The following is a 114,176-nucleotide window of genomic DNA, read 5'->3' on the forward strand; positions in this document are numbered from 1 at the left end:
CCGTGCAGCAGGGCGGACGACGGGACCACAGCCTCGCCGTCGGTGATGCGCTCGTTGTTGAGGTAGGCGCCGCCCTCGGTGATCGTCCGGCGGCCCTCGTTGGCCGAAGCCACGAGACCGGACTCCTTGAGCAGCACTCCCACGGCCGGTAGCTCACCCCGTACCGAAAGAAGGCCTGCCTCGGACAACGCGGCGCGCAACGTCTCCGCGGACAGCTCGTCCAGCGAGCCTCGCCCGAAGAGGGCCTGGCTGGCGGCGATGGCCTGCCGGGCCTCCTCGGGACCGTGCACGAGTGCGGTCAGCTCCTCGGCGAGGGCTCGCTGCGCGAGCCGGGCCTGGGGCCGCTCGGCGGTCGCCTTCTCCAGCTCCTCCAGCTCCTCGCGGGACTTGAAGCTGAAGTAGCGCAGGTACTGGTTGACGTCGCGGTCGTCGCTGTTGATCCAGAACTGGTAGAAGCTGTACGGCGTGGTCATGCTCGGGTCGAGCCAGACGGCGCCGCCCTCGGTCTTGCCGAACTTGGTGCCGTCGGCCTTGAGCACGAGCGGGGTGACGAAGGCGTTGACCGGGCCGGCGCCGCGACGCCGGACGAAGTCGACGCCGGCGGTGATGTTGCCCCACTGGTCGGAGCCGCCGAACTGCAGCTGGCAGCCGTGCTGGACGTGCAGCTGGTAGAAGTCGTTGGACTGGAGCAGCTGGTAGCTGAACTCGGTGAAGCTGATGCCGCTCTCGAGCCGGTTGCGGACGACGTCGCGGGCCAGCATCTTGTTGACCGGGAAGTGCTTGCCGACGTCACGCAGGAAGTCGACGACCGACATCGGGCCGGTCCAGTCGAGGTTGTTGACCAACGTCGCACCATGGGAGCCGTCGTAGGTGACGAACGGCGCGAGCTGTGAACGGATGCGCTGCACCCAGCTTTCGACCACCTCGGGCGGGTTGAGGCTGCGCTCGCTGGACTCGCGGGGGTCGCCGATCTGGCCGGTGGCGCCGCCGACGAGCAGCAGCGGGCGGTGGCCGGCGAGCTGGAGGCGGCGGGCGGTGCACACCTGCATGAGGTGACCGACGTGCAGCGAGGCGGCGGTGGGGTCGAAGCCGACATAGAACGTGATCGAGTCGCCGTCGAGCTTCTTGCGGAGCTCGTCGGGGTCGGTCGAGTCCTGGATCAGTCCGCGCCACAACAGGTCGTCTACGAGAGTCACACCCGGATTCTCCCGCACCGGCTGGTGCGAATCACAACGGGATTGGGGATGCTGGGCGGATGGGTCATCTGGGTAGCGCCAATCCCCCGTCGGAGATCTCGAAGAAGAAGGCCGAGGCGAGGCTGGAGGCGGCGCAGCAGCGACTGCTGCGGCTGCGGCTTCTGCTCGGCGGTCAGATCGGCGAGAAGAGGATCGGTCCGCCGCTGTGCGTGGTCTTCGAGGGGTGGGACGCGTCGGGCAAGGGCGGGGCGATCAAGCGCCTGGTGGAGCCGCTCGACCCCCGGCATGTGCGGGTGGCGCAGTTCGCCGCTCCGACCTACGACGAGAAGCGGCACCACTTCCTGCAGAGGTTCTGGACCGTGTTGCCCGGCAAGGGTGGGATGGCGGTGCTGGACCGCTCCTGGTACGGGCGGGTCCTGGTGGAGCGGGTCGAGGGTTTCGCGACCGAGGAGCAGTGGAAGCGGGCGTACCAGGAGATCGTCGAGTTCGAGCGGACGCTGACGGCGGAGGGCACGATCCTGCTCAAGTTCTGGATGCACGTGTCGGAGGCCGAGCAGCTGAAGCGGTTCGAGAGCCGTCGTGACGATCCGTTGCGGCAGTGGAAGCTGACCGACGAGGACTGGCGCAACCGGGACAAGCGTGGGGCGTACGAGGCCGCGGTCGAGGAGATGATCGACCGGACGGATCAGCCGAGGGCGCGCTGGCACGTGATCCCGGGGAACGAGAAGCCGTATGCGCGGTTCGCGGTGGTGGAGCGGGTGTGTCACGTCCTGGAGACGAAACTGGCTAAACGGGGCTACGACTTGGGCGCGTTTTGACAGGATAAGGGGTTGTCTGCCCGTTACCGTGTGTAGATGATCATAAGCAGGAAGTATCCGCGCGCCGTGGCCCCGCTGCTCGGTCTCGCCGGGGTCGTGGCGGGCGCCGCGGGGGCGGCCTCGGCGGCGCCGGACTCCGGGGCGGTCCGGGTGTCGGTCGAGCGCACCCGTGGTGAGCGCAACCTGTCGATCTTCCAGGTGTCCGGCGGGATCCGGGAGGCGGGTGAGGTGCTGCGGCTGGTGTCCAGTCCGGCGTTCCGCGGCCTCCGGTCGCGCTATGTGCCCGCCGACAGGAGTGGCCGCTACCGGTACGAGGTGACGGTGCACTACCGCAACGACGAGGACAAGAGGGTCGTCACGTATTCGGACACCGAGAGCGCGCCGCCGCTGCTGTTCGAGGTGATCCGCAAGGTCGAGACGTTCCCGACCCCGGTGTTCCCGCCCGGCTTCCCGTTCAGCTGACGACGGGGGGCCTCCCCGCCAGGAGGCCCTCGTCGTCAGGCCGCGACCTTGCGGGCCTCGAACGCGTCCGGCGCGGCCACGGCCAGTTCGGCGAGCCGGCGGCAGTCCGCCTCGGTGCGCGCGGCGAGCGCCGCCCGGACCGGGCCGATCGCCCGGGGCGACATCGACAGGCTGGTCACACCGAGCCCGACCAGCACCGGGGCGAGCAGGGGATCGGCCGCGGCCTCCCCGCACACGCCCACCGGTTTGCCGGCCAGACGGCCGGCCTCCCCACACACGCCGATCAGCTGGAGCAGCGCCGGCTGCCACGGGTCGAGCAGGTCGGCCAGGTCGCCGCACATCCGGTCGGCGGCGAACGTGTACTGGCTCAGGTCGTTCGTGCCGATGCTCAGGAAGTCGACCACCTCCAGCAGGTCGGCGGCCCGGAGCGCGGCGGCCGGCACCTCGATCATCACGCCGGCCCTGGGCAGGCCGGCGTTGCGCACGGCGGCCGCGAACCCGGTCGCCTCGGCCAGGGTGGACACCATCGGCGCCATCACCCACACGTCGGCGCCGGTCTGCGACCGGGCCTGGGCGATCGCGGCGAGCTGCGTGGTCAGCACGTCCGGGCGCTGCCGGGCCACGCGCAGGCCACGAACCCCCAGCGCGGGATTGGGCTCACCGTCCTGGTCGAGGAACGGCAGCGGCTTGTCGGCGCCGGCATCGAGGGTACGGATGACGACGCGCCGCCCGGCCATCGCGGTGAACACGTCACGATAGGCGGCGACCTGCTCGTCCAGGCTGGGTTCCCGGGCGCGGTCGAGGAAGAGCAGCTCGGTGCGGAACAGGCCGATGCCCTCGGCGTGCGCCTCGTCCGCGGCGGGGACGTTCTTGACCGATCCGACGTTGGCGAGGAGCTTCACCCCGTACCCGTCGGAGGTCGTGCCGGGACCGGTCGACGTGGACGCCGCGGCAGCCGCCTGGGCGGCCTGCTCGGTCGCGGCCGTCGCCTCGGCCTCCGAGACCTCCGTCCGTACGGTTCCGGAGGCGCCGTCGAGCAGCACCAGGGTGCCGTCCGGCACGGCCAGCACGCCGGGGCAGGCGACCACCGCGGGCAGGCCGAGCGCGCGGGCCAGGATCGCGGTGTGGCTGGTCGGTCCGCCGACCTCGGTGACCAGGCCGATCACCTGGTCGGGGTCGAGATCGGCGGTGTCGGCGGGCGCCAGGTCGCGGGCCGCGAGGACGTAGGGGTGGCCGGGTGCGGGCACCCCCGGCATCGGCAGGCCGAGCAGGACCGCCACCGCACGGTCGCGGAGGTCGTCGAGGTCGGCGACCCGTTCGGCGAGATAGCCGCCGGCGGCGGCGAAGGCCTCCCGGAAGCCGGCGAACGCGCCGTCGATCGCATGCGGCGCGTCGTGGCCCTCGTCGATCAGCTCGCGTACGCCGTCGCGCAGCTCCTCGTCGTCGGCCATCAGCGCCTCGGCCCGCAGCACCTCGGCGACCGTGGCGTCGCCGGCCCGGTCGGCGCGCCGGCCCAGCTCGGCGACGACCTCGGCGAGCGCGGCCTCGGCCCGGGCGTACTCGGCCTCGGCGTCGGTGACCGGGACGGGGGCGGAGAGCGCCGGGGCGGCCGCGATCCGCAGCAGCGGACCGGCGGCGATCCCGGCGCACACCCCGATGCCGGTGAGCACCTCAGGCATCGGCGTCCAGATCTTTCGCCAGCAGCTCGGCCAGGGTGTCCAGGGCTTCGTCGGCGCCCTCCCCCTCGGCCTCCAGGATCACCTCGGTGCCCTGCCTGGCGCCGAGGGCGAGCACCGACAGCATGCTCTTGGCGGGCACCGGCTTACGGTCGCCGGATCGGATCGTGACCTTGACCGGGGCCTTCGCGGCCGCCTCGACGAAGATCTTCGCGGGGCGGGCGTGCAGGCCGCTGCTGGAACCGACGGTCACCGTGCGCGTGGGCATGGAGATCTCCTAACTAGGGCTCGATGGTGACCTTGATGGCCTCGCCGCGGGCGACGATGCCGAAGGCGTCGATCGCGCTCTCCAGCGGGAGGCGGTGGGTGATCAGGTCGGCGACCGGCACGGCGCCGGTGGCGACCAGGTTGAGGGCCTCGGCGTTGTGCGCCGGGCTGGACCCGTTGGCGCCGACGATCATCAGCTCCCGGTAGTGCACCAGGTTGGAGTCGCAGGTGATGGTCGGGTTGTCCTTGGGCAGGCCGCCGAAGAAGCTGATCCGGCCCTGCCGGGCGGCCATCTGGATGGCCTGCTCCTGTGCCTTGCCGGAGGCGGCGGCCGTGATGATCACGTCGGCGCCGCGGCCGTCGGTGAGCTTGAGGATCTCCTCGACCGGGTCGACCTCGCCGGCGCAGATCGCGGCGTCCGGCTTGACCAGGTTGGCGGCCATCTCCAGACGCTGGCGGCTGAGCTCCACCAGGAAGACACGGGCGGCGCCGCGGGCGCGGGCCAGCCGGACGTGCAGGCAGCCGATCGGGCCGGAGCCGATCACGACGACGTCGTCGCCCTCGCCGACCCGGGCCAGGTTCTGCGCGTTCAGGGCGCAGGCCAGCGGCTCGGCCACGGAGGCCTCGGCGAACGAGACGCCCTCCGGGATGCGGTTCAGGCCGTCGACCTTCAGAACCTCCTTGGGCACCACCATGAACTGGGCGAAGCCGCCCTCGAAGTGGTAGCCCATCGAGACCTGGTTGGGGCAGATGGTCATCCGGCCGCGCTCGCACTCGGCACATTCGCCGCACGGGATGGCGGCGATGACCTGCACCCGGTCGCCGGCCGACCAGCCGTCGACACCTTCGCCGACCTGCACGATCTCGCCGGCGATCTCGTGTCCCATCACCCGCGGCGGGTGGATGTGGTGGTGGCCGAACTTCGAGATCTTCACGTCGGTGCCGCAGGTGGAGCAGTTCCGGACCCGGATCTTGACCTCACCGGGGCCGGCCTCGGGCTCCGGCGCGTCCTCGAAACGGACGTCCCCGGGGGCGTGGAATCGTACGACCTTCATTGTTTCGCTTCCTCCTGGATGCTCCCGAGCAGCCGGATCACGGTCTCGGGTTCGGTGGCCTCGCGCAGCTCGCGGGCCTGGTCCTCGTCGAGCAGGACCTCGGCGAGAGCGGCGAGGAGCTCGACGTGTCCGTTGCCCTGGGCGGCGATGGCCACGCAGAGGGTGACCGGCTCGCCGTCCCAGTCGACCGTCTCCGGGAAGCGCAGCACCGCGAGGGCGTCACGTTTGACCAGGTCCTTACCGGCGAGGGTGCCGTGCGGGATGGCGACCCCCTCGCCGACATAGGTGGAGATCGACTGCTCCCGGGCCAGCATCGTGTCGATGTAGCCCGGCTCCGCGGCGCCGATCTCGACCAGGACCTCGCCGCAGAGACGGATCGCGTCGTCGCGGCTCGCGGCCGACTCCCCGAGCCGGATGGCCCAAGGATCGAGCAGCTGGTCAGACATCGAGATCGGTCCCCTGCTGGATGGCCTTGACCACGCGGGTCACGGCCGGGTCGCCGAGGAAGATCTGGAACCCGACGATCGGCTTGTCCGGCGCGACCAGGCGGGCGCGGGCGGCCAGGCCGCTGTGGCAGACCACCACGTCGGCATCGGCCGGGATCGAGTTCACCGGGGTGTGCTCGACCGTTACCCCGCTCTTGCCGAGCTGCTTGCGCAGGGTGCTGGCCAGCATCACGCTGCTGCCCATTCCCGCGTCGCAGGCGACGACGAGCTTGCGGATGTCCTTGCCGTTGATGGTTGCCATCACTTCTCTCCTGTGGTGGTTACGCGTTTTCCTTGCGGCTGACCTCTTCGTCAGCCGGGGTGTCCTCCGGCTCCTGGTCGGACTTGAGCTTGCCGAAGCCGAGCAGCAGGGAGGCGACTCCGAAGGTGACCGCGGCGGCGATGACGACGCCGAGGATCATTCCGACGTGGCTGCCCTTCGCGGTGACGGCGAAGAAGGCGAAGATGCTGCCGGGGGCGGGCGAGGCGACGGTGCCGGCACCGGTGATCATGAAGGTGGCGACGCCGGCCATGCCACCGGCCATCATGGCCAGGATCAGGCGGGGCTTCATCAGCACGTACGGGAAGTAGATCTCGTGGATGCCGCCGAAGAAGTGGATGATCATCGCGGCCGGGGTGGTCGGGCGCAGCGACCGCGGTCCGAAGAAGAAGTACGCGAGGAGCAGGCCCAGACCGGGGCCGGGGTTCGACTCGATCATGAACAGGATCGACTTGCCGTGCTCCGCGACCTGCTGCACACCGAGCGGGCTGAACACGCCGTGGTTGATGGCGTTGTTGAGGAACAGCACCTTGGCGGGCTCGACGAGGATCGATACCAGCGGCATGAGGCTGTGGTCGAGCAGCCAGTCGACGCCGTTGCCGGCCGCGGTGGTGAGCGAGTTGACGACCGGGCCGATGCCGAGCTTGCCGAGGATCGCGAAGCCCGCACCGATGATGCCGGCCGAGAAGTTGTCGACGAGCATCTCGAAGCCGGGGCGGATCTTGCCCTCGATCGCGTTGTCGAACAGCTTCAGCACGTACGCGGTGAGCGGGGCGATGATCATCGCGCCGAGGAACATCGGGACGTCCGCGCCGACGATGACACCCATCGTGGCGGTGGCGCCGACGACCGCGCCGCGCTGGCCGTGGACCATCCGGCCGCCGGTGTAGCCGATCAGGATCGGGAGAAGGTAGGTGATCATCGGGCCGACCAGCTCGGCCAGACTCTCGTTCGGCAGCCAGCCGACCGGGATGAACAGCGCCGTGATCAGACCCCAGGCGATGATCGCCCCGATGTTGGGCATCACCATCCCGGCGAGGTAGCCGCCGAGCTTCTGGACGCGGGCCCGGAATCCGGAACCGCTGACCTCGGGTGTGTACGAAGAGGCCATGAGGATCTCCATTTCAGTGTGGAGAGTTGATTGAGGGGGTTTGTCCGATCGGCGCTGACGAGGTGCCGGCCGGGGCTCAGGAGTGGAGGGGACGGGACGGGTCGGGGTCCGGGGTGACGCGCACGTGCGTACGGTCGAGGTCTGACGGGGTCGGCATCCGGCTGCCGGGGAGGGAGACCGCGGCCGCGCCCCACGCGAGTCCCTCGGTGAGCGCCGCGGCGCCGCTCGCGCCGGCCGCGAGGAATCCGGCGAGCAGCGCGTCGCCGGCGCCGACCGTGCTGCGCGGCACGCTGACCGGGGAGATCCCGGCCCAGACGCCGTCCGCGTCGACCAGGACCGCGCCGTCGGCGCCGAGGCTGGCCAGGACCGCGCCGGCGCCCGCCGCGCGCAGCCGGCGGCAGGCCTCGATCACGTCGCCGAGGGTGGCCGGCTCCGCGCCGACCGCCTCGGCCAGCTCCTCACGGTTGGGTTTGACCAGGGCCGCTCCGGCCGCGACGCCGGCCAGCAGGGCCGGTCCGCTGCTGTCGACGGCCAGCCGGCTGCCCGCGCCGACCAGCCGGGAGCACAGGTCGGTGAAGGCGCCGATGCTCGGGCCGGGCGGCAGGCTGCCGCAGATGACCACCCAGTCGGCGTGCGCCGCGGCGTCCAGGACGGCCTTGCTGACCTGGGCGAACTCGGTGTCGGAGAGGACCGGGCCGGCTTCGTTGATCTTGGTGACCGTGCCGTCCGGCTCGGCCAGGGTGATGTTGGAACGGGTCCGCCCGGCGATCGGAACGGACAGCAGGTCGACACCCTCGGCGTTGAGCAGGTCGACGAGTTGTTCGCCCTCGGCGCCACCGGTGGGCACGACGGCGGTGGAGCGGACCCCGTTGGCGAGCAGCGCGCGGGAGACGTTGACGCCCTTGCCGCCCGGGTCGATGTGGGAGTCGGCGGCCCGCAGCACCTCGCCGCGGACCAGGACGTCGACCTCGAGAGCCCGGTCGACGCTGGGGTTGAGGGTGACGGTGAGGATCATGCCTTCACCACCCGGATGCCGGTGGCCTCGACCTCGGCGGCGAGGTCGTGGTCGAGCCCGTTGTCGGTGATCAGCAGGTCGAGGTCGGTGAGAGCGCCGAACTTGGCCAGGTAGTCATTGCCGATCTTGGTGTGATCGGCGAGCAGCACCACCCGGCGGGCCGCGGCGATCATCGCCCGCTTGACCGCCGCCTCGGCCGGGTCGGGGGTGGTCATGCCACGTTCGACGGTGCACCCGTTGGTGCCCATGAACGCGACGTCGACGTACATCTCGGCGAGCGGGCGCAGCGCCCAGTCGTCCACCGTGGCCAGCGTCTTGCCCCGGACCCGGCCGCCGAGCAGCAGGACCGTCAGGTTCGGCTTGACGCCGAGCGCGGCGGCCAGCACCGGCGAGTTCACCACGACGGTGAGCTCACGGTCGGCCGGCAGCAGCTGGGACAGCCGGGCCGTCGTGGTCCCCGCGTCCAGGATGATCGCCCCGTCCTCCGGGACCTCGGCGAGCGCGGCCTTGGCGATCCGCTCCTTCTCGCTGATCAGGACCGCGTCGCGGGCGGCCAGAGCCGGCTCGAAGCCGAGCCGCTCGACCGGGATCGCCCCACCGTGCACCCGGCGGAGAACACCGGAGCGCTCGAGGACCGTCAGGTCGCGGCGGATCGTCTCGGCCGTCACCCCGAAGGTCTCGGCCAGCGCCACGACGTCCACCCGGCCCTCGGCACGGGCCCGCCGGACTATCTCCTGCTGGCGTTCCTCCGCGTACATCCTTGCTCACCCGCCTGGTTCGTTTTGGCTTTGTCTTTGTTTACGCCCGGTTCTGCCCGAGCGCAATATGTCGAAGAGATTTCGGTCTCTTAAATTCGCTGGACGTTTCCTTGCAAAAGCGGCGCAAATAGGAAAGTCCGGTTGTGTTGGTTTCCTGAAATCAGATGAGGTGACGCTCGACGGCCACGACCCTCGACGGGGTGCCGTGCAGGACGAGCAGACCGCCCGGCGGGATCGCCGCGTCCACCACGGCCGGCGACAGGAGCCGCGACAGCTCCCGGAGAGCGGCGAGCCCGGCCCACAGCGCCGCCGGACGGCCCGTCGCGAACGACTCCTCGGCGATCCGCCGTGCGCTCTCCGGATCGCCGACCGGGCACGGATCGCCGGCGCCGTACGCGACGATGACCGGGCGTGCCGGGATCGGCACGTCGCGCAGCAGGAGAACACTGCTCGTGCTGGCTCGCGCCCGGTTCTGCAACTCTCCGAGAATGCGTACGTCATCGGGCCGGCTCAACGCGTCGGCGGCCTGATGCGGCGCCAGCCAGAGAATGTCGTCCACTTCGCCCGCGGGCCGGAAGGCGCAGGTCAGGGCCGGTTGCACCTCGGCCGCGAAATAGTCGACGTGTTCCGGCCAGCCCTGTTCGAGGTAATCGGTGCAACCGAGCCACGGCCCCGGCCGCACGGACAGGCCGGCCCGCTCGGAGACCACCCGGACCGCGGCCGACACGATGTGCTCGCCCGGCCCCGTGCGCCCTTTCGGAAAGCACCATTCACCGCGCCGCAGACGCACCACGGCGACCTCGCGCGCATTTCCCGCGCCACGCCACAGAACCACTCCGGCGGCGGCGACGGGCGCGGAGAACGACGGACCGAGATGCACCGCATCACGGTAGATCCGCGCCCGTCTTGATCGGATTGCCCTATTCGAGGGAGGCCTGGTTCGAGGGAGGGTCCGGCCTCCCGGCCTATGCGGAGGAGTCCTTCATGCGGCGAGAAGTCCGATGTCCTCGGCGAGGTCGCGTTCGACATACCCGATCACATCGTGTGGGGTGAGAGTCACCCCGCGCATGTCAGCCGCGGTGGGCGGGTAGGCCGAGGGTCTTCCGGATGGCTTGCTGCACCTCTTCGACCGGTGGGCGACCGTCCACGTCGTGCACGACCTCCTTGCGCCGGAACAGCTCCAGCACCGGCCGGGTCTTCTCGTGATAATCGGTCAGCCGGGCCTCCAGCGCCTCCGGGGTGTCGTCGGTCCGGGTGATCAGCTCGTGCCCGCAGATGTCGCAGCGCCCCTCCTGCTCCGGGCGGTCGGCGATCAGGTTGTAGTCCATGCCGCAGTTGGGGCAGAGCCGGCGGCTGAGCACCCGGCGGCGGACCTCGTCGTCGGGCAGCTCCAGGTGGATGACGGCGTCGATGTCGTAGCTCTCCATGAAGAACGCGGCCTGCCGCCCGTTGCGCGGGAACCCGTCGATGATGAACCCGTAGTTCCAGTCGTGGATGCCCATCCGGCGGCGCACCACCTCCTCGACGAGGTCGTCGCTGACCAGCTCGCCGGCCGCCATGATCCGCTTGACCTGGGCGCCCATCTTGGTGTGCTGGCGCACGTGCCAGCGGAAGATGTCACCCACGCTGATGTGCACGAGGTCGAGGTCCTCCCGCAGCATCTTGGCCTGGGTGCCCTTGCCGCTGCCCTGGACGCCCATGATCACGTACTTGCGCATGTCGCCTCCGTCATTCGCTAGCGCCGAGGCGCAGGGGGCCGGGCGCGCGCCCGGACAACGTGGTCGGATCGATGCTCCAGGCGCCGGCCACCCGGAACACGTCACGCTCGGCGACCAGCACCGACGTCTCCTCGTCGAGCTCGCCGGGCAGCCCGGCGGCCCGCTCGGCCGCGTCCGGCTCGCCGAACCAGGACGTGATCTCACCGGTCTGCCCCACATACCCGAAGGTGCGGAGCAGGTCACCCGAGTCGGCGCGCTGCCACCGGTGCAGCTCGGTGACCCGGTGGGTGGCGAAGAACTGCACCTCGGCGCCGAGCTGCGCGGAGAGCGCCACCACGTCCGGGCCCGGGGTCATCAGCGCGCGGCCGACGGCCAGCACCCACGTCCCCCGGGCACCGGGCAGCGGCGGCGTCACCGCGACCCGGTCGTCGGTGAGATGCGCCAGGTCGAGCCCGTCGCGCCACGGGACGGGACCGAGATCGCGCAGGCCGAGCGCCTTGAGCACCGCGCCGGGATCATCGCCGGCGACGGCCAGCCACGCCTGCTTGCCACCGAAACCGGTCATGACGTCATTCATGGTCCAACGCTATCCGGCCCTACAGCCAGCCGTAGTCGCGGCGCAGGATCGCCGTGATCCGGTCGAAACGGGGGCGGTCCAGGATCGCACCCTCCCGGCGGATGCCGTCCTCGCCGACCTCGATCACCCGGTCCAGGCGCACCCAGCTGGGCCGGGAGTCCCGGTCCCACTCGCCGGGGCCCAGCGCCATCCAGTGCCGCTGGCCGTCGCGCTCGCTCTGGCTGGAGAGCATCAGCCCGAGCAGTGTGCGGGCGTCCCGGCCCACCACCAGGACCGGCCGGTCCTTGCCCTGCGCCGGATCGTCCTCATAGGGCACCCAGGTCCAGACGATCTCGCCGGGATCGGCGTCGCCGTCCAGGTCGGGCGCGTAGGCGAGGTGCCGGCCCTGCTTCGGCGCGGCCTGCTTGACCACCGCGGACCTCGGCGCGGCGGCCTTCGGCGCGGCGGGCTTCGGCGCGGCGGGTCGCGGCGCGGCATCGGCCGGGGGCGCGGCGGGCTTCGGCGCCGCCGGCTTCGGAGCGATCTTCTTGGGTACGCCCGGAGCGCTCCGCCTCGACGCGGGCGGGGCGGATTGTCCTGATTGTCCGAGAAGTCGCCGGAAAAAGGCTTTCAGCATTTCGAGCACCCGGCCACCCTACGGCCGAGCAGCCCGCCCCGACAGAGCCGAGATCCCCTGACGCGCGGCCCGCCCCGATCTCGTGCAACGCGACCGAAGACGGTGTCAGCCGACGAAGTCCTGCGTCATCCAGGTGATGCCCTTGGAGTCGCGGACGATGCTCAGCCCGATCCGGGTGAACGAGGAGTTGAGCAGGTTCTTGCGGTGGCCGTCGTTCGGCGGCACCTCGGCCAGCATGGAGTCGGTGAGACCGTTGGCGGCCTGCACCTTCGCGGCGTCGCTGCTGCCGCTGGAGCCGAAGCCGATGTTCTCGCCGGCGGAACGCCAGGAGACCCCCTGGGCGGTGAACCGGTCGCCCAGGTCCGCCTCGCCGGAGCACCGGTGCGACAGCCCGCATCCGTCGATCATCAGCTGCGTGTGCAGGGCCGCGGCCCGGGAGAGCTCGGCGTCCAGGGTGAGCGCCTTGAGCCCCTCGGCGATCCGGGCCTCGTTGATGTGCGCGAGCACCTGCTCGGCAACGGTGCCGGAGGTGGCCGGCGCGGTCGTCTTCCTGCTCGCCGTACCCGCGGTCGCCTTCCTGCTCGCCGACGGGCTGGTCGTCTTCTTGACGGTGACCTTCGGGACGGCCGACCGCGACGGTGACGGCGACGCAGGCGCGCTCACACTGGGCGATCCGGCCGGTCCGGTGGCGGCAGGATCGGCCAGGAGGTCGTCGGCGCTCCCGGCGGTGGACGGCGCGGCGGCCGCGAGGGGCGCGTCGACCGAGCTGGGGGTGGGGGCTTCGGCGCCGTCGCGGGAGAGTCCCACCATCATGAACCCGGCGCCGATGACGACGGCTGTCGACCCCGCTGCCAGGGTGTAACGGAATCGGGCAGCGGTGGAGAGCGACACGGATATTCACCTCGGTGAGCAGGGGCAGGACGACGCCCCATCACTATGGGTGAGAGCCCGGCCGCCGGCAGCGCCGGAAAGGATTCCTTAAGGCTCGGCTCACCGACTCCTAAAGGTCGAACTCGCCGTCGCGCACTCCGGCGAGGAACACGGCCCACTCGGCCCGCGTGAAGACCAGCGTGGCGCCGCCGGGATCCTTGGTGTCGCGGATCGCCACGATGCCGGGGAGATTGACCGCGACCTCCACACAGTCGCCGCCGTTGCCTCCGCTGCGAGTGCTCTTGTGCCAGTCGGCACCCGTCAGGTCAGCCATCGCTCTCCTCGATGATCGCGCGGATGAGGTCGTCGGAGGCGGGCTGGTCGAGCGCGACCGCCTCGAGCTCACCCCAGATCGACTCGTACGTCTCCACCTCCGCGAGCTTATCCAGGTAGAGGGCGCCGGTGAGGCTCTCGCAGTAGATGGTGGTGGGCTCGGGGGACGCGGTCCCGACGGCCGGGAACTCGAGGATCGTGAACTGCCCGGACCCGGCGCCCTTGTGCGGGCCGGCGGCGAACGGGATCACCCGCACCCCGATGGTGCGCCGGGTCGACATGTTGACCAGGTGGGCCAGCTGTTTCTGCATGCCGAGGGTGTCGGGGATGGCCCGGCGCAGGACACCCTCGTCGACGATCACGTCGAGCCGGGGCGCCGCGGGCAGGCGCCGGCTGAGCAGCGACTGACGCTCCAGCCGGACGGCCACCGCGCTGGCGGCCGCGTCCGGGTCGGCGTGCCAGCTGCGGAACACCGACTCCGCGTACTCCCTGGTCTGCAGCAGTCCGGGGATCACGCTCGGCGCGTAGGAGCGCAGGCGGGAGGCGGCCTGCTCCATGCCGACGTAGAGCTCGAACCAGGCCGGGACGACGTCGCCGTACGCGTGCCACCAGCCTTTCGCCTTGGACTCGGCGGCCAGCCCGATGAGCACCTCGGTCATGTGGCCGGGCGCGCCGTAGACGCCGCACATGGCGATCACGTCGTGCTTGCGGACCGGGACCTCGCCGTTCTCGATCCGGTACATCCGGGCGCGGGAGAACTCCAGCTCGCCGGCCGCGGCCATCAGCGAGATGCCGGCCTGCTCCCGCAACTGACGCAACAGGCGGCCGACCTGCCGTCGTGGAACGGTGGATCCCGTCTCGTTCATGCCTGTCGTCCCCCGCGCTGTGTCCCCACTGTCCGGTCGTATCGAACGAGACGATCCGATCGCCCCGCACGAGACACCGGGAATCCATTTCTGGGATTCTCGCCATTCCGGCTTGAGACCGAGCCTAAGGCACGCAAGGCTCCACTGTGTAGTCGACGAATCGCACATGGTGAGGGTGGCATGCTGGTACCGCGGACCGAGCACGTCGGCGAGCGCCCGTCCTGGGACTGCCGGGTCTGCGGCGGGCCGTGGCCGTGCGCCACCGCCAAGGTCGAGTTGGCCGAGCAGTATCGGAGCTTCCCGCACGGCCTCGCGATCTTCCTCGGCTCGTGCATGCTGGAGGCGATCGACGATCTGGCCGCGCGCACCGGCGGACCACCCGCCGACCTCTACGAGCGGTTCCTCGGCTGGGCGGACTCCGGGGCCCGCTGACGCCTCAGCCCTCGACGCGCTTGCGCAGCAGGTCGTACAACTGCCGGTCCTGGACCGCGCTGAACAGCGTGTCACCGGCGCTGCCGAGGATCACGAACGGACACGCCCTGTCGCCGCCGGTCAGCGTCCGCTCGGTCACCTTGCGATGGCTGGCCACCTCGTAGACGGTCAGCCGGTAGTTTCCCTCGACCAGCGGCAACGACCGCGAGCCGGCCTTGCAGTCCCGGATCGGGCCGCCCGGGCCGGTCAGGTCCAGGCAGGCCACCAGCTGGGCTCGGGACGGCTCCGGCGCCCACGCCCGGCGCTGCGCCGTGGAACCGGCGAACGCCGCCTGATTGAGGGTGCGGGTCGTCCGGTAGTCGACCTCGGCGCCGCCGTCCTCACTGATCAGAATCGGATGTGGGGTGTCGCCGCGCAGTTTCGGAGCGGACGGATAGAACCGGTCCTGGCAGACCTGATGCAGGTCGTCCTCCGCGCGGACCCCCTGATCGACCGGCCGCGGACCGGCGGCGCCCGGAGCGGAGGCGGCGGGGAACGGCTTGCGGGGAGGCGGCACCGCCGCCGGTGACGTGCCGCCGACGTTGACGAACAGATAGGCGGCGGTGCCGAAGAAACCAGCACGGCCACCACGACACCGGCGGAGATCAGGCGGGTCCGGCGCCGCGCGGCCACCTCGTCCTCGACGGTACGCACGACGGGCGCGCCGGCCGGAGCAGAGGCGCCCACGGGGCCGGACGGGACGGCGTCGAACGCCCCCAGCTCGAGCCCGCCCAGTGCGACGAGCCGCGCGCCGAGCCCCGTGTCGTCCGGCCGCTCCGGAGTCTCCCCTGCCTGTCCCATACGACCCGCTCCCCGCCTACCCGGCCCGGAATCCGGCCTGGCTCCCGCCCAAGGCGACGAACTATATCGATGTGAACGGGGATTCGCACGGTCCGGTCAGAACGCGTACGGCCCGAACCGGCCCCAGGCCACGATCGCGGAGAGGACGAACAGGAGCGCGCTCGGCGCGATCGCCGGGATCTCGTTGCGCCGCACGTGCACCACGATCGCGCCGATCATGGTCAGGGCCAGGCCGGTCGCGGCCAGCGGGACCAGCACCGGGAGTACGTCGAGGACGGCCGGGAGGATGAGGCCGATCGCGCCCAGCAACTCCGCGGCGCCGATGGCCTTGACGGCGCCCGCGCTGAAGTCCTCGGTCCAGGCCATCCCGGAGGCGGCCAGCTTCTCCTTGGACTGGCTCAGCTTCATCACGCCGGCGCCCAGGAAGGCGGCGGCGAGCAGGCCGGCGATGACCCACAGGACGATGTTCATAAGTCCTCGACTCACTAGTTCAGTTAAACGCTTGAGCGAACGGTATGCCGATTCACTTAAACATGCAAGTGATCCGAACGGGTAGTATGCGAACGTGGAGACACCTGAGCCACGCTGGCTGACCAGCGACGAACACGCCGCCTGGATGACCCTGATGGGTGTCCTGATGCGCCTGCCCGCCGCCCTCGACGCCCAGTTGCTACGCGACGCGGGCCTCAGCCACTTCGAGTACGGGATCCTCGCCGGCCTCTCCGAGGCGCCCGACCGGACGCTGCGGATGAGCGTCCTCGCCGTACTCGCCGAGGGTTCCCTGGCCCGCCTCTCCCAGGCCGTCGGCCGGCTGGAGAAACGCGGCTGGGTGCGCCGCGCCCCCGACCCCACCGACGGCCGCTACACCCTCGCCAGCCTCACCGACGAGGGCTGGGACAAAATCGTCGCGAGCGCGCCGGGCCATGTGGACAATGTGCGGACCCTGGTCTTCGACACGCTCACCAAGACCCAGGTCCGTCAGCTCCACCAGATCGGCCGCCGGATCCTCTCCGCCACCGATCCGGGCGGCTCCTGTCCCACCCGATAGACCTATTGCCACCCCGCTGACCTGCGGAGATCATCTAGCCCATGTCGACGGAGACGGAAGCCGAACCGCTGGGCTGGTGCGTCGTGGCAGACATCGCGACCGAGACCGCCAACGGTCCGGGCGGCCTCGAGATCAGAGCCGGCGTCCGGCACTTCCCGGCCGGCGCCCGGGTGTGGGTGCTGCCGCCGATGTGGGCCGACGACAGCGACCGGCTGATGACCGTCGGGCACCACCGCGGCCGGGGCCGGCTGATCCGGGTCCCGGTCCTCTGGCGCCACCTCACCGGGTTCCGGGTGCGCATGATCTACAGCCCGGCCGTCATGCGGGCCATCCAGCGGCCCGCGCCCGGTCCACGCCAGCCGTGGCTGTGGCACAGCCGGGCCGAGGCCCAGGAGTACGTCGACCTGTGGAGCCGGGGCAAGCCGTTGGCGGCCCGCCTCGACGGGGCACTATGACCCGGTGACGGATTCCTGGCTGGACCTGCCCGCGGCCCGCGTCGACGAGGCGGCACGGATGCTGCTCGGCCGGCGGCTCACCGCGAACGGTGTGACCGTGCGGCTGACCGAGGTGGAGGCGTACAGCGGGCTCGGCGAGGACCCGGCCAGCCACGCCCACCGCGGCGTCACCGACCGCAACCGGGTGATGTTCGGCCCCGCCGGCCGGCTGTACGTCTACCAGATCTACGGCATGCACTTCTGCGCCAACGTCGTCTGCGGGGAGAGCGGCCGGGCCGCGGCCGTGCTGCTGCGGGCCGGGGCCGTCGTCGACGGGATCGAGGTCGCCCGCGCCCGGCGACCCGCAGCCCGCCGTGACAGCGACCTGGCCGCCGGGCCGGCCAAGCTGATGCAGGTGCTCGACCTGAACCGGTCGGCCGACGACACCTCGGTGCTCGGCGGCGGACCGGCCACGCTGGCCCCTCCGGACGGGCCGGTGGGGCCGGTCTCGGCGGGACCACGGGTCGGCGTGACGTCGGCCCACGACGTGCCGTGGCGGTTCTGGATCACCGGCGACCCGACGGTCAGCGCGTATCGGCGCCACACCCCACGGGCCCGCTGACCCCTGGCCGGCCGTCAGTTGCCGGGGAGGCGCCGTTCTTCGGGGGCGCCGGGAGCCGTCCGGAAGACGGTGAGGCGCTGAGTGGCCCGGGTCAGCGCGACATAGAGGTCGTTGACGCCGCGCGGCGACTCCGCGCGGATCGCCTCCGGGTCGACCAGGATCACGTCGTCGAACTCCAGGCCCTTGCACCGGGTGACGGTCAGCAGCACGGCCGGCTCGTCCAGGTCGTCACCGAGGGCGGGCAGCGCGGCCCGGGCCTCGGCCAGCCGGGCCGCCGGGACGATCACGGCGAGGCTCCCCCGGATCTCCGCGACCAGCGCGGCCAGGTCGGAGGCGGTCCCGGTCACCTCGCGGGGCTCGGCGCCGGAGGAGCGGACCGGATGCGGCAGGTCGATCGGCGGGTCGGCGTCGGCGAGGAGGCGGCCGGCGTACGCCATGATCTCGGCCGGAGTCCGGTAGCTCACGGTCAGCGCCGCGAGACGCCAGCGATCGGCGACGTACGGCGAGAGCACCGCCGACCAGGTGTCCGCCCCGCCCCGCGCCCCGGTCTGGGCCAGGTCGCCCACGATCGTCATGGACCGGCTCGGGCAACGCCGCATCAGCATCCGCCACGCCATCGCGCTCAGCTCCTGCGCCTCGTCCACGATCACGTGCCCGAACGCCCACCGCCGGTCGGTCGCCGCGCGCTCGGCGGCCGACCGCGAGTCCCGGTCCGCGTACCGCTCGGCGAGCACCGCGGCCTCCATCACGTCGGCGGCGTTCGGGATCTCGGCCTCGTCGTCGTCCTCGGCCTCGTACGACATCGAGCCCGCCGAGATGTCCAGCACGCCCTGCGCGTAGTCGAGCCGCCGCCGCAGATCCCGGGCCGCACGGGCGCGCCGCGCCGAGTCGTCCTCCCCGAGCAGTTCGGCCGCCTCGTCGAGCAGCGGCACGTCCGCCGCGCTCCAGCCACCACCGGGCGCCCGCCGCAGCTCGGCCCGGCCGGTCGTCGCCCACAGCTCACGGAGGAACCGCTCCGGGGTGAGGGCCGGCCACAACGCGTCCAGCACCGCCCGCACCCGCGGCAACACGGCCAGGTCGGCACGGATGTCGGCGAGGTCCGCGTCGTCCAGCACGTTCGGCGTCGTCAGGGCGTCGTCCTCGCCGAGCGGGTCGTCCCAGAACGGGTCCGAGCCGATCCGCTCGGCCACCTGCCGGGCCAGGACGTCCAGCACCCCGGCCACGAAGATCGGCCGCGCCAGGTTGTGCGGCAGCCCCGACGCCCGGGCCCGGCGGCGCACCACCTCCGTGTCGTAGCGGTCCAGCCGCAGCACGTGCCGGTCCACCTCGATCTCGACCGGTGACTCCGGGACCCGCTGGCGGGCGGCCACCGCCTCGATCAGGAAGTCCACCATCTCGGGCCGGCCCTTCACCTCGGCGGTCTCCGGCGGCTCCGGCCGCGTCCCGGACACACCCGGGAACAGGTCGCCGGGCGTGGCCAGCAGCACCCCGGTCTCCGCCAGCGACGGGAGCACCTGCGAGATGTAGCGCAGGAACGTCGGGTTCGGTCCGACGATCAGCACGCCGCGGGCACTCAGCTGTTCCCGGTGCGTGTAGAGCAGATACGCCGCCCGGTGCAGGGCCACCGCCGTCTTGCCGGTGCCCGGCCCGCCCTGCACCACCAGCACGCCGCCGGACTCCGACCGGATCACCCGGTCCTGCTCGGCCTGGATCGTCGCCACGATGTCGCGCATCCGGCCGGTGCGGCGCGCGTCCAGGGCGGCGAGCAGCGCGGCCTCGCCGACCAGTGGCCGGCCGTCGGCGGCCGCTTCGACATCGACGTCCAGGACCTCGTCGTCGAGGTCCACGACGGAACGGTCACGGGTACGGATGTGGCGGCGCCGGGCGATGCCGTACGAGGTGACGGCCGTAGCCACGTAGAACGGCCGGGCCGCCGGGGCCCGCCAGTCGACCAGCAGCGGCTCGTCGACGTCGTGGATGCCGATCCGGCCGATGTGCAGCGAGCCGCCGTCGCGCGGATCGAGGCGCCCGAAGCACAGGCCCGCCTCGACCGCGTCGTAGCGGGCCACGCGGTCGGCGTACCCGCGGGCGGTCGCGTCCCGATGCGACCGTGCCTGCGGTGTGCCGCCGGACTGCCGCCACGTGCCTGCGAGGTGATCACGGGCCCGTTCCCGCATCTCGTCCAGCCGGGCGTAGAGCATCGCGACGTACTCCTGCTCCTCGGCGAACGCCGATTCCGTGCCGGAAACGCTTGACAGACTTGACACCCTGACCCCCAAGCCGTAATCTAATGCTGGAACTTTCTGCCGCGCAGACAAAAAACGCGCGAGCGTCCAGCGTACACGCCTTCTCAGGTCAGCAAGACCTTCACGGCCGCGGCATCCGCGCGCCACGCCTCCTCGGCCAGCAGTGGCGGCTCCTCCGCGGGCAGTGGCCCCTCCCCACCCGCGTCGTCCGGATAGCGGGCGGCCACATGGGTGTGCAGATGCGACCCCCGGTCGCCCAGGGTCAGGTAGTTGAGCTTCGCCGGCCGGAAGCAGTCCCGGATCGCGCGGGCCACGGTCAGGACCTCACGGTGGTACAGATCGGACTCGACCGGGCTCAGATCGATCGGCTCGACCACATGCCGGCCGCGCCACACCACTATCGCGTAGCCACGGACGAACGCCCGCCGCGGGACATACGTGTCGGTGACCCGCCCCGACCACACCCGCAGGCCGAACTCGGTCTCGTCCCGCCGGTCACCGCACCAGCGGCACCCGTCATCCCCCGCACCGTCCGCGCGCACCCGAGAACCATAAACGATCCTCGATCTCCGTACGGGACGGAACTACCACGGGTTCACCGAACGCCAGCGTTGAGTGACCGCGCCGGTGCAGTCGCGCAGGCGTACCCTCCCCACGCCGGAGGCGTCCACCGACACCTCGGTGAGGCAGCGGCCCCGCGACCCGCCCGCCTGCAGCGTCGTGGTGTACCACCAGTTCTGGTCCGCCCGGTAGGTGCAGCGGGCCACCACCACCCGGGAGCCTGTGGTGTTCGGCTGGACGCAGTTCTCGCCCTGGGTGAAGTGACCCTCACTGGTCTGGTAGAAGTCCTGGTCCTGGTTCGCCCGGTCGCAGACGGCCGTGTGCAGGACGGTGCCCGCCGGGCCACCGGTGAGACAGCGGCTCGGGCTCTGCTCGGGGACGATCCAGCCCTGATGCAGCGGCGGCGGTGACGGCACCGCGGCCGCGGGCACGGGCACGGCGGACCCGGCGACGACGGCCACCGCGGCGAGCATGGTGAGGACCTGGCTGGTCGGCATCTCCCGATGCTAGGAAGACACCCGCCGCCGCGCTGACGAATCGCCGTAGGGACGGCGCGACCACCGGCGGATAGCGCGAAAAGCACCCCGGCGGGGCAGGTGGGACATTAGCGTCGACGGTGATGTTCTCACGTCGGGGCCTGGTGGGCTTGAGTCTGGTGTGCGGGGCCGGCGTGCTGTGGGCGGCCGCGCTCATCGTCGCGTACGCGTTCGAGGCCCGGCCCGTGATCACACCGGTCGCCGTAGGACTCGCCGCCATCCTGACCGTTCCCGGTTTCGCGGCGGGCATCCTGGCCAACCGCCGCGGCTATCAGACCCGGCAGCCCCGTCGGCTGTGGCGCCTCGCCTCCTGGGTGCCGCCGCACGTGCCGGTGTGGGCGGCGGTCGTGGCGGCGCTGACGTTCTTCGGGTTCTGGCTGGCGGTGGTGCTGGCGTTCGCGGCATTCGACGGCACACCGCAGCGGCGCGGCGGCGAGTACGTGCTGGTCGACCACGATCGGGAGACCGTCGTCGACAAGGCCGCCTACGACCGGCAGCTCGACCACGAGACGCAGATCTCGCTCGCGGTGCTCGGCGCCTTCGCGGTCGGCGGGACGTTCCTCTGCGCGGCCCGGGCCACCGATCACGACGAAGGCTGACGCGGCGAGACCCACCGTGTGGTGGTCGCCGCTGTCTCACGGGCGGTGAGACAGCGGCGACGACCACACGGCGGTCAGCGTCCGGCGAAGAAACGGACGATCTCGGCGGTCGCGTCGAGCGCGGTGGACGGCGGATCGAGGCCGAGGGCCGCGGTGACGGCCGGGTTCGCCGGAGTGGCTCCGGGCCACTGGTGACCGGCGCCGGCGACGCTGATCAGCTCGACCCGGCGACCGCCCGGGCAGGTGGCGATCGACCTGGTCACCGGGCCGTCGACGGTCTCGGCGGGCGCGGCGCACGAGGCGGCCGACCGCCACGCGGCGATCATGTCGGGCACGGCCGGGCCGTCGATGCGGATCGGGACACGGCCGGCGCCGCCGTTGTCGCGTCTCCCCCGGCCGCCCGCCCACGGCACGCTCCCGTCGGCGACGCCGTGGATGTGCAGGACCGGGACCGGAGCCGGGTGCGGGCAGTCGCCGATCAGCGTCCCGGCGACCGCGGCGACCGCGGTGAACACGGTGCTGTCGCAGGCCAGCCGGTACGCCATCATCGCCCCGTTGGACATCCCGGTGGCCCGGACCCGGGACGCGTCGACCGGCGCTCCCCGGGACACGGCCGCCACCACGTCCTCGAGGAACGCGACGTCGTCGACACCGTCGCGGGTGGCCGGGCCGCAGCAGCCGGGTCCGGCGTTCCAGGAGCGGCCGACACCGTCGGGGTAGGCGACCAGGAAGCCCTCGCGGTCGGCGGCGGCGTTCCAGCCGTACGCCCGCTCGGCCTGTGTCCCGGAGCCGGCCCCGCCGTGCAGCACCACCACCAGCGGAACCGCCCGCCCCGCCGGCAACGACGGCGGGCGGTAGGTGCGGAAGGTCCGTTCTCCCAGGGTGTGCGCGGAGCTTCCGGGACCGATCGGGTCGTCGTCGCGGGTGCATCCCGCGGGCAGCAGGAGCAGCAGCGTGAGCGCGAGAGGCAGCAACCGGGGCATGGGCGCATCGTCCGCCGTACGTGTACGGATGCGGTACGGGCGTGGTACGGCACGGGGCAGAACGGGCCGGCACCGGATACCGTCGGAGACTCGCGCGCGGGTGGCCGCCGAGGGGGAGGCCACCCGCGCGCCCATCGGCGCAGCGCGGCTGGCGATCGGGATCTACGGTGGGCCGGTGGAGATCCGCCTCTGGTCCGTCGTCGCCGAGAGCGCGGCGCTGGCGGTGGCCGGCCGCGGCGCGCGGGTGCACGAGACCGCGGACGCCGTCTTCGCGGCCGGCCCGGACGGGACCGTCGTGATCGCCACCGGGCTGCGCAACGCCGAGGACCTGCGGGTCGACGGCCCCTTCCCGCGACTGGTCGAGGGCCGGCTCACCGGCGGTGACGGTCCCGCACTGCACACCTTCGCCCGGCTACCGGACGGCTGCCTCGCGCTCGGCACCGCCCGGGTCACCGAGGCGGCCCGACGGCGTGGTCTGCTGAAACGGCTCGACCTGCGGCTGGACACGCCACTGCCGGAGCATCTGCTGACCGTGGCGGGCACCGACGCCACCGGCGGGGCGGACTGGCTGGACCTGCTGCCCGAGGACCCGGTCAAGGCCCTCGAAGGGTTCGTCAACGACTGGTACGGCGACGCCCCGGCCGGTGCGGCGCCACCCGCGGACGGGCAGCCGGAGCCGTTGCGGGCCTTCCACCGGCTGGCCGGCGGGCGGCCGGAGCTCTACGACGGGGCGCTGCAGATCCACCAGCGACCGGGCCCCGGCGACCCACGGGTGTTCGGCGAGTCCGGGGACGGCACGTTCGAGCTGCTGATCGAGGCGGGCGCCGAGGACCCGCACGTCTACTACCGGGGGCTGAGCGACCAGCCTCTGCGCGAGCGGGAGCGACTCTCGGCGTACCTCCTGCTCCTGGCTCTGACCCGGGTGGCGATGGACCGGCCGCCGGAGGGTCTCGCGCCGGGTGGCATGGCCTTCGCCGACCGGGCGCAGGCCCGGCGGATCGTCGCGCCGCTGAAGCGGGTGCCGCTGCGGCCGTTGCGGTGGCCGTGCGCGCGGACGCGGATCTACGCCGGCCCGGACACGGTGGCGCTGGTCGGTGAGGACGACGCCGACTGGTTCGAGGTGTACGTCGGCGCCCGCGACCCGTCCGCGCTGCGCCGGCTGCGCCGCATCGGCCTGGACTGGGCGTCGTTCGAGACCTGATCCGGGAGGGGCGCCGGGCCGGGCCCTCCCCGACGTCCCGCCACTCAGACCGAGGCGATCGTCAATGCCACCTCGTCGACGAGCTCCCGGGCCAGGAAGCCGATCCGGCCGAACCGCGGGGCCAGCCGCTGCCCACTGACCGCGTGGGCGAAGGCGGCCCAGCAGGCGGCCTGAGCCGGTTCGGCGCCGCGGGCCAGCAACCCGGCCACGATCCCGGCGCGGACGTCACCGCTGCCGGAGGTGCCCAGGCCGGCGTCGCCGCTCTCCTCGCGCCAGGCCGAGCCGTCCGGCGCGGCGACGTGGCCGTAGAGGGAGACCACGGCGTCGTGGCGGACGGCCAGCTCGTGGGCGGCCGCGGCCAGCTCGTCGCCGGGGTCGCGGCCCAGCAGATGGCCGGCCTCGACCAGGTTGGGGGTGAGCACCGCCCGGGACTGGCGCAGCAGGCCGGCGTCCTTGCTGAGAGCACCCAGGGCGTACGCGTCGAGCACCACCGCGGTGTCCCGGCCGGCGGCTTCGAGGACCGCTTTCATCAGCCGCGTCGTCCGGTCGACGTCGTCGAGTCCGGGCCCGAGCGCGATCACGTCGGCCGCGGCGGCCATCTCCAGCACCTCGTCGGAGGGGACGCCCTCCGGCGCCAGGCCGACCACTTTGGCCTCCGGGACGCTGATGCTCAGCGGCACCGCCGACTCCTCGGCGACGGCCAGTTGCAGCCGTCCCGCGCCGGCCCGCATCGCCGCGACTCCGGCGAGCAGCACCGCTCCCGGCGTGCAGCGCGCGCCGCCGACCACCAGGACGGTGCCACGGGACGTCTTGTCGCCGGACGGGCTCGGCAACGGCCAGTCGCGCAGCAGCATGGGCGTGACGACACGCTCCTCAGACCGGTTCGGCATTGACATCCTCCTGCCTGGTCGGCGGGGCGTCGTGCCGGTGCAGGTGGTCGACCGCGTTGAACAGCTCCGGTTCGAGTCGGGCGGAGGAGGAGAGCCGCCAGGTGCTGATCGAGCAGTTCGCGATCGCGCTGCCGTGGGCCAGCTCCATCAGCTCGGCCTCGCTCAGCCCCTCGGCCAGGTAGCGCACCATCAGCACGGTCGCCTCGTGGGCGAACAGGACCACCCGGCCACCGGGGTGGTCCTGGCGGATCTCACGCAGCAGGGCGCGCAGCCGCAACAGCACGTCGGCCCAGGACTCGCCGCCCGGCGGGCGGTAGTAGAACTTCCCGAGCCGCTCGCGCCGGCGGGCCTCGTCCGGCAGCCGGGCCTGCACCCCGCGGGCGGTCAGCAGGTCCAGCACGCCGAGCTCACGGTCGCGCAGCCGCTCGTCGACGACGACCGGGACGCCGCTGTCGCCGAGCGCGATCTCCGCGGTCTGCCGGGTCCGCAGGTAGGGCGAGACCACCGCCAGATCGGGTCGATGGTCGGCCAGGAAGCGGCCGACGGCCCCGGCCTGCTCCCGTCCGGCCGGGGCGAGCGGCACGTCGGCGTCCCGCTCCGGGATGTCGATCAGCTCCGCGCCGGACGTCTCGGCGTCCTGGGCGGTGACGTTGCCGGTGCTGAGACCGTGCCGCACCACCGCGAGCCAGTGCAGTTGCTCCATGCCGGGGCCCTTACCCCGGCCGGGCCGCCGCAATCCCGTCAGCGCCGCGGAGCGAACGCCTCCAGGGTGCGGGCCTGGTTGAGCAGCTGGTCGCGGGTGGTGCCCAGCTCCTCGATGGCGGCGCGGAGCGACTCCGTGCCGCAGACATCGCCGGCGACGGTCCGGGTGGCGGTGAGCACCTCCATGGTGGCGGCCATCGTGCCGGCCGCCTCCGACAGCTTGCGGGTCATCTCTTCGCGCAGGAGCAACAGCAGCGGATCCACCAGCGGACACCTCCGGGCGCGGGCGGCCGGGTGGGCCACCGTTCGACTGCTCCAGATCGGCCGGGGACCGATGACCCTGAGGGGACCGGGCGGATGGGATCGGGCAGACATTTCCTACAGCGCGGCAAAGGTGGTCCGATGAACGGAGCATGCACGTCCGGCATCGTCCTGATCTTTCGCTGACCCTGGCCCTCGGCCTGTTCCTCTTCGAGCTCGGCTGGTTCCTCCTCGGCCTGGCGCACACCTGGAGCCATCCGGTGATCGCCTGGCTGGTGCTGCCGGTGATGTCGCTGCTGGTCACCTACGAGTGCCGCCGGACCGCTCGGTGCGCCGAGCTGGACGGACCCACCCGCGCCTTCTGGGCCCGCCTCGGCATCGCCTGCGCGCTGCTCATCCCGGGCTCGCTGAGCAGCATGAACGACGCTCTGGGCGGCCCGGAGCCGTCCCAGCACATCAGTCTCCTCACCCAGCTGATCTTCGGCTGCTCGCTGGCCATGGTGCTCTGGGCGCTACTCCGGCTGCCCACCTGGCAGCGCAACTCCGGCGACTGGGTCCGGTTCGGCCTGGACACCGGCATCATCATGCTCACCACCGGGATGCTGATCTGGCACTGGTCGCTGAGCCGGATCGACTTCACCGCGTCGCCGAATGCCACCGCGCCATCGGTGCTGGTGATCACCCTGGTCGCGACGGTCTCCCTGATCACCTTCGTGAAGGTGGCCTTCGCCGGGGCCGGCCGCCTGGACCGGGGCGCCCTGCACATCCTGTCCATCGGGGTGGCCCTCGCCGCGGCGAGCGGGACGATCGCGCCCTTCATCGTCGACAAGCCGCACCTGCACACCGCCCTGATCGCCTTCCCGATGTCACAGATCACCGCGATCCTCGCGGCCCGGCGGCAGTTCCGCAGACGGCACGTGCAGCCCCCGTCCCGGCCCGTGTCGCGGCGGTTCAGCCTCATCCCGTACCTCGCCGTCGGTCTTCTGCTGGCCGCCGTGCTGCAGGTGGAGATCCCGCAGGGCGGCGAGGAGGCACGGATGGCCATCGCCGCCAGCGTGGTCACCCTGCTCGTGGTGCTGCGGCAGGTGACCACGCTGCGCGACAACGCCCGCCTGCTGGACGCCGTCGACGCGAGCCTCCAACAGCTCGACCACCAGGTGACACACGACTCGCTCACCGGGATCGGGAGCCGGGCGGCGTACACCGCGGAGCTGTCGGCGCGTCTGGCCGGTGGTGAGCCGTTCGTGGTGGCGCTGCTCGACCTCGACGACTTCAAGGAGGTCAACGACCGCTACGGCCACGCCACCGGCGACGCCCTGCTGCAGGCGATCAGCCATCGCCTGCGGGACCGGCTGCGTTCCGAGGACACCGTGGCCCGGCTCGGTGGCGACGAGTTCACCCTGCTGCTGCCCGGGCTGACCGCGGCCGGCGCCGACCGGCTCCTGCACGAGCTGCTGACCGAGGTGCAGACTCCGGTGCTGGCCGAGGGGCGGGAGATGGCGCCGCGGGTCAGCATCGGCGTGACCGCGAGCCGCCCCGACGACACCGCCGGGGAGCTGCTGCGCCGCGCCGACGTGGCGATGTACGCCGCCAAGACGGCCGGCGGCGGCCGGTGGACCTGGTTCGACCCGATCATGGACCGGCTCGCCGACGACGACGCCCGGCTCACCGCCGACCTGCGCCAGGCCATCACCCGTGACGAGCTGTTCCTCGTCTACCAGCCGATCGTCGAGCTGCCGCACGGCCGGCTCGCCGGGGTGGAGGCGCTGGTCCGCTGGCGGCATCCGGAGCACGGGCTGGTCCCGCCGGGCGTGTTCATCCCGCTGGCCGAGCGCAACGGGCAGATCGTCGAGATCGGCCGCTGGATCCTCGAGCAGGCCATCCGGCAGACCGCCCGCTGGGAGCGCGAGCTCGGGGTGGACGCGCCGGCGAAGGTCAGTGTCAACGTGTCGGCCCGGCAGCTGGGCGAGCCCGGCTTCCCGGCGGAGGTGGCGGCCCTGCTGTCGGCCGCCGGTGTCGACCCGTCCCGGCTGACCGTGGAGGTCACCGAGACCGCGGTCCTCGCCACCGGCGTGGCGCTGGAGGTGGTACGGGCGCTGGCCGCCCAGGGGCTGAGCATCGCGCTGGACGACTTCGGCACCGGCCAGTCGTCGCTGAGCCTGCTGGTGGACTGCCCGGTCGACTGGCTGAAGGTGGACAAGTCGTTCGTCGACGGGGTGACCACCGACAGCCCGCAGGCGGTGATCGTGGACGGCCTGATCGGGATCACCGAGGGGCTGCGGATGCAGGCGGTCGCCGAGGGCGTCGAGACGGCGGAGCAGGCCGGACGACTGCACCGGGCCGGATACCGGTACGCGCAGGGGTACCACTTCGCGCGCCCGCTGTCCGACACCGACATCGAGCTGCTGATCTCCGCCCAGAAGACCTTTTCACCTCATCTCCACATGTGAGGAGGTGATCTAAGGCACCGTCGGGGTGGGGGTGGGCATGAACGTACGCCAGAAGCTACTGGGCGGGTATCTACTGGTGGCGTTGCTCGTCGCGGTGACCAGCGGCATCGCCTGGCACTCCGCCACCGCGTCGGCGGAGAAGGCAGCCGCCGACGAGGCCGTGCGGATCGCCCAGGGCATGGCGCTGGACGTCACCCTCGGCCTCCCCGTCGACACCGCCGACGAGATCGTCTCACCGCTCTACTACAGCCCCCGGGCGCTCGACAACTACCTGCAGCGTTTACACGACGTGCAGCACCGCGACGCCGTCGTGGTGGACAGCGGCGAGTACATCCTCGGCGACGTGGTCCGGGAGAACGTCGGCTCGCTCTTCGACCACGACCGCGACGACGAGGTCGGCAGGACGATCGCCGACGGCCGGGCCCGGGTCTTCGTGGAGACCAGCGACGACTACCCGGACGGCATCAAGCAGGTCGTGGTGCCGATGCGGAACAAGGGCGGCAAGACGATCGGCGCGATCATCGTCGAGTACACCCCGATCTACGACCAGATGATGGCCGCCACCCGGCAGGCGCAGTACGTCACCCTGATCAGCTCCGCCACCGTCATCCTGCTGATCCTCGCGCTCGGGTTCGGGTTCTCCGGCTCACTGGTCCGCCGGATCACCTCGCTCACCACCGCGGTCCGCGCCATCCGGACCGGCGACTACACCCTGCGGGTGCCGCACGACGGGAAGGACGAGATCGGCCGTCTGGCACGCGCCTTCAACTCGATGGCCGAACAGCTGGAGCGCTCGGCGCGGGAGATCCTCGCCAAGGAGTACACCGACAGCATCCTGGCCGGCGCCGGGGAGGGCATCTGCGGTGTCGACGCGGCCGGGCGGATCGCGTTCGCCAACGAGGCGGCCGGGCGGATCACCGGCCTCGGCGTGACCGGCCTGCTGCAGCGGGAAGCCGGCGTGCTGCTGCCGGAGGCGACCGAAGGCCTGGTCAGCGGCACCCGCGAAGGCCGCCTCCAACGGCCCGACGGCACCGCGGTACGCGTCGAGTACACGATCAGCGAGCTGGAGAAGGAGGGCCGCCGGATCGGCGCCGTCATCCTGCTGCGCGACGTCACCCGGCAGCGTGACCTGGAACGCGACCTGCGGCACCAGGCCCTGCACGACGGGCTGACCGGCCTGCCCAACCGCAAGCTCCTGCTCGACCGGCTGGACCACGCGCTCGCCCGGTCACGGGCCTCCGGCGAGCGGATCGCCCTGCTCTACCTGGACCTGGACGGCTTCAAACGGGTCAACGACAGTCTCGGGCACAACGCCGGGGACCTGCTGCTGCGGACCGCGGCGGAACGGCTCACCGCGGTGGTGCGCCCCCAGGACTCGGTGGCCCGGCTGGGCGGGGACGAGTTCGCCGTGCTGCTGGAGGGCGCCGACAGCACGGCCGTCGAGTCGGTGGCCGGCGGCTGCCTGGAGGCGCTGGCCCGGCCGTTCGTGGTGCACGGCCGGGAGGCGGTCGTCACGGTCAGCATCGGCGTGGTGCCGGACGCGGGCCGGTTCGCCGACGCCGACGAGGTGGTCCGCAACGCCGACGTGGCCATGTACGCCGCGAAGGACCTCGGCAGGAACCGGTTCATGGTGTTCGAGACCCGGATGCACGAGCAGCTGCTGAGCCGCCTCGACCAGGAGACCCGGCTGCGGGAGGCGGTGCACCGCGGTGAGCTGCGCCTGCACCTGCAGCCGGTGGTCGCGCTGCCGGAGGGCCAGGTGTCCGGGGCGGAGGCCCTGGTCCGCTGGGAGGACCCGGAGCGGGGGCTGCAGCAGCCCGGCTCGTTCATCCCGCTCGCCGAGGAGACCGGGATGATCATCGAGATCGACCGGTGGATCCTGCTCGAGGCGTGCCGGACGATCCGGCGCTGGCAGGAGGAGAGCCCGGCGACCGCGCCCGCGTGGGTCAGCGTCAACCTGTCGGCCATCCACCTGGATCTTCCCGACCTCACCGACCATGTCGCGTACGCGCTGGCCACCACCGGCCTGTCACCGCACTGCCTGGTGCTGGAGCTGACCGAGACGGTGATGATGCGGGATCTGGCGGTGACCTCGGCCCGGCTCGAGGAGCTGCGGCAACTGGGCGTCAAGATCGCGATCGACGACTTCGGGACCGGGTACTCGTCGCTCGGCTACCTGCGGGACATCCCGGTGGACGTGCTCAAGATCGACCGCTCGTTCATCACCGGGCTGGTCGGCAACGGACGGCAGCAGGAGCTGGTCAGCGCGATCATGCAGCTCGGGCACACGCTCGGGCTGCGGGTGGTCGCCGAGGGGATCGAGGACGCCGGGCAGCTCGCCCTGCTCATCGCGATGGGCTGCAAGTACGCGCAGGGATACCACCTGGGCCGGCCCCAGCCACCCGGCGAGCTGCGTGCCGCCCTCACCGTGCCGGTGCTGCACCGCTGAGCGGAGCACCGGACCGGCACAGGGGGTGGAAGGGCCCTGCGCCGGTCCGGGGGACTCAGCTCTGCACGAAGACCGAGACGGTTCGTGCGGGGACGGTCAGCGTTCCGGTGGCCGGCGCGAACGACGCGGTACGCGTCACCGCGTCGGCGGAGGCCTGCTGAACCGGGTGGAGCGTCACCTTCTTACCGGCGAGCCCCGGCACCTTCTGGGTGGCCGTGGTCGTGCCGGCGTTGAAGACGACCGTGATGCTCTTCCACTTCGGGTCGATGCCGCGGGCGTCGACGGTCATGGTGATGACACCCGCGGTCTCGTTCACGCCCGAGAGCGGGAACGCGACACGCTGCTGCACCTGCGAGCCGGTGGCGAGCCCGAAGGCCGGACTCGACTTCCGGATCTTCAGCAGCTCCTGGTACGTGCTGTTCGCCAGGTTGATCGCGGCACAGTCCGGAACCAGCGCCGGGTCGGCCAGCAGCGGCTTGGCGTACGCGTACTTCGACTCGTTGTCCGCCTTGGGAGGCAGGCCGCGACCGAAGCCGTTGCCCTGCGAGCAGTCCCAGATGATCTGGTTGAACCAGTCGCCGGAGTTGAACGAGTTGCGGTCCAGCGACTTGGAGCGCAGCAGCTCGCTGCCGGCCGTGACGAAGCCGGTGCCCTGGCCGAGCACGGTGGTGGCGAGCGCCACCGACTGGGCCCGGGCCCGCTGGGCGGCCGTGGTCGACTGCGGCAGCTTGTAGGCGAACGCGTCGTACAGGATCTCGTTGTCGTGCGCGTCGACGTAGGTGATCGACTCGCCCGGGTTCTTCGTGTAGCCGGCCTGGGCACCGTTGTAGTCGACCTGCGAGCCCTTGACGGTCGTGCCGGCCGACGAGGTGAACGTGTAGTCCGCCAGGTTGCCGGTGAGACCCACCTTGATCAGGTCCTGGTAGTGCAGCAGGCGGGCCTTCTGCTCGGCCTCGGTGCCGTTGACCGCGTCACCGTTGGGGGCGCCGGCCAGACCCGACGCGAAGCCCTGGATGCGCGGGTTGCCGTCGAACGGGCCGCCACCGCGGACCGCGTCGCGCAGCCGGTCGTTGAACGTGCCGATCCCGGTGCCGCCCAACTCGGTCTGGGACGCCTGGATGAAGCGCGCGTTGTTCGCCACCTCCCCGAAGTTCCAGCCCTCGCCGTACACATGGATGCTCTTGCCGTCGACGCCGTCCCTCGCGACCGTGAGCCTGTCGAGGGCCTTGCGCACCGCCAGGATGTTCTCCTTCGGGTGGTGGCCCATCAGGTCGAAGCGGAAGCCGTCCACCTTGTACTGCTTGGCCCACGTGACGATCGAGTCGACCACGAGCTTGCCCATCATCGCGTTCTCCGGCGCGGTGTTGGCGCAGCAGGTGGAGTTGGCGATCGTGCCGTCCTCGAGGAGGCGGTGGTAGTAGCCGGGCACGATCTGGTCGAGCACCGACTTGGCGTCGGTCCCGGCGGCCGAGGTGTGGTTGTAGACGACGTCCATGACCACACGCAGGCCGGCCTGGTTGACCCCGGCGACCATCGACCGGAACTCCCTGGTCCTTTGATCAGGGTCCACGGCGTAGCCGCCCTCGGGAACCGTGTAGTGCAGCGGGTCGTAACCCCAGTTGTAGCCGTCGGTCGCGGCGATCTTCTCGATGCAGGCCTGCTGCTCCTCCGAGTCGGCCGGCAGCGACGCCAGGTCACAGGCCGGCTGCCGCTGGTCGGCGCGCTTCTCCGGGATGGTGGCGAAGTCGAAGGCCGGGAGCAGGTGCAGGTGGGTCACACCGGCCTTGGCTACGTCCCGGAGGTGCGCCATCCCCTGGGAGGTGCCGGTGAAGGCGCTGAACGTGCCCCGGGCGGAGGCCGCCACCGTGGAGTCGGCGATGGAGAAGTCCCGTACCGACAACTCCGAGATCTGGATCTTCGCGGGAGCGACGGCCGCCGGCTTCCTCAGGTTGCTCCAGCCGGCCGGCGCGAGCGCCGGATCGGACAGGCTGACGAAACGGCTGCGGGTGGAATCGGCGGTGAGAGCGACCGAGTAGGGGTCGGTCACCGACGCCGTGACGATCTTCTGCGTGGCCGGCTGCCACGCGGTCACCCGGAACTTGTAGAACCTGCCGGCCCAGTCGCCGCGACCGGACCAGACGCCGGTGCGGTTGTCCCGGGACAGCTCGACCAGAGCCGGGGAGACCTGGTCGGCGGTGTCGTAGACCTCGAGCTCGACACTGCGGGCGGTCGGCGCCCAGACGGCGACACTCGCCTTCCTCCCGCTGACGACCGGGCCGAGGGTCGCGTCGGCCGCGTTGCCGTAGACGTCGTCGAGAACCCCGGCGAGCTGGACGCCGGTGGCCGAGAGCAGCTTGCCGGCGGCGTCGCGCTCGGTGACCACGACCTGCCCACGGAGGACTTCCTGCAGGTTGTCCGCCTTGAGGGAGAACGCGCCGTACTGCCAGAGGTGCGGGAACGCCTCGCGCTGCGACTCGCTCAGGCCGTTCCTTCTCGCGGCGAGCGAGAGGGACTGGTACGTCCCGGTCAGCTCCCCGTCCGTGACCCCGATCCCGCCCGTCGGCGAATACACCAGGTCGTAGACCTTGCCGTCGGTGCCCGCGCCGACCGGCTCCAGGGTGCTCCCGGTCCCGGTCTTCCAGGCGATCGTGCCCCGGTCCAGCCAGACAGCGGCCGACTTGGTGACGTCCGCGACGCCACCCCCGGCACTGGTCTTGACCAGCGGCAGCAGGCGGGTCTCCTGCCCGGCGAACAGCCAGACCTCACGGCTCGCCTTGGCGAAGTCGAGGGACTGGTCGGTCGGCAGGTCCTTCTCGTCACCGCGGTGGATGATGTAGCTCAGCGACGTCGCGCCGGCCGCGAGCGGCACCTCGAAGACCGCGCCGTAGCTGTCGATCCGGGCCGGGAGCAGCGGGGTCGACCAGTCGGTCGGACTGGCCGCGCCGGCCCAGACGTGCAGGCCCCAGCCGTCGTAGTTCCCGTCGGCCCGCTTCCAGTGGAGGATCGCCTTGCTCGGGTCCTGCGCCGGGTCGGGCTGGCCGGTGGCCGCCTGCCGGGTCGGGTACACCGTGGCATCACCCTGCTTGATCCAGATCTCCGGACCGGCCCCGATGTCGATCGTACGATCGGCGTCGGTGTCCTTGGTGCCGTTGTCGTCGACCACGATGAAACCGACACTCTTCGCGCCCGGCTTGAGCTTCACGTAGGCGAAACGCCCGTAGGAGTCCTCGCCGGTGAACTGCTGGCCGTTGGGCCAGGTGGTGGACATCGACGGGTCGATGTCGCCCCACACGTAGAGGTTCTGCTCGTCGTAACCGCCGGCGGGCCGCTGGTAGTGCACGACCGCGTAGCCGGCGGTCGACTCGGCCGCCGGGGTGCCGACGGTGATGTTCGTGGTCGCCGAGGCGAGGCGGCCCTTGCTGTCGCGCACGACCGCCTTGTACCGCACCGGCGTCTTCCCGGCCAGGCCGGTCAGGTCGTGGTAGATGCGGTAGGGAGCGCGGTCGGCGGTGCCGACCAGCTTCCATTCGCCGTTGCCGGCCTGGGCCGCGAAGGTCACCGTCGCGAGCGGGTCACCGACGACGTCGGCGACGATCTCGGTGCGGCCGGCGACCGATGCGCCCGCCTGCGGGCCGCTGAGGGTCAGGGTCGGAGCATTCCCGGGTACGGGCACCGCGTTCTTCGTGGTGAAGACGACGGAGGACAGCGCCGGAACCGTGATGGTGATCCGCCCGTCCGCGTCCGAGTTCGCGCTGGCCGCGCCACCGTAGATCCCGGTGAACACGCTGTTCGGCGTGGCCGTGGCGAACGAGACGGTCTGCGCCGTGGTGGCGTTGTTGACCGCGACCACGTACTCCTTGCGGGTGTTGTCCCGGGCGATCCGGGAGGCGGCGAAGACGCCGGGCCCCTCGGCCGCGTAACGGGTCTGCTGGATGCCGGTGACCAGCGCCGGGTGGGCCTTGCGGAGTCTCGCCAGCTCGGCGATCGTCCGGTAGACCGGGTGCGAGGTGTTGTAGTTGTCGACCGCGTGGGTGCGGTCGGTGCCGATCAGGTCGTCGTCCAGGTAGTCCGCGGACTTGCTGGCGAACAGGTCCTGGCGGGCGTCCTTGTCGCCACCGGGCCCGGTGAAGCCCTGCTCGTCACCGGAGTAGACGACCGGCTGGCCACGGGTGAGGAACATCAGCTCATGGGCGAGCTGGTCGCGCTTGAGCTGGGTGTCCGCGGTCGCGGCGGCGGCGATGAACGAGCCGATCCGGCCCATGTCGTGGTTGCCGAGGAAGGTCGGCAGCCGGTCCGCGCCGGTGTCACGGGCGGTGTAGAGGTCGTCCTTGGCGTACAGGCTGGACAGTGCGTCGGCGCCACTGTTGCCGGTGACGAAACCGCGTGCCGTCTCCTGGAACGAGAAGTCCAGCGTGGCCGGCAGTCCGCCCTGGCGTACGTAGGTCGACTGGATCTCCTGGTCGGCGCTGTACACCTCACCGAACGTGAAGAAGTCCTTCTTGCCGGCCTGCCGGGCGGCCTTCTCGACGGCCGGCTGCCACTGCTGCCAGAACTCCAGGTTGGAGTGCTTGACGGTGTCGAGGCGGTAACCGTCGATCCCGGTGTCCTTGATCCAGTCGCCGTAGATCTTCGACATGCCCCTCACCACCTCGGGACGCTCGGTGAAGAGGTCGTCGAGGCCGACGAAGTCGCCGTACTCGCTGTTCTCACCGGCGAAGGTGGAGTCACCGCGGTTGTGGTACATGTTCACGTCGTTCAGCCACGACGGCTTCTTGACGCTCGCGTCCGCTTTCGATCCGAAGACCGGGGTGTACGGGTACGACGTGGCGTCAGTCTGGGGGAACGTGGACGAGGTCGCGTAGTTGCGGTCCTCGAACGGCTGCCCGTCGGTGTCGGTGTACGGGGAGTCCGCCTTGTCGACGTACGTGTAGGTGTCCTCCGCGTACTTGATGACGTCGGCGGTGTGGTTGACGATGATGTCCAGGTAGATCTTCAAGCCCCGCTGGTGGGCGAGCTTGACCAGCCTCTTCAGGTCGGCGTTGGTGCCGAAGTGCGGGTCCACCTGGGTGAAGTCGGTGATCCAGTACCCGTGGTAGCCGGCGCTCACGTCCGCGCCGGTGCCCTGCACGGGACGGTTCTTGAAGACCGGGGCGAGCCAGATCGCGGTGGTGCCGAGCCCCTGGATGTAGTCCAGCCGGTCGATCACGCCCTTGAGGTCGCCACCGTGATAGAAGCCCTTGTCGGCGGGGTCGTAGCCGGTGGAGAGGCGGTCACCGGAGAGCCCGCCCCTGTCGTTCCTCGTGTCCCCGTTGGCGAACCGGTCCGGGAGGACGAAGTAGAACTGCTCCCCGCTCGTGGGGTTGTCGGAGCCCCACTTGGCGATCACGGAGTCGCTGGGCGCCCGGTCCGCCGCGACGGCCGCGGAGGCGGGCACGGCGAGAAGTGGGAGGAAGAGGCTGAGCAGCGCGGCGCCCAGCCTGAGACGGCGGTGTAAAGGTCTGTTGAGTGCCACTGCGCACCCTTCCGATTCAGTGGTATCGGATTGACAGTTATATGTTTCGTCACGTCACCCCGGCCGCGGAAGCCTCTGGGCGCCCTCGGAGTAGAGTGCTTCGGGACAGGCTCGACGACGCGCCGCGGCAACAAACCGAAAAGCCGTTCAGGACGCGTTCCATCGACTGATCGGACTGTATCGTTCCTGTTGCCGGGACGTTAGCAAGGTCTTGCATGGAATGGAAGACCTTTCAGGACCATGCCGAGCACACTACAGACGACTAGAGTGAGCCCATGCGTGCGCGAATGGCCGATATCGCCAAACAGGCTCAGGTCAGTGAGGCGACGGTGTCGCGTGTCATTAACGACCGCCCCGGTGTCTCTGCTGAAACCCGACAAGCGGTCCTGACGGCACTCGACGTCCTCGGTTACGAACGACCGGAAAGATTGCGCAAACGCAGCGCCGGTCTGGTCGGCCTGGTCGTCCCCGAGCTGGACAACCCGATCTTCCCCGCGTTCGCACAGGTGATCGAGTCGACGCTGGCCCAGCACGGCTACACGCCGGTGCTGTGCACCCAGTCGCCCGGTGGCGTCACCGAGGACGAGTATGTGGAGATGCTGCTCGACCGGCAGGTGTCCGGCATCGTCTTCATCTCCTCGCTGTCCGCCGACACCACCTCCGACCGTTCGCGCTACCAGCGCCTGCTCGACCGGCCGCTGCCGATCGTGCTGGTCAACGGCTACGCCAAGGAGCTGGAGGCGCCGTTCGTCTCGTGTGACGACCGGGTCGCCGGCGACCTCGGGGTCGCCCACCTGGTCGCGCTCGGGCACCGGCGGATCGGCATGATCTCCGGCCCCAACCGGTTCATCAACACCCAGCGCAAGCTGGAGGGCTACCGTGCCGCCATGAAGCGCGAGGTGGGCCTCACCGACACCGAGGTGGACGACCTGGTCTCGCTCACCCTGTTCGGCGTCGAGGGCGGTGAGGTGGCCGCCGAGCGGCTGCTGACCAAGGGCGTGACCGGCATCGTCTGCGCCTCCGACATGATGGCGCTCGGTGCGATCCGGGCCGCCCGACGCCGTGGCCTGCGCGTTCCCGAGGACGTGTCGGTGATCGGCTTCGACGACTCGGCGCTGATCCCGTTCACCGATCCGCCGCTGACCACGCTGCGCCAGCCGGTGACGTCGATGGCGGTGGCCGCGGTGCGGTCACTGGTCGACGAGATCAACGGGCACGGCGCGCCGCACTCCGAATACCTCTTCCACCCCGAGCTGGTGGTCCGCAACTCGACCGCGATCGCGCCGATGCGTGCGGAGATTCCGGTCGCATCTCCCGCCGCCTGACCGAAATCGTACGGATGGTGGCCGGGGCGCCGTCCGTACACCGTGAGAGCGTTCTCTCTTATGCTGAAAAACCACCAGCGCCCGCCGAATCGGTAGGCGCTGGTGGTTTTCCCGAGAAACGATCAGCCCTTCGTGCCGCCGGCGGTAAGACCGGACACGAGATGCTTCTGGGCGAAGAGGAATACGATTCCGGCCGGGATCGTCACCAGGACGGCCGCCGCGGTGAGGTATTCCCACTGCGGATTGAACTGGGGCACGAACTGCTGTAGACCGTACGCCAGGGTGTATTTGTCGTCGGTCTGGATGAACGCCGACGCGTACGCGACCTCGCCCCAGGCGGTGAGGAAGGCGTAGAAACCGGTGACCGCGATGGCCGGCCGGGCCAGCGGCAGGATGACCCGCCAGAAGATCCGGAACGGGCCGCAGCCGTCCAGCGAGGCCGCCTCGTCCAGCGAGGTCGGGATCGAGTCGAAGTAGCCCTTGAGCATCCAGGCGCAGAACGGCACGGCGATCGTCAGATACGCGATGACCAGCGACGGAAGCGTGTTGATCAGGCCGAGGCTCGCCATGATCGCGTAGATCGGGACGATCAGGATCGACACCGGGAACATCTGCGTGATCAGGAAGACCATCATCAGCGAGCGCCGGCCCGGGAAGTTGAACCGGGACAGCGCGTAACCGGTGGTAGCCGAGAAGAAGATGCCGATCAGCATGGTCAGGCTCGCCACGATGACCGAGTTCAGGAACCAGGACGGGAAGTTCGTCTCGAACAGCACGTACTCGTAGTTCGCGAACGTCGGGTCCTTCACCAGGGTGATCTCGGTGCTCTGGACGGCGTACCCCGGCTTGAACGAGGAGAGCACCACCCACAGGATCGGGCCGATCGCGATCAGCGAGGCGAGGATCAGCGTGCCGTGCAGGCCGATCGACGCGCCGACACTGCGACGGCCGCGCCGGGGCTTGTTGACGCGCGCCGGCGCGCCGCCCTGGGGAGCCGCGATCGGTGGGGTCGTGATCATCTGGGCCATGTCACCAAACCTCGCCTTGCTTGCGCAGCACCCGCCGGTAGAACACCGAGAAGATGAGCAGGATCGAGAGGATCAGCACGCCGTACGTGGAGGCGAGCGAGTAGTTCCGGATGCCCTCGAAGGCGGCGCGGAAGGCGCCCGTCACCAGGATCTCGGTCGATCCGGCCGGCTGGCCCTCGGTCACCAGGAAGATGATCGGGAACATGTTGAAGGTCCAGATCGTGCCGAGCAGGATCACCGTCATGCTGACCGGCCGCAGCCCCGGCAGGGTGATGTTGCGGAACCGCTGCCACGGCGTCGCGCCGTCGATCTCGGCCGACTCGTAGAGCTCCTCGGGGATGCTCTGCAAGCCGCCCAGCAGGGCCACCATCATGAACGGCACACCCAGCCAGATGTTCGTGAGCACCGCGACGAACAGCGACGTCCACCTGTCGGCGAACCAGGCGACCGAGTCGATGCCGATCGCGTTGAGCAGCGAGTTGACCAGACCGAGCCGCTCGTTGAAGAGGAACTTCCAGGCGAAGGCGCTGATGAACGCCGGCACCGCCCACGGCAGCACCAGCAGGACCCGGTAGAAGCCGCGGAACCGCATCTCCCGGTGGATCATGACGGCCAGGCCGAGGCCCAGACCGTAGTGGAAGACCACCCCCGCGGCGGTCCAGATCAGCGTGGTCCCGGTCCACTGCCAGAACTCGCCGATCCGGCCGGTGAGGACGTTGACGTAGTTGTCGAGACCCACGAACGACCAGGCGTTCGGGTTCTCCTTGCAGACCTCGCCACCGGTGATCGACTTGGTGCAGATCTCGGTGAGCTGGTTGGCCTCGGTCTGGTCGGTGAAAGTCAGCCAGATGCCGTTGACCAGGGGATAGAAGATCAGAACCGCCAGGACTGCCACGACCGGCACGACCATCGCCCAGGCCGCCCAGTGCTTGTCCCAGCTCCGCCGCAGCGCGGTGCTCCTCGGCGCCGCGTCGGCAGTCACAGTGCTCATCAGCTGTGCTCCAGAGAGGAAGCGAAGCGGGCGCCGGCTCTCCGCGAGCCGGCGCCTGCATTCAGGGACCGTCAGTTGGTGGCGTACGAGGGAACGACCTCGGCCTTGTACTTCTGGGCCACGGCGTCGAGCGAAGCCTTGGCGTCCTTGTTCTGGACCAGGACCTCGGTGGCGAGGGTGTCGAGCGGGCCGAAGAACTGGCCGCCCTCCGGGATCCACGGGCGGTTCACGGCCGACTCGATGACCGGCTGGAAGGCCGAGATGACGGCGTTGCTCTTGACCGACGCGATCTCGTACGCCGACTTGCGGGTCGGCAGCACACCCAGCTTGTCCGCCAGGCTCGCCTGCGACTCGGCGGAGTTCATGAACTTGATGAACGCGACGGCGGCGGCCGCCTTCTCCTGCGGGACACCCGAGTAGACGACGTAGTTGTGGCCACCGACCGGGGCGCCCGCCTTGGCGGAACCGGCCGGAACCGGCGCGATGCCGAGGTTCTCCAGGCCACCGAAGGCCGGGGCGGCCTTCATGTTCGCGACCTCCCACGGGCCGTTGATGATGAAGGCGACCTTCTTCTCCTTGAAGAGGGTCATCATCGTGCCGTACGAGTCGGTCGCCGACGGCTTCACCGACGCGCCGCTGTCGATCAGGTCCTTGGCGACCTTGAGGCCGGCGACGTTCTGCTCCGAGTTGACCACGATCTTCTTGCTCGCGGTGTCGACCAGGTCACCGCCCTCGCCGTAGATGAACGGCAGGGTGAAGTAGCCGGCCGGGTTCACGTAGAGGCCCTCGGCGCCGGTCTTCTGCTTGACGGTCTGGGCGGCGGTCTTCAGCTCGGCCCACGTCTTCGGCACCGAGACGCCGGCCTTCTCGACGAGCTCCTTGTTGTAGAGCAGGGCGAGGCTGTCGGTCACCTGCGGTACGCCGTAGGTCTTGCCGTCGAACTTGTTCGAGGCCAGGGCGGTCGCGTTGTAGTCCGACTCGTCGGCGAGCAGCTCGGAGCCGTCCAGCGAGTAGAGGTAGCCCAGCGACGCGAACTCGGGCACCCAGGCGACCTCGGCGCGCAGGATGTCCGGGGCGCCGGTCTTGGCCGCGGCAGCCGTCTTGAACTTGTTCTGCGCGTCGGCGAACGGCACCGACTGGTAGTTGATCTTGACGTTGGGGTACTTCGCGTTGAACTGCTTGATCAGATCCTGGAAGACCGGACCCTCGTTCTTGGCGTCCGACGTGTCCCACCACGTCAGCTCCGCGGCAAGCGCTGCCGGGTCGGCGGCCTTGTTGTCGCTAGCGGCCGGCTCCTTGTCGCCGCTGCACGCGACGAGGGTGAAGGCGAGGGCCACGGAGGAGAGAGCGGCCAGTCCCTTGGTTATGCGACGCATGATGCGCTCCTTGAAGACCTGCTTGGTGACGACCGGACCGTAGCAAGAAGTTTCGGGGTTAGAAACCCCTTGCGAATCAACTTGCAACACGGCGGGGCGCGAGAACCCGCACGATTCCGGCATCGCGGGCAGGAAAGCGGTCTCCAGCTGCCGTTCTGTTACCTGGCGCCTGTTGTTGCGGCACGTTGGGGACATGCAAGCGTGTTACAGCCACTTGCAGTCCGGGGGGCGACTACGCGTTTTCGGTCTCGACCATGATGCAACTTCTTGCACGATGAACTGAAAACCTATGCCGGATGCCGTCGGGGATTGCGGGGATCACCTTCTCAGATGCGGCTGCAATGTTAAAAGGCGGTGACGGGGCGTCCGCCCGTCACCGCCTTTGCCACCGTCTTGCCCGCGCCGTCCTGCCCGCGCCGCATTGCCCGCGCCGTCCTGCCCGCGCCGCATTGCCCGCGTCGCCATGCCCGCGTCGTCTTGCCCGCGCCGTCTTGTAGGCCTGACCGCGCGCCGCGGCCCCCGCTGTCGCTGTCGCTGTCCTGTTTCGCTCCCGCCGGTCAGTGGCCGACGGTCAGTAGCTCGAGATCGCGGATCACCTCGGAGATCGCCACCGGCTCCAAGTCACCCAGCCTCGCCGTCCGGCCGCTGAGCCTGACCGGGCCGAGCGTCTGCTCCGGGAAGACATCCACGGCGCCGTGCACGATGCCGGGCTCCAGCTCGAGCTCGAGCCCGTCGGCAAGGGCCGGCGCCACGCTCACCTGCGTGCGATCGTCGCGCATGGTCCCACGTCGCCAGCCGCGGCTCTCCAGGCCCAACACGGCGCGGGACGGCACCGTCCGCCCCTGGAAGCGGGTGAGCACACCGCCCGCCGCCTCGGCCTCGGTCAGGGCAGCGGTCTCCCGCCCGACCTGCGGGAACGGTTGCAGGATCCGGTAGTCGGCGAAGATCTCCGACCAGAGCGGCAGCGTCTTATCAAGGTGGATCGGATGGACCACACCGATCACCTCGCCGGCACCGATCGTGACGGCCTCGTCGTGCACGTCGGCGAACGTGCCGTCCTCAGCCACCCGGAAGGCGCCGGCCAGCACACCCTCCGCGTCGTAACGGCCCCAGAGAAGCCGCCGGGCCAGGTGGCGCAGCAGCCGATGCCCGGTCAGGAAACGCCGGAACTCCTCCTCGGGCCAGCGACGGCCGGTGACCATGGCGCGTTCCAGACGGCGGATCTGATCGGCTGCGACCGTCCGAACGTCCTTCTTCAGCGCCGCGAAACGCGCGTAGGCCGCGGCCGCTCGCTCGGCGACGTCCTTCGGCCCCGGCTTCGGCAGGTTCTTGAGAGGCTTTCCGGCAGCGTCCACGACGCACGGTCTCAACTCCTCGTCGAACCGCACGGTGAAGCTCCGGGCCCCGTAGTCGAGCATCAGGCTCCCGTCGTCATCCAGCCCGAAGCCCGGCACCAGGCGGTCGGCGAGCTGCTCGGCCGTGAGCCCCATCTGTGCGGCCACCTGACCGACCTGACGCTGAGCCGCCGTACGCAGACCCGCATACCGGGAACGCTCGGCGATGCGGTTGAGGTGCACCAACGCGACCTCGGTGCCGATCTCGGCAAGGACACCCAGACCGGTGACGGCACGGGCGTGCCCACTCTGCCCCGGCCATTCCATGATCAGTGGGGTGAGCCGTCGCACCACCTCGTCGTCCCCGACCGCACCGAGCACATCCAGCGCCCAGCCCTGCCTGCCGTTGGCGCCGGCGGCCAGCCACGCCTCGAACACCCCCCACGCGAACCGCGCGAGATCCCCCGGCTCACAAGCCGCCTGGACGACCTCCATCCCCGCATACGGCTCGAGCGGCTTGTGCAGAGCGAACACCATCGCCAGCTCACGCAACACCCCCGTCGGAAGAACGAGAGCCGGCCCGCCCGCGGCCGTTTCGGCACCACCCGGCACCGGCTGGGCCGGCGTCGTCTCATGGCCCTTCGCCGAGCCTGCTTGCGCTGCCTCGCCGGTCCTCACCGAACCGGCTGGCCCGATCTCGCCGCCCATCGCCGAACCGGCCTGCGTTATCTCACCGCCCATCGCCGAACCGGCCTGCGCTATCTCACCGCCCATCGCCGAACCGGCCTGCGCTATCTCACCGCCCATCGCCGAAGTGGCCCGAATTGTCTCGTGGTCCCTCACCGAGCCGGCCCGCACTGACTCGTAGGCCCTGGCCGAACCGGCTTGCGCTGACTCATGGTTTCTCGCCGAACCGGCTTGCGCTGGCTCGTGGGCCCTCGCCGAGCCCGCTTGCGCCGTTTCATCAGGGGTCGGCGGTGGGGTCGATGGTCGCCGGAGACGGACCGGCGGCATGGCAGCGGGATCGAACCACTTTGGAATGGCGGGGAGTTTCGTGGGGAGGATCGCCAGCGAATCGGTGACGATCAGCGCCTCGACGGCGGCCGCGGCCTCCGCGCCGTAGGAGGCAGCGACCGCGCGGAGGGTCTCCACATGACCGGCGGCCACCATGTACACCAGCGTGTGCTGCGCCGACCGCCGGACCACGTCGCTGGTACCGAACGCACGGGGAACCAGATAGCGGGTGGCAGCCTCGGGATGCCGCTCCAGCCAGACTCTCGCCACCGAACCGGCCTGTCCCTGATCATGCAGGCGCACCTGCATCCGCCACGGGATGTCGCCGGACGTGAACGGCAGCATCAGCGGCCCGGCCACCGCCGAATCGTGGAAGGCCAGACGCCGCAGAGGCAACAACGCGTCCACCTCGAACCGGGCGACGATCCGCCGCATCCATGACTCGCAGCCCGGCAGGGGCTCCGGATGCCACTCGGCGAGCAGAGGCCGGGCCAGCTCCTCCGGCGCGGCGACGAAGAACGCGGCCGCAGCCCGCGGGTCGACCGGCTCACCACGCCGCAGCCGATCGGCGATGGCGGTCCCGTCAGCCGGGACAGCAGCGGCCCTCTCCCCCGACCCAACGGCAGACGCCGCATCCACCCGACCAGTGGAAGCCACCACACCCGCACCGACGGCCGAGGCCGCGTCCGTCAGAGTGGCGGGAGTGACGGTCGCCCCCGGGGAGGTGCCGGCGGTCTCCTCGGCGGAGCCGGTCGCGGGGGCCCGGGACACTGCGCCCGGCAGGTGGATCGGGGTCGACAGCCATTCCTCGCGCTCGCCGGGCAGCCACTCCACGATGGCCGGTGACTCGGGCGCGTTCAGGTCGAGGATCACCGGGGCCGACCGCCGCCTGCGCCAGGGCGGGTCGGCGAGCAGGGGAGGCAACGCCTCCGGTAGGGCCGGCACGACGGTGGCCACACCGGACAGGTGCTCCCGGATGCGGGCCGCCCGGGCCGTGGTCAGCTCGGCCGCGACCCGCTCGGCGAGCGCCGGGTCGGCGCGCACCCGGGCGGACAACAGGTCGCTCACCGCGGGCTTTCCGGCGGCGACGGACAGCTGCCGTAGCGCCCGCTCCGGGAAGCGGGCGGCGGCGTCGAGCAGGGCCTCGCGCACGTGCCGTTGGCCGAGGCGGTCGACGAGGCCGCGCATCGCCTCGTCGGCCGGTAGCACGGCGATCAGGCTCAGCAGCTCGCGGCGGGTGTCGGCGCGGGTCGCGCGAACACGGTCGAGCCAGTCCAGCAGCAGGTCCGCCGCGAGGGCCGGGCCGAGGCCGTCGACGACGGTGGCGTCGCGGCCGGGCCACCCGATGGCCAGGGCGTCGGCGGCGCGGCGGGCGTCGGCCGCCTGACCGGCGGTGCTGATCGCGGTCAGCAGCATCCCGGCGCGATTGAAGCCGGGCTCGGTGAGGGCGTCGGCCCAGTCCTGCTCCACCCAGTCGGCCCGGGAGGGGACGAGGACCGAGGTGGCACAGCGCGCATGGAGGCCCCGCCCGCGGTAGCCGGCGAGAGCGTCGACGATCTCCGCGTGCACGTCGTCGGGCGCGGCCGCCAGGGCGGCCCGGACCCTCAGCAGCACCAGGAGATCGGGGTCGAAGAAGAGCCCGACCGTGTGCTGCTCGTCATCGGGCCGGCGACGGCGCACGCCGACGGTCTCCGTGCCGTCGCGCCGAAGGGCCCGGCGGGGCGGCCGGTCGCCCTCGGCCACCAGGATCAGCGTGAAGAGCTCCACGGCGGCCTCGGCGGCGAACCGCAGACCCCGCTCGCCGAGCCACAGGTCGGCGAACCACGGGTGCCGGAGGTTTTCCTGCCAGTCCAGTGCCTTCGTCGCGAAGGCGACGACGGCGGCACCCGTGACCGACGCCGGATCCCGGGCCGCCTCGCGCAGCTCCGGGTCGGTGAGCTCGGCGGCGATCACACCGGGCACGAAGCCGGGCAGCTCACGGGTCTGCCCGTCGACGACCTCGCGGGCGCGCGGGTCAGGCTGGACCGGGCGGACACCGGCGCCACCGCGGCGCGGGTGCAGCTGGGACAGCCAGGGCTCGGGCAACTCGAACGACATGCCGGCACGCTATCGGCCACCCCCGACAGAAACGGGAGCGGCCGGGGCCGCTCCCGTCGAACAGTGACGCGCATTACCGCCGGGCGCCGCCCGCCACGGAAGCGGCCGGAGCCACCGCCCGCGAGCGGCGAGACGGATCTACCGGGGTACGACCTTCTCGATCGCCCACTGACGCCAGTTGTCCAGCTTGTGCTGCACGATGGCGAGCTGCTCGGCGACGGGGCCGGGGCCGGTCGAACCCGGTGTCGTACGGGCTGCGAGCGCCGACGACACCGACAGAACCTCGCGCACCGACGGGTCCAGGTGCTCGCTGATCGTCTTCAGGTCGTCGTCGGTCACGTCCTCCAGCTCGCACTCGCGGGCCGAGCAGAGCGCCACCAGCCGACCGGTGATCTCGTGCGCGTCGCGGAACGGCACGCCCTTGCGGACCAGCCAGTCGGCGACCTCGGTGGCCAGCGAGAAGCCCACCGGGGCGGCCGCGGCCAGCCGGTCCACCCGGACCGTCATCGTCGAGACCATGCCGGCCAGCGCGGGCAGCAGCAGTTGCAGGGTGTCGACCGCGTCGAAGGCCGGCTCCTTGTCCTCCTGCATGTCGCGGTCATACGTCAGGGGGAGCCCCTTGAGCATGGTCAGCACCGCGACCAGGCCGCCGACGAGCCGGCCGCTCTTGCCGCGGGCCAGCTCGGCGATGTCCGCGTTCTTCTTCTGCGGCATGATCGACGACCCGGTGGCGAAGGCGTCGTCCAGCTCGACCCAGCCGAACTCGGTCGACGTCCAGAGGACGACCTCCTCGCCGAGGCGGGACAGGTGGACGCCGATCAGCGCGGTCACGAACAGGAACTCGGCCACGAAGTCACGGTCGGCGACGGCGTCCATCGAGTTTTGCGCGGGGGCGGTGAAACCCAGCTCCTTGGCGACCGCCGCCGGGTCCAGCGGCAGCGACGAGCCGGCCAGCGCGCCCGAGCCGAGCGGGCTGATCGCGGTCCGTGCGTCCCAGTCCTTCAGCCGCTCCAGGTCACGCAGCAGCGGCTGCACGTGCGCCAGCAGCCAGTGACCGAAGCTGACCGGCTGCGCGTGCTGCACGTGGGTCATGCCGGGCGCCGGGGTGTCGACGTTGCGGGATGCCTGCTCGGTCAGCGCGTCGGCCAGCTCGATCAGCGCCACGGCCACGCCGCGGGCGTGGTCTCGCAGGTAGAGCCGCAGGTCGGTGGCGACCTGGTCGTTGCGGGAACGGCCGGCACGCAGCTTGCCGCCGAGCGCGCCGAGACGCTCCAGCAGCCCCCGCTCCAGGGCGGTGTGCACGTCTTCGTCCTCGATCGTCGGACGGAACTCGCCGGCCGCGCAGGCCGACGCCAGATCGTCCAGCGCGGCGAGGATCCTCCCCAGCTCGTCGGCGTCGAGCAGGCCCGCGTTGGCCAGCACCCGGGCGTGCGCGCGGGAGGCCAGCAGATCGTACGGCGCGAGCCGCCAGTCGAACTGGACGCTGACGCTCAGCCGGGCGAGCGCCTCCGCCGGACCACCGGCGAAACGGCCACCCCACAGCCTCGTCGGCTCGTCGCTCTCCGACACACCTTCTCCTCGTCCGCTCACGTTTCGTTACCTTCCTGACCCTATCGCTGACCCGTGTGCGCCGGGTCCCGGCCCGGCGCCATCGCGCTGGGTGAGACGCATGGCGCGTCTCCACCGGACACGCCCCGGCGGTCGCGGTGCGGTCGCACCCACCGCTCGCGTCGCGCGGTAGCTCACGGTGCCTCGACCAGCCGTACGCATAAAAATGCCTTGGATCTGATAAGTTTGCAACATGACCAGCCTCGATCTGACCGGTGATGTAGTAGACCTCACTCGGACCATCTGTGACATTCCGTCGGTAAGCGGCGATGAGAAGGCGCTGGCCGATGCCGTGGAGAGTGCGCTGCGTGCCCAGCCGCATCTCGAGGTGCTGCGCGACGGTGACGCGGTGGTGGCGCGGACGTCGCTGGGCCGGCCGACCCGCGTCGTGATCGCCGGGCATCTCGACACCGTGCCGATCGCCGACAATCTGCCGGTCGTCGTCGACGGCGACGTGCTGCGCGGCCGCGGCACCGTCGACATGAAGGCCGGTGTCGCGATGGCCCTGCACCTGGCCGCGACGCTGACGGTGCCGCGCTATGACGTCACCTACGTGTTCTACGACCACGAGGAGGTCGCGGCCCGGCTCAACGGGCTCGGCCGCCTGGTCCGCAACCACCCGGAGTGGCTGACCGGCGACTTCGCGATCCTCGGTGAGCCGTCCGACGGCACCGTCGAGGGCGGCTGCCAGGGCACCATGCGGGTGAAGATCACCGTGCCGGGGGTGGCGGCGCACTCGGCCCGCTCGTGGAAGGGCAGCAACGCCATCCACAGCGCGGGCGCCGTGCTCGACATCCTGCGCGCCTATGTGCCGCGGCAGCCGGTCGTCGACGGTCTGCGATATCACGAGGGGCTCAACGCCGTGAAGATCGAGGGCGGCATCGCCGGCAACGTGATCCCCGACCTGTGCACGGTCCACATCAACCACCGGTTCGCTCCGGACCGTGACGTGGCCGAGGCCGAGGCGCATCTGCGCGAGGTGTTCGCCGGTTTCGAGCTGGAGGTCACCGACGCGGCCCCCGGTTCGCGGCCCGGGCTGGACCGGCCGGCTGCCAAGGAGTTCGTCGAGCTCGTCGGCCGGACGCCACAGGCCAAGCTGGGCTGGACCGACGTGTCGCGGTTCGCCGCTCTGGGCGTCCCGGCGGTCAACTTCGGTCCCGGCGACCCGCTGCAGGCACACACCGACGGTGAGCACGTGCTGGTGCCGGAGATCCGGCAGGCGCTGCACGTGCTCACCACCTGGCTCAGCTGAGCCGGATCACTCGGCCGGCTTCGCGGCCGCGCGCTGGATGGCGCCCGGCACCGAGTACATGTGGGCGAACGCGCGGGCCTGCTCACCGGTCCACAGCGACGAGCCGTGGCCGTAGACGACACCCGAGCGGGTCGCCGCGTCCAGCAGGCTGTGCGGGCTCCTGCTGCCGAGGAGCACGATGTTGCCCTTGTGCAGCAGGACCCGCACGGTGCCGGTGACCCGGGTCTGGCTGGAGTCGAGGAAGGCGCGGAAGTCGTCCATGATCGGGTCGAAGTAGACGGCTTCGTGCAGCAGGTCGCCGTAGGTGTTGCCGAGCGTCGCCTTGGTGGCCTGCTGCCTGTTCGACAGCACCAGCTTCTCCAGCTCACGGTGCGCCGCGATGAGGATCAGCATGCCCGGCGCCTCGAAACCGACACGGGCGAGGTTGCCGACCATGGTGGAGCCCATGTGGATGCCCCGGCCGACGCCGTGCTCGCCGCCGAGCACGTTGAGCGCGGACAGGATGTCGTAGCTGTTCTCGCTGGGCAGCGCGTCGCCGGCCGCGGTCACCGCCGAGACGACCTCGCCCTTCTCGAAGCTGATCAGCAGCTCGACGCCCTTCTCCGGGGCCTCGTCGATCGACTTCGTGTAGGTCCAGGCCGACTCGGGAAGGTATTCCCAGGAGCCGTAGGTCTCCTCGCCACCGATCGACGTGCCGATCAGGCCCTCGTTGATCGAGTAGAGCTTGACCTTCTCGCTGACCTCGTAGCCTCGCGACCGCAGGAACTCGGTCTCACCCTCGCGGGTGAGCCGCTCGTCGCGGATCGGAGTGACGATCTCCAGGTGCGGGGCCAGCGCCCGGATCACCGCGTCGTAGCGGACGTGGTCGGCGCCCGCGCCGGTCGAGCCGTGCGCCACCGCGTCCGCGCCGACCTCCAGCGCGACCTGGACGACCTTCTCCGCCTGGATCAGCCGCTCCGCGCCGACACACGACGGGTAGGCGCCGTTGCGCAGATAGTTCGCCTTGATCGCGTAGGTGATCACCCGGTCGTAGAGCTCCGCGCGGGCGTCGACGACGTGGTGCTCGACGGCGCCCAGCTCCTCGGCACGCGCCCGGACCACGTCGGCCTCACCGCTGTGCAGGCCGCCGGTGTCGATGTTGGCGGTCACCACGTCCCAGCCCTTCTCGCGGAAGTCCACGAGGGCGTACGAGGTGTCCAGACCACCGGAGAAAGCGAGGACGATCTTGCGCTTGGTCATCGGGACAGTTCCTTCTCAAGAATCGGCACATAAGTCTTACCGTCCCGGCGGACGTGACCCGGCGGCAGGACGTAGAACTCACAGCGGCCCGCTTCGATGTCCTTCTGCATGGCCCGCTGGCGGCTGTAGTCGAACGGATCGAGCAGGAACGTCGGCTCGGGCAGCTCTCCCCGGCCGGGAGCGTCAGGTCGCTCTGGTAGACGAACGAGCCCGGCGACGTGTGGAACGGGACGGTCGCGACCAGGATCTTCAGTGCCCCGAACTCGGTGTGCACCTTGAGCGCGCTGTTGTCGTACTGGGTGACGCCGTCCAGTTTCTGCGCCCGGTAGGCCGACAGCGCCAGCGCCTTCGCCGCCTTGCCCAGCCCGACCGCCGGCATCAGCGACCACAGCGACCAGCCCACCCAGCGGCCCGGCTCGGCCGACGGGGCCGCGCAGTAGCCACCCACCGGGACCGGACCCCGGTAGCCGCTGTCGCGCATGTCCTGCTGGACCTTGCGCAGCAGCTGCTTGACGTCGGTGTCGAAACGGAACGTGGACCGCTCGACCATGTCGGCGAACTCGGCCTGCGGCAGACCGGCGATCAGGGCCGCGGCCGGCATCAGGATCAGGTCGACCATCACCCACTGCGGCATCGGGATGCCCCGGTCACCGAACGCGATGCCGTTGATGATGTTGAAGAAGTTCAGGAAGTCACGGATCGACCAGTCCTTCTCCGCCGTGTCGGTGAAGTCGAGCCAGGTCAGCTTGTGACCGTACGGCGTCTCGTTGAGATGCGGCCGCAACGTCTCGTTGGAGGCGAGGAAGAACTCGACGCCGTGCCCGACCAGGCTGTCGGTGTGGTCGGCGAAGTCCGGGAAGCGGGCCTCCACCGCGGGTGTGAACGTCATGACCGGCTCTCCTCGAAATCCGACCTGCTCCAGTTGCTGAGTTTCTCGGCCAGCGCCGCACCCGACGTGGGGCCGCTGTCCCGTGCCACCACGAAGATGGTGTCGTCCCCGGCGATCGTGCCGACCACATCGGCCAGACCGGACCGGTCCAGTGCGCTGGCCAGGAACTGCGCCGCCCCCGGCGGGGTACGCAGCACCGCGATGTTGCCGCTGGAGTCGACCCCGGTGAGCAGCTCGCGCAACAGCCGGATCAGCCGGGCCGGGCCGTGCTCGGTGCTCTCCCGCAGGGGTTTGTGCCCGTCCTCCGGAATGTAGTAGACGCCACTGACCTTGACGGCGTTCAGCTCCTCCAGGTCACGGGAGAGTGTGGCCTGGGTGACGTGGACGCCCTCACGCGCGAGGATCACGGTCAGCTCGGTCTGCGACTTGACCCGGCGGGAACGGATCAGGTCGACGAGCCGGGCGTGCCGGCCCGCTCGGGTCGTCGGATTGTTCATGGCAGGTTGACCGCCAGCAGCCACGCCAGCAGGGCCTTCTGAGCGTGCAGCCGATTCTCCGCCTGGTCGAAGACGGCGCTCTGCGGCCCGTCGATGACCTCGTCGGTGATCTCCTCGTTGCGGTGCGCCGGCAGGCAGTGCAGCACGATCGCCTCCGGATCGGCGGCGGCCAGCAGCTCCTTGTTCACCTGGTACGGCCAGAACGGGGTGAGCCGGTCCTTGCCGTCCTCCTCCTGGCCCATCGACGTCCACGTGTCGGTGGCGATCACGTGCGCGCCGTCGGCCGCCTCCCGCGGGTCGCGCAGCACCTCCACCGAGCCGCCTGTCCACGCCGCGATCTCGCCGGCCCGGCTGACCACCGACGCCGCCGGGTCGAACCCGGACGGGCCGGCCACCCGCACGTTCATCCCGGCCATCGCGCCCGCGATCAGGTACGAGTGGGCCATGTTGTTGGCCGCGTCGCCCACATACGCCAGCGTCCGCCCGGCCGTCGAGCCGAACCGCTCCCGGATCGTCAGCAGGTCGGCGAGCAGCTGACACGGGTGGTAGCCGTCGCTCAGCGCGTTGATCACCGGGACGCGCACACCGGACGCCAACTCGGCGAGCCGCTCGTCGCCGTGCGTGCGGTAGACCATCGCCGACACGTACCGGGCCACCACCCGCCCCGCGTCGGCGAGCGTCTCACCGCGGCCGAAGTGGGTGTTCTGGGTGTCCACGATGATCGGCTGGCCGCCCAGCTCGGCGATGCCGGCCTCGAACGACAGCCGGGTACGCAGGCTGGCCTTGTCGAAGAAGACGGCGACGCTGCGCGGGCCGGCCAGCGGCGTGTAGCCGAACCGGTCGGTCTTCATCTGGGCGGCGAGGTCGAGGACCTCGGCCTGCTCCTGCGGGGTCAGGTCGTCGTCACGGAGGAAGTGGCGGGTGGTCACCGGATACCGTCCAGGGCAGCGATCAGGGCGTCCGCCTGATCGGAGGAGATGATCAGGGGCGGGGCGAGCCGGATGACGTCCGGCTTGGCGGGGTTGACCAGGAAACCGGCGTCACGCAGCTTGGCGGCGACCTCGGCCGAGACCGGCTCGTTGAGGACGATGCCGAGCAGCAGGCCGGCGCCCCGGACATACTTCACCAGCGGGTGATCGAGGCCCTCGATGCCGAGCCGGATCTGCTCGCCGACCCGCTTGACGTGGTCGAGCAGGCCCTCGTTGGCGATCGTGCGGATCACCGCGAGGCCGGCCGCGCAGGAGACCGGGTTACCGCCGAAGGTGGTGCCGTGCGACCCGGGGGTGAGCAGGTCGGCGGCCCGGCCGAAGGCCATGCAGGCGCCCAGCGGCAGGCCACCGCCTAGGCCCTTGGCCAGGGTGACGATGTCGGGCTCGACGCCCTCGCTCTGGTGGTGGAACCAGTGACCGGTGCGTCCGATGCCGGTCTGCACCTCGTCGAGGACCAGCAGCGCGTTGTTGCGCGTGCAGATCTCACGGGCGGCCGTCAGATATCCGGCCGGCGGCACGACCACGCCGTTCTCACCCTGGATCGGCTCCAGGATGACCATGGCGGTCGCGGTGGTCACCGCGGCCTCCAGAGCGGCGACGTCACCGAAGTCCACATGGGTGACGTCGCCCGGCAGCGGCCGGAACGGATCCTGCTTCGCCGGCTGCCCGGTCAGCGCGAGCGCGCCCATGGTCCGGCCGTGGAAGGCGCCGTGCGTCGCGACGACGTGCGTGCGCCCCGTCAGCCGGGAGATCTTGAAGGCGGCCTCATTGGCCTCCGCCCCCGAGTTGCAGAACAGCACCCGCCCGGCCCGGCCGGCCAGCGCCAGCAGCAGGTCGGCCAGCGCCACCGGCGGCTCCGAGATGAACAGGTTGGAGACGTGCCCCAGCTGCTGGATCTGGCTCGTGACGGCGGCGACCACGGCCGGGTGGGCATGACCCAGCGCGTTCACGGCGATGCCGCCGAGGAAGTCGACATACTCCTTGCCGTCCTCGCCGGTCAGCACCGCGCCCCGGCCCTTGACGAGGCCGATCGCCGGGGTGCCGTAGTTGTTCATCATCGACTGCTGCCAGCGCTCCACGAGCGTCATGAGGGGACCACCATCGTTCCGAATCCTTCTTCCGTGAAGACTTCGAGCAGCGTCGAGTGGGCGACCCGGCCGTCGACGACGTGCGCGGCCGGAACCCCGCCGCGGACCGCGCGCAGGCAGGCCTCCATCTTGGGGACCATCCCCGACTCCAGGGAAGGCAGCAGCTTCTCCAGCGCGGCGGCGTCGATCTCGCTGGTCAGCGACGACGTGTCCGGCCAGTTCGTGTAGAGGCCGGGCACGTCGGTGAGCACCACCAGCTTGCGCGCGCCGAGCGCGACCGCCAGCGCGGAGGCGGCGGTGTCGGCGTTCACGTTGTGCAACACGCCCGCCGCGTCCGGCGCGACCGTGGCGATCACCGGGATGCGGCCGGCCGCGATCAGGTCGTCGACGGCCGACGTGTCCACCTGGTCGACGTCGCCGACCTGGCCGATGTCGACCTCCTCGCCGTCGATCAGCGCGCCCCGGCGAACCGCCGTGAACAGCCCGGCGTCCTCACCGGAGAGGCCCACCGCATACGGTCCGTGCTGGTTGATCAGGCCCACCAGCTCCCGCCCGACCTGACCGGTCAGCACCATCCGGACGATCTCCATCGTCTCCGGGGTGGTGACCCGCAGGCCACCGCGGAACTCCGACTCGATGCCGACCCGCTTCAGCATCCGGTTGATCTGCGGGCCGCCGCCGTGCACGACGACCGGCTTGATGCCGACCAGGCGCAGGAACACCATGTCGGCCGCGAACGCCGCCTGAAGCTCCGGGTCGATCATGGCGTTGCCGCCATACTTGATCACAACCGTGGTGCCGTGGAACCGCTCCAGCCACGGCAGGGCCTCGATGAGGATCTCGGCCTTCTTCTGCGCCTTCACGATGAGTACGCGGAGTTCTCGTGGACATACGCATGGGACAGGTCCGTGGTCCAGATCGTCGCGCTCATCTCCCCCTCGCGCAGGTTGATCGTCACGCTCACGTCCCGGCCGGACAGGTCGACCTTGCTGCGGTCCTCCGCGGCGGCCCCGCTCTTGCAGATCCACACCCCGTTGATCGCCACGTCGATGCGGTCCGGCTCGAAGGCCGCGCTCGTCGTGCCGATCGCCGCGAGGATCCGGCCCCAGTTGGGGTCGTTGCCGAAGAACGCCGTCTTCACCAGGTTGTTGCCGGCGACCGTCCGGCCGACCTGCACCGCGTCGGCCTCGCTGGCGGCGCCCTGCACCTCGATCGCGATGTGCTTGGTCGCGCCCTCGGCGTCGGCGATCAGCTGCTGGGCCAGGTCGTGGCAGACCTCGGTGACGGCGGCGGTCAGCTCCTCGAGGGTGGGCTGCCGGTTCGACGCGCCACTGGCCAGCAGCAGCACCGTGTCGTTGGTGGACATGCAGCCGTCCGCGTCGATCCGGTCGAAGGTGACCCGGGTGGCGGCGCGCAACGCGGCGTCGAGCACCTCGTTGTCGGCCGACGCGTCGGTGGTGATCACCACCAGCATGGTGGCGAGCGCCGGGGCCAGCATGCCGGCGCCCTTGGCGATGCCGCCGACCGACCAGCCGTCGCGCTGGGCCACCGCGTTCTTCGCCACCGTGTCGGTCGTCATGATCGCCTCGGCTGCTTTGACCCCACCGTCGGCGGCGAGCGCCTTGGCCGCCGCGCTCACCCCCGGAAGCAGCCTGTCCATCGGCAGCAGCTCGCCGATCAGGCCGGTCGAGCAGACCGCGACGTCACCGGGGCCGATCATCATGCGGTTGGCGCCGCCACGCAGCACCGCGGCGGTGTGCTCGGCAGTCGCGTGCGTGTCGCGGAAGCCCTGCGAGCCGGTGCAGGCGTTGGCGCCACCCGAGTTGAGGATCACGGCACGGACGATCCCGCCCTTGAGCACCTGCTGGCTCCACAGGACCGGCGCCGCCTTGACCCGGTTGCCGGTGAACACGCCGGCCGCCGTGTAGTCGGGACCGTCGTTGACGACCAGGGCGACGTCGGCGTTGCCGCTGGCCTTGAGCCCGGCGGCGACACCGGAGGCGCGGAAGCCCTTGGGATGGGTGACGGTCATGGTGCCACTCCGAAGACGCTCAAGCCCGTGGTCTCGGGCAGGCCGAACATGATGTTGGCGTTTTGCACCGCCTGGCCGGCGGCGCCCTTGCCGAGATTGTCGAGCGCGCTCACCACGATGATGCGGCCCGAGTCGATGTCGACCGTGGCCTGCAGGTGGCAGGAGTTGGAACCCGCGGTGGCGGCCGTGTGCGGCCAGGAGCCCTCCGGCAGCACGTGCACGAACGGCTCGTCCGCATACGCCACCTCGAGTGCCTCACGCGGGTCGCCGCCGTTGAGCCGGCGGGCCGTCACCGTCGCCAGGATGCCGCGGGGCATCGGCGCCAGGATCGGCGTCATCGACAGCGAGGACGCCCCGGTGGCCTGCTTGATCTCGGCGACGTGCTGGTGCGCGCCGACCTTGTAGGGCGACAGGTCACCCATGATCTCGCTGGCCAGCAGGTGCACCTTGGCGTTGCGCCCGGCACCGGAGGTGCCCGAGCTCGCGACGACCACCACATCCTCCGGGTCGGCCACTCCGGAGGCGATCAGCGGCGCCAGCGCCAGCGTGATCGTCGCCGCATAACAACCCGTGTTGGCCACCCGGTCGGACGCGGCGATCGCGGCCCGCGCGCCCGGCAGCTCCGGAAGGCCGTAGGTCCAGGTGCCGGCGTGGCCGCCGCCGTAGTAGCGCGTCCACTGCTCGGCGCTCTCCAGCCGGAAGTCGGCGCCCAGGTCGACCACCTTGACACCGGCGTCGAGCTGCGCCGCGACAGCCGCCGACTGCCCGTGCGGAAGCGCGAGGAACACCAGGTCAGCCCCACTGAGCGAGGCGGCGTCGGTGGAGCCCAGCACCAGGTCGAGCCCGGCCAGCTGCGGGTGCACCGCTGCGACCGGCGAGCCGGCCTGACTGTGCGCGGTCGCCGCGACCAGGTCGAACTCGGGGTGCCCGGCGATCAGGCGCAGCAACTCACCGCCCGCGTAGCCACTGGCTCCCGCCACCGCGACCCTGACTCCCATGCCTACCTCCGTATGACTATGCAGAAGAACGTATCAAATCCCACCCTCCACGGCAACCACGAACGCGCCCTTCCCGCATGCTGAGCGATACGGTCCCGGTCGCCTTCCTCACAAAGAACATCGCGGGGGTACGGGCCGGTCCGCCCCGCAGACCACCCGGTCCCCGCCTACACCGCGACGCGAGCGGCCCGTCCCACCCTCCAAGGCGCCTCACGGGCGTATGCGTCCCTCACCGCCACCTCCGGGACAGCGGGACAGCGGAACAGTGAGGCGGTGGGGCAGCGGAACAGCGGAACAGCGGGACAGCGGGACAGCGGGACAGCGGGACAGCGGGACAGCGGCGCGAGTCAAGCCGGGGCTGGCCTGTCGGCCGGGGCACGACCGACGGGATCACCCGATCGAGTGACCGACTGCCCCTGAGCCGTGGAGCGCACTGAAGGAGCACCCGGGCGAAAAACCGGGCGCCCCCAAGCCGTGGAGCGAAACCGACAGGAGCAGCCGGGCGAAAAACCGGGCGCCCCCAAGCCGTGGAGCGAAACCGACAGGAGCAGCCGGGCGAGAGACCGGGGGTGCCCCCGAGCCGTGGAGTGAAACCGACAGGAGCACCCGATCGGGTGATCGGGTGCTCCTGAGAAGTCATGCGGGAACGGTCGGGTCAGCGTGTGGTGGCCCATGTGTTCCAGGCTGCCAGCCAGTCGTCCTGGGCGGCGGCGATCGCCGTGATCTTGGCGAAGTCGACGGGGCGGAGGCCGCGCTGGCGGTCCCACGCGAGCTGCGCCGGGCGGCTGGGCACGTCCGGGCCGAGCCGGGTGCCGTACAGCAGGGTCTCGGAGATCGCCCGGTCCCGCAGTCCCTGGTCGGCGCGGAACCACCCGGCCTCGCGGTCCAGGCGGGTGAGCTGGTCCAGCATCGCCTGCACGGAACGGCGGGCCGCCTCCTCGGGCTCGCCGGCGAGGTCGGTCTGGCGGCGGACGGCGTTGCGCCAGAGGTCGGTCCAGCTGCGCGGAAGCTGTGGGCGCGGGCCGCCCGACGTCGACCACACGTCGTGTTCCCGGGTAGCCCTGATCACAGCGTGGACCAGCAGTACGTGCGGCTCGCGGCCGGCCTGCACGTCCTCGCCGTCCGGCCGGCCACCGGCGCCACCCGCCTCGCCCCGCGGCGCCCGGTCCTCATCGGCGGCCGGCGCGCCACCGCCGGGCGGTGCACTACCGGCAGGCGGTGCACTACCAGCAGGCAGAGCACTACCGGCGGGCGGTGCACTACCAGCAGGCGCGCCGCCGGCAGGCGATGCGCGACCAGCCGGCGATGCGCCATCGGCAGGTGGCGACCCATCAGCAGGTGGTGGGCCATCGGCAGGCGGTGACCCATCAGCGGGCAAAGCGCCATCAGCAGGCGTTGACCCATCAGCGGGCAGTGGGCCATCAGCAGGTGGCGGCCCATCAGCGGGCAAAGCGCCATCGACGGGCAGAGCGCCATCAGCGGGCGATGGTTGATCGCCGGATGCCGGGACGGCCTCCGGTGACGGCTCGGCGGCCGGCTGGTCGCCGGGCGGTGGAACAGCATCCGCGTGGTCGGACTCCATGCGGGACCCCCTTGGTCGACGCCTCGTGTCACCGTCCCGCGCGGACTCGCGGGACGGCCCCAGACGGTGAGGCGACACCGCTAGGAAAACACGAAGCGTCAACCTTTACAGCGCCTGGGCGAGGGTGATTCCGAACCAGTTGGACGGGTCGGTCCATCGGTGGCGCGTGACGAACCCGGCGGCGGCGAGCTCGGCGGCGAGCCCGTCCGGGCGGAACTTGGCGGAGATCTCGGTACGCATCTCCTCGCCCGCGGTGAACGGGACGTCCAGATCCAGGTCGCCGATGTGGACGACCTGATCACGGGTGGACCGCAGGCGCATCTCGATCCACTCGTGCGCCGGGTCCCAGACGGCGACGTGCTCGAACGTCGGCACGTCGAAGTCGGCGGCCAGCTCACGGTTGATGACGTGCAGGACGTTGCGGTTGAACTCGGCGGTCACCCCGGCGGCGTCGTCGTAGGCGGGCACCAGGACGGCCGGGTCCTTGACCAGGTCGGCGCCGAGCAGCAGCCACTCGCCCTCGTGCAGGACCGAGCGCAGCGACGACAGGAACGTGGCCCGCTCGGCGGGGACCAGGTTGCCGATGGTGCCGCCCAGGAACGCGACGAGACGGTTGTCGCCGTCGGGCAGATGCCGCAGGTGACGGGTCATGTCGCCGACCACGCCGCGGATGCCGAGGCCGGGATAGGCGGCGGTCAGTGAGGCGACGGCCGCGGCCAGGGCCGAGCCGGAGACGTCGAGCGGGACGAACGCGCCGAGCGTGCCGCGGGCGACCAGGGCGTCGAGCAGCAGCCGGGTCTTCTCCGACGAGCCGGACCCGAGCTCGACGAGCGTCTTCGCCTCGGTGATGCGGGCGATCGCGGCGGCGTGCGACTCGAGGAGGGCCCGCTCGGTACGCGTCGGGTAGTACTCCGGAAGCCGGGTGATCTCCTCGAAGAGCTCGCTGCCACGGGCGTCGTAGAACCATTTCGGGGGCATCCACCGGGGGTCGGCGGTGAGCCCGGCGCGCACGTCGGCACGCAACTCACGGGCCAGATCGTCGTCGTCGAGGTGTCTGTCCAGGAGCAATGCGCACACCTTTCTAGAGGGGAGTGATCTCCACCTGGCCGGCGGTGGCGACGACCAGGTGGCCGTCCGGGACGGGTTGCCACGCCGGGCCGGGGTCGAGCGGTTCGGAGCTGATCAGGGTGGAGTCGCGTAGTGATCGCACCGACAGGGCGTGACCGAGCGTGGTCGCGATCAGGCGTTCGCCGTCACCGAGAAGCAGGTTCAGCCGGGATCCGGGTGCGGCGGCTGCGACCTCGGTCACCACGGTGGCGACCGCCTTGGCCGGCGGCTCTCCGGCGCGCAGCCTCACCCGTACCATCGCCCAGAGGGTTGCCGAGTCGGTGGGCGCGTCCAGGGTGAGCAGGTCCTCCACCGGGAGGTCACGGGCTTGCGCGGCGACGGCCGAAGGCCAGCCGCGGACGACGCCGTTGTGGCTGAACAGCCACCGGCCGTCGGTGAAGGGCGCCGCCGCCGTCTCGACCACCGGCATGCCGACGGTGGCCGAGCGGACCGCCGCGAGCACCGCGCCGGCCGACGTCGTGGCCGCGAGCAGCGGCAACGTCGCGTCCGTCCAGATCGGCACGGCGCCGCGGTGCCGGACCGGCGCCGAGACGCCGGCCGGCCACCAGCCGACGCCGAAGCCGTCGGCGTTGATCGTCCCTCCGCCGCGCATGTCGCGAGGCGCCCAGGCTTGCGTGGCCAGGGCGTGCGGTGGATCGAAGATCAGGTCCTTCAGCGGTACGGGCGGGCCGAGATAGCCGAGGTGCCGGCACATCAGGCGTCCCGTGCGCAGCGGAAGCCGCTGAAGATCTGCCGCCGGATCGGATGGTCCCAGTTGCGGAAGGTGCCCCGGCAGGCGGCCGCGTCGGTGCCGAACGACCCGCCGCGCAGCACCCGGTAGTCGCCGCCGAAGAAGACCTCCGAATACTCCTGGTAAGGGAAGGCCGTGAACCCTGGGTAACCGTGGAATCCGGACGAGGTCCACTCCCAGACGTCGCCGATCAACTGGTGCACGCCCTGCGGGGAGGCGCCGTCCGGGTAGGCGCCGGCCGGGGCCGGGCCGAGGTGCCGCTGACCGAGGTTGGCGTGCCGGGCCTCGGGCGCGTCGTCGCCCCACGGGTAACGGCGCGAGCGCCCGGTCGCCGGGTCCCAGCGGGCGGCCTTCTCCCACTCGACCTCGGTGGGCAGGCGCTTCCCCGCCCAGGAGGCGTAGGCCTCGGCCTCGAAGAAGCAGACGTGGACGACCGGCTCGTCCGGTTGCACCGGCTCGATGTGGCCGAACCGGTCGCGCAGCCAGCCGTCGCGGTCGCGGATCCAGTGCAGCGGGCTGTCCAGGCCGGCCTGATTGCGGTGGGCCCAGCCGCGCTCACTCCACCAGCGGGGATCGTCGTAGCCGCCGGCGTCCATGAACGCCAGATAGTCACCGTTGGTGACCGGGGCCGCGTCGATCCAGAAGGCGTCCACGTCGACCGGGTGGGCGGGGCGCTCATTGTCCAGAGCCCAGGGCTCGATGTCCGTACCCATGGTGAACCGCCCTGATGCGATCAGGACCTCGCCGGAGACGCTCCGTGGGGCGCGCGGCGGCGGTGGCGCGGACAGCACCGGGGCGCCGGACCGCAGCTGGTGGGTGGCCAGCATGGTCTCGTCGTGCTGCTGCTCGTGCTGCACGATCATGCCGAACGCGAACCCGCCGTCCAGCAGCCGGCTCTCCGGGGCGAACCGCGCCCGGTCGAGGACGTCGAACACCTTGTCGCGGACCTGCGCGGTGTACGCGCGGGCCTCGGCCGGGTTGAGCAGCGGCAACGCCGTCCGGGCGTGCCGGGCGTGCTTGAACGCGTCGTAGAGCTCGTCGATGTCCTGCCTCAGCGGGTCACGGCCGCCGACGTCCCGGACCAGCCACAACTCCTCCTGGTTGCCGACGTGCGCGAGGTCCCACACCAGCGGGGACATCAGAGGCGAGTGCTGCCGGGTGAGGTCGTCGTCGTCGACGGCGTCGGTGAGCAGCGCCGTCCGGGCCCGGGCGCGCTCAAGCTCGGCGGCGATGGACAGCCGCAGGTCGTCGGTCATACCGAGATGTCCTCTCGTGATCGTCCGGGCACGGCCTCCCGCAGGCGGCGGGAGACGATGCCGGTGACGGTGTCGCGGACCGCCGGGGGCAGGCCGGTCCGGTCGAGGTGGCGGCAGGCCAGGTCGGCCAGGCCGGTGGCGGCCCGGCGCACCGGGCGATCGGCGAGCCCGAAGCGGGCCGCGGCGTGCCAGCGGCCGGCGGCCGGAGCGGCCAGCTCGCGGGCCCGGTCGGTGAGCTCGTCGCCGGAGAGCAGCGCGGTCAGCAGGGCGGCCGGGGCGATCCACTCGTCACCGGGCTGCGTGTCGAGGTAGCGGACCTCGAGGTAGCCGCGTGGCCGTACCGGTGGGAAAAGGGTGTTGAGGTGGTAGTCGAGGTCCTCCACCGTGGGCGGCCGGGTGACCGGGTCGGTGAACAGCGGTGGCCTCTGCCGTCGTGGGCCGATGCGCCGCCCGCCGATCCGGCCGGAGCCGGCCGGGCCGCCCTCGATGCCGCCCGCCTCGATCCAGTCGGCCATCGTCACGCCGAGTGGCACGTCCCATCGGCCGTGATCGCGCCGGACGCACAGGAGCGGGGCCTGCACCGCGTAGTGTGCCCAGCTCACCGCCGGGTCAGCCGATGACGGGACCGGCCCGGACCGGCGGGTGTCGATGCCGTGCCACGTCGCCGTCCGTGCGGACGCCCAGCCGTGCCGTGGTGAGTTGGCGAACAGTGCCAGCATCGCCGGCCCGGCCTCGTGCAGGGCCGCCCAGCGGGCCGCGATCTGGCCGACCTCTCCCGCGTCGAAACACACCTGGAGCCCGGCGGTGGCCCCCATCATGGTGCGGCCGGCGCTGTCGAAAGCGCGGTCCATGGCCGCATAGCGTGGGGTGTCCAGGGTGCGGCGGGGCTCCCGGAAAGGGTCGAGGCCGCGATCGCCGAGCACGATGCCCCGGCTCGCCAGCAGTCCCGCGAGGGTCTCCCGGTCGGCGGTGACCGCGGCGTGCAGCTCGGCGAGCGAGCCGGCCGGTGCCGACGAGATCTCGATCTGCAGGCCCGGCTCGACGGTGACCGTGCCACCGCCGGGGAGCGGCACGGGATGCGGATTGCCGAGAGCGGCGGGCGTGTGCACGCCCAGAGCCTCGACGAGGTCGCCGGCCGTCAGGTAGGCGGACGGGTCGGCGGCCAGGTGTGTGGTCCACTCCAGCTCGACACCGACCTGCCGCGGTGGGCCGGTTTTGAAACATATGCCGGTTATGTGCTCGATCGCCTCGGCGGTTCGTCGCAGAACCCGGTCAGCCGAACCCATGGTCCTCCATCACTCACTATGCGTGATCAATAGACTTCACTGCGTCCGATCCGGTTAGGACCTTACCGGCACCCCCTGACATTCGCGTCCCACAAAGCCTTCCCAGTGGATGAAGTTCCGGAACCGTAGCGGGGTGCCGGAACCGGTTCCGTACGTGGAAGACTCCGAACCGTTCGCGTTCGGTAGACCCATCGGAGAAACTCATGCCCTTGCCATATCAGGACTCCTCGCTCCCGGTGCGAGAGCGTGTCGAGGATCTGCTGGGCCGGATGACTCTTCCCGAGAAGGTCGGCCAGATGCTCCAGCTCGACGCGCGACAGGACATCGGTGAGATCGTCCTGGACAAGCTGGCCGGATCGATCCTGCACACCTCCCCCGCCAAGCTCGTCGAGGCCGCGGAGCTGGTCTCCCGGACCCGGCTGCGGATCCCGCTGATCACCGCCGAGGACTGCATCCACGGGCACGCCTTCTGGCCCGGCGCCACGGTCTTCCCCACACAGCTCGCCATGGCCGCCACCTGGGACTCTACCCTCGTCGAGCAGGTCGCCCGGGCCACCGCAGTGGAGGCCGCCGCCACCGGCGTGCACTGGACCTTCTCGCCGGTGCTGTGCATCGCCCGTGACCTGCGGTGGGGCCGCGTCGACGAGACGTTCGGCGAGGACCCGTACCTGATCTCCGAGCTCGGCGCCGCCATGATCCGCGGCTACCAGGGCGAGGGCCTCACCGACCCGACCGCGATCCTGGCCACCGCCAAGCACTTCGCCGGATACTCCGAGACCCAGGGCGGCCGTGACGCCAGCGAGGCCGACATCAGCCGGCGCAAGCTGCGCTCCTGGTTCCTGCCGCCGTTCGAGCGGGCCGCCGCCGAGGGCTGCCGGGTCTTCATGCTCGGCTACCAGTCGATGGACGGCGTGCCGATCACCGCCAACAAGTGGCTGCTCAACGACGTGCTCAAGGAGGAGTGGGGCTTCACCGGCACCCTCGTCACCGACTGGGACAACGTCGGCCGGATGGTCTGGGAGCAGAAGGTCTGCGCCGACTACGCCGAGGCCGCGGCGGTCGCCGTCAAGGCCGGCAACGACCTGATCATGACGACACCGGCCTTCTTCGAGGGAGCCCAGGAGGCGATCCGGCGCGGCATTCTCGACGAGGACGACATCAACGCCGCGGTACGGCGGATCCTGCGCCTGAAGTTCGAGCTGGGCCTCTTCGAGAACCCGCGTACCCCGGACGCCGAACGGCAGGCCGCGGTGATCGGCAGCCCCGCGCACACGGAGCTCAACCTGGAGATCGCCCGGCGGTCGCTGGTCCTGCTGCGCAACGAGGGGGTCCTGCCCCTCCCCGCCGCCTCGCCGTCCGGCCCGTCGAAGCGCATCGCCCTGCTCGGTCCCAACGCCGACGACGTGTCGACGCAGCTCGGCGACTGGGCCGGCGACTCCGGGCAGGTCGACTGGCTTCCCGACGGCCATCCGCGGGAGCTCACCACCACGGTCCTCGACGGTCTGCGTGATCTGCTGCCGGACGGCTGGACGCTCGACTTCGACCCGGCCGTCGAGATCGAGGAGCTCGTTCCCGACCCCGAGGGCGAGACGTTCCCGGACGGGCAGCCCAGGCCGCCGATCTCGGTGGGTGTGCCCGCCGACCCGGCCCGCGTCGCCGCCGCGGCGGCCACCGCGGCCGCCGCCGACTACGCGATCGTGGTCGTCGGCGACACCGTCAACCTCAACGGCGAGCACAAGTCCACCGCCACCCTGGAGCTCCAGGGCGGCCAGATCGCCCTGCTCGACGCGGTCGCCGCCAGCGGCACCCCGATGATCGTCGTCCTGATCGACGGCAAACCACACGCCCTGCCCGAGTCGGCGCTCGGCGCGGCCGCCATCGTGCAGGCGTTCAACCCGGGCATGCGCGGCGGGCAGGCCATCGCCGAGCTCCTGCTCGGCCTGATCGAGCCGACCGGCCGGATGCCCATCTCGGCGGCCCGGCACGCCGGACAGCAGCCGGTCTTCTACAACCAGACCCGTGGACAGCACGGCTCCCGGTACGCCGACCTCACCCAGGACCCGCTGTTCGCCTTCGGTGAGGGGCTCAGCTACACGACCGTCACCTACGACGGGCTCAGCATCGAGGAGCCGGACGTGGCCGCCGACGGGATCGTCCGAGCCACCGTGCGACTGACCAACACCGGGACGCGGCCGGCGCTGGAGACCGTGCAGGTCTACGTCAGCGACCTCGTCACCAGCGTCACCTGGGCGAGCCGCGAGCTGAAGGCGTACCGGCAGGTCACCGTGCCGGCCGGCGAGAGCGTCACGGTCGCCGTCGAGGTGGCGGCCGCGGACTGCACGCTCGTCGACGCCGACGGGACGCGGGTCGTCGAGGCCGGTGACTTCGAGCTGCTGGTCGGGCCCAACTCACGGCCGTCGGCGCTGCTGGCCGCCAAGTTCCGGATCAGCTGACCCCTCTTCCCGCCGGCCGTTCCCGCGGCCGGGCTCGCTCACGGACGCCGGCCGTTCCCGCGGCCGGGCTCCTTCACGGACGCCGGCCGTTCCCGCGGCCGGGCTCCCTCACGGGCGGGGGACCGCTGCGAAGGCGAACTGTCGGAACCAGGCCGGCAGGGCGCGGCGCAGGTCCTCCGGCCCCTGGAAGGCCAGCTCACCCGAGCGCAGGCCGGACGCCCACGTGCGCTCGCCCCGCCACACGTCGGTCAGGCAGCGCAGGTCGGCGGTCACCAGCACGTCCACGTCGTGGCCGGGGTCGACGTCACAGATGTCGGCCTCGCCCGGCGTGATCACGAGCCACCAGTCCCGTACCCTCGCCGGCGCCGACGGGAACCGGAAATGCAGAACCGTCCGCTTGGCCGGCACCGCGCCGTGATCGACCGACCGGTGCATGTCCCAGAGCAGTAGCTTCGGATCGAGATCACGGTCGCCCAGCTCGGGGATCCAGCGGGTGCCCCACTCGCCGAGCGCCACCACGATCGGCCGCAACTCCAGGCCCGCCTCGGTCAGCTCGTACTCCACCTCGGCGCCCGATTCCCGCCGTCTCACCACACCGGCCGCGCTGAGCTGCTGCAATCGCCGTGACAGCAATGTCGGCGACATGCGCGGCAGCCCTCGCCGCAGATCGTTGAACCGGCGGCCACCGGCGATCAGCTCCCGGATCACCAGCATCGTCCAGCGCTCGTCGAGCAGCTCCATCGCCTTCGCCACCGGACAGAACTGCCCGTAAGACGCTCCCATGGGTGTCTCCTTCCGCCGGTACACATCGTGTACTAGGCCGGGCCCTCCACGGATCCCTACTGTCGGTGACATGACGACAACCGTGAAGACCAAGCACCGTGCCATGTGGGCCTCCGGCGACTATCCAGCGGTCGCCTCCGAACTCGTCGCGCCGCTCGGGCCGGCACTCGTCCAGGCGGCCGGTATCGGGCCCGGCCAGACCGTCCTGGACGTCGGGGCGGGCACCGGCAACGCTGCGATCCCGGCCGCGAAGACCGGCGCCACCGTCACCGCCAGTGATCTCACCCCCGAGCTGCTGGCCGTCGGGGAGAAGAGCTCCCCCGCCGGAGTGACCTGGATCGAAGCCGACGCCGAGGACCTGCCGTTCGAGACCGCCGCCTTCGACACGGTGATCTCCTGCATCGGCGTCATGTTCGCCCCGTTCCACACCGCCGCCGCCGGGGAGCTCCTGCGGGTGTGCCGTCCCGGCGGGACCATCGGCCTCGCCAACTGGACCCCGGAAGGCTTCATCGGGCAGATGTTCGCGACCATGAAGCCGTACGCCGCCCCGCCCCCGCCCGGCGCACAGCCGCCGCCGCTGTGGGGTGACCCGGCCCACCTCGCGTCCCTTTTCGGCGATCATGTCACCGACGTGACCGTGGAACGCCGGTCCCTGCGGGTCGGCCACTTCCGCACGGCCGCCGCGTTCCGCGACTACTTCAAGAGCAACTACGGCCCGACGATCGCCGTCTACCGCAACATCGCCGACGACCCGGCCCGCGTCGCCGCCCTGGACGGCGAGCTCCTCGCCCTGGCTGAGCGCCATGACGCCGGAGACGGCGCGATGGACTGGGAGTACCTGCTCTACGTGGCCCGCCGAGCCGGCTGAGCCCGACCCGCCGAAGGGCTGCGCCGACTCGTCTCTTCGGCCCTCCGGGCGCCGCCCCCGTTGACCGCGCGCCGGCTCGACGCCGCCCGCGCTGATGTCGGCTCGTCCGGCGCGGGCTCGCCGGGTCAGCGGCGGCGGGCGGCGGCCACTCGCCTGGTCGTGAACCCCAGGCCGGTGTAGGTGGCCAGCGCCGCCGTGTTCCAGTAGTCCACCAGCAACGCCACCCGTTCCCGGCCGGCCAGCAGCTCATCGGCGACGAAGGCACAGATGGACCGCCCGAGGCCGCGTCCACGCGCTGACGGGCGGGTGGCCACCCCCGACATGAACCCGATCTCCGGCGTCGACCAGGCCTCGGCGGCGACCGTCAGCAGCCTGCCGTCGGAGTCGCGGATGCCCGCCCATCGCTGCACCCCAGGGTTCCCCGGCCAGGCGTAGGAGTCCGGATAGGCCTCCCGGATCATCGCGGTCACCTCGGGCGAGTCCTCCTCCCCGAGCCAGACCGGTCCGACGCCCCCGACCCACCCGCTCCCGCGCCCATCCGGCCGCGCGACACCGTCCCCGGAGACCTCGCGCCCCTCCGGCGGCGCGACGCCGTTCGCCTGACCGTCCCGCCCATCCGACCGTGCGACGCCGTTCGCCTGACCGTCCGGCCCATCCGACCGTGCGACGCCGTTCGTCTTGTGGTCCCGCCCACCCGGCTCCGCGCCGGCACGCTGGACCGGTTCCGCGCCGGCACGCTTGACGGGCTCCGTCGTCTCCATCCACGCGAACGTGGCGCTGACCTCCAGCTCCGGGATCCGCGCAACGACTTCGGTGACCAGTTCTTCCGTACCGAATGGCCGGAATGTCTCTTCAGTCTCGGTCAAGACCTGCCGCAGGAGCCCGGCCACCGGACCCGGCTCGCCGTTGATCACCAACCGGTCCCAGTGCGACAGGTCGGCGCAGGCCACGACGATCGCTCCCGGCCGCCGCCACACCCGGGCGCCCGGCGCGCGCAACGCCCATCGAACCAACGGATCCCGGTCAGGCGCGATATCGATCATGGCCACATGCTGCCATTGCGTCCTCCCCGGCTCGTTGACGCCGTCTGCCATCCTCGGTCCGATGCGGAAGCGTCGTGTTCTCCCCGGCTGGCTGTTCCCCACCCGTCACCGGCGTCAGACCGATCGGCCCGGAACGGCCGGATCCTCGGTCGGCGACACGCTTCCCGGTCCGCGTGCCACCACCCACAACGCGACGACCCGCGCGGCGATCTCCCGTCTCGGTTCCCTGGCGGCGCGTCTGCGCACGTTCGTCACCTGGCGACGGCTGCGCCGCCTGATGGCGGTGGGCACGGTGAGCGGTGTCGTCGCGGTCGCCGTCGCTCTGGCCTGCGCTCATTGGGTACGCTCCTCCGCCGACGGCCACATCTATGACGTGTCGTCGGTGCCCGAGGCCCCGGTGGCGCTGGTGCTCGGCGCGCAGGTCGGTGACGACGGCCAGCCCTCGGCCTTCCTGGCCGCCCGCTTGGAGATCGCCCGCCAACTCCTGGCCGACGGCAAGGTCAAGGCGATCCTGGTCTCCGGCGATCACGGCCGGTGGACCTACGACGAACCGGGCGCCATGCAGTCCTGGCTGGTGGCCCGCGGTGTCCCCGCCGACCGGGTGGTCCTCGACCACGCCGGATTCGACACCTACGACTCGTGCGTCCGCGCCAACAAGATCTTCGGCGTGAACAAGGCGATCGTCGTGACCCAGGCCTTCCACCTCCCACGAGCCGTGACCCTCTGCCGCGAACAGGGCATCGAAGCCACCGGCGTAGGCGACGACAGCGTCCGCGTCTACGAGGCGATGTGGCTCCGAGGCGAAGTCCGCGAGTACGGCGCCGCCGTCAAAGCAGCAGCCGACGTACTGACGGCCCGCGACCCGATCTTCCTGGGCCCACACGAGACCGGCGTCGAGGACGCCATCAGCCGCAGCTGAAGTCCCGCACCGCACCGCACCGCACCCGCGCACGACACCCGCGCACCGCACCCGCGCACCGCACCGCACCCGCGCACCGCACCCGCGCACGGCACCGCACCGCACCGCACCCGCGCACGGCACCGCACCGCACCGCCCCGCGCACGGCACCGCACCGCCCCGCGCACGGCACCGCACCGCCCCGCGCACGGCACCGCACCGCACCGCGCACGGCACCGCACCGCCCCGCGCACCGCACCCGCGCACCGCACCCGCGCACCGCACCGCACCGCACCGCACCGCACCGCACCGGCATACAACCGCGCACTGCGCCGCGGGCATACAACCGCGCGGCGCCGCGCACCATGCACAGCGGCGCCACGCACCGCGTCCGGCGAGGCCAGGCCGGCCTCAGTCAGGCGGCGCGGCCTGGCCTGGCCTGGCCTGGCCTGGCCTGGCCTGGCCTGGCCTGGCCAGCGTCGGAATTTGACCAGGGGCCCTGCCCCGTCAACCCGGTCAGAGCAGGTCCGCGGCGAGGCTCACCCGTAGGTAGGCGTCGGCCCAGGCGTTCGCCGCGTCGATGCCTGGGTCGGGGCTGAGCCGGGCAGTGACCTGGTCGAGCGCGGAGGCCACCCGGTGCAGCCCGACTCGGGCGAGCGCGTTCCGCGCGTTACGCAGCCGGTCCGCATACGCCGACGGCAGGTGCGCGAGACCGCTGTGGGCAACCTCGGCGAGCACGTCGCGTGCCGCCGCCACAGCGGCCGCCAGCACATCCGTCCCCTCGGCGCCGTCCCACACCTCGACACCGGCCGGCACCCCGGGCTCCCCCGCCTGCGGCTTCGAGCGGTCATCGACCGACCCGCTCGCGCCCGCAACCTCGGGCGGCCGGGAGCCGGCTATGGCACCGGAAGGGCCATCGGCCACCGTCACACCAAACCCACCGGTAGCCGCCGAGACCGCAGAAGAATCCGAGACGCCCGAGACCCCAGAAAGATCCGAGACGCCCGAGACCCCAGAAGGATCCGGGACGCCCGAGACCGCAGAAGGGTCGGAGGACTCTGTGGAGCCGTCGGAGGATTCCGGGGAGCCTCCGGAGGATTCCGGGGCCGCCGTTGCGTTGCCGGGCTCTTGCGCGCCTGTGGCCGTGGTGACCGCGAAGGCCAGGCCGGTCGGGGTTGCGGGGAACGCGTCGGCAGCGGCCAGGTCGGGTATGACCGGCGGGCCGTCCGCGGCGATCGCGTAAGGGTCGATCACCACGCGCCCGCCACTGCGGTGGACGCTGCCGGCCACGTAGCGCGGTTTGCCACGCCGGCCGTCGAGGGCGGCGGCGACAGCGTCCAGGCGGCCGGGGGTGACCGCGGCATGGGTGGCGACGACGGTGGCCTGGTTGCCGTGTTCGTCCCGGATCTCCACGGTGAGCCGCTGGGCGCCGGGCGAGTAGTGGGCGGCACCGACCTCGGCGATCACCAGGACGCGCACGAGTTCGGCGCGGACTCGGGCCCGGACCGGCCGTGGCGGCATCGCGTCCAGGTCGGTGGCGAGGCGGGCGTAGTCGCGGACGAGCAGGCCGTCGGGCAGGGCGTCCCAGGCGCCGTTCGAGGCGGTGACGCTCGACTTCGCGACGCGGCTGGTGCTCAGTCGCACCGCTCGGCTGGCGCTGCGGACCGCGGACTCGGTCACCAGGGTTCCGGCGGCCACGGCGGCGATGGTCGTCCCGGCGATACGCCGACGGGCCAGGGCCGGGCCGTCGTCGGTTGTGGTCCACTGCCGGTGGGAGACGAGGACGACGCCGCTTGCCGGCTGACCGTGGAAGATCTCGATGCGCCGTTCGTCGTCGATCGCGGTGACCCGGGCGCCGAGGCCGTCCAGCCGAACCCGCCGCAGGGGCGTCTCGGCCGCCTCCTCGGAGCCGAGCACCCGGGCCCGGGCCGCGGCGCCGCCGTCGGCCACGGCCGCGCGGTGCCGGGCGAAGAGCTCAGCGAGCAGGTCGGCGAGGAGCTCCGGCGAGTAGCGGGCGCTGCGGTCCCGATAGGCGGTGAGCTGGCCGACGAGTTCGGTGGCGGCGTCGAACGGCCACCGCAACCCGGCACGTTCCAGCGCTCTCAGGTGGCCCGCGGCCGTGGCGGCGAGACCGGCGCCCGAGTGGACGGCGCCACCCCGCAGCACTTCGGCGGCGAACTCCACCAGCGCCTCGAGCCCGGAGCCGGCGGTCGTGCCGGCACCGGAGCCCCCGACGTCGATCACGCAGTCGGCGTCGTCGGGGTGTTGCTCGTCGGCAGCCCGGAAGGCCCACACCGCCAGTGCGATCACGTCGTCTCGGACCCCGGCCCGGGCGTCGGTGTGCACGTAGCCGAGGTCGTTAGGCACCAGGAACCGCACAGTCGCCGCGGACAGCTCGACCACCGGGACCGGCCCGCGCCGGATCCGGGCCGTGTATCCGGCCCGTTCCGCCCGCCGGGCCGCTGTGACGAGGCGGGCCCCGATCCGGGTCGTCACCTCGGCATCGGTGAAGACACCGGGTGACCAGGCGGCCCGCTCCGGTGCGCTCACCGGTCCGGGGGTGGCGCCGGGAATCCGCGCCGGTCCGGAGGAGAAGCCGGTCGGCGACCCGGACAGCTCCTCGCCGGCCCGGCCGGCATCCGCGGAGATGGCGGCGGTCCCGGAAGCGGAGGCCGAGGAGCCGGTAGCAGCGGAGGCAGCGGCCGGAGCGCCCGCAGAAGCTGCAATGACGGCATCGTCCCCGGAGGTGGCAGAGCCCGCAGAGGCCGAAGCGGCGGCGCAGGCAGGGGCCGGAGGGGCAGCGGGGCCCGCCGAAGCGGAAACAGCGGCGGAGCCCACAGTGGAGCCCGCAGTGGAGGACGCGGCAGCGGCAGAGGAATCAGTCGGAACGGCGGCTGCGATCTGGTACGCGAGGATGAGGCCGATCAGGTGACGGCAGACGCCGGTCGCCCCGCACGTGCATCGCCCCTGTTCGAGGCCGCCCTCCGGCAGCGTGGCCCGAATGCCGTCGCTGAACTCGGCGACGATCGCCGACCCGTCGGCGGAGAGAGCCGGTGGTTCCCGTTCGACCTCGCGGCCGGCTCGTTTGACCAGGCCACGGTTGGCGAGCGCGGCCAGCGCGTCAGCGTCGAGGGCGCGCAGGTCGCCCCGGACGGGCAGGGGCCCGGCGCTCATCGACCGACCCGTTCCGCGACGAATCCGGCCAGCTCACCGGGGGTCATGGCACCGACCCACGCACCCACGTCCGCGAGTCTCTGCGCGCAGGCCCGGTCGTACGCGGGATCGGCGTTCTCGTCGAGGGCGGCGAGCCCGAGCACGATGCTCCCCTGCTCGACGAGCTCACGCACGGCCCGCACCAGCCCCGCCTCCGATCCGCCCTCGTAGAAGTCGCTGACCACCGCCACGATCGTGCGCCGCGGCTGCTCGACGAGCTGGGCCGCGTACCGTACGGCGCGCGCGATGTCGGTGCCGCCGCCGAGCTGGGTCTTCATCAGCAGCTCGACCGGGTCGCTGACGTCGGAGGTCAGGTCGACGACCTCGGTGTCGAAGGCGATCAGGTGGGTCCGAACGCCCGGCAGCCCCCACAGGCAGGCCGCGGTGATCGCCGAGTGGATGACCGACGACAGCATGGATCCGGACTGGTCGACGAGCAGGATGACCTGCCACTGGTTGATCTGCCGCCGGGTGCGCGACGCGAAGTAGGGCGTCTGCACATACACCCGCCGCTCGTCGGGCCGGTAGTTGCCGAGGTTCGCCCGGATGGTCCGCCGGGCGTCGAAGTCACGGGCTTGACGGAACCGGCTGGCACGCCGGGACCGGGCGCCGGAGAAGCTCTGCTGCACCTCGGTGGCGAGCCGCCGCATCAGGTCACGCACGACGGCTTCGACCAGCCGCCGGGCGAGCCGGAGCACCTCGGGGTTCATCAGGTGTTTGGTGCGGAGCACGGCCCGCAGCAGGGCCGGGTTGGGCTCGATCCGTTCGAGGACGCCGGGATCGGTGACGATGTCGTCGATCTGGTACCGCTCGACGGCGTCCTGTTGCAGTCGCTCGACCGTCTCCTTCGGGAACAGCTGGGTGATGTCGTCGAGCCAGTCGACGGTGGTGAGCTGGGACGGGCCGGTGCCGCCCGTACGCCGGATGTCGCGGCGGCTCAACTCCTCGTCGCGGCCGTACAACCAGTCGAGGGCCGCGTCGCGCTGGGCGTTGCCGCCGCTGAGACCGCCGAGGCAGCCGCCGGCCGGCGAGCCGAGGATGAGCCGCCATCGTTCCAGGCCGACGTCAGTCATTGGTCCTCCCCACGGTGATCAGCCCGGCCCGGACCAGGCGTTCTTCGACGATCTCGTCCAGGGCCATTCCGGCCGCCACCGTCCGCGGCGCGACGGACATGCGGAGCAGGTCGCGGCCGGACCCGGCGAGGCCGCGCCGGGTCAGCAGCTCTTCGGCGATCGTCTCCCGTTCGCGGGGCGGGAAGTACTCGAAGGCCTGCCGCAGCGCGGGCAGCGCGACCAGGAAGTCGTCGGAGCCGAGCCCGGCGACCAGGTCGTCGAGGAGGGCGAGGATGCCGCCGGGCGCGAGGACGTGCTCGCGGGCCACCCCGAACAGCCCGGCCAGCCAGTCTCCCGCGGTGCCGCCGGTGAACGCGCCGCGCACGGCCTCCCCCGGCTCCGGGAAGAGCCCGGCGGGTTCGTCGTCGCCGAGCAGGGACCGGCCGAGACCGTAGAAGGCGCCCCGCAGGTCGGGCGGCGCGGCGCGGTCGGCGGCGATGCGGCCGGAGATCTCCACAGCGGCGGTACGGTCCACGCCGAGTCCCGCCGCGTGCAGCACCGCGTCCCGTACCGCCACGACAGCCGCGATCCGTTCCCGGTCCGCCGGTGCTCCGGGCGCGTGCCAGCCCTCGGCGAGCCAGAGGATGCGGCGGGCAGCGGCGGCCACGACGACGCCGAGGGCGGCGCTACCGGCCGTGCCGAGGAGCCGGTCGTGCCGCCAGAGGGCGAGGGTGACGGCCAGCACGCGGCCGAGCGTGGGCAGGTCACCGGCGGTCGCGATGCCGCGTTCGAGTCGGGCGGGCACGTCCGATCCGAGGTCGGTGACCCCGCACAGCGCCGCGTCGAACAGCGCGTCCGCGATCCGGCCGAGGTCACCGCCGGCGTCGTCGATCCGCTGGGCGATCAGAGTCGCGGCCGCGGCCTCCAGCGTCGGACCGTATCCGCCGGCCTCGATGAGTGCGGCGAGCCGGTGCGGGTGCCGCTGGACGGTCCACTGCTCCCGCAGCACCGGGTCGATGCCGGTGGCGGGCCCGGAGTCGCGCCGGAACCCGGGAATCTCCAGGACACGCAGCCGGTGCAGAACCCGGCTGACGGTCCGGCCGTGCGGTTCGGTGAGGTCGGCGCTGTGCTCGCCCGGCCGGTCGAGGGCGTATCGCTCGAGTTCCGCGGTGGCGGCGTGGACCAACGGTGGCAGTGGGGTGTCCGGGTGCAGACGGCCGACCCGGTCGCCGCTGAGGGCGGCGGTCATCTCGACGACCGCCGGGTGCTGCCCCGCGGTGACGGCACCCCGCACCGCCCACGGCAGCGGCACGTCGAGCGCCTCGTTGACCAGGGCGGAGGCCAGGCCGTCGAGCACGTCGACCCGGGACGGGCAGTCGTGGCCACGCAGCCGCGCGAGAGCCTCCGCACCCGTCCGGGCGGCGATCAGGTCGGCGGTGGAGACGGGCTGCCCGCGTCGGCGCAGCCGCTCGGCGACCGCGGTGATCAGGTAACGGGCGGCCTCCTGTGGGCCACTCTCCCAGAGCCGCTGGTAGAACTCCGGAGACGGCATCCCGGACTGGTAGCCGGCGAACGCGTCGAGTCGCCGGAACGAGTAGGGAACGAGGTAGCTGCCCGCGGTCGCTCCCGTCGGCGGCTCCGGCACGTCCGGCCACCCGGGCTCCGGGACCGATTCGCCGGCATGCCCGACCGGAGAGTCCGGACCGTCGTGGGGGCCGGCCGTGGGTGCGGCGAGGCGGAGCAGGGCGGGCCGGTGGAAGCCCCCGACCACGGCGACGACCGGCCGGTCCCCCGCCGCCGCCCGGGCGGCGCGGATCCACCGTGCCATGTACGCCTCGCGCGCCGTGTCCGAGGGCCCCGCCGCCGAGTCGCCCCGGATCAGGTCGAAATAGGTCTCCAGCCGCTGCCCGGCCTCCTCGGCCGGCCCCATCTCGATGACGTGATCCCAGAGAGCGTCGCTGTTGTCGACCCCGAACTCGGCGCACAGCCGCTCCACCGCCTCGGCGTAGCGCAACTCGGCGTCGGCATACCGGTTGTCCCGGTCGGCGAACGCCTCGTGCCACGCCGGCAGGTCGATGAACCGCAGCTCGGCGCCACACTCGCGGCCGGCCCGCAGCGCCTCCCACTCGGGTGAGTACTCACAGAACGGCGCCCACGAGCCGTGGCGCCGCTGCTCGTCGAGGTAACTGGTGAAGACCGCCACCGGCAGTTCGTGCCCCAGCAGCAGCTCGCCGATCCGCGCGTTCATGTCGGCCGGGCCCTCGATCAGCACGAAGGCGGGCCGCAGAGCGGCGATCGTCGAGCCGACGAGACGGGCGCAGGCGGGGCTGTGGTGCCGGACCCCGATGACGGTGAGACTCATCCGCCGGGAAGCTCCCGGCGCGCGTCCCGCAGCTCACGCCACTGCGGGCCGGTACGCCACGAGGTGTGCTGCTCCAGGTATCGGCGCAGTTTCGCCAGGTCCTCCGGGCTGTCCTTGGCGGCGGTCCCGGCGAGACAGGACACCAGGTCGGCGGCGCTGCCGGTGTCGCCACGCAGGAACCAGCCGCGCAGACCGACGGCGTGCGCGACCGAGACCGCCTCGGCGGTGCTCATCACCGCGGACAGCCGGTCCATCTCGTCCCCTCGCGCGGTACGCCCGGCCCGCAGCTCCCGGAACGCCGTGACCAGCACCTCCAGCACGTCGCGCCGGGGTGGAGCGGTCACCCCGGACCGGCGCAGCAGCGCACCGGCCTCCGCCTCGACCAGCGACAGCTCGGTGTCGAAGTCGGCGATGGGAAAGACCGTCTCGAAGTTGAAGCGCCGTTTCAGCGCCGAGCTCATGTCGTTGACGCCCCGGTCGCGGGTGTTGGCCGTGGCGATGATGTTGAAGCCCTCCATGGCGAACACCATGCCGCCGTCACCGGGCAGCTCGGGGACGGCGAGCACCCGGTCGGAGAGCGGGGAGAGCAGACAGTCCTGCACCTCGAGCGGGCAGCGGGTGATCTCCTCGAAGCGGACCACCTGCCCCTGGGCCATGCCGCGCAGCAGCGGCGCCGGCACCAGTGACCGCTCGGTGGGCCCCTCGGCGACGAGGAGCGCATAGTTCCACGAATACTTGATCTGGTCCTCGGTGGTGGCCGCGCCGCCCTGGATGGTGAGCGTCGAGTCACCGCTCACGGCGGCTGCGAGCAGCTCGGAGAGCAGCGATTTCGCGGTGCCCGGGTCGCCGACGAGCAGCAGGCCGCGGCTGGTGGCGAGGCTGACCAGGGCCCGGTCGATCAGCGACGGGTCGCCGACGAACTTGCGGGTCACGCCGAGCCGCTCGTCGCCGACGATGAAGGCGCGGGCGGCCCGCAGGCTGAGCGCCCAGCCGGGCGGGGTGGGCGCGTCGTCGGCCGCCCGCAGGCGGGCCAGCTCGTCGGCGAACCGCACCTCGGCGGGCGGGCGCTGCACGTGGGCGGTCGTGGTGGCGGTCATGCGAGCACCTCGGTCAGATCGCGCAGCGCCTCGGCCGCGGTGATGGGGTCGAGCTCACGGAGACGGTCGTCCTGCCCCGGCCGGAACCAGTGGTGGGCACCGGCCGTGGCCACGAAGATCGCCTCGACGGTCTGGTCGCCGAGGACGTCGATCGCGCCGACGGCGATGCCCGGGTCGATGGCGACCACGAGTTGCAGGCCGCCGGGCAGGTCGCGCTCGAACCAGCCCTGCACCCCGGCGTCCTGTGGGCTGCCGCGCCGCCAGCCGCGCCGTTCCAGGCCGAGCAGGGTGGTGCTCGGCGCCCGGCGCCCGACGAGCGCCGCCGCCCGCTCCGAGGTCAGCGGGTCGACCTCACGGCCGAGCTGCGGGAATGGCTGGAGGATCTCGTAGTCGGCGAAGATCTCCGCCCACGCGGCCAGATCGTCGCCGAGGTGTAGTGGGTGGGCGATCCCGACCTGGTCCTCGTCGCCGAGGGTGACGGTCTCGTCGGTGACGTCGGCGAGACTGCCGTCCTCGGCCGGGCGCAGGCCCGCGCCCGGGTGGCCGGCCGCGTCGAAGCGGACCCAGACGAGCCGGCGGACCAGGTGCCGCAGCAGCGGGTGGCCGGCCAGGAACTGGCGGAAGGCGGCGCCGGTCCAGCGGCGGCGGCCGACCATCGCCTGTTCGAGCCGGCGGACCTGGTCGGTCGCGATCGCCCGGACGTCCTTCTTCAGAGCGGTGAACCGCTGGTACGCCTCCGGCGCGAGCACCGGGTCGTCCTGAGCGCCCGGCTTGGGCAGTGCCTTGAGCCGTTTGCCGGTGGCATCGGCCACGAACGGCTTGAGCTGCTCGTCGAAGCCGACCGTGAAGGTGCGCCGCCCGTAGTCGAGGACCAGGCTGCCCGCGGCGTCCAGCCCGAGATCGGGCACCAGACGGTCGGCCAGTTCCTCGGTGGTGAGCCCGAGCTCGGCCGCCAGCTCGGCGATCTTCTCACCGGCCCGTTCCTTGAGCGCCCGGAACTTCACCTCCTGTGCGATGCCGTGGAGATACATCAGAGCGACGTCGGTGCCGATGGCGGCCAGCACGTCGAGCCCGGCGACCGCGCGGGTGTGGCCGCCCTCGCCGGGCCAGGCGCGGATCACCGGCGCCAGCCTGCGAACCGTCTCGTCGTCGCCGAGCAGGCCGAGCGCGTCGAGTGCCCAGTTCTGTTTCGCCGGGTGGCCGGCCTCGCGCCACTCGGTGAACAGCGTCCAGACGAGCTCGGCCAGGTCGGTGGGCTCGCACTCGGCCTCGACCAGGGCGAGCCCCGGGTACGGGCTGTCCAGCCGGGAGACGAGGAGCATGGTGAGCAGATGGCGGATCGACTCGACGGGCAGCCGGCCCCGGCCGCCGGTGAGCAGGACACCGGGCATCGTCGCCGGGCCGGCCCAGTCCGGTAGCGACGGCATGGGTGAGGGCAGGAGGGTCAGCGGGTCGACGGCCAGGATCTCCTCGACCGCGGCGGAGGCCTCCGGCCCGAGGCCGGCTGCGGCGGCGCGCACCTCGCTGTCGTGCCCGGCACCGGCCATGGCGCGCAGCGCGCCCTCGGCGTCGGAGCGCGCCTGACCGGTCCTGCCCACCGCGACCGGCACCAGGGCCCGGGCCGCCGCCGTGGTGTGCCGGGCGAACCAGGTCAGGGCGACCGGGCGGGCGGAGCGCACGCGGGCGAGCCAGCCGGCCATCAGCGACGCGATCTCCGGGCCGGTGACCGGGGCCAGCAGCCGGGCTGCCGTCGCCGGGGCCCGGCGGGCGACGTCGACGAGCGGCGGGACGGCCTCTGCCCCGTAGCGCGCGAGCAACTCCGCACCCCATTCGGCGGCGTCGTAGAGATAGCTCGGCCGCCAGCCCGACACCAGGGGCAGGGTCACGTCGTCCGGCCCGCGGAGGAAGAGATCGATCTCGTCCCAGCCGTTGGAGGCGCTGGTGCCGAGCCGCCGGGCGACGGCGGCCCAGTCGTGTGCGCCGCCGTGCCGTGCGGCCCAGGTGCCGGCGGCCCAGGCTTCGCGCTCGCCCGGCGCCCATGCGACCCGCACCGGGTCGTCACCGGTCAGGCCGGTGACGACCAGCGGCTTGCGGGCCACCGGGGCCAGCCAGGGCGGGGTCACCAGGATCGGCGGCAGCTCCTCGGGAGCGGCGGTGTCGGAGTCCACCGCGAGGAGCACGCCGTGCGCGGCGTCGAAGCGGACGGCGGCCGCCTCGGACAGGCTGGGACGGACCTCGGCGGCCAGCGCCCGGTGGTTGGCGAGGTGCCGTTGCAGGAGCCGGTCGGCGGCCGGCGCCTCGGCGAACAGGCGCAGCGCACGGGCCGGGTCGCGGCCGGCCGCGTCGGAGAGGGCACCCGGCACGTCAGGCTGGTCGGTGCGCTCGATCAAGGCGTTGAACGCCGTGTCACCGCCGACCGCGGCGAGCAGGGCGAGCAGGGCGAGCAGCTTCCGCCGATACTGTGCGTCGTCGGACGTCGCGTCCAGCCACGCGGCCAGTGCCGGGGCGGCGGCCGGGCCCAGCGTGGCGGTGAAGGTGTAGATCCGCTCGTTCTCGGAGAGCGCCGCCCAGGGTGACAGCTGCGCGGCGAGCCCGGACGCGTACGGCTCGGCCGACACGACGGTGAGCAGTAGCCCTTTCAGCGCCTCGCGGCCGCCCAGAGCCGACACGGTGGCGCAGATCTCGTCGGCCCAGGCCGTCTCGTCCGGCGCGATGACCGACACGAGCGCCTGCTGCGACAGCGCCGGCCCGCGCGACCCGGCGAGCGCGGTCACCACCGCCGCATACTCCTCGGCCGGGGCGGCGACGACGGCCCGGCGCAGGTGGTAGCCCATCCGGACGGCGAGCCGCGTGCCCGCGCCGTTGGCGTCCGCATCGGGCAGTGAGCGGGTGATCGCGGTCTCCGAGGGCGAGGAGCCGAGGTGGAACCCGGCCAGCTCGACGGTGGCGGCCGCGGCGAAGGCCAGCCCGTGCCGGGCGCGCCAGAAGTCGGCGAAGGCGGTCGGCTCGTCACGCCGCGACCACGGGAGCGCGCCCGCGACGCCGCGCGCCACCACCGCCGCGCCGAGCGGGGTGACCGACGCTCCGCCCTCAAGGTAACCGTGCCCGGCCCCGGCCAGGTCGCCCGCGATGAGGCGGTGGCGCAGCGCCGTGCGCACGTCGCCGTCGAACGCGGTCAGCAGTTCCTCAGCCGCACGGACATCGGCCGCTCCAGGTTTCGGAGCCGACGGCGCGGCGCCCCGCCGGGGCAGCACGAACCGCTTCCACGCCGACGGCACGACGAACGTGTCGGAGCCCACCACTTCGGTCACCGGCCCACTCCCAGGTCTCGTTCCACGACGACGGGCTGAACCCTAGCGACCCCCACCGACAAAAACCGGCACGGCTCCCGTACGCATAGACGGCGATGGACTTCGTGTCCACGATCGACCAGAGTGAGGGTCGTCGGCGCGGGCCGCGCAGGCGGCCGGCCCGCGCCGATGGCCGTCCTCGACCCGGGGTTGCGCGCTACCGCGGGTTCGTGAAAACCTCGCTGGGCGATCGTGCGACAGAGCACGGTCCCGATGCGCTCGAGAGAAGTGAAGCCTGTGATCGCCGCCCGGCCAGTCGGCCGTCGCTGAGCGTTCTCCGCCAGCGGCGGTCCTGCGTAGTCACGTGTCCCCTCGCAGGGGTTTCCTTGTCATTCTCTCGAAAAGGCTCACTTCACCATGGATCTGCGCATCCAGCGCTCCGTCGTGTCCCATCTGCGTACCCGTCCGAAGGTCATCGAGCTCGGCCCGTTCGTGGCCGGCCTCGACCCGGACACCGAAAGCCCCTACATCAACTACGCCTCGCCACAGCCGGGCGTCCCGATCGCCGCGGCCGACATCGCCGACCTGATCAGCGCGTTCGCCGAGGCGGGCCGCAAACCACGCCTGGAGTACGTGTCCAGTTGCGCCCCTGACCTGGAGGATCTGTTGGTCGCGGCGGGGTTCGCCGTCGAGGAGCGCAACCAGTACCTGATCTGTGCACCGGAGCGGCTGACGGTGTGTCCCCTGCCGGCGGGCCTGGTTCTGGAAGAGCCATCGAGCGACCCGGACCGGGCCGCCGTGGTCGCCGCACAGAACGAGGCCTTCGGTGACCTGCCGGATCAGGAGCCCGAGGCCGCCGTCACCCGGATGCGCCGCAGCCAGGAACGCGGCGGGGTGGCTCTCGGCGCCCGCACCGCCGACGGCGACTGGGTCGGTGGCGGCCAGGCCGCTCCGGCGAACGACGGCGTCAGTGAGGTCGCCGGGATCGCGGTGCGCGAGCCGTTCCGGCGGCGCGGGCTGGGAGCGGCGATCAGCGCCGGTGTGACCCGGCGGCTCTTCGACCGAGGTGTGGAGGTCGCCTGGCTGGAGGCGTCCGGTGACGACTCGTGGCGGGTCTACGAGCGGGTGGGCTATGTCCCAGCCGGTCACCGTCTGTACATCTCACGGGAGATCTGACCGGCGGGTCGCGAAACGGCCGGTCCGTCAGCGGACCGGCCGTGAGCGGCACGGTCGACCCGAACGTCCATTTGGACAGAGCTCTATGTTCGACCTGCTCCGATGCACGGTGGTGCGACGATGTGCCCATGACGGTCGACTACACGGTGCGGCTGCGGTTCTCCGAAGAGTCGCAGGCCGCGGCCACCCACACGAACCTCTCGGCGGTCCGGCTCGACGGCCGGGCGCTCTGGATCGCCGGCGACGAGACCGCGACGATCGAGCGGTTGATCGCCGACAACGCCGAGCAGCCGGCCGAGTTCGGGCAGGAGACACGGTTCCGGCTGGCCGACTTCGTCGATCTGCCCGGCCTCGACGCCGACGAGGAGGCCGACGTGGAGGGGCTCGCCCGCACGAGTCACTTCCTCTGGGCGGTCGGCTCGCACAGCCTGCGCCGCAAGCAGATCAAGGACCGTCACGAGGGGCCGAAGGCGCTGCGCCGGCTGGCCCGGGTCGAGGGGCAGGACAACCGGCAGATCCTCGTCCGGCTGCCGGTCACCGACATCGACGGGGTGCCGACGCCGGTCCGCGAGATCACCGTCGACGGGGTGCGCCACCGGGCCGCCGCGCTGAGTGCCCGCGACGACCTGCGGCGGCTGCTGCGCGACGACGAGCACCTGGCGCCGTTCCTGCCGATCCCGGGCAAGGACAACGGGCTCGACATCGAGGGCATCGCGGTCCGGGACGACCGGGTCTTCCTCGGCCTGCGTGGGCCGGTGCTGCGCGGGTGGGCGTTCGTGCTGGAGCTCCGGCCGTATGTGCTGGCCACCGAGCCGGGACGACTGCGTCTGCACAGGTTCGAGGACGGGTTGCCGTACCGCAAACATGTCCTTGATCTTGAAGGTCTGGGTGTCCGCGACCTCTGCCCGGCCGGAAACGACCTGCTGGTGCTTGCCGGGCCGACGATGGACCTGGACGGGCCGGTGCGCATCTACCGCTGGCACGACGCGTGTGTGGCGGAGGTGCCGACGATCGTGCGGCACGATCTGATCACCCGGGAGCTGGAGCTGACCTACGGCGAGGGCGACGACCACGCCGAGGGTCTGAGCATGGTGGGTACGGATCGGGTGCTGATCGTCTACGACAGCCCGGCGGCGGTTCGGCTGGAGCCGGACGGCGCGGTCATCGCCGACGTCCTCAAACTGCCCTGACGCGACGGGCCACGAAGACCACCGCCGGCACGGCGGACGAAACCGACAAGGGCCACCACCGGCACGGTGGACGAAACCGACAAGGGTCATCCGCCGGGACCGCGTCAGTGGGTGGCCGGGTGGGCGACCTGCTCGGGGGCCAGAAACCGGGTGAGCGCGGCAGCCGCCCCGGTGGCGGGCCCTCGCCAGGCGACGTAGCCGTCGGGGCGCACCAGGACGGCCTCGGTCGTGTCCGCGTCCGCAGTCACCTGGAGAAGGCGTTCCCCGTACCCGGAGAGGGGTTGTGGGGTCAGGAGCACGTGCCGCCCGGAGCGGAGCGCCTCGTAGAGCCGGCCGCCGCCGCGGAGGGTGACGTCCTCGGCCCTCGGCGCGCCCGGATATCCGATGCCGACGCCGGAGATGACGCCGGTGGCACGGCGGACGACCGGAGGAAGGGCGAGGAGCGCCGCGCCGACGGTGTTGCGCAGGCGCCGGGCGGCCGCGGACCGCATCATCGCCATCCGGATGAGGGCGCCGCTGCTGCGCAGCACCAGGCGGCCGACCGGGTGCCGCTCGGTCTCGTAGGAGTCGAGGAGACCGGTGGGCGCCCAGCCCTGGACGGTGGCGGCGAGCTTCCAGGAGAGGTTCGCGGCGTCCTGGAGGCCGGTGTTCATGCCCTGGCCACCGGCGGGTGAGTGAACGTGCGCGGCATCGCCGGCGAGGAACACGCGACCGACCCGGTAACGCGGGGCCTGCCGTTCGTCGCTGTGGAAACGCGACAGCCAGCGGGCCTCGGTGATGCCGAAGTCGGTGCCGTGGACCCGGCGGGTGACCTCGCGCATCTCGTCGAGGGTGACCGGGACGTCGTCGGTGACCTGGTGGCGGCGGTCCCAGGCGAAGATCCGATACCACCCGTCGCCGAACGGGGCGACCATGGCGAACGCGTCGCCGACCGCGTTGACGGCCAGGACGTCCTCGGGCGGGGTGGCTAGGCGAACGTCGGCCAGCATGATCGAGGTGAGCACGGCGCGGCCGGGGAAGGGCAGGCCGAGCGACCGGCGGACCGTGCTGTGGGCTCCGTCGGCGCCGATCACCCAGTCGGCGGTGACGGTGCGGTCGCCGAACTCCAGGACCACGCGCTCGCCGTCCTGTCGCAGGGAGGACAGTCCCGCGCCGCGCTCGATGCGCGCCCCCGCGGCCAGGGCACGTGCTTCGAGGGCCGCCTCCACCCGGTACTGAGGGGTGATCAGCAGGAACGGGTAGCGCGACGGCAGCCCGGTCAGGTCGAGGCTGATCCGGTCGAACAGGCGCAGGCGCTCGACCCTCGCCCCGCCGGCCACGATGCCGTCGGCGAGCCCGCGGGCGTCGAGCACTTCGAGGCTCCTGGCGTGGACGCCGAACGCCCGGGTCAAGTTGGAGGCCTCCGAGCGGCGCTCGAACAGGGTGACCGGTATCCCGGCCAGGGCCAGGTCGCCGGCGAGAAGCAACCCGGTCGGGCCGGCTCCGATGATCGCGACGGTGGTGTGCATGACGGCTCCTCACTCGTTTGCCAACAACTGTTGGCATGACGATAGGCGCCCTCGGAAGATCGAGTCAACAGTTGTTGGCAAACACTTGTTGGCATATGGTGTGACCATGACAGCCCGCCGTTCCGACGCCACCCGGGCCGCCATCCTGGCCGCCGCCCGGGAGCGCTTCGCCGCCGACGGATTCGAGCGCGCCACGATCCGTGCCATCGCCGCCGACGCACACATCGACCCCTCGATGGTGATGCGCTACTACGGCAACAAGGAGGCACTGTTCGCCGCCGCGGCCGATTTCGATCTCCGTCTGCCCGACCTGGGCGACGTTGCCGCCGACCGGGTCGGCGCCTCGCTGGCCCGGCACTTCCTGCATCGCTGGGAGGACGACGAGACACTGATGGCCCTGCTGCGGGCGGCGGTCACCAAGGAGGCCGCGGCCGAGCGGATGCGATCGGTCTTCGCCCGGCAGGTCGGCCCGGTCGCCGCCCGGCTGGCTCCCGATCCCGCCCAGGCCGCCACCCGGGCCGGCCTGATCGCCAGTCAGATGCTGGGCTTCGCCCTCTGCCGCTACATCCTCCGGCTGCCGCCGGTCGTGGATCTGACCGCGGAGGAGGCCACCGCATGGCTCGCCCCGACCATCCAGCGCTACCTCACCGGCGAGGCGCAACCCGGTTGAGAAGAGCCGGCCCGAAGCAAGGCACGAGCAAGGCACGCGGCACGGCACGAGCAAGGCACGCGGCACGGCACGAGGCACGGCATGACGCCGGATCACACCGGCGACGCCCGGACCGGCTGAGGAGAGCAGGACCGAAGCGGGACGAAGGCGGAAGACGAAAGCCGGGCCGGTGGAGATCCACCGGCCCGGCTGACAGCCCGCGAAGCTACGCGCCGCGCAGGGTCGCGCCGAAACGGGAGGAGGTCACGGCGACCGCGGCATCGCGGGCGGCGATGGTCTCCTCCGAGGTGAGGGTCCGGTCCGGAGCACGGAAGGTCAGCTTGTAGGCCAGGGACCGCTTGTCCCCACCCAGCTGCTCCGACTCGTAGACGTCGAAGAGCGACACCGACTCGAGCAGGTCACCCGCCCCCTCGGCGAGAGCCGCCCGCACGTCCGCGGCCGGAACCGTGCGGTCCAGGACCAGGGCGACGTCGATCAGCGCCGGCGGGAAGGTGGAGATCTTCGGGGCGTCGACGACCGGCGCCTCCGGCAGCGCGTCCAGGTCGATCTCGGCGGCCGAGGTCCGCTTGGGCAGCTCGAGGGCGGCCAGTACGGCGGGGTGCAGCTCACCGGCGTGGCCGACGACCTCGCCGTCGACCAGGATCGCGGCGCAGCGGCCGGGATGCCACGGGGCGTGCTCGGCTGCCCGTACCGTGACGCGGTCCTCGGAGATGCCCGACGCGGAGATCGCGACGCGCGCCGCCTCGATGGCGTCCGCCCACGTCGCGGCACGTCCCGCGCCCCACCAGCCGGCCGGCTCGATGTCGCCGGCCAGCACGACGGCCAGGTGCCACGGCTGCTCGGGGACGATCGCGTTGACGGCCGCCCACTCGGCGTTGGTCGGACGACGGTCCACACCCAGGCTGGGCGGGGCGGTCGAGGTCAGGTGCGGCAGGAACACCGTGCCGGCCTCGAAGAGCGCGACGTCCCGGCGGCCGCGGCCCAGGTTTCGCTTGAGGGTGCCGAGCAGCGGGCCGAGCAGCGTCGTACGCAGCAGCGGCTCCTCCTCCGACAGCGGGTTGGTGAGCCGCACCGCGCTACGACGCGGGTCCGCCGGCGGCAGCCCGAGGGCGTCGGCCGTGCCGGGCGAGACGAACGGGTACGACAGCACCTCGACGTATCCGTTCTCGGCGAGCGCACGGCCCACCGACCGGCGCTGTCGCTGCGCCGGTGTGAGACCACGGCTGGCCCCGGCCGGCGGCAGCACGCTGGGGATCTCGTTGTACCCGCCGAGACGCGCCACCTCCTCGATCAGATCGATCGGGGCGACCAGGTCGGGACGCCAGGTCGGCGGCACGACGCTGAGCACCTCGTCACCGGTGACCTCGCAGCCGATCCTGCGCAGCAGGTCCGCCGCCTGCGAACCGGTGTAGGGCAGGCCGATGAGACGGGACGGCGCGTCCGCCGGGAGCGTGAGCGCGACCGGGGGCACGACGTTGTCGATGTCCAGCACGCGAGGATCGACGGTCCCGCCCGCGTGCTCGACGAGGATGTCGACGGCCTTCTGCAGCGCGGCGAGCGGCAGCGACGGGTCGACGCCCCGCTCCCAGCGCTTGGCGGCCTCACTGAACAGCCTGTGACGCCGGGCGGTCCGGCCGACCATGACCGGGTCCCAGTGGGCGGCTTCGAGGAGCACGTCGACGGTGCCCTCCTGCCACTCGCTGGTCTCGCCGCCCATCACGGCGGCGAGCGAGATCGGCCCGGTCTCGTCGCAGATCACCATGTCCTCGGCGTCGAGCGCACGCGCGACCCCGTCCAGGGTGGTCAGCTTCTCCCCGGCACGGGCACGCCGGACGATCAGGCCGCCGCGCAGCCGGTCCAGGTCGAAGACGTGCATCGGCTGGCCGAGTTCGAGCATCAGGTAGTTGGTGATGTCGACGGGCAGCGAGATGGCCCGGATGCCGGCCTGGATCAGGCGCCGCTGCATCCACTCCGGAGACGGCGCGGCGGGGTCGACGCCCCGCACGACGCGGGCCGCGAACCGGTCACAGCCGACGGTGTCCTCGATCGTCACCGGCCAGGGAGCTTCCGGGGTCGCGCCGGGAGAGTCGACCGAGGCGGGATCGGAGAAACCGGCATCGAAGTACGTGGAGAGCTCCCGCGCGATGCCACGGACGCTCATCTCGTAGCCCCGGTCCGGCGTGATCTCGACCTCGATCAGCACGTCGTCCAGGCCCACGATCGACCGCGCGTCGACGCCCGGCGAAGCGGAGTCGGCGGGAAGCACGATGATGCCCGAGTGGTCCCCCGACAGACCGAGCTCGGCGGCCGAGCAGATCATGCCGTTGGAGTTGCGGCCGTAGGTCTTCCGCGCCCCGATCCGGAATCCGCCGGGCAGCTCGCCACCGGGCAGGATGACCACGACGAGGTCGCCCTCGGCGAAGTTGCGCGCCCCGCAGACGATCTCCTGCGGCTCCGGGTTGCCGACGTCGACGGTGCAGAACCGGATCGGCTTCTTGAAACCGGTCAGCTCCTCGATCGTCAGCACCCGGCCGACGACGAGGTCACCGAGGATCGTGCCGGCCTGGTCGACGATGCCCTCGACCTCCATGCCGAGGTTGGTGAGCGCCGCGTCCAGCTCCGAAGCCGTGATCCCCGTGGGCAGCTCGACGTACTCGCGCAGCCACGACAGTGACGTCTTCATCGCTTCAGGACTCCATTCCGAAGTTCGTGGTGAACCGCACGTCGCCCTCGACCATGTCGCGCATGTCGGAGACGCCGTTGCGGAACATCAGGGTCCGCTCGACACCCATGCCGAACGCGAAGCCCGAGTGGACGGCCGGGTCGATGCCGCAGGCGGTGAGGACCCGCGGGTTGACCATGCCGCAGCCGCCCCACTCGACCCAGCGCGGGCCGTCGCGGTGCTGCGGGAACCAGACGTCGAACTCGGCGGACGGCTCGGTGAACGGGAAGTAGTGCGGCCGCCAGCGGGTCTTCGCGTCCGCGCCGAGCATGGCCTTGGCGAAGTGGTCGAGGGTGCCGCGCAGGTGCGCCATGGTGATGCCCCGGTCGATGACCAGGCCCTCGATCTGGTGGAACACCGGGCTGTGCGTGGCGTCCAGCTCGTCGGTCCGGTAGGCGCGGCCGGGGCTGACCACGTAGATCGGCGGCTGCCGGTCGAGCATGGTGCGCACCTGGCCGGGTGACGTGTGGGTGCGCATGACCAGGCCGGGCAGGTCGACGAAGAACGTGTCGGAGGCGCCGCGGACCGGGTTGTCCGGGCCGATGTTGAGCGCGTCGAAGTTGGCCCACTCCAGCTCCAGCTGGGGGCCGTCGACGATCTCGTAGCCCATGCCGATGAACACATCGCTCATGTGCTCCATCAGCGTGGTCAGCGGATGGCGGGCGCCGCGCGGGCGGCGCGACCACGGCAGGGTGACGTCGACCCGCTCCTCGACGAGGACGCGGGCGGCGCGGTCGGCCTCCAGCTCCGTCTGACGGGCGTCGTAGGCGGCCTGCACGGCCTGCCGGGCCACGTTGACGCGCTTGCCGGCGTCGGATTTCGCGGCGGGCGGCAGCGAGCCGATCTCGCGGCGGGCCAGCGACACCGGCGAACGGTCGCCGAGGTGGGCGGGTTTCAGGGCCTGCAGCGCGTCGAGGTCGGCGGCGGCGGCGAACGCCTTCTCGGCCTCCGCCACGGCACCCTCGAGAGACTCGGGGGCGAGCAGGACGGCCTGCTTCGGATCGTACGGATCGTTGCGGTAGGACATGGTCGGGCGAACTCCCTCAACACCGGATTTGCCATCGGGCCGTCGCTACTGGGTGCACCGAGCGCCGCGAGCGCCGCGAAGTAGCGACAATGTTGGCACAGTCGCTACTGAGTGCACCGAGCGCCGCGAGGGCCGCGAAGTGGCGACAAAGCGAGCACAGTCTACGGAGGCGCGGCTGAGCCGCAGCCCGCCGGTCAGGGAGAGCGCAGAAGTGTCAGATCCGGCGCCCGCGACCAGCGGGCCGGATAAAGGAGAGCCGGGGACCTGACATGCCGTCAGCATACCCTCAGCGCTGCGCGCGGGCCGACGCATATAGGCAGACGGCGGCCGCGGCGGCCAGGTTCAGACTCTCGGCGCCACCATAGATGGGTACGCGCACCCGCCGGTCCGCCTCGCGCAAGAGGTCTTCCGGCAGCCCATGGGCCTCGGAGCCGAACAGCCAGGCCGTCGGGGCGGCGAGCTGACCGCCGTCGAGCAGCGAGTCCACGTCGTCCTCGCCGCTGCCGCTGGTGGCGAGCACCTGCAGCCCGCTGTCCTGGAGCAGCTCCACGACGCCGAGCGGGGACCGGACGACGTCCACATGGAACAGTGAGCCGGCGGACGACCGTACACACTTGCCGTTGTAGGGGTCGACGGCGTCGCCGGCGAAGACGACCGCCCCCGCACCCGCCGCATCCGCCGTGCGCAGCACGGTCCCGGCGTTGCCGGGGTCCCGGATCTCGGCGACCACGGCGACCAGCCTCGGGTTCTTGGCCAGGGCCTCGCCGATGGGGACGTCGTTCTGCTCGCAGATCGCGACCAGCCCCTGGGGGTGCACGGTCTCGGCGAGTGCGGCCAGGGCGTCGTCGGTGACCGGCGACAGCTCGGGCGCCTGCGCGGCCAGTTCGGCGTGGCGGTCGAGCGCGGCCGGGGTGCCGAACAGCTCGATCACCACCCCCGCGGCGAGCGCCTCGCGCACGGCTTGCGGGCCTTCGGCCAGGAAGCGCCCGGACTGGTCACGGTCCCGGCGGCGTTGCAGGCGGCGGGCGGCGACGATGCGGGGGGTACGGGGCGTGAACATGATCTCCTCACGAAAGACGCCTCCCGACCGTGATGCTCGGGAGGCGTCCTTGAAAACGTGCTACGCGATAGTGAAGGTCGTTCGCGACGGTGGAGCCCACCGTCGCCGAACAATCTTCGTCAGGCAGCCTGCGCGGCGGCGCCGCCGGTGCCCTCGGCCGCGACGGCCGCACGAGCGATCTCGACGATGGCGGCGAAGGCAGCCCCGTCGTGGACCGCGAGGTCGGCCAGGATCTTGCGGTCGACCTCGACCTCGGCCAGCTTCAGGCCCTGGATCAGCCGGTTGTAGGTCATCCCGTTCGCGCGGGCGGCCGCGTTGATACGGGTGATCCACAGCTGGCGGAAGTCGCCCTTGCGGTCACGACGGTCACGGTACGAGTACTGCATCGAGTGCAGCACCTGCTCCTTGGCCTTGCGGTACAGGCGGGAGCGCTGACCGCGGTAGCCGCTCGCGGTCTCGAGCAGGGTGCGGCGCTTCTTCTGGGCGTTTACCGCCCGCTTGACGCGTGCCATTTCTAGTTACTCCTTCAGGGGAACCGGGTCAGGCGCGCGTCAGCGGCCCAGAAGCTTCTTCACACGCGGAACGTCGACCTTGGCCACCGCAACGGTGCCGGTCATCCGCCGGGTAACGTGGGAGGACTTGCTCTCCATGCGGTGACGCTTGCCAACCTGCTCGACAAGGATCTTGCCCTTGCCGGTCACCTTCACCCGCTTACCCATGCCGGTGTGGCTCTTCATCTTCGGCACTTGACGCCTCTTTCTGGTCTTTCCCCGCAACCGGGGGGATGCGGGGAAAAGCTGGTCCTACTCTGCGGTGGTCTCGGCCGGCTCGCCCGGCACCTCGTCCGTCACCTCGTCGGCACCGTCACCCTCACGCGGCTCACGGGGGGGCTTGGCACCGGCGGCGACGGCGGCGACGGCAGCGGCCTTGGTGGCGCGGTGCGGAGCAAGCACCATGATCATGTTTCGACCGTCCTGCTTCGGACTGGCCTCCACGAAGCCCAGCTCCGAGATCTCCTCGCTGAGCCGGCGGAGAAGCCGGAAGCCCAGCTCGGGGCGGCTCTGCTCACGGCCGCGGAACATGATCGTCACCTTGACCTTGTCGCCCGCCTTGAGGAACCGCACCACGTGACCCTTCTTGGTCGCGTAGTCGTGCGGGTCGATCTTCGGCCGCAGCTTCATTTCCTTGATGACGGTCTGCTGCTGGTTGCGCCGCGCTTCGCGGGCCTTGAGTGCGCTCTCGTACTTGAACTTGCCGAAGTCCATGAGCTTGCACACCGGCGGCCGCGCCATCGGAGCAACCTCGACCAGGTCCAGGTCGACGTCCGCAGCCAGTTGGAGAGCGCGCTCGACCGGCACGATACCGACCTGCTCACCCTCCGGACCGACCAGACGGACCTCACGAGCCCGGATCTGTTCGTTCACGCGTGGTTCGACGCTGATGGGGCCTCCTCAGTTGATACCTCGCCCGGCCGGGTGGGCCGGGCGCTGCCAATGTCGGTCGGCCCCGAGTGTCCCGCTGGCCGCGGGACGCCGGGAAAGTAGAAGGCCCCGCCTGCTCTCCGTGAAGAGAGCATGCCGGGGCCCGCTCGACCGGTCATCGGCGCCCAAACGAGGACGCGCACCCGGCAGGAGAAATCCCCTGCCAGGGAGACCGGACCCGGCCACAGTCAGTGACTCGGGTGGGAACCAGCGGGCTCCTCTTTCGCGCTCACACCTTCACAACGATCGAAGGGTGGACGTGGTCGACTGCCCGCAATCGTATCAGGCGCTCTGAGCAGCCGAATGAAGAGCCCTCAGGGTGCGTACGCCGTCCAGCGCATACTCCTTGTCGACGGCCTGGAGCGCGTGCACCGGCACCTGTTCGTCGTTCTCCAGCTCCAGGTGCGCCCACGCCGAGTTCCGGTCGAACCGGACCGCCCGGATCACCGACCACGGCAGGTCGTAGCCGCCGATCACGTTGCGCACCCGCACACCGTCGTCGTCGGCGGTCACCCGCGGCCGGCAGAACAGCAGGACACCGAGCCCGAGCAGGACACCGAGCCCGATCATCGCGATCTGGTCGCCGCGCTGGAAGCTGGCCTGCGAGTTCTGGAAGCCGGCCGAGCCGGTCAGGCCGAAGCTGAGCACGGTGAACAGCAGCACGAGCCCGGCGGCCAGCGGACCGGCCACCCAGCGGATCTTCTTCGGGCGGTAGAGCACAGCGGTCATCAGAGCCTGCAGTTCGCGATGTCGGTGACGAGGATGGCGCGAGCGCCCAGCTCGTACAGCTCGTCCATCACCCGGTGCACCTCGCTGCGCTGGATCATGGCCTGGACGGCGACCCAGCCCTCCCGGTGCAGCGGGGAGACGGTCGGCGACTCGATCCCGGGGGTCAGGCTGGTGGCCTGCTCCAGCAGGTCGGCGCGCACGTCGTACGCCAGCATCACGAAGTTTCTCGCGACCAGCACCCCCTGCAGCCTCCGCAGCAGCTGGGAGGCGCCCGCCGGCGTCTCCTCCTCACGCCCGATCAGGATCGCCGACGACTGCATGATCGGGTCGCCGATGGTGACCAGGCCCGCCTGACGCAGCGTCGCCCCGGTCTCCACCACGTCGGCGATCAGGTCGGCGACGCCGAGGCGGACCGCATTCTCCACCGCGCCGTCGAGGCGCACCACCTCCGCCTTGAGCTCGTGCTCGGTCAGGTAGCGGCCGACCACACCGGGATAGGCGGTGGCGATACGCCGGCCACCGAGCTCGTCGAGGCTGGTGAGCGTCCCCGCCGGAGCGGCCCAGCGGAAGGTGGCCCGGCCGAAGTTCAGGTCGAGCAGCTCGGTGGCGGGCACTCCGGAGTCGACGAGAAGGTCCCGGCCGGTGATCCCGAGATCCAGATCACCCGAGCCGACGTACGTCGCGATGTCCTTCGGGCGCAGGTAGAAGAACTCGACGTTGTTGGCTTCGTCACGGCAGATCAGGTCTTTGGGGTCGGTGCGCTGGCGGTACCCGGCGTCCCGCAACATCTGTGACGCCGGCGCGGACAGGGTGCCCTTGTTGGGAATGGCGATACGCAGCATGACGTGCTCCTTCGATCGGTGAACGGGTCGGGGGACGCGCGTTCACAGATGTCGGTAGACGTCCTTCAGCTCCAGTCCGGAGGCGAGCATCAGGCACTGGACCTGGTAGAGCAGCTGGGAGATCTCCTCGGCGGTGCGTTCCGGCCCCTCGTGCTCGGCGGCCATCCACGACTCGGCCGCCTCCTCGACGACCTTCTTGCCGATGAAGTGGACTCCGCGTTCGAGCGCCTCGACGGTGCCCGAACCGGGTGTCTTGTCCGCCGCCTTGCTTTGCAACTCGGCAAACAGTTCCTCGAACGTCTTCACGAGGACCGATTGTGGCAGCTCATCACGTCTTGACGACGAACGCCCCCAGCCCATGGGACGTCTTCTAAGCTCCCGGGCATGGTCAGCCGATTCACCCCCGTGGCCCTCGGAGGCGCAGCCCTGCTGCTCGCCGCCGTGTCGGCCTGTGCCCCCGCAGACGAAGACGAGACGACCACCACACCGTCGGCCGCCCCCGCCGCGACGTGTGACCCGGCCTCATTGAAGACCCTGACCGCCGGAAAGCTCACCGTCGGCACCGACACCCCGGCCTACGAGCCCTGGTATGTCGACAACAAGCCGGACAACGGCAAGGGCTTCGAGTCCGCCGTCGCCTACCAGGTGGCCCAGCGTCTCGGTTACCAGCAGTCGGACGTGGTGTGGACCCAGGTCGGGTTCAACAACGCGATCGCGCCGGGCCCGAAGACGTTCGACGTCGACATCAACCAGTTCTCCATCACCGACGAGCGCAAGCAGGCGGTGGACTTCTCGTCGCCGTACTATCTCGTGCGCCAGACGGTGATCACCACCAAGGGCTCGAAGATCGCCGGCGCGAAGACGCTCGCCGAGATCAAGGACGCCAAGCTCGGCGCCCAGGTCGGGACCACCAGCTACCAGGCCATCACCGACGTGATCAAGCCGGCTGGGCAGCCACAGGTGTTCAACAACAACGACGACGCCAAGAAGGCGCTGGAGAACGGCACCGTCGACGGCATCGTGGTGGACCTGCCGACCGCGTTCTACATGACCGCGGCCGAGCTGAAGGACGGCGTCATCGTCGGCCAGTTGAGCCAGGTCGGTGTGCCCGAGCAGTTCGGCATCGTGCTCGACAAGGGCTCGCCGCTGACCGGCTGCGTCAGCAGGGCCGTCGACCAGCTCCGTCAGGACGGCACCCTCGCCGTGCTGGAGAAGACGTGGCTCGCCGACACCGCCGGGGCTCCCGAGCTCCAGTGACGTACCAGCCGAGCACCAGGCAACAGGAACGGATCGCCTACCGTCGCGGACGGGCGGTCCGTTCCGTTCTGCTGGCCGCCGCATCGACGGCCGTCGTCGGCGTCGCGCTCGCCGTCGGTATCACCGGGGCGCCCGGCTGGCAGCGGGTCAAGGAGTCCTTCTTCGACCTCGACACCGCCCGGAAGTACCTCCCGCAGATCCTCGAAGGGCTCTGGCTCAACCTGAAGCTGCTGGTGGTCTGCGCGACCCTGGCGCTGGCGCTGGGGCTGCTCGTCGCGGTGCTGCGGACCCTGCGCGGCCCGGTGTTCTTCCCGGTACGCGCCCTGGCCACCGGATACACGTACTCGTTCCGCGGCCTGCCGCTGATCATCGTGCTCTACCTGTTCGCGTTCGGCATCCCCGGGCTGCGGCTCAAGGGCACACCGGACGTGCTGGTGCTGGGCGCCGCGGCGATCACCGTGACCTATGGCGCCTACCTGGCCGAGGTGTTCCGGGCCGGCATCGAGTCGGTGCACCCGAGCCAGATCGCGGCGGCCCGGTCACTGGGCCTGAGCTACCGGCAGGCGATGCGGCACGTGGTGCTGCCGCAGGCGGTCCGCCGGGTCGCTCCGCCGCTGCTCAACGACACCGTGGCCCTGCAGAAGGACGTCGGCCTGATCTCGCTGGCCGGCCCGATCGACGCCATCCGGGCCGCCCAGATCGGCGTGGCCCAGGACGCCGACTTCACCCCGTACATCGTCGCCGGGGTCTTGTTCGTCCTGCTCGCCCTGCCGCTGATCGCGGTCACCGACTGGGTGACGCTGCGGGCGGCCCGCCGCCAGAACGCGGGGACCTGATGCTGCTCGAGTGCAAGGACGTCCGGAAGGTCTTCGGCGACAACGTCATCCTCGACGGGCTCACGCTCGACGTCGACGAGCACGAGGTGGTGGCCCTGATCGGCGCCTCCGGGTCGGGCAAGTCGACCCTGCTGCGCTGCGTCAACCTGCTCGCCGAGATCGACGACGGCACGATCCACCTGGACGGCGAGGAGATCACCGACCCCAGAGCCGACCCCGACCGGGTACGCCAGAGGATCGGGCTGGTCTTCCAGTCGTACAACCTGTTCCCGCACATGACGGTGCTGGACAACATCACGCTCGCGCCGGTACGCGTACACCGCAAGCCTGTGAAGGAGGCCAGGGAGCAGGCGATGATCTGGCTGGACCGGGTCGGCCTGGCCGACAAGTCGGGGGCCTACCCGGACCGGCTCTCCGGCGGCCAGCAGCAGCGCGTCGCCATCGTCCGCGCCCTGGTCAACAACCCCCGGTTGCTGCTGCTCGACGAGGTCACCTCGGCACTCGACCCGGAGCTGGTCGGCGAGGTGCTGTCGATGATCCGCGACCTCAAGGGCGAGGGCATGACGATGGTGCTGGCCACCCACGAGATGGGCTTCGCCAAGCAGGTCGCCGACCGGGTCGCCTTCCTGGACTCCGGCCGGGTCCTCGAACAGGGGCCACCGGAGCAGGTGCTCGGTGACCCCGTCGAGGCGCGGACCCGTCAGTTCCTGAAGAGGATCATCGAGGCCGGCCGGCTCTAGGCGGTGTTGACCAGGACACCGAGGTGGAGGGTGTTGTCGGAGGTGCCGGCGGTGTAGGACTTGAACACCTTGCCGTTGGTGTCGATCCGCGAGCTGTTGGCCGCCCATACACCATTGGTTCGAGCCCGGACCCAGGTGCCGCTCTTCGGCACCACTACCGCCAGGTGCAGCGTCCCGTCCGCCAGACCGGCCGCCGACACGTCGATCACCGCACCGTTGCTGTCCACTCGCGCCGAGTTCGCCGCCCACACACCATTCGTGCGCGTCCGGACCCACGTGCCACTGTTCGGCACCACCAGCGCCAGATGCAGCGAGTTGTCCGGCAGACCGGCGTACGCCACGTCGGTCACCGCACCGTTGGTGTCGATGTGCGTGCTGTTCGACGCCCACACCCCGGCAGCCGTACGCGACCGCAGCCACGTGCCACTGCCGGGCACCACCACCGCCAGGTTCAGCGTGCCGTCAGCCAGGCCCACCGCGGCGACGTCCGACACCGAGCCGTTCGCGTCCACCCGCGACGAGTTCGACGCCCAGACCCCCGCAGCCGTACGCGACCGGTGCCACACACCACTGCCCGGCACCAACACGAACACATGCAGAGTGCCGTCCGGCAGAGCCGCCGCCGCCACATCGGTGACCGCACCGTTCGTGTCGATCCGCGTCGCGTTGCCCGCCCACGCGCCCGACGCATTCTGCGCCCGCGCCCACGTGCCATTACCCGGCACCACCACGAACGTGTGCAGGGAGCCGTCCGTCGTGCCGGTCGCGGCCGTCGCCGTGACCGCCGCATTCGCATCGATCAGCGACGAATTCGCCGCCCACGTCCCGGCCGAGGTACGCGCCCGGTCGTACAGCGGACCGTGCGGGGCCGGCGGTGTCTCGTCGGCCGTCCACAGCTCGTCGACGATCTTCTGGGCGTCCGCGGCCTGCGGCTGGTACGCGCCGGGAAGGGCCGACTGCTGCACCTCCTGACAGACCGTGCCGATGGCGGTGGTCTTCCACGAGCCGTCCGGGTACTTGTCGAGCATCGAGTCGATGAACGCGTTCGTGGCGTAGACCGGGTCGAGCCGCTGGTCCCGAGTGCCCCACCAGGTCTGCTGCTGGAACAGGCCCAGGCTGGTGTGGTCGTACTCCTGGCTGATGTTCATCAGATCGCTCTCCACGACAGCCGTGGTGATCGCGATGACGGCGGCACGCTCGATCAGGCCGCGCTGGCGGATGGTGTCCACGATCATCCGGGCGCAGGAGACCCGGTAGGCCGTCATGACGTTCGCCAGGTCACCCTGGAGCACATTGTTGAGCCGGCCCGCGGCGGCGGAGTCGGCGCTCGTCGTGCCGTCCGCATCACAGGCCACCGTCTCGTACGCGAGAGCGGCCTGTGCCGGGGCGCCGGCCGCCACGGTCGCTGCACAGATCAGGGCCGCCAGTCCGGCGGTGGTCGAGGTTCGGTTCACGAGGGGTCTCACCTTCTTCGGCGCGCCACGTCCCCACCGGCTCGAACCGGGCCGATGGGGACGTGGCTGGAGGGGATGTCCGATCGCCTCAGGAGGCGGTGTTGACCAGGACGCCGAGGTGCAGCGTGTTGTTGGGAGTGCCGGCGGTGTAGGACTTGAACACCTTGCCGTTGGTGTCGATCCGCGAGCTGTTGGCCGCCCACGCACCCGCCGCCGACCGCGCCCGCACCCACGTGCCACTACCCGGCACGACCACGGCCAGATGCAGCGTGCCGTCAGCCAGACCGGCCGCCGACACATCCACCACCGCACCGTTGCCGTCGACCCGCGAGCTGTTGGCCGCCCACACGCCACCGATACGAGCCCGGACCCAGGTGCCGCTGTTGGGAACCAGAACAGCCAGGTAAAGCGAGTTGTCCGGCAGACCGGCGTACGCCACGTCGGTCACCGCACCGTTGGTGTCGATGTGCGTGCTGTTCGACGCCCACACCCCGGCAGCCGTACGCGACCGCAGCCACGTGCCACTGCCGGGCACCACCACCGCCAGGTTCAGCGTGCCGTCAGCCAGGCCCACCGCGGCGACGTCCGACACCGAGCCGTTCGCGTCCACCCGCGACGAGTTCGACGCCCAGACCCCCGCAGCCGTACGCGACCGGTGCCACACACCACTGCCCGGCACCAACACGAACACATGCAGAGTGCCGTCCGGCAGAGCCGCCGCCGCCACATCGGTGACCGCACCGTTCGTGTCGATCCGCGTCGCGTTGCCCGCCCACGCGCCCGACGCATTCTGCGCCCGCGCCCACGTGCCATTACCCGGCACCACCACGAACGTGTGCAGGGAGCCGTCCGTCGTGCCGGTCGCGGCCGTCGCCGTGACCGCCGCATTCGCATCGATCAGCGACGAATTCGCCGCCCACGTCCCGGCCGAGGTACGCGCCCGGTCGTACAGCGGACCGTGCGGGGCCGGCGGTGCGGTCCATTCCGCCACGGTCTCGCCGCGGAGCACGCTGAGCAGGGCCCGCTTGTTGTCGAAGCTCTCGACTTTGTCCCGGTCCTCGCTCAGGTGAATGTGCCACAGATGCGAATCGTCCGAGCTCGACGCGTAGTCGCCGCGAAAGTCCCAGCCCTCTACGTCGTTGTCGTTGTCGGCCTGGCCGAAGAACTCCTTCCAGCCGTCGAGCCGGGGGTCGGCGGAGTCCTGGCCGGAGGCGAGCAGGCGCTTGGAGTACTTGGCGATCCCGCTGTAGTCGGCGGCGGCGGCCCGGAAGTCCGCGGCGTCGACCACGCCGGCGTATTCGGAGGTGGCCAGTGCGGAAATGTTGGCCGAAGCGCTCTGGGCCTCCGGGAAGGTCCAGTCGTATGCGGCCGCCTTGTCCGACGGCCCGCCCTGGTCCTCGGCGTCCCGTACCGAGTAATTGTCTGAGGAGTTCCCGGCACGAGTGTTGTGGTAGCCGGGTTTGTTGGCGTAAATGCCTCCGCTCTGGGTGCCCGCCTCGAGCTCCAGAAGCTGCTCCATCAGCCATTCCGACGCGTCGGTGACGTAGTCGGCCGCGGCCGCGGGAGTCGCCGGGGCGACAGCGAAACCGGCCAGGAACGCCGCCGAGGCGGCGACAGTGGTCAGTCTCCTCATCAGAATTCGCAAAACAATCCCCATTTTGAATAGCGATTCCAATTACCGAATACTCGGCACGAAATGGATCCCCGTCCATTCCGAGGATCACGCTACACATCAGGACCGCAACAACAGCATCCCTTTATAGGTGAGGAGATTCACAGAAATCGATGGTTGACAGCATTAAAGCGAAAGCGATTCCCCGTGTCCGCCGCGAATTAATGCAACGGCCACGGACCATTATCGGACGCGGGATACAGAAGAGCCCGTCCCCTTTGCGGGGACGGGCTCTTCTCAAATCAGCGCTAGTGCTTGGAGACTTCGCGGATGGCGAGCGCGGCGTCCAGCACGGCGACCGTGCTCTGCCAGCCCTTGTCCTCGATCGAGTCCTCCAGGCCGGCCCGGTCCCGGGCCTGCCCGAGGCTGTGCACGGTGAGCACGCCGTGCGCGACCGGGGTGCCCTCGTCCAGCGCCACCCGGGTCAGGCCCGTGGTGACGGCGTCACACACATACTCGAAGTGCTGGGTCTCACCCTTGATCACGACGCCCAGAGCGACCACCGCGTCGACCTTGCGGGCCAGCGCCTGCGCGACCACCGGCAGCTCCACCGAGCCGGCCACGCGGGTGGTGACCACCTCCGTCACGCCACACGCCTCGGCGGCGGCCACCGCTCGGGCGATCATGTGCTCCACCAGGTCGTTGTGCCACCGTGAGCCGACGATGCCGAGCCGGAGCCCGGCAGCGTCGACGGTCTGCATGTGCGGATCACCGAAGCCGGCCATGTGTGTCCCCCTTCATCGTCATTGTTGCCCCGATCGGGGACTGGTTCAGGCCAACTCCGCGAACAGGTGACCCATCCGGTCCCGCTTGGTACGCAGGTACCGGACGTTCTCCGGGTGCAGGCGGACGGGCAGCTCCTCGCGGCCGATCACGCGTAGCCCGTACCCCTCGAGGCCCGCTCTCTTCGCCGGGTTGTTGGTGAGCAGGCGCATCGAGCGGATGCCGAGGTCGGCGAGGATCTGCGCCCCGGTGCCGTAGTCGCGGGCGTCCGCGGGCAGGCCCAGCTCGAGGTTGGCGTCGACCGTGTCGAAGCCGCGGTCCTGAAGTTGATAGGCCTGCAGTTTGTGCAGCAGGCCGATGCCGCGGCCCTCGTGGCCGCGCATGTAGAGGACCACCCCGCGCCCGGCCGCGGCGACCCGCTCCAGGGCCGCGTCCAGCTGCGGCCCGCAGTCGCAGCGCCGGGAGCCGAAGACATCGCCGGTGAGGCACTCGGAGTGCACCCGGACCAGCACGTCCTCGCCGTCGCCGAGGTCACCGAAGACCAGCGCCACGTGCTCGCCGTCGTCCGCGGCGGTACGGTAGCCGACCGCCGTGAAGACGCCGTGCTCGGTCGGCAGGACCGTCTCGACGACCCGCTCCACCTGGCTGCCCTCACGGAAGCGCAGGTAGGCGATCAGCTCCTCGATGGTGATCAGGGCGAGGTCGTGCTCGGCCGCGAACTTCTCGAGGTCGGGACGGCGCTGCATGGTGCCGTCGTCGTTGACCATCTCGCACAGCACCCCGGCCGGCCGGCAGCCGGCCAGCACCGCCAGGTCGATGGAGGCCTCGGTGTGACCGGCGCGACGCAGGACGCCGCCGGCCTTGGCCCGCAGCGGCACGACGTGGCCCGGCCGGTTGAAGTCGGTGGGCTCGCTGGAGGCCGACGCGAGCAGGCGGATGGTGTGCGCCCGGTCCGCGGCCGAGATGCCGGTGCTGACGCCGTGCTTCGCGTCGACCGTCACCGCGTAGGCGGTGCCCCGCGCGTCCTGGTTGGTGTGGAACATCGGTGGCAGGTCCAGCCGGTCCGCCTCGCTCTCGGGGAGCGGAACGCAGATGTACCCGGACGTATACCGCACCATGAAGGCGACCAGCTCGGGGGTGGCGTGCTCGGCCGCGAAGATGAGGTCGCCCTCGTTCTCCCGGTCCTCGTCGTCCACCACGATCACCGCCCTGCCGGCGGCTATGTCCGCGATCGCGCGCTCGACGTTCTCAAACATTGCGGCCCCCCAGCATCTTCTCCACGTATTTGGCGATCACGTCGACCTCGAGGTTGACCGGATCTCCGATGGCCTTGCTGCCCAGCACGGTCAGCTTCGACGTGGCCGGGATCATCCCGACCGCGAAGCTGTCCTCGTCGACCGACATGACCGTCAGCGACACGCCGTCGACGGTGATCGACCCTTTCTCCACCACGTATCTCGCCAGCTCGGGCGGCAGGGAGAACCGCACCACCTCCCACTGGTCGGCGGGCTCGCGGGCGATGATCCGCGCCACCCCGTCCACGTGGCCCTGCACCAGGTGCCCGCCGAGGCGGCTGCCCAGGGCGGCGGCCCGCTCCAGGTTGACGTTGCCGCCCTCGCGCAGGGCGCCCAGAGAGGTACGCCGCAGGGTCTCGCCCATCACGTCGGCGGTGAACACGCCGTCGACGTTGTCGATGACGGTGAGACAACAGCCGTTGACCGAGATCGAGTCGCCGTGGCGTGCGTCGGAGGTGACCAGCGGGCCACGGACGGCGATCACGGCGGAGTCCTCGGCACCCTCGGTCAGGCGCACGATCTCGCCCAGCTCTTCAACGATTCCGGTGAACATTCAGCTCTCCCTGGGAGGCAGGTGGTTGTCCTCTTGCTGCCGCGGATCGCGGTTCTCTTTGTGCCGCAGGTTCGCGGTGAACCGCAGATCGCCGCCGATCTGTGTGATGTCGGTGAAGTCGAGCTCGACGGCGTCGGCGATGGTGCCGATGCCGGCGTCCATCAGGGCGGCGCGACCGTCGCCGAGCAGTTTCGGCGCCACGTAGCCGACGACGCGGTCGATCAGCCCGGCGGCCAGGAAGCCGCCGGCCAGCGTCGGACCGCCCTCCAGCAGCACGTTGCGCACGCCACGGGCGAACAGTGCGATGAGCAGGGCCGTCAGGTCGACGCGGCCGTCCGGCCCGGCGCCCGCCGCGGCCGTCGTGACGATCCAGGTGGGTGCGGCCGCATCACGGACCCGGGCATTCTCCGGGGTACGCCCGGACGAGTCCACCACCACGCGCAGAGGCTGTTTGATCGCCAGCGTGCCGTCACGCAGGTCGCGCACGGTGAGCTGCGGATCGTCGGCGACCACCGTGCCGACGCCGGCCACGATCGCGTCGACGGTGCTGCGGAGCACATGCACGTCGGCCCGGGACTCGGCCGCCGAGATCCACTGGCTCGTGCCGTCGGCCGCGGCGGACCGCCCGTCGAGGGTGGCCGCGAACTTCCACGTCACGTAGGGCCGGCCCCGGCGCACCGCGGTCAGCCAGGCGATGTTGCCGGCCTCGGCCGCCTCCCGCCGCACCCCGGTGACCACCTCGATGCCGGCCGCCCGCAGCGTCGCCGCGCCACCGGCCGCCACCGGCGTCGGGTCGTCGACCGCGATCACCACCCGCCGCACCCCGGCGTTGACCAGCGCCTCGGCGCACGGACCGGTACGGCCGGTGTGGTTGCACGGCTCCAGCGTCACCACGCAGATCCCGCCGCGCGCCCGCTCACCGGCCTGGGCCAGGGCGACGATCTCGGCGTGCGGGCCTCCCGCATACGCGTGGAAGCCCTCGCCGACCACCTCGCCGCCGGGCCCGAGCAGCAGGCAGCCGACCACCGGGTTGGGACTGGTCGTGCCGAGGCCCCGGGCGGCCAGCGCGACAGCGCGGCGCATCGCCTCGTCCTCGGTCACCATCTGGCGGTCCTCTCACGCGGTGCTGTCACGCGCTGGAGAGGCTCACGGCCTGGGGAGAAACGCCAGGAATCGGACAATAAGGGTACGCTACGCGCACCCCGGACGGATCGCGCCGACGAAGGCACGACCCGCTCCGATCCCGCGCGCTGTCTCCCATCCGGACTGTCTGATCGGCTTCCCAGCCGGTCAACCGTCGGCCCTGGAGTCTCACCAGGTCCACCGTTTGCCTTGGTCAGGCAACCGGGTCGCGGGCTTACCGTCGCTTTCGCGTCGGATCACCGCCGGTTCGGAATTTCACCGAGTCCCGCCAGCGCGTGGTGGGTCACCCCCGAGTCTTGCACTACTTCGGGATTTTGCCACCTCCCTGGCGACCTACCTCACATCCGGCGCCGGTATTCCCACCAAGACACTGGGATATATCACTCGGATTCGCTGCGCCGCCGGTCGATCGCGACATAGGATCCGGGCTGCGATTTCGCGACCTTCTTCATCTCCGAGGCCACCGCGATCACGATGCGCGGATCGGTGAAGCGGCGCCCGTCCTCGGTCGCCTGCGCCACCCCGATCGAGAGCGTGACCAGTGCCGCCTTCTGCTTGTTGCCACGCCGGTCGGGCACCTCGATGTAGCCGCGCTGCGCGTCGCCCGGCTCGTACAGCCGGTCCGCCGCCTTCTCGAAGTCGTTCACCGTCCGCTGGGTCAGTGGCAGCACCTGATCGGGATGACAGATGAACACGAAGTCGTCGCCGCCGATGTGCCCCAGGAAGATCGACGGCTTACCGGTCTGCGAGGCCGCCCGCTGCAGGCTCCGGGCCAGGGCGATGATGAACTCGTCGCCACGGTCGAACCCGTACACGTCGTTGACGCTCTTGAACCGGTCGACGTCGATGTAGCCGACCGAGTAGTCGTCGCCGCCGCGCATCCGCTCGCTGATCTCGCGCCGCACCCGGGCGTTTCCCGGCAGGCCGGTCAGCGGCGACACCTCACGGGCGTCCTTGTGCCGGCGCAGAGTGTTGGTGACCCGGGCGATCAACTCCTCCAGGTCGAAGGGCTTGACCAGGTAGTCGTCGGCGCCCGCCTGCAGACCGTGCACCTTGTCACCGGTCAGGCCCATCGCGGTCAGCATGATCACCGGCAGGGCCGAGGTGAGCGGCTCGGCCCGGAGCTGACGGATCAGCTCGACCCCGTCCATCCGCGGCATCATCCAGTCGATCACCGCAAGGTCCGGCCGGTGCGTCTCCATCAGCTCGAGCGCCTCCTGGCCGTCCCGGGCCCGGATCACCTCGAAACCCCGCAGCTTCAGGTTGAACTCGACGAACCCGGCGATGTCCTGGTCGTCGTCGACCACCAGGATCAGGCTCGGTCCCTCTTCGGAGTCCAGCTCGGGATCGATCTCGGGGAGCGACTCAGCCGTGCTCATCGCGCCACCTCCGCCGCGCTCCGGCGTCGCTCAACAGTGCCGGCTGATTCGCTCGCGAGCTCCCTCATTGCACCTTCCTGCCAGCACCGGGGCGTAAGGCTCGATAATGGTCCCTTCCCGGGTCCTCACGCCAGTCCTCGGCCCACTTCGCGGCGGGTCGATCCGAGCCGCTTCACGCCCCGCTCATCCGGGCGGCGGCCAGAGCCCGCAGCTTGCGGACCGCCTCGGCCGGATCGGCGGCACCATAGACGGCCGTGCCCGCCACGAACGCGTCCGCACCCGCCTCGGCGGCCTGCTCGATGGTGTCGGCCGCGATGCCGCCGTCCACCTCGATACGGATCTCCAGGTCGTTGATCCGGGCCCGGCGGCGCACGTCACGCACCTTCTCCAGCAGCTCCGGCATGAACGACTGCCCACCGAAGCCCGCCTTGATCGTCATGATCAGGACGGTGTCGAGGTAGGGCAGCAGCTCCAGGTAGGGCTCCACCGGAGTGTCCCGGTCGATCGCCAGACCGGCCTTGGACCCGGCCGCCCGCAACGTCTTCGCCAGCGCCACCGGATCGTCACAGGCCTCCGCGTGGAAGGTCACGTTGTAGGCGCCGGCCTCGGCATACGCCGGTGCCCACCGCTGCGGGTCGGTGATCATCAGGTGCACGTCGAACGGGATGGTCGTCGCCTTGCGCAGGCTCTGCACCACCGGCAGGCCGATCGTCAGGTTGGGCACGAAATGGTTGTCCATGACATCCACATGGGCCCAGTCCGCCGCGCCCTCGATCGCCCGCACCTCCTCTGCCAGACGGGAGAAGTCGGAGGCGAGGATGCTCGGCGCGATGATGGGTTCCACGCGACGAAGTCTACGGTCCGGCGACGGGCGAAGGCCGGGCCATCCCGGCCCGGCCTCACTTCCTTCAGACCCTCAGCTCGTACGGCGCAGGACCGCCAGGAACATCGCGTCCGTCCCGTGGCGGTGCGGCCACAGCTGCACCGTCGGGCCCGCGCCCAGCCCCGGCATACCCGGCGGCAGCAGCGGCCGCGCGTCCACGAAGTCGACCTCGACACCGCTGCGCCGAGCGCCCTCGCTGACCGTCACCTGCGTCTCCACCATGTGCGGAGAGCACGTCACGTAGGCCACGACACCACCCGGCCGGACCGCCCGCAGAGCCGCCACCAGCAGCTCCCGCTGCAGACGGGTCAGCGGCGGCAGGTCAGCCGGCTGCCGGCGCCAGCGCGACTCCGGCCGGCGCCGCAGCGAGCCCAGACCGGTGCACGGAGCGTCGACCAGCACCCGGTCGAACCCCTCCTCCGGCAGATCCGGGTCGCGGCCCACCGACCGGCCGTCCATCGGCAGCACCGTCACCGGCATGCCCTCGGTGGCGATGTCCACCAGCCGGGCCCGGTGCTCGGCCACCTCGACCGCGATCACCTCCGCGCCCCGGCCCGCCGCGATCGCGCCCATCAGACCGGTCTTGCCACCGGGACCGGCGCACAGGTCCAGCCACCGGGTGTCCCGGCCCTCGATCGGGGCGGCCAGCAGCGCCGCCGCCACCAACTGTGAGCCCTCGTCCTGGACGTGGGCCCGGCCCGTCCTGATGGCGGCCAGATCACGCGGCGCGCCGCCGTTCAGATACACCGCGTACGGCGAGAACGCGCCCGGCACCCCGTCGACCTCGTCGGCCAGATCGACCGCGTCGGCCCGGCCCGGCCGCGCGCACAGGTGCACCGCGGGCGGCTGATTGTCCTCGATCAGCAGCCGGGCGGTCTCCTCCAGGTCGCCGCCGAGCGCCTCGGCGAACGCCCGGATCACCCACTGCGGGTGGTGGTGCACCACCGACAGGTTCGCGATCGGGTCGTCCTGGTAGGCCGGGGAGACCCGCTCCAGCCACGCCTCCAGTGACGTCTCCGACACCGTGCGCATCACCGCGTTGGCGAACCCGGACGCCCCCGGCGCCACCGAGCGGACCAGGTCGACCGTCTGGTTGACCGCGGCGTGCGACGGCACCCGGGTGTAGAGCAGCTGGTAGACCCCGAGCCGCAACGCGTCCCGGGCCGGCGGGTCGATGCGTGCGACGTCCCGCTCGGCGGCCGCCGCGATGATCAGATCCAGGGTGCCGACGGCGCGCAGCGTCCCGTACGTCAACTCGGTCGCGAACGCCGCGTCCCGTCCGTGCAGGCCCATCCCGCTGAGGATGTCCGCCAGCACCAGGTTCGCGTACGCGTCGTCGCGGTACACGGCGGCGACCGCCTCATAGGCCGCCTGGCGCGCCGGATCCGACGGTGGCCGGCCGGCCCGCGGCGCCCGGCCGCTGCGGTCGTCACGCGGATGGCCGGGACCGCTCGGCCGGCTCGGCCGTCCGCCGTACGGGCGGGACGCCCTGTGCTCCGTCACGCCTGTGTCCTGCTCTCTGAAATCACGAAAACCGTACTCACGCCAGCTTCTCCCCTGCTTCGATCCGCATGCCCCGCGCCCAATCGGTGGCGGACATCGGCTTCTTGCCCGCCGCCCGCACCTCGCCCAGGATCACCGGCGTCGTTGCCGTCCCTGCCAGCACCTGCTTACGCTCCACCAGAAGCTCCCCCGGGCGCAAACCGGCCGGCCCGTTGGCGATCGGCCGCACCGGGCCCAGCTTCAGCCGCTCGTCTCGCAGCGTCGTCCACGCCCCCGGCGCCGGGGTGCACGCGCGGATCCGCCGGTCCACCGCGAACGCCGGATCGTCCCATCGGATGCGGGCGTCGTCGGGCGTCAGCTTCGGCGCGAACGTCACCCCGTCGTGCGGCTGCGGATGCGCCCGGGCGGTGCCCGCCTCGATCGCGTCCAGCACCGCCACCAGCAGGCCCGCACCCTCCACCGCCAGCCGCTCCAGCAGGTGGCCGGAGGTGTCGGTGAACCGGATCTGCTCGGTCAGCGTGCCGAAGACCGGGCCGGTGTCGAGCCCCGCCTCCAGCTCGAACACGCTCGCCCCGGTCACCTCGTCGCCGTGCAGCACCGCATGCTGCACCGGCGCGGCGCCTCGCCAGGCGGGCAGCAACGAGAAGTGCAGGTTGACCCAGCCGTGCTTCGGGATCTCCAGCGCCGACGGGGGGACCAGCGCGCCATATGCCACCACGGGCACACAGTCCGGTGCCAGCTCGCGCAGCCGCTCCTGGAAGTCCGGGTCACGCGGTCTCTCCGGGGTGAGCACCTCGATGCCGCGCTCGTCGGCCCACGCGCCCGCCGGTGAGCGGACCAGGCGGCGGCCACGGCCGGCCGGAGCGTCCGGGCGGGTCACCACGGCGACCAGCTCGTGCCCGGACGCGGCGATGGCATTCAGGCTGGGCACGGCCACGGCCGGGGTGCCGGCGAAGATCAGGCGCATCCGATCACCGGCCCGAGCTGAAGAGGCCGGACCCGAAGACGCTCCGGCCGTGCGGGCTCTCCTTGATCATCGGGGGCTTCGCCGCGTCATACCACTCCGCGGAGCGGATCTGCTTCATCGCGTCCTTGCGGGAGGCGGTGTCCAGCCGGTCCAGGAAGAGCACCCCGTCGAGGTGGTCGGTCTCGTGCTGCACACAGCGGGCCATCAGGCCGGTGCCGACCAGCTGAAGCGGGTCGCCGAACTCGTTGAACCCGTTCGCCACCACGTTCTGCCGGCGTTTGGTGTCGATGTAGACACCCGGGATGGAGAGGCAGCCCTCCGGGCCGTCCTGCTCCTCCTCGTCGGGGAAGGACAGCACCGGGTTGACGATGTGCCCGACCACGTCATCCACGTCGAAGGTGAAGACGCGCAGGCCGACACCGAGCTGGGGAGCGGCCAGGCCGGCACCACCCTCGTCCTGCATGGTCTCGACCAGATCCTTCACCAGCTTGCGCAATTCCTTGTCGAAATCCACGACGGGGTCGGCCGGCGTGCGCAGCACCGGATCGCCGAAGAGACGGATGGGCTGAACGGTCACGCGGTGAGACTCCTGACTCTGGTGGGCAGCACCTGACCAGTCTACGGAGTGACGCGCGCAACGCCGTGGGTGACAGCGGTCGAGCAGCGCCCTCCCCCCACCGGCACCATCAGAACATGTCGGCGGGGTCCACCTGGATGCGGACCGGCAGGGCGGCCTTGCGGGCGCTGCGGACCCCCGCCGCCTCGTGCAGGGCATGCGCCAGGTCGGCGGCCCGCGACCGGGAGACCCGCAGCAGCATGCGCTCCTGCTCGTCGGTGGCCGGGACCGGGCCCAGCACCTCGGCGCCGTCCGGCAGGCGGGCCAGCGACAGCAACTCGGCCACCGCGGTCGCCTGCCCCGTGACGCTGGCCATCCGCGCCGCCGGCGGGAAGCCCAGGTCACGGCGCTCGGCCAGCTCCCTCGCCGCGAACCAGCCGGGATCCCAGCGCAGCAGCGCCTGGACTGGAGCCAGCGACCCGTCGGCCACCACGACCACGCGCCCGCCCTCCTGCGCCGGACGGGCCAGGGCCGCCGCGTTCAGCCAGCGGCGCATCGTCTCCTCGGCGGCCCGCAGGTCGGCACGGCTCAACAGGGCCCACGTGTCGAGCAGCAACACCGCCCCGAACCCGCCCTCGGCCAGCGGCTCGGCGCCCGGCGTGGACACCACGACGGCGGCCTCGCCCGGCACGTCGGCCAGCACCTGCTCCCGCCCGGACGTGCGCACCGGGAACCCCGGAAACGCCCGCCCCAGCTCCTCGGCGGTCCGCTTGGCGCCGATCACGGAGGCCCGCAGGCGGCGGTCCTGGCAGTTCGGGCACTGGTAGTCGGCTGACGCCCGCCCACACCAGTGACAGACCGGGACGTCCCGCGCGCCGTGCAGCCCGAGCGGCCCCGAGCAGTGCGGGCAGCGCGCCGGGGTGCGGCACTCGATGCAGGCCACCGATGGCAGATAGCCGCGCCGGGGCACCTGCACCAGCACCGGGACGCCGGCCTGCAACGCCTGTTTCGCCGCCTGCCACGCGACACTCGGCAGCCGGGCGATCGCCGCACCCGAGTCACGGGCCATCTGCAGGTCGTCACCGGTCGGCGTGACAGCCGGCGACCGGCGGCGCAACACCGCACGGTCGGCGACGATCTCCCGCGCCCAGCCGGTCTCGAGCAGCAACTGCCCCTCACCGGTCCGCGCGAACCCGCCCACCAGCGCCGCACAGTCCGCCAGGCGCGCCCGGGTCAGCAGGACGTCACGCGCATGTGGATAGGGCGCCCGCGGCTCGGCATGCAGGTCGTCGCCGTCGTCCCAGATGACGACCAGCCCCACGTCGGGAACCGGCGCCCACATCGCCGACCGCGTCCCCACCACGACCGGCACCCGGCCCCGGGCCGCCGCCAGGAACCGCCGGTATCGCTCGGAGGGCCCGAGAGCCGCGTGGAGCGCGACGTGCAGCCCGTCACCGAGCACGGAGGTCAGCGCCCGGTCGACCCGATCGAGGTCCCGTGCGTCGGCGACGACGATCACCACGCCGCGCCCGCTCCGCACCGTGGCGGCGGCCGCCTCGGCGATCCGCTCCGGCCAGGCCTCTCCCGGCAGGGCCGACCAGACGGCCCGCGCCGGCCGGGCATCCCGCAACGCCCGCAGATAGGCGGGCCCGGCCGCATAGGAGTCCCACCCACCGGCCACCGGCTCCCGGATCGCGGCAGTCTCCCACCGCCGCCCGGCCGCCGGCGAAGGCCCGACCACAACCGGCTCCCGACCCGCCGAGACAGCCTCCCCCTCGACCGTCTCCGGATCGCCCGAGGCACCCCCCGCCTCGGGCGGGACCGACGTGGGACTCTCCGCCACGGGCGGGACCGACGTAGGGCCTTCCGCCACGGGCGGGACCGACGTGGGGCTCTCCGCATCGGATAGGACCGACGTAGGGCTCTCCGCCGGGGCGGGATCCGGTGCCGTGGTGGGCAGCGGGGACTTCTCGGTCTGGGACTCGACGCGGGCGTGCCGGGGTGGCACCGCGAGCCTGAGCACGTCGGCGAGATTGCCCGCATAACGGTCGGCGACCGCCCGCGCCAGACGGATGATCTCGGGATCGAGGACGCGCTCGGGCGAGACCACCTTCTCCAGGTAGGCCAGTTTGCCGCCGTGGTCGGACGACTCGACACGGGCCAGCAGGAACCCGCCGACCTGTTGACCGGCGAACCGCACCTTGACCCGCACGCCCGGTTGCGCGGCCTCGTCGTCAGCCGTGGAGACCAGATAGTCGAACGGCCGGTCGAGATGAGCGAGCGGCACATCCACACACACCCGCGCGACGGGCAGCCGCTCGGCCGGCTCCCGCTCGCTGCGCGTCCCCTTGGTCCCCATCGCCGAACATTCTGCCCGCACCCCCTGACATTTCCGCCCGCCCGGTCCGGCCACGCCCCTGGCCGGTCGTGCGGGCCGCGCCCCGCGAACCGCCTACCGAGCGGATCCCGTCCGATTCCCCAGCCCGGCGGTGAGGGATCGCGGTAGGAGGATCGCGATCAGTGGGTGAGGCAGGTCACCGTGAGGGCGCGGAGGTCGATCTCGACGATGTCGGGGAAACGGAGGTCGGCCCAGAAGCGGGCCGGATCGGTCGCCAGCTCGTAGCGGCTCGCCATCCACACCGTCGGCGCCAGGCCGTGAGTGCCGATGACGAGGGTGCGGTTCTGCTCGGCGGCGGCGGCCGCGTGGCGTACCACCGCGGCGTCGAACCGCTCGATCACCTGATCGCGCGGCTCCCACCCCTCGGGGCACTCGCCTCGCGCATAGGCCTGCGCCGCCGAGTGGTAGCCCTTCTCCTCGGTGAACCACACGTGCGGCCGATGCACCTCGGCGAGGCCCGGGTCACGGGCTACCCGCTGAGCGCCGGCTATCTCCTGCATGGTCTGCGCGGCCTTCGGCTCGGTGCTGGCCACGTAGTAGGCCGGATGGCAGACGTGCAGCCGCATCAGGCGCGCCGCGACGCGGCTCTCCTGTGCCAGCTGCCACTGCTCCGACGGCACGTCCGGATCGACGGCCGGCATCGCATGCCGCACCACGATCACCCGCTCGCCCTGAACACCCGTCATCACGGAAGCGTAAGCGCCTTCACCACCCCTGACTGTCATGCGAACGAACACGCAAATCAGGCGCCGGCGGATCACCTGGACCGCACACTTTCGCCCTGGACGGCGAAGCGCCCGCCCCGGGAGGGGACGGGCGCTTCGGCGGAACCGGGGAACGGCCGTCAGGAGGCGGCGTTCTTCAGGTCGGCCGCGCGGTCGGTGCTCTCCCACTTCAGCTCCGGCAGCTCACGGCCGAAGTGGCCGTACGCCGCGGTCTGCTGGTAGATCGGGCGCAGCAGGTCGAGGTCGCGGATGATCGCGGCCGGGCGCAGGTCGAAGACCTCCTTGATGGCCTTCTCGATCCGCTCGACCGGCACGTTCTCGGTGCCGAACGTCTCGACGAACAGGCTGACCGGGTGCGCCTTGCCGATGGCGTAGGCGACCTGGATCTCGCAGCGCTCGGCGAGCCCGGCGGCGACGACGTTCTTGGCGACCCAGCGCGTGGCATACGCCGCGGAGCGGTCGACCTTGGACGGGTCCTTGCCGGAGAAGGCGCCGCCACCGTGACGGGCGTAGCCGCCGTAGGTGTCGACGATGATCTTGCGGCCGGTGAGGCCGGCGTCACCCATCGGGCCGCCGATCTCGAAGCGGCCGGTCGGGTTGACCAGCAGCCGGTAGCCCTCGGTGTCGAGGCCGAGGCTCTCCAGCTCGGGCGCGATGACGTGCTCACGGACGTCCGGCGTGAGCAGCGACTCGAGCGAGATGTCGGCGGCGTGCTGCGACGAGACGACGACCGTGTCGAGGCGGACCGGACGGAAACCGTCATACTCGATGGTGACCTGGGTCTTGCCGTCGGGACGCAGGTAGGGGATCGTGCCGTCCTTGCGGGCGGCGGACAGGCGGCGGGCCAGCCGGTGCGCGAGCGCGATCGGCAGCGGCATCAGCTCGGGGGTCTCCGAGCAGGCGAAGCCGAACATCATGCCCTGGTCGCCGGCGCCCTGGCTGTCCAGCGAGTCGCCGGCCTCGCCCTCGCGCTGCTCGATGGCGGTGTCGACACCCTGCGCGATGTCCGGCGACTGGGAGCCGATGGACACGCTGACGCCACAGGACGCGCCGTCGAAGCCCTTCTTCGACGAGTCGTAGCCGATCGCCAGGATCGTGTCGCGAACGATCTTGGGGATGTCGGCGTAGGCCTGCGTGGTGACCTCACCCGCCACGTGCACCTGGCCGGTGGTGATCAGGGTCTCCACCGCGACACGGCTGCGCGGGTCCTGCGCGAGCAGGGCGTCGAGAATCCCGTCGCTGATCTGGTCAGCGATCTTGTCCGGGTGGCCTTCCGTGACCGACTCGGAGGTGAACAGACGGCGTGCCACGGTGCTCCTCAGATTTGTCGAATACAACGTAACGCGGAAGTGTAGTCAGAGCCGCCGAGCGCCCTCGACCTGGGTTTCCAGGCGGGTGGCGACTTGATCGAAAATCATATCGGCCACATCGTCTTTGGGTAGTTCCCCGTGAGTGGCGGTGAAGCCGTCCGCCCCCAGCAGAGTGACCGTGTTGCGGTCCTGGCCGAAGACCAGATCGGGGCCGACCTCGTTGACGACGATCAGGTCGGCGCGCTTGCGGGCGAGTTTGCCGCGCGCGTTCTCCAGAGCGTCGTGGGTCTCGGCCGCGAAGGCGACGAGGATCTGGCCGGGGCGCTTGGCGGCGCCGAGCTCGGCGGCGATGTCCGGGTTCGTGACCAGGGTGATCGGGCCGGGCGTGCCGTCATCGGTCTTCTTGATCTTCTGCTCGGCGACGGTCGCCGGGCGGAAGTCGGCCGGCGCGGCTGCCATCACGACGACGTCGGCCGAGGCGGCCGCCTCCACGGTGGCCTTGCGCAGCTCCTCGGTGGTGCCGACCCGGACGAGATCCACGCCGGCGGGATCGGGCAGCGAGACGTTCGCTGAGACGAGTGTCACTCTCGCGCCGCGGGCGACCGCGGCCCTGGCGAGCGCGTAGCCCTGCTTGCCCGAGGACCGGTTTCCCAGGAAGCGGACCGGGTCGAGCGGCTCACGCGTGCCGCCGGCGGTGACGACCACGTGACGGCCGGCCAGATCGAGATCAAGACCGCGGCGGAGTACGCGCAGAGCCGTCTCGAAGATGGCCGAGGGGTCCGGCAGCCGCCCTTTGCCGGTGTCCTTACCGGTCAGGCGCCCGACGGCGGGCTCGATGACGATCGCCCCCCGGGACCGCAGCGTCACGACGTTGGCCCTGGTAGCCGGGTTCTCCCACATCTCGGTGTGCATGGCCGGCGCGTACACGACCGGGCATGTGGCGGTGAGCAGCGTGTTGGTGAGCAGGTCGTCGGCGATCCCGTGGGCGGCCTTGGCCAGCAGGTCGGCGGTGGCCGGCGCGACGACGACGAGCTCGGCGGCCCGGCCGATCCGCACGTGGGGCACCTCGTGCACGTCGTCCCAGACGCCGGTGGCGACCGGCCGTCCGGACAGCGCCGCCCAGGTGGGCTCACCGACGAATCTCAGCGCAGAGTCGGTCGGGACGACGCGGACGCCGTGGCCGGACTCGGTGAACAGCCGCAGCAGCTCGCACGCCTTGTAGGCGGCGATGCCCCCGCCGACGCCCAGCACGATCTCGGTCACAGTCACCACTTCATCCTCTCGCCGCCGGGTCCACCCGGGGCAACGCCGATCACCCGACCACCGCGACCCGCCGCGATGCGGGGCTCCGGGGGCACGGCCCCCGGAGCAGAAACACGGAGTGCCCCCGGTTCGCGTTTTCCGCGAACAGAGGGCACCCAGGGATTCGCACTACGGGTTGTCGGTCGCCTCGGCGGTCAGCAGCCCGGCGTTGATCTCGCGCATCGCGATGGAGAGCGGCTTCTCCTGAGGAGTGGTCTCGACCAGGGGGCCGACATACTCCAGGAGGCCCTCACCGAGCTGGCTGTAGTAGGCGTTGACCTGGCGGGCGCGCTTGGCCGCGAAGATCACCAGCGAGTACTTCGACGAGGTCTTGTCGAGCAGCTCGTCGATCGGCGGGTTGGTGATGCCTTCGGGGTTCGCGATGGTTCCCACGTGGTAAATCCTTAATGCTCGTGTGCCAGGTATAACGAACCGAGCAATCCTACCAGCTCATCAGCTGCACGCTCGACGAAGTCGTTCACGACGGTGACGTCGAACTCGGCCTCGGCCGCCAATTCCTCGTCGGCGTGCGCGAGGCGGCGCTTGATCGTCTCCTCGTCGTCGGTGCCCCGCCCGATCAGACGGCGCTGGAGCTCCTCGACGCTCGGTGGGGCGAGGAAGACCAGCTGGGCCTTCGGCATCGCCGCCCTGACCTGACGGGCGCCCTGGAGGTCGATCTTCAGCAGAACGGGCCGGCCCTGATGGAGCCAGCCCTCGACCTGCGCGCGGGGCGTGCCGTAGAGGTTGCCCGCGAACTCCGCCCACTCCAGCAGCTGATTTCCGTCGATCAGTCGCTGGAACTCGGACCTGGTCACGAAGTGATAGTGCTCGCCGTCGGTCTCGTAGTCGCGTTTCTTGCGTGTTGTCACCGACACCGAGAGTTTGATCCACGGCGAGCGCAGCCGGATCAGCTCGATCACACTGTCCTTCCCGACCCCTGAGGGGCCGGAAAGAACGGTGAGGCGGGCCTCCGGCTGCGCGTCGTCATCCATGCTCACGGCTCATTCCTACACGAGCCGATGAGTCAGTTCGCAGCGAACTCCCCCAGGAGGGCCTTGCGCTGCTGGTCGCCGAGACCCCGGAGCCGGCGGCTCTCGGCGATCTTCAGCTTCTCCATGATCTGCGTCGCACGGATCTTGCCGATGCCCGGCAGCGCCTGAAGCACCGCCGAGACCTTCAGCTTGCCGACGACCTCGTCGCCTTCCGCGCGCTCGAGCACGGCGGCGAGGGTGGTCTTGCCGGACTTGAGCTGTTCCTTCAGCTCAGCCCGAGCCTTGCGAACTTCCGCGGCCTTCTCCAGCGCAGCAGCACGCTGTTCGGGGCTCAATGACGGGAGCGGCACCAGTTCTCCTCAGGTCCCTGAGCGGCGGTAGTTCAATACCGGCGCTTCTGTGAAACGTGGTGTGCCATGGAACCGAAGGGGCATATGGTTCCCGGCGCCGGGAAAACTAGCGGTCAATCCGGGTTTCGGCAACGTGGGGTACCCCCGCCCCGGCTCATCGCGGGCCTGCTAAGCAGGCCGTTTCACCCGAGCGCGGTCCGCACGCCGGCCAGAACACGGTCGGTTGCTGCCCTCAATTCGCCGATCTCCGGGCCGGCCGCGAGAACTTCGCGTGAGTACGAGGGCAACACGTTGTGAAGGCTCTCACCGAAGACGGCTCGCAGGTCATCAGGGGTTCCGCCCTGCGCTCCGAGGCCCGGAGCGAGCAGCGGGCCGTTGACCTTGGAGAGGTCGTGGCCGGTCTCGCCGATCGTCGCGCCGACGACGAGGCCGAGACTGCCGAGCGGCTTCGCACCCGCGTTGACCTGCGAAATCTCATCGATCACGGTTTGCGCGACGGTTTTTCCGCCGGCCCCGACGGCATGCTGGACGACAGGCCCCTCGGGGTTGGAGGTCAGCGCCAGAACGAAGACACCACCCCCGTGAGTGGCCGCCGAGTCGAACGCCGGCTGCAGAGAACCGACGCCAAGATAGGGACTCACAGTAATCGCATCAGAACAGAGCGTGCTTGCCGGATTCAGGTACGCGTCGGCGTAGGCGGCCATCGTCGAGCCGATGTCGCCACGTTTCACATCCAGGAGGACAAGCGCGCCGGCCTCTCGGGACTGTCGGATAGTTGACTCAAGAACCGCGACACCGCGTGACCCAAATCTCTCAAAAAAAGCCGACTGCGGCTTCAGAACAGCCACCCGATCGGCCAGTGCTTCGACGACCGTATGGGCGAAGCGTTCGAGGCCGGCGATGTCGTCGGAGAGGCCCCAACGGGCCAGGAGCGAGGCGTGCGGATCGATCCCGACGCACAGCGGACCACGCTCCGCAACCGCCGCGTGCAGTCGTTCGCCGAAGGTTTCCATGAACTTCTCCCTCTCCCGTGTCAGCCGGCCGCCACCGCGGCGGCGATTCCGGC

102 protein-coding genes, 1 pseudogene and 1 riboswitch (2 of these 104 only partly in view) are annotated in these 114,176 nt (G+C 71.3%); of the genes and pseudogenes, 21 read left to right on the top strand and 82 right to left on the bottom strand.

Annotated features, from left to right (window positions below):
* On the bottom strand, positions 1-1,196 hold the 5' portion of the coding sequence (gene tyrS, locus ACQPZW_RS38545; RefSeq protein ID WP_433790949.1) for a tyrosine--tRNA ligase. Its footprint begins 61 nt before the window's first position; only the first 1,196 of its 1,257 coding nucleotides appear in the window; the start codon lies at positions 1,194-1,196; the stop codon falls past the left edge of the window.
* 59 nt (positions 1,197-1,255) lie between these two features.
* On the opposite strand from tyrS, the gene ACQPZW_RS38550 reads away from it, so the two are divergent.
* Together ACQPZW_RS38550 and ACQPZW_RS38555 are read left to right on the top strand one after the other, a co-directional pair.
* Positions 1,256-2,014 carry a polyphosphate kinase 2 family protein gene (locus ACQPZW_RS38550; protein WP_433790950.1) on the top strand — a complete coding sequence of 253 codons (759 nt, stop codon included), beginning with the start codon at positions 1,256-1,258 and terminating at the stop codon, positions 2,012-2,014.
* 36 nt (positions 2,015-2,050) lie between these two features.
* On the top strand, positions 2,051-2,476 hold the full coding sequence (locus tag ACQPZW_RS38555; RefSeq protein WP_433790951.1) for a hypothetical protein: 426 nt from the start codon (positions 2,051-2,053) through the stop codon (positions 2,474-2,476).
* A 35-nt stretch (positions 2,477-2,511) separates the two neighbouring features.
* On the opposite strand, the gene ptsP is transcribed toward ACQPZW_RS38555, so the two are convergent.
* The 15 genes from ptsP to ACQPZW_RS38630 form a co-directional block, all read right to left on the bottom strand.
* Complete coding sequence (gene ptsP / locus ACQPZW_RS38560) at positions 2,512-4,155, bottom strand: phosphoenolpyruvate--protein phosphotransferase (RefSeq protein ID WP_433790952.1); 1,644 nt, start codon at positions 4,153-4,155, stop codon at positions 2,512-2,514.
* On the bottom strand, positions 4,148-4,420 hold the full coding sequence (locus ACQPZW_RS38565) for an HPr family phosphocarrier protein (RefSeq protein ID WP_433790953.1): 273 nt from the start codon (positions 4,418-4,420) through the stop codon (positions 4,148-4,150). Before ACQPZW_RS38565 ends, ptsP begins: the two co-directional genes overlap by 8 nt.
* A gap of 13 nt (positions 4,421-4,433) precedes the next feature.
* The gene (locus ACQPZW_RS38570) at positions 4,434-5,474 is read right to left on the bottom strand and encodes a zinc-dependent dehydrogenase (RefSeq protein ID WP_433790954.1); all 1,041 of its coding nucleotides are present in this window, start codon (positions 5,472-5,474) and stop codon (positions 4,434-4,436) included.
* Complete coding sequence (locus ACQPZW_RS38575) at positions 5,471-5,920, bottom strand: PTS sugar transporter subunit IIA (protein WP_433790955.1); 450 nt, start codon at positions 5,918-5,920, stop codon at positions 5,471-5,473. Before ACQPZW_RS38575 ends, ACQPZW_RS38570 begins: the two co-directional genes overlap by 4 nt.
* Entirely contained in the window at positions 5,913-6,221 is a 309-nt protein-coding gene (locus ACQPZW_RS38580; protein ID WP_433790956.1) for a PTS lactose transporter subunit IIB, read from the bottom strand. The genes ACQPZW_RS38575 and ACQPZW_RS38580 overlap by 8 nt, the downstream gene beginning before the upstream one ends.
* Before the next feature lie 19 nt (positions 6,222-6,240).
* Positions 6,241-7,350, bottom strand: coding sequence for a mannitol-specific PTS transporter subunit IIC (mtlA, locus tag ACQPZW_RS38585; RefSeq protein WP_433790957.1), 1,110 nt, complete (start codon positions 7,348-7,350; stop codon positions 6,241-6,243).
* A 76-nt stretch (positions 7,351-7,426) separates the two neighbouring features.
* Positions 7,427-8,365: a 1-phosphofructokinase gene (pfkB, locus tag ACQPZW_RS38590; protein ID WP_433790958.1), complete on the bottom strand. Its 939-nt coding sequence runs from the start codon at positions 8,363-8,365 to the stop codon at positions 7,427-7,429.
* Entirely contained in the window at positions 8,362-9,123 is a 762-nt protein-coding gene (locus tag ACQPZW_RS38595; RefSeq protein WP_433790959.1) for a DeoR/GlpR family DNA-binding transcription regulator, read from the bottom strand. Before ACQPZW_RS38595 ends, pfkB begins: the two co-directional genes overlap by 4 nt.
* 160 nt (positions 9,124-9,283) lie before the next feature.
* Entirely contained in the window at positions 9,284-10,003 is a 720-nt protein-coding gene (locus ACQPZW_RS38600) for an NUDIX hydrolase (protein WP_433790960.1), read from the bottom strand.
* Between the two features lie 190 nt (positions 10,004-10,193).
* Entirely contained in the window at positions 10,194-10,841 is a 648-nt protein-coding gene (locus ACQPZW_RS38605) for an adenylate kinase family protein (protein ID WP_433790962.1), read from the bottom strand.
* 10 nt (positions 10,842-10,851) lie between these two features.
* Positions 10,852-11,418, bottom strand: a complete 567-nt coding sequence (locus ACQPZW_RS38610) for a hypothetical protein (RefSeq protein WP_433790963.1) — start codon at positions 11,416-11,418, stop codon at positions 10,852-10,854.
* A gap of 19 nt (positions 11,419-11,437) precedes the next feature.
* Positions 11,438-12,043 carry a type II toxin-antitoxin system PemK/MazF family toxin gene (locus tag ACQPZW_RS38615; protein WP_433790964.1) on the bottom strand — a complete coding sequence of 202 codons (606 nt, stop codon included), beginning with the start codon at positions 12,041-12,043 and terminating at the stop codon, positions 11,438-11,440.
* A 96-nt stretch (positions 12,044-12,139) separates the two neighbouring features.
* The gene (locus ACQPZW_RS38620; RefSeq protein ID WP_433790965.1) at positions 12,140-12,925 is read right to left on the bottom strand and encodes a CAP domain-containing protein; all 786 of its coding nucleotides are present in this window, start codon (positions 12,923-12,925) and stop codon (positions 12,140-12,142) included.
* A gap of 109 nt (positions 12,926-13,034) precedes the next feature.
* Positions 13,035-13,238 (bottom strand): DUF397 domain-containing protein, encoded by a 204-nt coding sequence (locus ACQPZW_RS38625; protein WP_433790966.1) that lies wholly within the window; start codon positions 13,236-13,238, stop codon positions 13,035-13,037.
* Positions 13,231-14,103: a helix-turn-helix domain-containing protein gene (locus tag ACQPZW_RS38630; RefSeq protein WP_433790967.1), complete on the bottom strand. Its 873-nt coding sequence runs from the start codon at positions 14,101-14,103 to the stop codon at positions 13,231-13,233. Before ACQPZW_RS38630 ends, ACQPZW_RS38625 begins: the two co-directional genes overlap by 8 nt.
* Before the next feature lie 180 nt (positions 14,104-14,283).
* On the opposite strand from ACQPZW_RS38630, the gene ACQPZW_RS38635 reads away from it, so the two are divergent.
* Positions 14,284-14,535 carry a hypothetical protein gene (locus tag ACQPZW_RS38635; RefSeq protein WP_433790968.1) on the top strand — a complete coding sequence of 84 codons (252 nt, stop codon included), beginning with the start codon at positions 14,284-14,286 and terminating at the stop codon, positions 14,533-14,535.
* A 4-nt stretch (positions 14,536-14,539) separates the two neighbouring features.
* On the opposite strand, the gene ACQPZW_RS38640 is transcribed toward ACQPZW_RS38635, so the two are convergent.
* Both ACQPZW_RS38640 and ACQPZW_RS38645 read right to left on the bottom strand, forming a co-directional pair.
* Complete coding sequence (locus ACQPZW_RS38640) at positions 14,540-15,091, bottom strand: hypothetical protein (protein WP_433790969.1); 552 nt, start codon at positions 15,089-15,091, stop codon at positions 14,540-14,542.
* A gap of 380 nt (positions 15,092-15,471) precedes the next feature.
* On the bottom strand, positions 15,472-15,846 hold the full coding sequence (locus ACQPZW_RS38645; RefSeq protein WP_433790970.1) for a DoxX family protein: 375 nt from the start codon (positions 15,844-15,846) through the stop codon (positions 15,472-15,474).
* A gap of 94 nt (positions 15,847-15,940) precedes the next feature.
* Between ACQPZW_RS38645 and ACQPZW_RS38650 the strand changes: the two genes are divergently transcribed.
* Genes ACQPZW_RS38650 through ACQPZW_RS38660 form a run of 3 tightly spaced genes read left to right on the top strand, consistent with a single transcriptional unit; the run spans position 15,941 to position 17,479 of the window.
* Positions 15,941-16,423, top strand: coding sequence for a MarR family winged helix-turn-helix transcriptional regulator (locus ACQPZW_RS38650; protein ID WP_433790971.1), 483 nt, complete (start codon positions 15,941-15,943; stop codon positions 16,421-16,423).
* Between the two features lie 41 nt (positions 16,424-16,464).
* Positions 16,465-16,878 carry a hypothetical protein gene (locus ACQPZW_RS38655; protein ID WP_433790972.1) on the top strand — a complete coding sequence of 138 codons (414 nt, stop codon included), beginning with the start codon at positions 16,465-16,467 and terminating at the stop codon, positions 16,876-16,878.
* Between the two features lie 58 nt (positions 16,879-16,936).
* Complete coding sequence (locus ACQPZW_RS38660) at positions 16,937-17,479, top strand: DNA-3-methyladenine glycosylase (RefSeq protein ID WP_433797739.1); 543 nt, start codon at positions 16,937-16,939, stop codon at positions 17,477-17,479.
* Between the two features lie 14 nt (positions 17,480-17,493).
* Here the strand turns inward: ACQPZW_RS38660 and ACQPZW_RS38665 are convergent, their stop codons facing one another.
* From ACQPZW_RS38665 to ACQPZW_RS38675, 3 genes are all read right to left on the bottom strand, one after another.
* The gene (locus ACQPZW_RS38665; RefSeq protein WP_433797740.1) at positions 17,494-19,680 is read right to left on the bottom strand and encodes a HelD family protein; all 2,187 of its coding nucleotides are present in this window, start codon (positions 19,678-19,680) and stop codon (positions 17,494-17,496) included.
* A 149-nt stretch (positions 19,681-19,829) separates the two neighbouring features.
* Positions 19,830-20,267 (bottom strand): HIT family protein, encoded by a 438-nt coding sequence (locus ACQPZW_RS38670; RefSeq protein ID WP_433790973.1) that lies wholly within the window; start codon positions 20,265-20,267, stop codon positions 19,830-19,832.
* A 42-nt stretch (positions 20,268-20,309) separates the two neighbouring features.
* Positions 20,310-20,783 (bottom strand): ricin-type beta-trefoil lectin domain protein, encoded by a 474-nt coding sequence (locus ACQPZW_RS38675; protein ID WP_433790974.1) that lies wholly within the window; start codon positions 20,781-20,783, stop codon positions 20,310-20,312.
* 122 nt (positions 20,784-20,905) lie between these two features.
* On the opposite strand from ACQPZW_RS38675, the gene ACQPZW_RS38680 reads away from it, so the two are divergent.
* Complete coding sequence (locus tag ACQPZW_RS38680) at positions 20,906-21,421, top strand: hypothetical protein (protein ID WP_433790975.1); 516 nt, start codon at positions 20,906-20,908, stop codon at positions 21,419-21,421.
* 74 nt (positions 21,422-21,495) lie between these two features.
* Here the strand turns inward: ACQPZW_RS38680 and ACQPZW_RS38685 are convergent, their stop codons facing one another.
* Positions 21,496-22,404, bottom strand: coding sequence for an extracellular catalytic domain type 1 short-chain-length polyhydroxyalkanoate depolymerase (locus tag ACQPZW_RS38685; RefSeq protein ID WP_433790976.1), 909 nt, complete (start codon positions 22,402-22,404; stop codon positions 21,496-21,498).
* Between the two features lie 175 nt (positions 22,405-22,579).
* On the opposite strand from ACQPZW_RS38685, the gene ACQPZW_RS38690 reads away from it, so the two are divergent.
* On the top strand, positions 22,580-23,605 hold the full coding sequence (locus ACQPZW_RS38690; RefSeq protein WP_433790977.1) for a hypothetical protein: 1,026 nt from the start codon (positions 22,580-22,582) through the stop codon (positions 23,603-23,605).
* Positions 23,606-23,649: 44 nt separating this feature from the next.
* Here ACQPZW_RS38690 and ACQPZW_RS38695 read toward each other — a convergent pair whose 3' ends face one another.
* The 3 genes from ACQPZW_RS38695 to ACQPZW_RS38705 are packed head-to-tail and all read right to left on the bottom strand — an operon-like array spanning position 23,650 to position 25,461.
* Positions 23,650-24,495 (bottom strand): NAD(P)H-hydrate dehydratase, encoded by an 846-nt coding sequence (locus ACQPZW_RS38695; protein WP_433790978.1) that lies wholly within the window; start codon positions 24,493-24,495, stop codon positions 23,650-23,652.
* On the bottom strand, positions 24,479-25,198 hold the full coding sequence (locus ACQPZW_RS38700) for a histidine phosphatase family protein (protein ID WP_433790979.1): 720 nt from the start codon (positions 25,196-25,198) through the stop codon (positions 24,479-24,481). Before ACQPZW_RS38700 ends, ACQPZW_RS38695 begins: the two co-directional genes overlap by 17 nt.
* A 38-nt stretch (positions 25,199-25,236) precedes the next feature.
* Complete coding sequence (locus tag ACQPZW_RS38705; protein ID WP_433790980.1) at positions 25,237-25,461, bottom strand: hypothetical protein; 225 nt, start codon at positions 25,459-25,461, stop codon at positions 25,237-25,239.
* Between the two features lie 149 nt (positions 25,462-25,610).
* On the opposite strand from ACQPZW_RS38705, the gene ACQPZW_RS38710 reads away from it, so the two are divergent.
* Positions 25,611-27,908: a putative bifunctional diguanylate cyclase/phosphodiesterase gene (locus ACQPZW_RS38710; protein ID WP_433790981.1), complete on the top strand. Its 2,298-nt coding sequence runs from the start codon at positions 25,611-25,613 to the stop codon at positions 27,906-27,908.
* A 37-nt stretch (positions 27,909-27,945) separates the two neighbouring features.
* Positions 27,946-30,357, top strand: coding sequence for an EAL domain-containing protein (locus tag ACQPZW_RS38715; protein ID WP_433790982.1), 2,412 nt, complete (start codon positions 27,946-27,948; stop codon positions 30,355-30,357).
* Positions 30,358-30,412: 55 nt separating this feature from the next.
* Here ACQPZW_RS38715 and pulA read toward each other — a convergent pair whose 3' ends face one another.
* Complete coding sequence (gene pulA, locus ACQPZW_RS38720) at positions 30,413-35,791, bottom strand: pullulanase-type alpha-1,6-glucosidase (RefSeq protein WP_433790983.1); 5,379 nt, start codon at positions 35,789-35,791, stop codon at positions 30,413-30,415.
* A 353-nt stretch (positions 35,792-36,144) separates the two neighbouring features.
* On the opposite strand from pulA, the gene ACQPZW_RS38725 reads away from it, so the two are divergent.
* Positions 36,145-37,194 carry a LacI family DNA-binding transcriptional regulator gene (locus ACQPZW_RS38725; protein ID WP_433790984.1) on the top strand — a complete coding sequence of 350 codons (1,050 nt, stop codon included), beginning with the start codon at positions 36,145-36,147 and terminating at the stop codon, positions 37,192-37,194.
* Between the two features lie 122 nt (positions 37,195-37,316).
* Here ACQPZW_RS38725 and ACQPZW_RS38730 read toward each other — a convergent pair whose 3' ends face one another.
* From ACQPZW_RS38730 to argH, 5 genes are all read right to left on the bottom strand, one after another.
* Positions 37,317-38,222: a sugar ABC transporter permease gene (locus ACQPZW_RS38730; RefSeq protein ID WP_433790985.1), complete on the bottom strand. Its 906-nt coding sequence runs from the start codon at positions 38,220-38,222 to the stop codon at positions 37,317-37,319.
* Between the two features lies 1 nt (position 38,223).
* Positions 38,224-39,213 (bottom strand): carbohydrate ABC transporter permease, encoded by a 990-nt coding sequence (locus ACQPZW_RS38735; RefSeq protein ID WP_433790986.1) that lies wholly within the window; start codon positions 39,211-39,213, stop codon positions 38,224-38,226.
* Positions 39,214-39,284: 71 nt separating this feature from the next.
* Entirely contained in the window at positions 39,285-40,589 is a 1,305-nt protein-coding gene (locus tag ACQPZW_RS38740) for an extracellular solute-binding protein (RefSeq protein ID WP_433790987.1), read from the bottom strand.
* 557 nt (positions 40,590-41,146) lie between these two features.
* Positions 41,147-45,034: a DUF4132 domain-containing protein gene (locus ACQPZW_RS38745; RefSeq protein WP_433790988.1), complete on the bottom strand. Its 3,888-nt coding sequence runs from the start codon at positions 45,032-45,034 to the stop codon at positions 41,147-41,149.
* Between the two features lie 138 nt (positions 45,035-45,172).
* On the bottom strand, positions 45,173-46,603 hold the full coding sequence (gene argH, locus ACQPZW_RS38750; RefSeq protein WP_433790989.1) for an argininosuccinate lyase: 1,431 nt from the start codon (positions 46,601-46,603) through the stop codon (positions 45,173-45,175).
* A gap of 232 nt (positions 46,604-46,835) precedes the next feature.
* On the opposite strand from argH, the gene dapE reads away from it, so the two are divergent.
* The gene (gene dapE / locus ACQPZW_RS38755) at positions 46,836-47,894 is read left to right on the top strand and encodes a succinyl-diaminopimelate desuccinylase (protein WP_433790990.1); all 1,059 of its coding nucleotides are present in this window, start codon (positions 46,836-46,838) and stop codon (positions 47,892-47,894) included.
* A gap of 6 nt (positions 47,895-47,900) precedes the next feature.
* Here the strand turns inward: dapE and ACQPZW_RS38760 are convergent, their stop codons facing one another.
* The 14 genes from ACQPZW_RS38760 to ACQPZW_RS38825 all read right to left on the bottom strand — a co-directional run bounded on the left by ACQPZW_RS38760 (position 47,901) and on the right by ACQPZW_RS38825 (position 61,608).
* Positions 47,901-49,073 carry an argininosuccinate synthase gene (locus ACQPZW_RS38760; RefSeq protein ID WP_433797742.1) on the bottom strand — a complete coding sequence of 391 codons (1,173 nt, stop codon included), beginning with the start codon at positions 49,071-49,073 and terminating at the stop codon, positions 47,901-47,903.
* Positions 49,003-50,022, bottom strand: coding sequence for a hypothetical protein (locus ACQPZW_RS38765; RefSeq protein WP_433790991.1), 1,020 nt, complete (start codon positions 50,020-50,022; stop codon positions 49,003-49,005). Before ACQPZW_RS38765 ends, ACQPZW_RS38760 begins: the two co-directional genes overlap by 71 nt.
* A complete protein-coding gene (locus tag ACQPZW_RS38770; RefSeq protein ID WP_433790992.1) occupies positions 50,019-50,519 on the bottom strand; it encodes an arginine repressor in 501 nt (166 codons plus the stop codon). Before ACQPZW_RS38770 ends, ACQPZW_RS38765 begins: the two co-directional genes overlap by 4 nt.
* Positions 50,516-51,448 carry an ornithine carbamoyltransferase gene (gene argF / locus ACQPZW_RS38775; RefSeq protein WP_433790993.1) on the bottom strand — a complete coding sequence of 311 codons (933 nt, stop codon included), beginning with the start codon at positions 51,446-51,448 and terminating at the stop codon, positions 50,516-50,518. The genes ACQPZW_RS38770 and argF overlap by 4 nt, the downstream gene beginning before the upstream one ends.
* Complete coding sequence (locus ACQPZW_RS38780) at positions 51,445-52,596, bottom strand: acetylornithine transaminase (RefSeq protein ID WP_433790994.1); 1,152 nt, start codon at positions 52,594-52,596, stop codon at positions 51,445-51,447. Before ACQPZW_RS38780 ends, argF begins: the two co-directional genes overlap by 4 nt.
* Entirely contained in the window at positions 52,593-53,462 is an 870-nt protein-coding gene (gene argB, locus ACQPZW_RS38785) for an acetylglutamate kinase (RefSeq protein ID WP_433797743.1), read from the bottom strand. Before argB ends, ACQPZW_RS38780 begins: the two co-directional genes overlap by 4 nt.
* The gene (argJ, locus tag ACQPZW_RS38790) at positions 53,456-54,628 is read right to left on the bottom strand and encodes a bifunctional glutamate N-acetyltransferase/amino-acid acetyltransferase ArgJ (RefSeq protein WP_433790995.1); all 1,173 of its coding nucleotides are present in this window, start codon (positions 54,626-54,628) and stop codon (positions 53,456-53,458) included. Before argJ ends, argB begins: the two co-directional genes overlap by 7 nt.
* Positions 54,625-55,626, bottom strand: coding sequence for an N-acetyl-gamma-glutamyl-phosphate reductase (gene argC / locus ACQPZW_RS38795; protein ID WP_433790996.1), 1,002 nt, complete (start codon positions 55,624-55,626; stop codon positions 54,625-54,627). The genes argJ and argC overlap by 4 nt, the downstream gene beginning before the upstream one ends.
* A gap of 655 nt (positions 55,627-56,281) precedes the next feature.
* Positions 56,282-56,695: a hypothetical protein gene (locus tag ACQPZW_RS38800; RefSeq protein WP_433790997.1), complete on the bottom strand. Its 414-nt coding sequence runs from the start codon at positions 56,693-56,695 to the stop codon at positions 56,282-56,284.
* Positions 56,692-57,189 carry a hypothetical protein gene (locus ACQPZW_RS38805; protein WP_433790998.1) on the bottom strand — a complete coding sequence of 166 codons (498 nt, stop codon included), beginning with the start codon at positions 57,187-57,189 and terminating at the stop codon, positions 56,692-56,694. The genes ACQPZW_RS38800 and ACQPZW_RS38805 overlap by 4 nt, the downstream gene beginning before the upstream one ends.
* A 124-nt stretch (positions 57,190-57,313) precedes the next feature.
* Positions 57,314-58,276 carry an L-histidine N(alpha)-methyltransferase gene (gene egtD, locus ACQPZW_RS38810; protein WP_433790999.1) on the bottom strand — a complete coding sequence of 321 codons (963 nt, stop codon included), beginning with the start codon at positions 58,274-58,276 and terminating at the stop codon, positions 57,314-57,316.
* A gap of 13 nt (positions 58,277-58,289) precedes the next feature.
* Positions 58,290-59,030, bottom strand: a complete 741-nt coding sequence (gene egtC, locus ACQPZW_RS38815; protein WP_433791000.1) for an ergothioneine biosynthesis protein EgtC — start codon at positions 59,028-59,030, stop codon at positions 58,290-58,292.
* On the bottom strand, positions 59,030-60,322 hold the full coding sequence (gene egtB, locus ACQPZW_RS38820; protein WP_433791001.1) for an ergothioneine biosynthesis protein EgtB: 1,293 nt from the start codon (positions 60,320-60,322) through the stop codon (positions 59,030-59,032). The genes egtC and egtB overlap by 1 nt, the downstream gene beginning before the upstream one ends.
* Positions 60,319-61,608, bottom strand: coding sequence for a glutamate-cysteine ligase family protein (locus ACQPZW_RS38825; RefSeq protein WP_433791002.1), 1,290 nt, complete (start codon positions 61,606-61,608; stop codon positions 60,319-60,321). The genes egtB and ACQPZW_RS38825 overlap by 4 nt, the downstream gene beginning before the upstream one ends.
* A gap of 203 nt (positions 61,609-61,811) precedes the next feature.
* Here ACQPZW_RS38825 and ACQPZW_RS38830 point away from each other — a divergent pair, with 203 nt between their 5' ends.
* The gene (locus ACQPZW_RS38830) at positions 61,812-64,061 is read left to right on the top strand and encodes a beta-glucosidase family protein (protein WP_433791003.1); all 2,250 of its coding nucleotides are present in this window, start codon (positions 61,812-61,814) and stop codon (positions 64,059-64,061) included.
* Between the two features lie 108 nt (positions 64,062-64,169).
* Here the strand turns inward: ACQPZW_RS38830 and ACQPZW_RS38835 are convergent, their stop codons facing one another.
* Positions 64,170-64,844, bottom strand: a complete 675-nt coding sequence (locus ACQPZW_RS38835; RefSeq protein ID WP_433791004.1) for a winged helix-turn-helix transcriptional regulator — start codon at positions 64,842-64,844, stop codon at positions 64,170-64,172.
* A gap of 70 nt (positions 64,845-64,914) precedes the next feature.
* On the opposite strand from ACQPZW_RS38835, the gene ACQPZW_RS38840 reads away from it, so the two are divergent.
* The gene (locus tag ACQPZW_RS38840) at positions 64,915-65,712 is read left to right on the top strand and encodes a class I SAM-dependent methyltransferase (RefSeq protein WP_433791005.1); all 798 of its coding nucleotides are present in this window, start codon (positions 64,915-64,917) and stop codon (positions 65,710-65,712) included.
* A 125-nt stretch (positions 65,713-65,837) separates the two neighbouring features.
* Here the strand turns inward: ACQPZW_RS38840 and ACQPZW_RS38845 are convergent, their stop codons facing one another.
* The gene (locus ACQPZW_RS38845; protein ID WP_433791006.1) at positions 65,838-66,755 is read right to left on the bottom strand and encodes a GNAT family N-acetyltransferase; all 918 of its coding nucleotides are present in this window, start codon (positions 66,753-66,755) and stop codon (positions 65,838-65,840) included.
* 61 nt (positions 66,756-66,816) lie between these two features.
* Here ACQPZW_RS38845 and ACQPZW_RS38850 point away from each other — a divergent pair, with 61 nt between their 5' ends.
* Positions 66,817-67,674 carry a SanA/YdcF family protein gene (locus ACQPZW_RS38850; protein ID WP_433791007.1) on the top strand — a complete coding sequence of 286 codons (858 nt, stop codon included), beginning with the start codon at positions 66,817-66,819 and terminating at the stop codon, positions 67,672-67,674.
* A 495-nt stretch (positions 67,675-68,169) separates the two neighbouring features.
* On the opposite strand, the gene ACQPZW_RS38855 is transcribed toward ACQPZW_RS38850, so the two are convergent.
* From ACQPZW_RS38855 to ACQPZW_RS38875, 5 genes are read right to left on the bottom strand one after another with little or no spacing between them, the layout of a single operon-like run.
* Positions 68,170-70,827 carry a hypothetical protein gene (locus ACQPZW_RS38855; protein ID WP_433791008.1) on the bottom strand — a complete coding sequence of 886 codons (2,658 nt, stop codon included), beginning with the start codon at positions 70,825-70,827 and terminating at the stop codon, positions 68,170-68,172.
* Entirely contained in the window at positions 70,824-71,939 is a 1,116-nt protein-coding gene (locus tag ACQPZW_RS38860) for a VWA domain-containing protein (RefSeq protein ID WP_433791009.1), read from the bottom strand. Before ACQPZW_RS38860 ends, ACQPZW_RS38855 begins: the two co-directional genes overlap by 4 nt.
* On the bottom strand, positions 71,932-74,280 hold the full coding sequence (locus ACQPZW_RS38865) for a DUF5682 family protein (protein WP_433791010.1): 2,349 nt from the start codon (positions 74,278-74,280) through the stop codon (positions 71,932-71,934). Before ACQPZW_RS38865 ends, ACQPZW_RS38860 begins: the two co-directional genes overlap by 8 nt.
* Positions 74,277-75,377, bottom strand: a complete 1,101-nt coding sequence (locus tag ACQPZW_RS38870) for an ATP-binding protein (protein WP_433791011.1) — start codon at positions 75,375-75,377, stop codon at positions 74,277-74,279. The genes ACQPZW_RS38865 and ACQPZW_RS38870 overlap by 4 nt, the downstream gene beginning before the upstream one ends.
* Complete coding sequence (locus tag ACQPZW_RS38875; protein WP_433791012.1) at positions 75,374-78,688, bottom strand: DUF4132 domain-containing protein; 3,315 nt, start codon at positions 78,686-78,688, stop codon at positions 75,374-75,376. The genes ACQPZW_RS38870 and ACQPZW_RS38875 overlap by 4 nt, the downstream gene beginning before the upstream one ends.
* Positions 78,689-79,084: 396 nt before the next feature.
* On the opposite strand from ACQPZW_RS38875, the gene ACQPZW_RS38880 reads away from it, so the two are divergent.
* Both ACQPZW_RS38880 and ACQPZW_RS38885 read left to right on the top strand, forming a co-directional pair.
* On the top strand, positions 79,085-79,843 hold the full coding sequence (locus ACQPZW_RS38880; protein ID WP_433791013.1) for a GNAT family N-acetyltransferase: 759 nt from the start codon (positions 79,085-79,087) through the stop codon (positions 79,841-79,843).
* A 128-nt stretch (positions 79,844-79,971) separates the two neighbouring features.
* A complete protein-coding gene (locus tag ACQPZW_RS38885) occupies positions 79,972-81,033 on the top strand; it encodes a DUF3616 domain-containing protein (RefSeq protein ID WP_433791014.1) in 1,062 nt (353 codons plus the stop codon).
* Between the two features lie 104 nt (positions 81,034-81,137).
* Here ACQPZW_RS38885 and ACQPZW_RS38890 read toward each other — a convergent pair whose 3' ends face one another.
* On the bottom strand, positions 81,138-82,541 hold the full coding sequence (locus ACQPZW_RS38890) for an FAD-dependent monooxygenase (RefSeq protein WP_433791015.1): 1,404 nt from the start codon (positions 82,539-82,541) through the stop codon (positions 81,138-81,140).
* A gap of 106 nt (positions 82,542-82,647) precedes the next feature.
* On the opposite strand from ACQPZW_RS38890, the gene ACQPZW_RS38895 reads away from it, so the two are divergent.
* Entirely contained in the window at positions 82,648-83,211 is a 564-nt protein-coding gene (locus ACQPZW_RS38895) for a TetR family transcriptional regulator (protein ID WP_433791016.1), read from the top strand.
* Positions 83,212-83,416: 205 nt separating this feature from the next.
* Here the strand turns inward: ACQPZW_RS38895 and pheT are convergent, their stop codons facing one another.
* The 9 genes from pheT to ACQPZW_RS38940 form a co-directional block, all read right to left on the bottom strand.
* Positions 83,417-85,894: a phenylalanine--tRNA ligase subunit beta gene (gene pheT / locus ACQPZW_RS38900; protein ID WP_433791017.1), complete on the bottom strand. Its 2,478-nt coding sequence runs from the start codon at positions 85,892-85,894 to the stop codon at positions 83,417-83,419.
* A gap of 4 nt (positions 85,895-85,898) precedes the next feature.
* Positions 85,899-86,960: a phenylalanine--tRNA ligase subunit alpha gene (gene pheS, locus ACQPZW_RS38905; protein WP_433791018.1), complete on the bottom strand. Its 1,062-nt coding sequence runs from the start codon at positions 86,958-86,960 to the stop codon at positions 85,899-85,901.
* A 286-nt stretch (positions 86,961-87,246) separates the two neighbouring features.
* Positions 87,247-88,020 (bottom strand): TrmH family RNA methyltransferase, encoded by a 774-nt coding sequence (locus tag ACQPZW_RS38910; protein ID WP_433791019.1) that lies wholly within the window; start codon positions 88,018-88,020, stop codon positions 87,247-87,249.
* Positions 88,021-88,139: 119 nt separating this feature from the next.
* Positions 88,140-88,532 (bottom strand): 50S ribosomal protein L20, encoded by a 393-nt coding sequence (gene rplT / locus ACQPZW_RS38915; protein ID WP_433791020.1) that lies wholly within the window; start codon positions 88,530-88,532, stop codon positions 88,140-88,142.
* Positions 88,533-88,571: 39 nt separating this feature from the next.
* Positions 88,572-88,766, bottom strand: a complete 195-nt coding sequence (gene rpmI / locus ACQPZW_RS38920; RefSeq protein ID WP_433791021.1) for a 50S ribosomal protein L35 — start codon at positions 88,764-88,766, stop codon at positions 88,572-88,574.
* Between the two features lie 57 nt (positions 88,767-88,823).
* Positions 88,824-89,444, bottom strand: a complete 621-nt coding sequence (gene infC, locus ACQPZW_RS38925; protein ID WP_433791022.1) for a translation initiation factor IF-3 — start codon at positions 89,442-89,444, stop codon at positions 88,824-88,826.
* Positions 89,445-89,783: 339 nt separating this feature from the next.
* Positions 89,784-90,230, bottom strand: a complete 447-nt coding sequence (locus ACQPZW_RS38930) for a PH domain-containing protein (RefSeq protein WP_433791023.1) — start codon at positions 90,228-90,230, stop codon at positions 89,784-89,786.
* Positions 90,230-91,072, bottom strand: a complete 843-nt coding sequence (hisG, locus tag ACQPZW_RS38935) for an ATP phosphoribosyltransferase (protein ID WP_433791025.1) — start codon at positions 91,070-91,072, stop codon at positions 90,230-90,232. The genes ACQPZW_RS38930 and hisG overlap by 1 nt, the downstream gene beginning before the upstream one ends.
* A 42-nt stretch (positions 91,073-91,114) precedes the next feature.
* The gene (locus ACQPZW_RS38940; RefSeq protein WP_433791026.1) at positions 91,115-91,378 is read right to left on the bottom strand and encodes a phosphoribosyl-ATP diphosphatase; all 264 of its coding nucleotides are present in this window, start codon (positions 91,376-91,378) and stop codon (positions 91,115-91,117) included.
* 78 nt (positions 91,379-91,456) lie between these two features.
* Between ACQPZW_RS38940 and ACQPZW_RS38945 the strand changes: the two genes are divergently transcribed.
* Genes ACQPZW_RS38945 through ACQPZW_RS38955 form a run of 3 tightly spaced genes read left to right on the top strand, consistent with a single transcriptional unit; the run spans position 91,457 to position 93,905 of the window.
* Positions 91,457-92,329 carry an ABC transporter substrate-binding protein gene (locus ACQPZW_RS38945; RefSeq protein WP_433791027.1) on the top strand — a complete coding sequence of 291 codons (873 nt, stop codon included), beginning with the start codon at positions 91,457-91,459 and terminating at the stop codon, positions 92,327-92,329.
* Complete coding sequence (locus tag ACQPZW_RS38950; protein WP_433791028.1) at positions 92,326-93,165, top strand: amino acid ABC transporter permease; 840 nt, start codon at positions 92,326-92,328, stop codon at positions 93,163-93,165. Before ACQPZW_RS38945 ends, ACQPZW_RS38950 begins: the two co-directional genes overlap by 4 nt.
* Positions 93,165-93,905: an amino acid ABC transporter ATP-binding protein gene (locus ACQPZW_RS38955; RefSeq protein WP_433791029.1), complete on the top strand. Its 741-nt coding sequence runs from the start codon at positions 93,165-93,167 to the stop codon at positions 93,903-93,905. Before ACQPZW_RS38950 ends, ACQPZW_RS38955 begins: the two co-directional genes overlap by 1 nt.
* On the opposite strand, the gene ACQPZW_RS38960 is transcribed toward ACQPZW_RS38955, so the two are convergent.
* The 20 genes and pseudogenes from ACQPZW_RS38960 to ACQPZW_RS39055 form a co-directional block, all read right to left on the bottom strand.
* Complete coding sequence (locus ACQPZW_RS38960; RefSeq protein WP_433791030.1) at positions 93,902-95,359, bottom strand: hypothetical protein; 1,458 nt, start codon at positions 95,357-95,359, stop codon at positions 93,902-93,904. The two genes, ACQPZW_RS38955 and ACQPZW_RS38960, sit on opposite strands and share 4 nt — an antisense overlap.
* Before the next feature lie 979 nt (positions 95,360-96,338).
* Positions 96,339-97,016, bottom strand: a pseudogene (locus ACQPZW_RS38965) (hypothetical protein); the annotation flags it as partial.
* Positions 97,017-97,279: 263 nt separating this feature from the next.
* Positions 97,280-97,756 carry a 6,7-dimethyl-8-ribityllumazine synthase gene (ribH, locus tag ACQPZW_RS38970; RefSeq protein ID WP_433791031.1) on the bottom strand — a complete coding sequence of 159 codons (477 nt, stop codon included), beginning with the start codon at positions 97,754-97,756 and terminating at the stop codon, positions 97,280-97,282.
* A gap of 45 nt (positions 97,757-97,801) precedes the next feature.
* Positions 97,802-99,010: a bifunctional 3,4-dihydroxy-2-butanone-4-phosphate synthase/GTP cyclohydrolase II gene (locus ACQPZW_RS38975; RefSeq protein WP_433791032.1), complete on the bottom strand. Its 1,209-nt coding sequence runs from the start codon at positions 99,008-99,010 to the stop codon at positions 97,802-97,804.
* Entirely contained in the window at positions 99,003-99,602 is a 600-nt protein-coding gene (locus ACQPZW_RS38980; RefSeq protein WP_433791033.1) for a riboflavin synthase, read from the bottom strand. The genes ACQPZW_RS38975 and ACQPZW_RS38980 overlap by 8 nt, the downstream gene beginning before the upstream one ends.
* Positions 99,603-100,706, bottom strand: coding sequence for a bifunctional diaminohydroxyphosphoribosylaminopyrimidine deaminase/5-amino-6-(5-phosphoribosylamino)uracil reductase RibD (gene ribD, locus ACQPZW_RS38985; protein ID WP_433791034.1), 1,104 nt, complete (start codon positions 100,704-100,706; stop codon positions 99,603-99,605). It lies immediately after the preceding gene.
* A gap of 141 nt (positions 100,707-100,847) precedes the next feature.
* A riboswitch (FMN riboswitch) is annotated at positions 100,848-101,022 on the bottom strand.
* A 103-nt stretch (positions 101,023-101,125) separates the two neighbouring features.
* The gene (locus ACQPZW_RS38990) at positions 101,126-102,124 is read right to left on the bottom strand and encodes a GGDEF domain-containing response regulator (protein ID WP_433791036.1); all 999 of its coding nucleotides are present in this window, start codon (positions 102,122-102,124) and stop codon (positions 101,126-101,128) included.
* A gap of 172 nt (positions 102,125-102,296) precedes the next feature.
* The gene (gene rpe / locus ACQPZW_RS38995; protein WP_433791037.1) at positions 102,297-102,968 is read right to left on the bottom strand and encodes a ribulose-phosphate 3-epimerase; all 672 of its coding nucleotides are present in this window, start codon (positions 102,966-102,968) and stop codon (positions 102,297-102,299) included.
* Positions 102,969-103,040: 72 nt separating this feature from the next.
* Positions 103,041-104,510, bottom strand: a complete 1,470-nt coding sequence (locus tag ACQPZW_RS39000; RefSeq protein WP_433791038.1) for an RsmB/NOP family class I SAM-dependent RNA methyltransferase — start codon at positions 104,508-104,510, stop codon at positions 103,041-103,043.
* Positions 104,511-104,547: 37 nt separating this feature from the next.
* On the bottom strand, positions 104,548-105,477 hold the full coding sequence (fmt, locus tag ACQPZW_RS39005; protein WP_433791039.1) for a methionyl-tRNA formyltransferase: 930 nt from the start codon (positions 105,475-105,477) through the stop codon (positions 104,548-104,550).
* A 4-nt stretch (positions 105,478-105,481) separates the two neighbouring features.
* On the bottom strand, positions 105,482-106,054 hold the full coding sequence (def, locus tag ACQPZW_RS39010; RefSeq protein ID WP_433791040.1) for a peptide deformylase: 573 nt from the start codon (positions 106,052-106,054) through the stop codon (positions 105,482-105,484).
* A 109-nt stretch (positions 106,055-106,163) separates the two neighbouring features.
* On the bottom strand, positions 106,164-108,392 hold the full coding sequence (locus ACQPZW_RS39015) for a primosomal protein N' (protein ID WP_433791041.1): 2,229 nt from the start codon (positions 108,390-108,392) through the stop codon (positions 106,164-106,166).
* Between the two features lie 158 nt (positions 108,393-108,550).
* Positions 108,551-109,117: a hypothetical protein gene (locus ACQPZW_RS39020; RefSeq protein ID WP_433791042.1), complete on the bottom strand. Its 567-nt coding sequence runs from the start codon at positions 109,115-109,117 to the stop codon at positions 108,551-108,553.
* Between the two features lie 158 nt (positions 109,118-109,275).
* On the bottom strand, positions 109,276-110,466 hold the full coding sequence (metK, locus tag ACQPZW_RS39025; RefSeq protein ID WP_433791043.1) for a methionine adenosyltransferase: 1,191 nt from the start codon (positions 110,464-110,466) through the stop codon (positions 109,276-109,278).
* A gap of 45 nt (positions 110,467-110,511) precedes the next feature.
* Positions 110,512-111,729, bottom strand: coding sequence for a bifunctional phosphopantothenoylcysteine decarboxylase/phosphopantothenate--cysteine ligase CoaBC (gene coaBC / locus ACQPZW_RS39030; protein ID WP_433797744.1), 1,218 nt, complete (start codon positions 111,727-111,729; stop codon positions 110,512-110,514).
* A 168-nt stretch (positions 111,730-111,897) separates the two neighbouring features.
* Positions 111,898-112,161 carry a DNA-directed RNA polymerase subunit omega gene (gene rpoZ / locus ACQPZW_RS39035; RefSeq protein WP_015623990.1) on the bottom strand — a complete coding sequence of 88 codons (264 nt, stop codon included), beginning with the start codon at positions 112,159-112,161 and terminating at the stop codon, positions 111,898-111,900.
* Positions 112,162-112,172: 11 nt separating this feature from the next.
* Positions 112,173-112,760 carry a guanylate kinase gene (gmk, locus tag ACQPZW_RS39040; RefSeq protein WP_433791045.1) on the bottom strand — a complete coding sequence of 196 codons (588 nt, stop codon included), beginning with the start codon at positions 112,758-112,760 and terminating at the stop codon, positions 112,173-112,175.
* Positions 112,761-112,792: 32 nt separating this feature from the next.
* On the bottom strand, positions 112,793-113,110 hold the full coding sequence (gene mihF / locus ACQPZW_RS39045; protein WP_360325203.1) for an integration host factor, actinobacterial type: 318 nt from the start codon (positions 113,108-113,110) through the stop codon (positions 112,793-112,795).
* Between the two features lie 182 nt (positions 113,111-113,292).
* Positions 113,293-114,123: an orotidine-5'-phosphate decarboxylase gene (gene pyrF, locus ACQPZW_RS39050; protein WP_433791046.1), complete on the bottom strand. Its 831-nt coding sequence runs from the start codon at positions 114,121-114,123 to the stop codon at positions 113,293-113,295.
* A gap of 20 nt (positions 114,124-114,143) precedes the next feature.
* Positions 114,144-114,176, bottom strand: the 3' end of a protein-coding gene (locus tag ACQPZW_RS39055) for an adenosylmethionine--8-amino-7-oxononanoate transaminase (RefSeq protein ID WP_433797746.1). Its footprint extends 1,176 nt past the window's final position; 33 of the gene's 1,209 nt are visible here — the last part of the coding sequence; its start codon lies beyond the right edge, outside the window — the gene reads right to left on this strand; the stop codon is at positions 114,144-114,146.

The sequence above is a fragment of the Actinoplanes sp. CA-252034 genome (genome assembly GCF_050956125.1).
GTDB lineage: Bacteria > Actinomycetota > Actinomycetes > Mycobacteriales > Micromonosporaceae > Actinoplanes.

Bases quoted from the DNA above. Each gene is read 5' to 3' on its own strand.
- ACQPZW_RS38625 (WP_433790966.1), bottom strand. From the start codon at position 13,238: ATGGCTGACCTGACGGGTGCCGACTGGCACAAGAGCACTCGCAGCGGA.
- ACQPZW_RS38630 (WP_433790967.1), bottom strand. From the start codon at position 14,103: ATGAACGAGACGGGATCCACCGTTCCACGACGGCAGGTCGGCCGCCTG.
- ACQPZW_RS38910 (WP_433791019.1), bottom strand. From the start codon at position 88,020: ATGTTCACGCCCCGTACCCCCCGCATCGTCGCCGCCCGCCGCCTGCAA.
- ACQPZW_RS38580 (WP_433790956.1), bottom strand. From the start codon at position 6,221: ATGGCAACCATCAACGGCAAGGACATCCGCAAGCTCGTCGTCGCCTGC.
- ACQPZW_RS38735 (WP_433790986.1), bottom strand. From the start codon at position 39,213: ATGAGCACTGTGACTGCCGACGCGGCGCCGAGGAGCACCGCGCTGCGG.
- ACQPZW_RS38555 (WP_433790951.1), top strand. From the start codon at position 2,051: ATGATCATAAGCAGGAAGTATCCGCGCGCCGTGGCCCCGCTGCTCGGT.
- rplT (WP_433791020.1), bottom strand. From the start codon at position 88,532: ATGGCACGCGTCAAGCGGGCGGTAAACGCCCAGAAGAAGCGCCGCACC.
- ACQPZW_RS38890 (WP_433791015.1), bottom strand. From the start codon at position 82,541: ATGCACACCACCGTCGCGATCATCGGAGCCGGCCCGACCGGGTTGCTT.
- ACQPZW_RS38550 (WP_433790950.1), top strand. From the start codon at position 1,256: ATGGGTCATCTGGGTAGCGCCAATCCCCCGTCGGAGATCTCGAAGAAG.
- ACQPZW_RS38840 (WP_433791005.1), top strand. From the start codon at position 64,915: ATGACGACAACCGTGAAGACCAAGCACCGTGCCATGTGGGCCTCCGGC.
- ACQPZW_RS39020 (WP_433791042.1), bottom strand. From the start codon at position 109,117: ATGACGGGTGTTCAGGGCGAGCGGGTGATCGTGGTGCGGCATGCGATG.
- ACQPZW_RS38665 (WP_433797740.1), bottom strand. From the start codon at position 19,680: ATGCTCTACGCCCGGCTGGACGAGATGCGGGAACGGGCCCGTGATCAC.
- gmk (WP_433791045.1), bottom strand. From the start codon at position 112,760: ATGGATGACGACGCGCAGCCGGAGGCCCGCCTCACCGTTCTTTCCGGC.
- ACQPZW_RS38745 (WP_433790988.1), bottom strand. From the start codon at position 45,034: ATGTCGTTCGAGTTGCCCGAGCCCTGGCTGTCCCAGCTGCACCCGCGC.
- ACQPZW_RS38825 (WP_433791002.1), bottom strand. From the start codon at position 61,608: ATGGGTTCGGCTGACCGGGTTCTGCGACGAACCGCCGAGGCGATCGAG.
- ACQPZW_RS38710 (WP_433790981.1), top strand. From the start codon at position 25,611: ATGCACGTCCGGCATCGTCCTGATCTTTCGCTGACCCTGGCCCTCGGC.
- pyrF (WP_433791046.1), bottom strand. From the start codon at position 114,123: ATGGAAACCTTCGGCGAACGACTGCACGCGGCGGTTGCGGAGCGTGGT.
- ACQPZW_RS38610 (WP_433790963.1), bottom strand. From the start codon at position 11,418: ATGAATGACGTCATGACCGGTTTCGGTGGCAAGCAGGCGTGGCTGGCC.
- ACQPZW_RS38565 (WP_433790953.1), bottom strand. From the start codon at position 4,420: ATGCCCACGCGCACGGTGACCGTCGGTTCCAGCAGCGGCCTGCACGCC.
- ACQPZW_RS38725 (WP_433790984.1), top strand. From the start codon at position 36,145: ATGCGTGCGCGAATGGCCGATATCGCCAAACAGGCTCAGGTCAGTGAG.
- ACQPZW_RS38635 (WP_433790968.1), top strand. From the start codon at position 14,284: ATGCTGGTACCGCGGACCGAGCACGTCGGCGAGCGCCCGTCCTGGGAC.
- fmt (WP_433791039.1), bottom strand. From the start codon at position 105,477: ATGCGCCTGATCTTCGCCGGCACCCCGGCCGTGGCCGTGCCCAGCCTG.
- ACQPZW_RS38870 (WP_433791011.1), bottom strand. From the start codon at position 75,377: ATGACCGCCACCACGACCGCCCACGTGCAGCGCCCGCCCGCCGAGGTG.
- ACQPZW_RS38680 (WP_433790975.1), top strand. From the start codon at position 20,906: ATGTTCTCACGTCGGGGCCTGGTGGGCTTGAGTCTGGTGTGCGGGGCC.
- ACQPZW_RS38930 (WP_433791023.1), bottom strand. From the start codon at position 90,230: ATGACCGCTGTGCTCTACCGCCCGAAGAAGATCCGCTGGGTGGCCGGT.
- pheT (WP_433791017.1), bottom strand. From the start codon at position 85,894: ATGAAGACGTCACTGTCGTGGCTGCGCGAGTACGTCGAGCTGCCCACG.
- ACQPZW_RS38850 (WP_433791007.1), top strand. From the start codon at position 66,817: ATGCGGAAGCGTCGTGTTCTCCCCGGCTGGCTGTTCCCCACCCGTCAC.
- ACQPZW_RS38880 (WP_433791013.1), top strand. From the start codon at position 79,085: ATGGATCTGCGCATCCAGCGCTCCGTCGTGTCCCATCTGCGTACCCGT.
- ACQPZW_RS38645 (WP_433790970.1), bottom strand. From the start codon at position 15,846: ATGAACATCGTCCTGTGGGTCATCGCCGGCCTGCTCGCCGCCGCCTTC.
- ribH (WP_433791031.1), bottom strand. From the start codon at position 97,756: ATGGCCGGCTTCGGTGATCCGCACATGCAGACCGTCGACGCTGCCGGG.
- ACQPZW_RS38570 (WP_433790954.1), bottom strand. From the start codon at position 5,474: ATGAAGGTCGTACGATTCCACGCCCCCGGGGACGTCCGTTTCGAGGAC.
- pheS (WP_433791018.1), bottom strand. From the start codon at position 86,960: ATGTCCTACCGCAACGATCCGTACGATCCGAAGCAGGCCGTCCTGCTC.
- ACQPZW_RS38770 (WP_433790992.1), bottom strand. From the start codon at position 50,519: ATGAACAATCCGACGACCCGAGCGGGCCGGCACGCCCGGCTCGTCGAC.
- dapE (WP_433790990.1), top strand. From the start codon at position 46,836: ATGACCAGCCTCGATCTGACCGGTGATGTAGTAGACCTCACTCGGACC.
- ACQPZW_RS38835 (WP_433791004.1), bottom strand. From the start codon at position 64,844: ATGGGAGCGTCTTACGGGCAGTTCTGTCCGGTGGCGAAGGCGATGGAG.
- ACQPZW_RS38765 (WP_433790991.1), bottom strand. From the start codon at position 50,022: ATGACGTTCACACCCGCGGTGGAGGCCCGCTTCCCGGACTTCGCCGAC.
- ACQPZW_RS38740 (WP_433790987.1), bottom strand. From the start codon at position 40,589: ATGCGTCGCATAACCAAGGGACTGGCCGCTCTCTCCTCCGTGGCCCTC.
- ACQPZW_RS38860 (WP_433791009.1), bottom strand. From the start codon at position 71,939: ATGACTGACGTCGGCCTGGAACGATGGCGGCTCATCCTCGGCTCGCCG.
- egtC (WP_433791000.1), bottom strand. From the start codon at position 59,030: ATGTGCCGGCACCTCGGCTATCTCGGCCCGCCCGTACCGCTGAAGGAC.
- ACQPZW_RS38780 (WP_433790994.1), bottom strand. From the start codon at position 52,596: ATGACGCTCGTGGAGCGCTGGCAGCAGTCGATGATGAACAACTACGGC.
- ACQPZW_RS38895 (WP_433791016.1), top strand. From the start codon at position 82,648: ATGACAGCCCGCCGTTCCGACGCCACCCGGGCCGCCATCCTGGCCGCC.
- egtB (WP_433791001.1), bottom strand. From the start codon at position 60,322: ATGACCGACGACCTGCGGCTGTCCATCGCCGCCGAGCTTGAGCGCGCC.
- argC (WP_433790996.1), bottom strand. From the start codon at position 55,626: ATGGGAGTCAGGGTCGCGGTGGCGGGAGCCAGTGGCTACGCGGGCGGT.
- ACQPZW_RS38700 (WP_433790979.1), bottom strand. From the start codon at position 25,198: ATGGAGCAACTGCACTGGCTCGCGGTGGTGCGGCACGGTCTCAGCACC.
- ACQPZW_RS38575 (WP_433790955.1), bottom strand. From the start codon at position 5,920: ATGTCTGACCAGCTGCTCGATCCTTGGGCCATCCGGCTCGGGGAGTCG.
- ACQPZW_RS38975 (WP_433791032.1), bottom strand. From the start codon at position 99,010: ATGTTTGAGAACGTCGAGCGCGCGATCGCGGACATAGCCGCCGGCAGG.
- argJ (WP_433790995.1), bottom strand. From the start codon at position 54,628: ATGACCGTCACCCATCCCAAGGGCTTCCGCGCCTCCGGTGTCGCCGCC.
- ptsP (WP_433790952.1), bottom strand. From the start codon at position 4,155: ATGCCTGAGGTGCTCACCGGCATCGGGGTGTGCGCCGGGATCGCCGCC.
- ACQPZW_RS38605 (WP_433790962.1), bottom strand. From the start codon at position 10,841: ATGCGCAAGTACGTGATCATGGGCGTCCAGGGCAGCGGCAAGGGCACC.
- ACQPZW_RS38830 (WP_433791003.1), top strand. From the start codon at position 61,812: ATGCCCTTGCCATATCAGGACTCCTCGCTCCCGGTGCGAGAGCGTGTC.
- ACQPZW_RS38595 (WP_433790959.1), bottom strand. From the start codon at position 9,123: ATGTACGCGGAGGAACGCCAGCAGGAGATAGTCCGGCGGGCCCGTGCC.
- ACQPZW_RS38945 (WP_433791027.1), top strand. From the start codon at position 91,457: ATGGTCAGCCGATTCACCCCCGTGGCCCTCGGAGGCGCAGCCCTGCTG.
- ACQPZW_RS39015 (WP_433791041.1), bottom strand. From the start codon at position 108,392: ATGGGGACCAAGGGGACGCGCAGCGAGCGGGAGCCGGCCGAGCGGCTG.
- ACQPZW_RS38675 (WP_433790974.1), bottom strand. From the start codon at position 20,783: ATGCCGACCAGCCAGGTCCTCACCATGCTCGCCGCGGTGGCCGTCGTC.
- ribD (WP_433791034.1), bottom strand. From the start codon at position 100,706: ATGGTGACCGAGGACGAGGCGATGCGCCGCGCTGTCGCGCTGGCCGCC.
- ACQPZW_RS38660 (WP_433797739.1), top strand. From the start codon at position 16,937: ATGCTGCTCGGCCGGCGGCTCACCGCGAACGGTGTGACCGTGCGGCTG.
- pfkB (WP_433790958.1), bottom strand. From the start codon at position 8,365: ATGATCCTCACCGTCACCCTCAACCCCAGCGTCGACCGGGCTCTCGAG.
- ACQPZW_RS38865 (WP_433791010.1), bottom strand. From the start codon at position 74,280: ATGAGTCTCACCGTCATCGGGGTCCGGCACCACAGCCCCGCCTGCGCC.
- hisG (WP_433791025.1), bottom strand. From the start codon at position 91,072: ATGCTGCGTATCGCCATTCCCAACAAGGGCACCCTGTCCGCGCCGGCG.
- ACQPZW_RS38845 (WP_433791006.1), bottom strand. From the start codon at position 66,755: ATGATCGATATCGCGCCTGACCGGGATCCGTTGGTTCGATGGGCGTTG.
- ACQPZW_RS38715 (WP_433790982.1), top strand. From the start codon at position 27,946: ATGAACGTACGCCAGAAGCTACTGGGCGGGTATCTACTGGTGGCGTTG.
- ACQPZW_RS38885 (WP_433791014.1), top strand. From the start codon at position 79,972: ATGACGGTCGACTACACGGTGCGGCTGCGGTTCTCCGAAGAGTCGCAG.
- ACQPZW_RS38980 (WP_433791033.1), bottom strand. From the start codon at position 99,602: ATGTTCACCGGAATCGTTGAAGAGCTGGGCGAGATCGTGCGCCTGACC.
- ACQPZW_RS38730 (WP_433790985.1), bottom strand. From the start codon at position 38,222: ATGGCCCAGATGATCACGACCCCACCGATCGCGGCTCCCCAGGGCGGC.
- ACQPZW_RS38955 (WP_433791029.1), top strand. From the start codon at position 93,165: ATGCTGCTCGAGTGCAAGGACGTCCGGAAGGTCTTCGGCGACAACGTC.
- ACQPZW_RS38685 (WP_433790976.1), bottom strand. From the start codon at position 22,404: ATGCCCCGGTTGCTGCCTCTCGCGCTCACGCTGCTGCTCCTGCTGCCC.
- ACQPZW_RS38805 (WP_433790998.1), bottom strand. From the start codon at position 57,189: ATGCTGTTCCACCGCCCGGCGACCAGCCGGCCGCCGAGCCGTCACCGG.
- ACQPZW_RS38990 (WP_433791036.1), bottom strand. From the start codon at position 102,124: ATGAGCACGGCTGAGTCGCTCCCCGAGATCGATCCCGAGCTGGACTCC.
- mtlA (WP_433790957.1), bottom strand. From the start codon at position 7,350: ATGGCCTCTTCGTACACACCCGAGGTCAGCGGTTCCGGATTCCGGGCC.
- ACQPZW_RS38695 (WP_433790978.1), bottom strand. From the start codon at position 24,495: ATGCCGAACCGGTCTGAGGAGCGTGTCGTCACGCCCATGCTGCTGCGC.
- ACQPZW_RS38855 (WP_433791008.1), bottom strand. From the start codon at position 70,827: ATGAGCGCCGGGCCCCTGCCCGTCCGGGGCGACCTGCGCGCCCTCGAC.
- ACQPZW_RS38655 (WP_433790972.1), top strand. From the start codon at position 16,465: ATGTCGACGGAGACGGAAGCCGAACCGCTGGGCTGGTGCGTCGTGGCA.